Below are 112,841 nucleotides of genomic sequence, written 5' to 3' on the forward strand. Positions count from 1 at the left end.
GGCGCTACCGGTTGCGGAACGCTGGCTGAAACAGGCACAGCTGACGCCAGGCGCAAACGCGGCCTGCGCCCAGCCGCTGTTGATTCCGGTGCGGCTCAAAATTTCCGCGGACGAAAGCATAGTATTAACGCGCGTTGAGTCCCTGTTGGCGGAAATGGGCATACAATTTGTGTTAGAGGCCCATCATGTGACGATTCGCGCGGTGCCTTTACCCTTACGCCAACAAAATTTACAAAACTTGATTCCTGAACTGATAGGCTACCTGGCGCAGCAAACGACCGTTGATGCCACCAATACCGCCCAGTGGATTGCCCGCCATTTAGCGAGCGACCACCATCCGTGGAGTATGGCGCAAGCCATTACCGTATTGGCAGAAGTTGAACGTCTTTGCCCTCATTTGGTCAAAGCACCGCCGGGTGGTTTATTACAACGTGTTGATTTAGATTCGGCGATGAATGCCCTGAAAAATGAGTGATGTGAGTAAGGCAAGCCTGCCAAAGGCGATATTTTTAATGGGCCCAACGGCCTCGGGCAAAACCGCGTTAGCCATTGAGCTACGTAAAGTTTTGCCAGTAGAGTTGATTAGCGTCGATTCCGCCCTTATTTATCAAGGGATGGATATCGGCACGGCAAAGCCAGACGCAGACGAACTGCGCGCGGCACCGCACCGACTGCTGGACATTCTCGACCCGGCGCAGGCTTACTCCGCAGCGGATTTTCGCCGCGATGCGCTGGCGCAAATGGCCGAGATTACCGCAGCGGGCCGGATTCCGCTGTTAGTCGGCGGAACCATGCTCTATTTCAAGGCGCTGCTGGAGGGGTTATCACCCTTGCCATCCGCGAACCCTGAAGTGAGAGCCAGAATTGAGCAGCAGGCGGCAGAGCAGGGATGGGGCGCGTTGCACAAACAACTGGAAGAGGTTGATCCGGTTGCCGCAGCACGGATTCATCCAAATGATCCGCAAAGGCTTTCCCGGGCACTGGAAGTTTTTTTCATTTCGGGTAAAACTTTAACGGAACTGACGCAAACGTCAGGAGAAGCTCTGCCGTATCAGGTGCATCAGTTCGCCATCGCCCCGGCGAGCCGTGAACTGCTCCATCAGCGAATTGAGCAGCGTTTTCATCAGATGTTAGCTTCAGGTTTTGAAGCAGAAGTGCGGGCGCTTTTTGCTCGCGGAGATTTGCATACGGACATGCCTTCCATTCGTTGTGTCGGATACCGCCAGATGTGGTCTTACATTGAAGGCGAGATTTCATACGATGAAATGGTTTATCGAGGTGTTTGCGCCACCAGACAGTTAGCGAAACGCCAGATAACCTGGTTGCGCGGTTGGGACGGAATCCACTGGTTAGACAGTGAGAAGCCAGACCAGGCGTACAACGAAGTTTTACAGGTTGTGGGTGCTATCGCAGACTGAATGTGTACAATTAACTCGTATCGTGCGCAATTTTTCAGAATCGCAAGGTTCTAAGTACATAACAAGCATATAAGGAAAAGATAGAATGGCTAAGGGGCAATCTTTACAAGATCCGTTTCTGAACGCATTGCGTCGTGAACGTGTTCCAGTTTCTATTTATTTGGTGAATGGTATTAAGCTGCAAGGTCAGATTGAATCTTTCGATCAGTTCGTGATCCTGTTGAAAAACACGGTCAGCCAGATGGTTTATAAGCACGCTATCTCTACTGTTGTTCCGTCCCGTCCAGTATCTCATCACAGCAACAACGCTGGCGGCGGCACCGGTAGTAACTACCATCACGGCAGCAACGCACAGGGTTCTTCTGCACCTGCGCAGGACAGCGAAGAAACCGAATAAGGTAACGGGCTGTTTTTCCACACGGGGAGCCAGGTTTCTGCGTTCCCCGCTGATTTATTTTGAGGATAATACGCTTGTTTGACCGTTATGATGCCGGTGAGCATGCGGTACTGGTACACATCTATTTTACGCAAGACAAAGATATGGAAGACCTCCAGGAGTTTGAAGCTCTGGTCTCTTCCGCCGGTGTCGAAGCATTACAGGTGATTACCGGTAGCCGTAAAGCGCCGCACCCAAAGTTTTTTGTTGGTGAAGGTAAAGCAGTCGAAATTGCGGAAGCCGTAAAAGCAACCGGCGCGTCCGTCGTGCTGTTTGACCATGCGCTATCTCCGGCTCAAGAGCGTAACCTGGAAGCCCTGTGCGAATGTCGCGTTATCGACCGTACGGGACTGATTTTAGATATTTTTGCTCAGCGTGCACGTACCCACGAGGGGAAACTGCAGGTTGAGCTGGCGCAATTGCGCCATCTGGCCACGCGTCTTGTGCGCGGCTGGACCCACCTTGAAAGGCAAAAAGGCGGGATTGGTTTGCGCGGTCCGGGTGAAACCCAGCTCGAAACCGACCGTCGACTGCTGCGTGGTCGTATTACCCAGATCCTCTCACGTCTGGCGCGAGTCGAAAAACAGCGTGAGCAAGGACGTCGTTCGCGAACCAAAGCTGACATCCCGACGGTGTCGCTGGTGGGGTATACCAACGCCGGTAAATCCACCCTGTTTAACCAGATAACCGAGGCCAAGGTGTATGCCGCAGACCAGCTGTTTGCGACCCTTGACCCGACGCTGCGTCGCATCGACGTGGCGGATGTGGGTGAAACGGTGCTGGCGGATACCGTAGGGTTTATTCGCCATTTGCCGCACGATCTGGTGGCCGCGTTTAAAGCCACCTTGCAGGAGACGCGTCAGGCGACGCTGCTGCTGCATATCATCGACGCTGCGGATGTTCGCGTGCAGGAAAACATCGACGCGGTGAATACCGTGCTCGAAGAGATCGACGCGCACGAGATCCCGACGCTGCTGGTGATGAATAAAATCGATATGCTGGACGACTTCGAGCCACGTATCGACCGAGATGAAGAGAACAAACCGATTCGGGTCTGGCTTTCTGCCCAGACCGGTGTCGGTGTGCCACTACTTTTCCAGGCTTTGACAGAACGTCTTTCTGGTGAGGTGGCTCAGCACACGCTGCGTCTGCCGCCACAGGAAGGCAGGCTGCGCAGCCGGTTTTATCAGCTTCAGGCGATAGAAAAAGAGTGGATGGAGGATGACGGCAGCGTGGGGATGCAGGTGCGTATGCCGATCGTTGACTGGCGTCGCCTCTGTAAACAAGAACCTACGCTGGTGGACTACGTCGTCTGACCAGATAAAGGTGCACGAGCCTGAAAATTCGCCCTTGCATAACAAATATGGAGCATATACATGGCGTGGAATCAGCCCGGTAATAACGGACAAGACCGCGACCCGTGGGGAAGCAGCAATAATCAAGGCGGCAACTCTGGGGGAAATGGCAACAAAGGTGGTCGCGAGCAGGGGCCTCCTGATCTGGACGATATCTTTCGCAAGCTGAGCAAAAAGCTTGGTGGTTTCGGTACAGGTAAAGGCTCTGGCTCGGGTGGAAGTTCCACTCAGGGTCCGCGCCCGCACATGGGTGGCCGCGTAGTGAGCATCGTTGCTGCTGCCGTGGTCATCATTTGGGCTGCCAGCGGGTTCTACACCATTAAAGAAGCTGAACGCGGTGTGGTCACTCGTTTCGGTAAATTCAGCCATCTGGTTGAGCCGGGTCTGAACTGGAAGCCAACCTTCGTTGATAACGTGACCGCGGTAAACGTGGAATCGGTACGCGAACTGGCGGCGTCCGGCGTGATGCTGACCTCTGACGAGAACGTGGTGCGCGTTGAGATGAACGTGCAGTACCGCGTGACCGATCCGCAGCACTATCTGTTCAGCGTCACCAGCGCCGATGACAGTCTGCGTCAGGCCACCGACAGCGCCCTGCGTGGCGTGATCGGTAAATACACCATGGACCGTATTCTGACCGAAGGTCGTACCGTTATTCGTAGCGATACCCAGCGCGAGCTGGAAGAGACCATCCGTCCGTACAACATGGGTATCACCCTTCTGGACGTCAACTTCCAGGCTGCTCGTCCGCCGGAAGAGGTGAAAGCTGCCTTTGATGATGCGATTGCCGCGCGTGAAAACGAACAGCAATACATCCGTGAAGCGGAAGCCTACACCAACGAAGTGCAGCCGCGTGCGAACGGTCAGGCGCAGCGTATCCTCGAAGAGGCGCGTGCGTATAAGACTCAGACCATCCTGGAAGCCCAGGGTGAAGTGGCTCGCTTTGCGAAGCTCCTGCCAGAATATAAAGCTGCCCCGGAAATTACCCGTGAGCGTCTGTATATCGAGACCATGGAGAAAGTGCTGAGCCACACCCGTAAAGTGCTGGTGAATGACAGCAAAGGCGGCAATCTGATGGTGCTGCCACTGGACCAGATGCTGAAAGGCGGTAGTGCGCCTGCGGCAAAACAGGATACCAGCGGAGCCAATAACCTGTTGCGTCTGCCTCCGGCAGCCAGCAGCAATTCCAGCGCCAATACCACGTCTTCTTCAAGCGATGGTGACATCATGGACCAACGCCGTGCCAACGCACAGCGTAACGACAGCCAGCGTCAGGGGGAATAACGATGCGTAAGTCAGTTATTGCGATTATCATCATTGCGCTGGTCGTACTTTATACCTCCATCTTTGTGGTGAAAGAGGGCGAGCGCGGGATCACCATGCGCTTCGGTAAAGTTCTGCGTGACGATGAAAACAAACCGCTGGTCTTCGAGCCGGGTCTGCACTTTAAGCTCCCGATGATTGAATCAGTGAAAATGCTCGACGCCCGTATCCAGACCATGGATAACCAGGCCGACCGCTTCGTCACCAAAGAGAAAAAAGACCTGATCGTCGATTCTTACATCAAATGGCGTATCAGCGATTTCAGCCGTTACTACCTGGCAACGGGCGGCGGTGACGTCTCTCAGGCCGAAGTGCTGCTGAAACGTAAGTTCTCTGACCGTCTGCGTTCTGAAATTGGTCGTCTGGATGTGAAAGACATCGTGACCGATTCCCGTGGTCGTCTGACTCTGGAAGTCCGTGACGCGCTGAACTCCGGTACCGCGGGTACCGAAGACGAAGTGGCGACACCGGCGGCCGACGACGCGATTGCCAAAGCGGCTGAGCGCGTTCAGGCTGAAACCAACGGCAAAGTGGCGGTGATGAACCCGAACAGTATGGCGGCGTTAGGTATCGAAGTGGTCGATGTGCGTATCAAGCAGATCAACCTGCCTACCGAAGTGTCTGAAGCGATCTATAGCCGTATGCGCGCTGAGCGTGAAGCGGTTGCCCGTCGCCACCGTTCACAGGGTCAGGAAGAGGCTGAAAAGCTGCGCGCAACAGCGGATTACGAAGTGACGAAAACGCTGGCAGAATCCGAACGTCAGGGCCGCATTATGCGCGGTGAAGGCGATGCGGAAGCCGCGAAACTGTTTGCTGACGCGTTCAGCCAGGATCCGGATTTCTATGCCTTTATCCGTAGCCTGCGTGCGTACGAAAACAGCTTCCAGAGCAATCAGGATGTGATGGTGCTCAGCCCTGACAGCGATTTCTTCCGTTATATGAAGACGCCAGGCAACGCCACGCGATAAACTCATTCTCGTTTGAGTTATCAAACCACCGCTCTCAACGGAGCGGTGGTTTTCTTTTATAGGGAGCTAAAATGAATTCCACTATCTTGCTGGCGCTTGCTCTGGTTTTGGTCCTCGAAGGGCTGGGCCCGATGCTTTATCCGCGTGCCTGGCGTCGAATGATCGCCACCATGACACAATTGCCGGATAATATTTTACGTCGTTTTGGCGGGGGTCTTGTGGTTGCAGGAGTGGTGATCTACTACATGTTGAGGAAAACGATTGGCTGATCAAAAAGTGGTCGGATTTGCCTTATATTGAGGGCAAAAAGTGCTGTAACTCTGAAAAAGCGGTGGTAGAATCCATTTTTAAGCAATCGGTGATTTTGAAAAATGGGTAACAACGTTGTCGTACTGGGCACCCAATGGGGTGACGAAGGTAAAGGGAAGATTGTCGATCTTCTGACTGAACGTGCTAAATATGTTGTACGCTATCAGGGTGGTCACAACGCAGGCCATACTCTCGTAATCAACGGTGAAAAAACCGTCCTCCATCTTATTCCATCAGGCATTCTTCGTGAAAATGTGACCAGCATCATCGGTAACGGTGTTGTGCTGTCTCCTGCTGCGCTGATGAAAGAGATGAAAGGCCTGGAAGACCGTGGTATCCCGGTTCGTGAGCGTCTGCTGCTCTCCGAAGCCTGCCCGCTGATCCTCGACTATCACGTCGCACTGGATGTGGCGCGCGAAAAAGCACGTGGCGCGAAAGCTATCGGCACCACCGGCCGTGGTATCGGCCCTGCTTACGAAGATAAAGTTGCCCGTCGCGGTCTGCGCGTTGGCGACCTGTTCGACAAAGCCACCTTCGCTGAAAAACTGAAAGAAGTGATGGAATATCACAACTTCCAGTTGGTGAACTTCTACAAAGCTGACGCCGTTGACTACCAGAAAGTGCTGGATGATGTCATGGCGGTGGCTGACATCCTGACCGGTATGGTTGTGGATGTGTCCGATCTGCTGGACCAGGCGCGCAAGCGTGGCGATTTCGTCATGTTCGAAGGCGCGCAGGGTACGCTGCTGGATATCGACCACGGTACCTATCCGTACGTGACCTCCTCTAACACCACCGCCGGTGGCGTGGCGACGGGCTCTGGCCTGGGTCCGCGTTATGTGGATTACGTTCTGGGTATCATCAAAGCTTACTCCACTCGCGTGGGTGCAGGTCCATTCCCGACTGAGCTGTTTGATGACATCGGCGAGTTCCTGTGCAAGCAAGGTAACGAGTTTGGCGCGACCACCGGTCGTCGTCGTCGTACCGGCTGGCTGGATGCAGTTGCCGTGCGTCGCGCAGTGCAGATCAACTCCCTGTCTGGCTTCTGCCTGACCAAGCTGGACGTGCTGGACGGCCTGAAAGAAGTGAAAATCTGCGTCGGCTACCGTATGCCAGATGGCCGCGAAGTGACCACCACCCCGCTGGCGGCTGACGACTGGGAAGGTATCGAGCCGATCTACGAAACCATGCCAGGCTGGTCCGAAACCACCTTTGGTGTGAAAGAGCGTAGCGGTCTGCCGAAAGCGGCGCTGGATTACATCAAGCGTATCGAAGAACTGACCGAAGTGCCGATCGACATTATCTCTACCGGCCCTGACCGTACTGAAACCATGATTCTGCGCGACCCGTTCGACGCATAATCTGAGTGGTTAACGGCCTGCGGGAAGCCCCGCAGGCCGGATAAACGAAGTGCTATTTGGCAATCGCCTCCTGTTCCTCGCTTTTTCCCCCTTTCAGTCAAATAAATTAGCCGCTAAGTATCTGGCTGGTTTATCATCAATAGTGAATATCTCTGCGGTCTGACCGCGTTTTTCCCTTTTCCTGAGGTTGATGTGCAGTTAACGAGTTTCACCGATTACGGCTTACGTGCGCTGATTTACATGGCGTCGTTGCCACAAGGACAGATGACCAGTATCTCTGAGGTGACAGAGGTCTACGGCGTGTCCCGTAATCATATGGTCAAAATAATCAATCAACTTAGCCGTGCGGGATACGTAACTGCCGTCCGCGGGAAAAACGGGGGGATTCGTCTCGGTAAACCCGCACAGAGTATTCGTGTTGGGGATGTGGTACGTGAACTGGAGCCGCTGACTCTGGTGAATTGCAGCAGCGAGTTCTGCCACATCACTCCCGCTTGCCGCCTGAAAAAGGCGCTTTCTAAGGCTGTGCAAAGTTTTCTCAAGGAACTGGATAACTACACGCTGGCCGATTTGGTTGAAGAGAATCAACCGCTTTATAAATTATTGCTGGTGGAATGAAGAAAATTTCCACCGGAGCTGACAACGGAGGAACCGACATGTCACATGATCCTTTCCAGGAACGCGAAGCCGAAAAGTACGCGAATCCTATCCCAAGCCGCGAGTTCATCATCGAACACTTAACAAAACGCGAAAAACCCGCTAACCGTGAAGAACTTGCCGTTGAATTAAACATTGAAGGCGAAGAGCAAATTGAAGCCCTTCGTCGCCGCCTGCGCGCCATGGAGCGCGACGGCCAGTTGGTCTTTACCCGCCGTCAGTGCTATGCCCTGCCGGAACGTCTCGACCTGCTGAAAGGCATCGTCATCGGCCATCGCGATGGCTTTGGCTTCCTGCGCGTTGAAGGCCGCAAGGACGACCTGTACCTCTCATCTGAACAGATGAAGATGTGCATCCACGGCGATCAGATCCTGGCGCAGCCGCTAGGCGCTGACCGCAAGGGCCGCCGTGAGGCACGCGTGGTGCGTGTCCTGGTGCCTAAAACCAGCCAGATCGTCGGGCGTTACTTCACCGACGCTGGCGTGGGTTTTGTGGTGCCGGACGACAGCCGTCTGAGCTTCGACATCCTGATCCCGCCGGAAGAGGTGATGGGCGCGCGCATGGGCTTCGTGGTGGTGGTTGAACTCACCCAGCGTCCAACACGCCGTACCAAAGCGATCGGTAAGATCGTGGAAGTGCTGGGCGATAACATGGGCACCAGCATGGCCGTGGATATGGCGCTGCGTACTCATGAGATCCCTTACGTCTGGCCTGATGCCGTTGAAAACCAGGTCAAAGATCTGAAAGAACAGGTGCCGGAAGAGGCCAAAATCGGCCGCGTGGATCTGCGCGATCTGCCGCTGGTGACCATTGATGGCGAAGACGCACGCGACTTTGATGACGCCGTCTTCTGCGAGAAAAAACGCGGCGGCGGCTGGCGCCTGTGGGTGGCGATTGCCGACGTGAGCTATTACGTGCGCCCTAACACCCCGCTGGACAATGAAGCGCGCAGCCGTGGCACGTCCGTCTACTTCCCGTCGCAGGTGGTCCCAATGCTGCCGGAAGTGCTCTCCAACGGTTTGTGCTCCCTGAACCCGCAGGTTGATCGTCTGTGCATGGTCTGCGAAATGACCATCTCCACCAAAGGGCGTTTAACCGGCTACAAATTCTATGAAGCGGTGATGAGCTCGCACGCGCGCCTGACCTACACCAAAGTCTGGCACATGCTGCAGGGCGACCAGGAGCTGCGCGAGCAATACGCGCCGCTGGTCAAACATATCGAAGAGCTGCACAACCTCTACAAAGTGCTGGATCAGGCGCGCGAAGAGCGCGGCGGGATCTCCTTTGAGAGCGAAGAGGCGAAGTTCATCTTCAACGCCGAACGTCGCATCGAGCGTATCGAGCAGACGCAGCGTAACGATGCCCACAAGCTGATCGAAGAGTGCATGATTCTGGCGAACATCTCGGCGGCGCGTTTCGTTGAGAAAGCTAAAGAGCCTGCGCTGTTCCGTATTCACGATAAACCGACCACCGAAGCGATCACCGCGTTCCGTTCGGTGCTGGCGGAGCTGGGTCTGGAACTGCCGGGCGGCAGCAAACCAGAGCCGCGCGACTACGCCGAGCTGCTGGAGTCCATCGGCGATCGTCCTGACGCAGAGATGCTGCAAACCATGCTGCTGCGTTCGATGAAACAGGCGATTTACGATCCGGAAAACCGCGGTCACTTCGGCCTGGCGCTGCAGTCTTACGCGCACTTTACCTCGCCGATTCGTCGTTACCCGGATCTGTCGTTGCACCGCGCCATTAAGTATCTGCTGGCGCAGGAGCAGGGGCACAAAGGCAACACCACCGAAACCGGCGGCTACCACTACTCCATGGAAGAGATGCTCCAGCTGGGTCAGCACTGTTCGATGGCGGAACGCCGCGCCGACGAAGCGACGCGCGATGTGGCGGACTGGCTGAAGTGTGACTTCATGCTGGATCAGGTAGGCAACGTCTTTAGAGGCGTCATCGCCAGCGTCACCGGCTTTGGCTTCTTCGTGCGTCTCGACGAGCTGTTCATCGACGGTCTGGTCCACGTCTCCTCTCTGGACAACGACTACTATCGCTACGATCAGGTCGGTCAGCGTCTGACCGGTGAATCCGGCGGCCAGACTTACCGTCTGGGCGATCGCGTGGAAGTTAAAGTTGAAGCCGTGAACATGGACGAGCGTAAGATTGATTTCAGCCTGATCTCCAGCGAACGTGCGCCGCGTAACGTTGGGAAAACCGAGCGTGAGAAGGCCAGAAAAGGGCCGAACGGCAAAACCAGCGGTAAGCGCCGTCAGACCGGTAAAAAGGTGAACTTCGAGCCGGATGCCGCTTTCCGTGGTGATAAAGCCAAAGCTGCGCCGAAACCGCCGAAAGCGAAGAAAGAGAAAGGCGCGAAAAAGCCGTCGGCCAAGACTCAGAAAATAGCAGCCGCGACCAAAGCGAAGCGTGCGGCGAAGAAAAAAGTGGCGGAGTGATTTCCCCCTCACCCTGACCCTCTCCCCATAGGGGAGAGGGAAAAAGCAATTAACGAGAACCATCAATGAGTGAAATGATTTACGGCATCCATGCGGTGCAGGCCCTGCTGGAGCGCGCCCCGGAGCGTTTTCAGGAAGTTTATATTCTGAAAGGGCGTGAGGATAAACGTCTGCTGCCGCTGATCCATGCTCTGGAAGCCCAGGGCGTGGTGATTCAGCTGGCGAGCCGCCAGTTCCTCGATGAGAAAAGCGAGGGAGCCGTTCACCAGGGCATTATCGCCCGTGCGAAACCGGGTCGTCAGTACCAGGAAAACGATCTGCCGGATCTGATTGCCCAGCTGGATAACCCGTTCTTCCTGATCCTCGACGGCGTGACCGATCCGCACAACCTCGGCGCATGCCTGCGTAGCGCTGATGCGGCGGGCGTCCATGCGGTGATTGTGCCGCGCGATCGTTCTGCACAGCTGAACGCCACGGCCAAGAAAGTGGCCTGCGGCGCGGCGGAAAACGTACCGCTGATCCGCGTGACCAACCTGGCGCGCACCATGCGTCAGCTGCAGGAAGAGAACATCTGGATCGTTGGCACCGCTGGCGAAGCCGACCATACCCTGTATCAGAGCAAAATGACTGGCCGTATGGCGCTGGTGATGGGGGCTGAAGGGGAAGGGATGCGCCGTCTGACGCGCGAGCATTGCGACGAGCTGATCAGCATTCCGATGGCGGGCAGCGTTTCGTCTCTGAACGTGTCTGTGGCAACAGGTATTTGCCTGTTCGAAGCGGTGCGTCAGCGCGGGTGATGGTGTTTTTGCCGGGTGGCGGCTGCGCCTTACCCGGCCTACAAAAGCGCGACCATGCCGTATGTTGCCGGGTGACGGCTTCGCCTTACCCGGCCTACAAATGCACGATCCTGTAGGCCCGGTAAGCGTAGCGCCACCGGGCGCAAAGGCTACTCCTCCAGCGACCGAAGATGGTCGTCTTTCTTGAGCGTCATCAGCGCGACAATACTCACCACCGCCGTCGCCATCACGTAATACGCCGGAATATCCAGATTCCCCGTCTGCTTAATCAATCCGGTAATAATCAAACCCGCACAGCCCGAGAAGATCGCGTTCGACAGCGAATAGGCCAGCCCCAGCCCGGTATAACGCACGCGCGTCGGGAACATCTCCGACAGCATCGCCGGACCCGGCCCCGCCAGCATTCCGACCAGACCGCCCGCAATCAGCACCACCATCGCTTTCACCGCCAGCGTGCTGGACTCCAGCTGCAAAATCTTCAGCAGCGGCAGGGCGAGGATCAGCAGCAGCGCAGTGGCAATCACCATCACCGTGCGTCGCCCGATGCGGTCGCTCAGTATCCCCGACGGAATAATCGTCAGCGCAAACCCGATATTCGAAATCACCGCAATTAGCAGCGCCTGGTTAAAGCCCGTGTGCAGCGCGGATTGCAGGTAAGTCGGCATAATCACCAGATAGGTATACCCGGCGGCAGACCATACCATCACGCGGCCAATTCCCATCACGATCGCTTTCAGCGTTGCGGCAGTCTGCGCCCGGGCGACGACCGGTTTCTCTTTCTGCTGCACAAAACTCGGTGTCTCTTCCATGCTGACGCGCAGCCACAGGGCAACCACGCCCATCGGCAGGGCGAGGAAGAACGGAATGCGCCATCCCCAGTCATGCAGCGCTTCTGGCGTCATCACCGCCGAGAGCAGGGCGACGATACCTGCGCCTGCCAGCAGACCGAGCGCCACGGTAAAGGATTGCCATGCGCCGTACAGCCCGCGTTTGCCGCGCGGCGCAAACTCGGTCATCAGCGACACCGCTCCGCCATATTCACCACCGGCAAACAGCCCTTGCAGGATGCGCAGTCCGGTGATGATCAGCGGCGCGGCAATGCCGATGCTGGCGTATACCGGCACCATGCCGATAGCGGCAGTGGCAAGTGTCATCAGCACCAGGACGATAATCAGCGTCGGCTTACGGCCGATGCGGTCGCCAATACGACCGAACACCACCGCGCCGAGCGGGCGGAAGAAGAAGGCGATTGCGAACGAGGCGTAGGTGAGGATCAGGCTGGTCATCCCCGCTTCGCCTTCAAGCTGGAAGAAGTTCTTCGCAATGACGGTGGCCATAAAGCCATACACCGCGAATTCATACCATTCGATGAAGTTGCCAATCGAGCCTGCAATTAAAGCGCGCTTGTGCGCATCCGGCGCACGTTGGGAAGAGTGCATAATGATTCTCTCTCGGAAGATGAGAATAAATTATTCAACAGATTGGTCCGCGTGAAATAGTTTATTCTTATGTTGTGTGACCTGATTCACGAATGATTTCAGGTAGATCGCCACCCTGTGACCCGACTCCCATGCAGCCGCCCCGTGCTCTGTCCATACTTACCTTCATTGCCATTGAAGGAGGGACACATATGCACTGGCAGACACACACGGTTTTTAACCAGCCTGTACCGCTGTCGAACAGCAATCTGTTTCTGTCCGATTGCGCCCTGCACGACGCAGTGGCGCGGGAAGGCGCTGAGTGGGACAGCGAATTTCTCGCCAGCATCGGCCAGCAGTTAGGCACGGCGGAATCGCTCGAACTGGGCCGCCTCGCCAACGCTAATCCGCCGGAGCTATTGCGTTACGATCCGCGCGGGGAGCGGCTGGACGATGTGCGCTTTCACCCGGCGTGGCACCTGCTGATGCAGGGGCTGTGCGCCAATCGGGTCCACAATCTGGCCTGGGAAGACGAAGCCCGCAAAGGGTCGTTTGTCGCCCGTGCCGCGCGGTTTGTGCTTCACGCGCAGGTCGAGGCCGGAACGCTTTGCCCGATTACCATGACCTTTGCCGCCACGCCGCTTCTCCAGCAGTCGCTGCCCAAACCTTTCCACGACTGGCTCTCGCCGCTGATGAGTGACCGTTACGATCCCCATCTTGCCTCCGGCGCGCAGAAACGCGGGCTGTTGATCGGCATGGGCATGACCGAAAAACAGGGCGGCTCGGATGTGTTGAGCAACACCACGCGGGCAGAAAAGTGCAGCGACGGCAGCTATCGGCTGATAGGGCATAAGTGGTTTTTCTCTGTGCCGCAAAGCGATGCCCATCTGGTGCTGGCCCAGGCGCACGGCGGGTTATCGTGCTTTTTCGTGCCGCGCATTCTGCCCGACGGACAGCGCAATGAAGTCCGGCTGGAGCGTCTGAAAGACAAGCTCGGCAATCGCTCGAACGCCAGCAGTGAAGTCGAGTTGATGAACGCCTCGGGCTGGCTGCTGGGCGAAGAGGGTGAGGGCGTGCGCCAGATCCTGAAGATGGGTGGGCTGACGCGCTTTGACTGTGCGCTGGGCAGCCACGGGCTGATGCGCCGCGCGCTGTCGGTCGCCCTGTATCACGCCCATCAGCGGCAGACGTTTGGCAAAAATCTTGTCGATCAGCCCCTGATGCGCGACGTCCTGAGCCGGATGGCGCTCCAGCTCGAAGGGCAAACTGCGCTGCTGTTCCGCCTGGCGCGCGCCTGGGATCGTCGGGAAGATTCGCAAGAATCCGCATGGGCGCGGCTCTTCACGCCCGCGGCAAAATACAGCGTCTGCAAAGGGGGCATCCCGTTTGTCGCCGAGGCGATGGAAGTGCTGGGCGGCGTCGGGTATTGCGAAGAGAGCGAGCTGCCGCGCATTTACCGGGAAATGCCGGTGAACAGCATCTGGGAAGGCTCGGGCAATATCATGTGTCTGGATGTACTGCGGGTGCTGGCGAAACAGTCGGGGATTCAGGATGTACTGCACGATGACTTCGCGCAGGTAAAAGGCCAGGATCGCCATTTCGATCGCGGCTGGCGACAGTTGCAGCAAAAATTGCGGAAACCGCAGGAGGCGCAGGGCCGGGAGATCACGCAGCAACTCTATCTACTGGGAGCCGGAGCGCAAATGCTGCGACACGCCTCTCCGCCTGTGGCACAAGCCTGGTGTCGCATGATGCTGGATCCTCGCGGAAGTACGCTCCTGAGCGAGCAGGTGCAAAATGACCTGCTGCTCCGCGCCACGGGGAGAGTGGGTTAAGGCATCAGACGGACGGGTTTATCGGCGCGGTCAGGCGTAAAGAATCGCCTGCACCCGCCACTGATCGACCTGTCTGTCTTCCTGCATCTGGATAATGCGATACCAGGACGCGCCCTGCTCATCCGCTTTAAAGGCAATCACACGTTCAACGTCCTGCGGGCTCCCTGAAATGTTATTCACGGAGATCAGGCCAATTTCATTTAAGCCTGTGACGCAATCAGCACTGGCAAACTCTGCCGACTGCGCGGTGGTGCTCATCAGCCCAGCTGAGAGCAGCAGTGAGGTCAAAGCAAGAGATCGTTTCATTGTCAGCTCCATTTCACATGTCTCCGGTATCCGCCGGGCAATCCTTCGCAAATAAACTCACTTCCATTGTCACAGGCATGGAGTTTATTGTGGACAGGAAAACGTCTATGGACGCAAAGCAGTGTAAATGTCGTTTAAATGCTGACAGTTAGTTATTTGCGATACAGAATGGCTTGCGAGTACCACTGTCCGGTAATGATGGTTTCATCCACCATAATGATGACGTAGTAATCTGCTTTTGCGGCGACAGCTTTCGCTCTGATGTCATCCTCGGCATCCGCCGGTGAGCCACGAACTAACGTGCTGACCGTACCCATTCGCTGTAATCCTTCGGTCTGATTACGACGAATTTCCTGAGGATGGCTGGTGGCCGGCGGAGCGGGCTGAGGTGTTCCTTCCAGCACGCTACAGCCTGTGACCAGCAGCACCAGCAATAAAGCAGCGAACCTGCGCATAACCATATCTCGTTTCCTGATAGCCATAGTGTAGATGTCTGCGAATTTCCTTTTGGGGGAATGTTCCCAAACTGTTATCTGTGACGTCATTTTCGAATGAAAATAGCGTGAAAGCGTAATCCAGTTCTCAACATTATGAATCACCCATTAGAAAGAGGATCGACCATGATTGAACTTAAAACGCAGCGGCTTGGTGACCACGAGATTTTACACGCATTCCCGGCCGGAATGCGTGAGCAACCGTTGCCTGTTGTTATTTTTTATCATGGGTTTACCTCATCAAAACTGGTTTACAGCTACTTTGCCGTCGCGCTGGCACAGGCGGGATTTCGCGTGGTGATGCCCGATGCACCCGATCACGGCTCGCGCTTTTCGGGTGACGAGCAGGCGCGGTTGGGCCAGTTCTGGCAAATCTTACAGGGCAGCCTGGGTGAGTTTTCCGGGCTATGCGATGCGCTCTATCAGGCGGGGCTGGTGGACGATGAACGTCTTGCCGTCGCCGGAGCGTCGATGGGTGGCATGACCGCGCTGGGAATTATGGCACGCCACCCGGAAGTGAAGTGCGTGGCAAGCTTAATGGGCTCGGGCTATTTTTCGACGCTTTCCCAAACGCTGTTTCCGCCGCAGGCGCAGGATATCGACGCCGTCCAGGCTTCGCTCGCTGGTTGGGACGTGACTCACGCGCTGCCGCATCTGGCGGACCGCCCGCTGCTGCTCTGGCACGGCGAGGCCGATGATATCGTGCCTGCCGCTGAGACGTTCCGTTTACAGCAGGCGCTGGTGCGTGAGGGGTTAGATAGCCATCTCACCTGCCTGTGGGAGGCGGGCGTGCGGCACCGCATCACGCCCACGGCGCTGGATGCCACCACTGCGTTTTTCCGCCAGCACCTCTAAACGCGCAGGATTTTGACGCCCAGATCCTCAAGTTTTTGCAGGATCTGCGGATTGGCACTTTTACCGGTGATCACCATGTCGATCTGTTCGGCGCGGCTGAACAGCATTCCGGCGCGCTCGCCCACTTTGCTGCTGTCGACCAGCACCACCAGTTTCCCGACGACGTTGAGCATATTCTGCTCCGCCATCGCCGTGAGCATATCGGTTTTGTACAGCCCGTCCGCAGTGAGCCCTTTGCCGCTGGTGAACATCCAGTGCCCGGCGTACAGGCTGTTTTCGCTGTCCTGTGGGCTGAGGGTGATGGACTGGCTCTTGTTGTACTGGCCGCCCATGATCACCACGCTTTCGTGCTCCTGGTCGATCAGATAGTTCGCCAGCGGCAGATAGTTAGTGATGATTTGCACCGGCTTCCCGCACATCTCACGTCCCAGTAGAAAGGCCGTCGAGCCGCAGTTAATCACCACGCTTTCACCGGGATTCACCAGCTGCGACGCAGCGCGGGCAATACGCACTTTCTCATCGTGATTCTGCGCCTGATGAATATTCATTGGCGTCCAGCGCGGGCGCTGCTGGCTGATGGCCTCTGCGCCATTGCGCACTTTCTTGAGCTTACCGCTCTCATCGAGCTTATTGATATCGCGACGCGCCGTAGCGGGGGATATTTCAAGACGATCAATCACTTGTTCGACGGTGACAAAACCTTTTTGTGCCAGGAGTTCCAGTAAGATTTGATGCCGTTGCGCTTCCGTCATGAGCTATTCCGAAAAAAATTGATTTTAAAAGATGATATTTGAAATAGCCTGAAAATACTAAGCAAAAAGAGAATCGCCAGGCGCACTGGCCTGGCGATCGCCGCTCCGTGATTACAGGAACGATTTAAATGGCAGATCCGGTTCAATGGTGAAGCAATCATCGAAGCCGCGCGGGTAGTGATATTCGAAATTATCTTTATCCAGCGGCCAGGTAAATTTGCCGCCCACCTGCCAGATAAACGGCTTGAAGCCATATTTCAGGCGGTCTTTTTTCATCTCCCACAGAACGCGGATCTCCTGCGGATCGGCCTGGAAGTTTGACCAGATATCGTGGTGGAACGGGATCACCACTTTGGTGTTGAGCGCTTCCGCCATGCGCAGCATATCGGCGCTGGTCATTTTGTCGGTGATTCCGCGCGGGTTTTCGCCATAGGAGCCCAGCGCCACATCGATCTGATGCTCGTTCCCGTGTTTCGCATAGTAGTTGGAGTAGTGAGAATCGCCGCTGTGATACAGCGAACCGCCCGGCGTTTTGAACAGATAGTTTACCGCGCGCTGGTCCATACCATCCGGCAGAACGCCCGCCGCCTTCTGGTCGGCAGGGAGGGTGATCAACGCGGTGCGGTCAAACGCATCAAGAGCATGGATCTCCACGTCTTTGATTTTCACCACGTCGCCCGGCTTCATCACAATGCAGCGCTCTTTCGGCACGCCCCAGCCAATCCACAGATCCACACAGGTTTGCGGCCCGATGAACGGCACATCGTCGGCGCAGTTTTGCATGACGGCGGCGGCCACGTTGACGTCGATATGATCGTTATGATCGTGAGTCGAGAGCACCGCATCGATCTGACGAATGGCGAACGGATCCAGCACAAACGGCGTGGTACGCAGGTTCGGCTGGAGTTTTTTGACGCCTGCCATGCGCTGCATCTGGTGGCCGTCTTTCATCAGCGGATTGCCGTGGCTCTGTTTGCCGGTACCGCACCAGAAATCGACGCAGATGTTGGCGCTGCCTTCTGATTTCAGCCAAATCCCGGTGCAGCCCAGCCACCACATCGCAAAAGTACCCGGTGCGACCTGCTCTTGCTCGATCTCTTCATTCAGCCAGCTGCCCCATTCCGGGAAGGTGCTCAGGATCCATGATTCACGGGTGATGGATTTCACTTTACTCATCGTTTGACTCCCTCATTAATCATAATTAATCACAAAATGACTCGTTGTGATTTATGTTGTCACCATTAAATCAGCATTGCAACGACGATTTTGCAAATTAAGAGATGTAACAAGTCGTACTAACAGACGGGTGGGAATCCATTTTTTCGTTTGAAATCATTGTTAATTACTTAAATTAAAAGAATAAATTAAGGCTGGTAAGTGTGAAATGAAAATCATTATGAAGCACAGGGAAATAATTTGCGTGGCGCGTCACAAATAATCAAATGCAATCTTGTGGTGATTATTTGTGATTACTAGAGTGAGGGCACTTCTCTTACGCAGTTTGTCCTTCGTACCCTCACTTTCTGGAGTGTGTTATGGAAATCCTCTACAGCGTCTTTACCGTCTTCTTCAATCAGGTAATGACCAATGCGCCGCTGTTGCTGGGTATTGTGACGTGTCTCGGCTATATCCTGTTACGCAAAAGCGCGAGCGTGATTGTTAAGGGCACCATCAAAACCATTATCGGTTTTATGCTGCTGCAGGCAGGTTCCGGTATTTTAACCAGCACGTTTAAGCCTGTTGTCGCCAAAATGTCGGAAGTTTACGGCATTAACGGCGCTATCTCCGACACCTACGCCTCCATGATGGCGACCATTGATCGCATGGGTGAAGCCTATAGCTGGGTGGGATACGCGGTCCTGCTGGCGCTGGCCCTTAACATTACCTACGTTCTGCTGCGTCGCATTACCGGTATTCGCACTATCATGCTGACCGGGCACATCATGTTCCAGCAGGCGGGGCTGATCGCGGTCTTCTTCTTTATCTTCGGCTACCCGATGTGGACCACCATCATCTGCACGGCGGTGCTGGTGTCGCTCTACTGGGGCATCACCTCCAACATGATGTACAAGCCGACGCAGGAAGTGACCGACGGCTGCGGTTTTTCCATTGGTCACCAGCAGCAGTTCGCCTCCTGGATTGCCTATAAAGTCGCGCCTTTCCTTGGCAAAAAAGAGGAGAGCGTGGAAGACCTCAAGCTCCCCGGCTGGCTGAACATTTTCCACGACAATATCGTCTCCACGGCGATTGTGATGACCATTTTCTTCGGCGCGATTCTGCTCTCCTTCGGCATTGACGTGGTGCAGGCGATGGCCGGGAAAACTCACTGGACGATCTACATTCTGCAGACCGGCTTCCAGTTCGCGGTGGCGATTTTCATCATCACCCAGGGCGTGCGTATGTTTGTGGCTGAGCTTTCCGAGGCCTTCAACGGCATCTCTCAGCGACTGATTCCTGGCGCCGTTCTGGCGATTGACTGTGCGGCTATTTATAGCTTTGCGCCGAACGCCGTGGTGTGGGGCTTTATGTGGGGCACCATCGGCCAGCTGATTGCGGTTGGCATTCTGGTCGGCTGTGGCTCCTCCATTCTGATCATTCCAGGCTTTATTCCGATGTTCTTCTCCAACGCCACTATCGGCGTGTTCGCTAACCACTTCGGTGGCTGGCGCGCGGCGCTCAAGATTTGCCTGGTGATGGGGATGATCGAAATCTTTGGCTGCGTGTGGGCGGTCAAGCTGACCGGCATGAGCGCCTGGATGGGCATGGCGGACTGGTCGATTCTGGCACCGCCGATGATGCAGGGCTTCGCCTCTGTCGGCATCGTCTTTATGGCCGTCATTATCCTGATTGCACTGGTTTATATGGTCTTCGCGGGGCGCACATTACGCGCTGAAGAAGACGCTGAGAAACAGCTGGCAGAGCACTCTGCCTAACAAGGAGTTTTGATTATGACCGTACGTATTCTGGCAGTGTGTGGTAACGGGCAGGGCAGCTCCATGATCATGAAAATGAAAGTGGACCAGTTTCTCACCGGGCAGGGCGTTGATCATTCGGTGAATAGCTGCGCCGTGGGTGAGTACAAGAGCGAGCTGAGCGGGGCGGATATCATCATTGCCTCCACGCATATCGCCGGCGAAATCACCGTGACGGGCAATAAGTACGTGGTGGGCGTGCGCAATATGCTCTCCGCCGCGGATTTCGGTCCGAAGCTGATGGACGTCATCAAAGAGCACTTCCCCGGTGATATCAAATAAGGACGGGAGATGAAATTACGTGATTCGCTGGCGGAGAACCGTTCCATCCAGCTCCAGGCCGAGGCCAGCACCTGGCAGGAGGCCGTCAAACTGGGCGTCGATTTACTGGTTAAGGCAGATGTGGTTGAGCCGCGCTATTACCAGGCCATTCTCGACGGCGTGGCGCAGCACGGCCCGTACTTCGTCATTGCCCCAGGTCTTGCGATGCCGCACGGCCGCCCGGAAGAGGGCGTCAAAAAAACCGGCTTCGCGCTGGTCACGCTGAAAACACCGCTGGTGTTTAACCATGAAGACAACGACCCGGTCGATATCCTGATCACTATGGCGGCGGTCGATGCCACCACCCATCAGGAAGTGGGCATCATGCAGATCGTGAATCTGTTTGATGATGAAGCCAATTTCGACCGTTTACGCGCCTGCCGTACCGAGCAGGACGTGCTGGATTTAATCGATCACGCCAATGCGGCGGCAGTTTAAGAGGGAATTGAATATGTCATTACCGATGTTGCAGGTCGCGCTGGATAACCAAACGATGGCCCATGCGTATGAAACCACGCGCCTGATTGCGGAAGAAGTGGACATCATCGAAGTCGGTACCATTCTTTGCGTCGGAGAAGGCGTTCGCGCCGTGCGCGATCTGAAAGCCCTTTACCCGCACAAAATCGTGCTGGCAGACGCCAAAATCGCCGATGCCGGAAAAATCCTTTCGCGGATGTGCTTTGAAGCTAACGCCGACTGGGTGACGGTGATCTGCTGTGCGGATATCAACACCACCAAAGGCGCGCTGGAAGTGGCGAAACAGTTCAACGGCGATGTGCAGATTGAACTCACCGGATACTGGACCTGGGAACAGGCGCAGGAGTGGCATGACGCGGGCATTCAGCAGGTGGTTTATCACCGCAGCCGCGACGCACAGGCGGCGGGTGTGGCCTGGGGTGATGCCGATATCAGCGCGATTAAACGTCTTTCGGATATGGGCTTTAAAGTCACCGTGACGGGCGGCCTGGCGCTGGAAGATTTACCGCTGTTTAAAGGCATCCCGATTCACGTCTTCATCGCCGGGCGCAGTATTCGTGATGCCGCTTCTCCGGTCGAAGCGGCGCGTCAGTTCAAACGTTCCATCGCCCAGCTGTGGGGCTAAGGAGCGGGTATGTTATCGAAACAGGTCCCGCTGGGTATCTATGAAAAGGCGCTCCCTGCGGGGGAGTGCTGGCTTGAGCGCCTGCTGCTGGCGCAAAAGCAGGGATTCGATTTTGTTGAAATGTCCGTGGACGAGACGGATTTACGCCTTTCTCGTCTCGACTGGAGCCGTGAACAACGTTTGGCGTTGGTCAATGCGGTAGCGGAAACCGGCGTGCGCGTGCCGTCGATGTGCCTGAGTGCACATCGCCGTTTTCCGCTCGGCAGCGAGGACGACGGGGTTCGCAACCAGGGCCTGGAGATCATGCGCAAAGCCATCACCTTCGCGCAGGATGTCGGTATTCGCGTGATCCAACTGGCAGGCTATGACGTTTACTATCAGGAAGCCAACGACGAAACGCGCCGTCGTTTTCGTGAGGGGCTGAAGGAGAGCGTCGAGATGGCCAGCCGTGCGCAGGTGACGCTGGCAATGGAGATCATGGATTATCCGCTGATGAACTCCATCAGCAAGGCGCTGGGCTACGCGCATTATCTCAATAATCCGTGGTTCCAGATCTACCCTGACATCGGCAATCTTTCGGCATGGGACAACGACGTGCAGATGGAACTGCAGGCCGGGCGCGGACATATCGTGGCGGTTCACGTCAAAGACACGCGTCCAGGCGTTTTCAAAAATGTACCCTTCGGCACCGGAGTGGTGGATTTCGAACAGTGCTTCCGGACGCTCAAACAGAGCGGTTACTGCGGACCGTATCTGATTGAGATGTGGAGTGAAACGTCAGACGACCCGATTGCCGAAGTGGCGAAAGCCCGCGACTGGGTTCGCGAGCGGATGGAACAGGCGGGACTGCTGGAGGCTTCTCATGCAGCAGCTTAAACAGCAGGTGTTTGACGCCAATATGGATCTGCCGCGCTACGGCCTGGTGACCTTTACCTGGGGCAACGTGAGCGCGATCGATCGTGAACGCGGGATGGTGGCAATCAAACCCAGCGGCGTGGCGTATGACGTCATGCGGCCAGAGGATATGGTGGTGGTGGATCTCGACGGCAACGTCATCGAGGGGAAATGGAATCCCTCTTCGGATACCGCTACCCATCTGGCGCTCTATCGCCGCTATCCATCCCTCGGCGGCGTGGTGCATACCCACTCCACCCATGCGACGGCCTGGGCGCAGGCCGGGCTGGCGATTCCGGCGCTGGGCACCACGCACGCGGACTATTTCTTTGGTGATATCCCCTGTACCCGGGCGTTAACCGAAGAGGAAGTGCAGGGCGAGTATGAGCTCAACACCGGGAAAGTGATTATCGAGACGATCGGTGAGCGTGAACCGCTGCATACGCCGGGGATTGTTGTCTGGCAGCATGGTCCGTTCGCGTGGGGCAAAAGTGCGCACGATGCGGTGCACAATGCGGTGGTGATGGAAGAGGTGGCGAAAATGGCGTGGATTGCGCGCGGGATCAACCCGCAGCTTCAGCCCATCGACAGCTATCTGATGAACAAACATTACCAGCGTAAACACGGTCCGAACGCCTACTACGGGCAGAAATAAAAAAAGCCCCCGGGCAGGGGGCAAGTCAAACTATGGCTATATTCTCGTTGTTGGCTTTCCTGGTGCTAACGTCAAAGTCTTATCGATAGATATCTGCGCTGGCATGCATGTTGCCGTTGCTACCGGGCTCGCGGGTCAGTATTACGTGGTAATACTGTGCGCCCTGTGCATCGGTCTCTTCATTCAGCGCCTGATCTGCTTCACTTTCGGTGGCGAAATTATGGTTTATGTAAATGACACCTAAGCTCTGCACATCATCCATATTTCTGGCCTGTCGACCGTCGATCTTGATGGCTGCCATCGCGTTTGCACTGAGCAAAAGCGCAGCCAGAATGGCTATTACGATTTTTTTCATGATATGCGCTCCACGACTGCGTGCTGTGTGACGGTTTTTCCTCTCCTTTTCACCGGGGATAGGGTCTGATTAAAGTGTAATCGCTAATAGTGTGGCGAATGGCGACCATTTCTGATGCTGTTGTTCAAAAAAGTCGCGCTTTTCGATGTGTCTAATTTTAAATCATCTACTTAGACCCGCTTCACGGTTTGTGCGAATTATTTGTGCAATCAGCTTGAGTTTTTGGGGGTTCGCAATTAGAATGACGCGTCAATTTTTCGGCCGCCCTTTAACACGTTCCTTGCCTCCATGGGCCGCGGCTGACCCAGACAGGAGGCTGAATAATCCGTAAGGAGCAATTCGATGCGTCATTACGAAATCGTTTTTATGGTCCATCCTGACCAGAGCGAACAGGTTCCGGGTATGATCGAACGTTACACTGGTGCAATCACTGCAGCAGAAGGTACGATCCACCGTCTGGAAGACTGGGGCCGCCGTCAGCTGGCTTACCCGATCAACAAACTGCACAAAGCTCACTACGTTCTGCTGAACGTTGAAGCTCCGCAGGAAGCGATCGATGAGCTGGAAACTAACTTCCGCTTCAACGACGCCGTTATCCGCAGCATGGTAATGCGTACTAAGAACGCAGTTACCGAAGCATCTCCGATGGTTAAAGCGAAAGACGAGCGCCGTGAGCGTCGCGATGATTTCGCAAACGAAACCGCAGATGATTCTGATGCTGGGGATTCTGAAGAGTAATTTCTGATGACCAACCGCCTGGTGTTGTCCGGTACCGTGTGCAGGACCCCCCTTCGTAAGGTCAGCCCATCAGGAATTCCTCATTGCCAGTTCGTGCTTGAGCATCGTTCTGTGCAGGAGGAAGCCGGGTTTCACCGGCAGGCGTGGTGCCAAATGCCCGTTATTATTAGCGGACACGAAAACCAGGCCATTACTCACAGTATAACGGTCGGCTGTGCAGTCACCGTTCAGGGGTTCATCTCTTGCCACAAGGCAAAGAACGGCCTGAGCAAAATGGTTCTGCATGCCGAGCAGATTGATTTGATAGATTCTGGAGACTAGCCATATGGCACGTTATTTCCGTCGTCGCAAGTTCTGCCGTTTCACCGCGGAAGGCGTTCAAGAGATCGACTATAAAGATATCGCAACGCTGAAAAACTACATCACCGAAAGCGGTAAGATTGTCCCAAGCCGTATCACCGGTACTCGTGCAAAATATCAGCGTCAGCTGGCTCGCGCTATCAAACGCGCTCGCTACCTGTCCCTGCTGCCGTACACTGATCGTCATCAGTAATCGGGCACGGTCCATTAATACGACTTTAAGAGGATAAGGTAATGCAAGTTATTCTGCTTGATAAAGTAGCAAACCTGGGCAGCCTGGGTGATCAGGTTAACGTTAAAGCGGGTTACGCACGTAACTTCCTGGTTCCACAGGGTAAAGCTGTTCCAGCTACTAAGAAAAACGTAGAGTTTTTCGAAGCACGTCGTGCTGAACTGGAAGCCAAACTGGCTGACGTTCTGGCGGCTGCTAATGCTCGTGCTGAAGCAATCAATGCACTGGGCACCGTTACCATCGCGTCTAAATCTGGCGACGAAGGTAAACTGTTCGGTTCTATCGGTACTCGCGACATCGCTGACGCTGTAACTGCAGCTGGCGTTGAAGTGGCTAAGAGCGAAGTTCGCATGCCGAACGGCGTTCTGCGTACCACTGGTGAGCACGAAGTGGACTTCCAGGTTCACAGCGAAGTGTTCGCTAAACTGGTTGTTAACGTTGTAGCTGAGTAATTTTTTACTCTGTTAGCGTTTGAAGCGCCGGCCTTGTGCCGGCGTTTTGTTTTTTAAGCCCCGCCAAAATCACACCCTGCATCTTGTATGGTAGCTATTCCCGTCGCATTCCCTGATAATAAATGAAACGCCATTTTATCTCTGAGATTTGCTATGGACGCCCCTCAACCCGTATCCCTGTTTGCCCGTAAGAAAATCGCCTACGCCAGCGCCACGCTCTGCTGCCTGTTGTGGGGAAGCTCTTATCCGGCGATCAAAAGCGGCTACGAACTTTTCCAGATTGCCACCGACGATATTCCGTCGAAAGTGGTCTTCGCTGGTTACCGTTTTCTCTTCGCCGGTCTGATATTGCTGATGTTTGCCCTCGCCCAGCGCAAGCCCATTGCCCGGCTCACGCCACGGCAGTTTGGACAGCTGACGCTGCTGGGCCTGACCCAAACGTCAATCCAGTACGTTTTCTTCTATGTGGGCCTCGCGTACACCACAGGCGTAAAAGGCTCGATCATGAACGCGACCGGGACCTTCTTCAGCGTGCTGCTGGCGCACTTTATCTATCAAAACGACAAGCTCAGCTATAACAAAACCATCGGCTGTATTCTCGGCTTTGCGGGCGTGATGCTGGTGAACTTCAACAGCGGATTGATGGATTTCCACTTTGTCTGGAAGGGCGACGGTTTTGTGGTGCTGGCGGCGTTTATTCTCTCTGCCGCCACGCTGTACGGAAAACGGATTTCGCAAACCGTCGACCCGACGGTGATGACCGGCTGGCAACTTGCTATTGGCGGGCTGGCGCTGGTGGTGGGGGGCTACTTGACGGGCGGAACGCTGGAAGTGCACAGCACGGCGGCGGTGGCGGTGCTCGGCTACCTGACGCTGCTGTCGTCCGTGGCCTTTGCCCTCTGGAGTATGCTGCTCAAAGTGAACCGCGTCAGCATGATCGCGCCGTTCAACTTTGTTATTCCCGTTGCCGGTACCGTGCTGTCGGCCATTTTCCTTGGGGAAAACATTCTGGACATCAAATACGCTATCGCGCTGGTGCTGGTCTGCTCGGGGATCTGGTGGGTGAATAAGGCGAAAAAAACCGTCTGATGCGAACGCCCGGTCAGCGCGACCGGGCACCTCGATTATTTCACGCGCATAAAGTTGCCGTTTTGCTCACGCATAAACAGCACCTGCTGCCCGTTTCCGGTATCAATCGTCAGGCCCGTCACGACGCCGCTGGCGTTCTGGCGAATCTGCACCATCTGGCCATTCTGCAAGTTACTGAGGGGTTTTCCTTCGCCTTCTACCTGCGCCATCGCATAGACATCGGTCGGCGGCAGATTATGGTCGCGGAACAGCTGCGCCATGGTTTTACCCGGCTCGACGCGGTAGGCGCGCCACTGCTGATCAATCCCTGGCGGCTGTTGCGCCTGGGACCGAACGGGCGCGGCGGCTTGTTCCTGCGGCTGCTCTTCCTGAACCGGTTCCGGGGAGACCGGCGCGACTTGATCCGGATCGTTGGACGGCGTGACCAGCTGCGTCTGCATCGGCTGTTGATCGGGCTGCGGCCGGGACTGCGACTGAATGTCCAGCTGCGCGTTGCGGCTCACGGGCTGCGCATCGCTGCTGTCATCGCCAGAAGGAAGCAGGAACCCGATCACCACCACCAGCGCGGCAATAATAATGCCTCGGCGGTGCAGCGGCGGCAGCGGATCCATGATGCGAAAATTGTCCGGCGCATGCCAGATTTTCTCCAGGGTAGGTTTCAGTTCAAATCGCCCGGGCATGGCTCTCCTCCTGCTCCGCATCATTATAATCCTGTCCTGAGAAGTATAGTCTGCTAACTGCCTGAATGGCGTAGTAAACCCGACTCGTGTGACTCATGTTTAGGAAAACACCTGGTCGCCCCTATTGTTTCTGTTTCGCCGCAGTTTGTCATCTTAACTTAAGACAAAGTTTTACCCATAAGGGCGTGGCTGATATGCTGCCCGCTACTTTAAATGTGATGGAAGGAAAACCCATGACCACCCCGACTTTTGACACTATCGAAGCGCAGGCAAGCTACGGTATCGGTTTGCAGGTAGGACAGCAGCTGAGCGAATCCGGCCTGGAAGGACTGTTACCTGAAGCACTGGTGGCGGGTATCGCTGACGCGCTGGAAGGCAAACACCCGGCTGTACCGGTAGACGTTGTGCACCGCGCACTGCGTGAAGTTCACGAGCGTGCAGATGCCGTTCGTCGCGAGCGTTTCGAAGAAATGGCCGCTGAAGGCGTGAAATACCTGGAAGAAAACCGTGAGAAAGAGGGCGTGAACAGCACCGAATCCGGCCTGCAGTTCCGCGTGATCACTCAGGGCGAAGGCGCAATCCCGGCTCGCACTAACCACGTGCGCGTGCACTACACCGGCAAACTGATCGACGGCACCGTGTTCGACAGCTCCGTGGCGCGCGGCGAACCGGCTGAATTCCCGGTCAACGGCGTGATCCCAGGCTGGATCGAAGCGCTGACCCTGATGCCGGTCGGTTCCAAATGGGAACTGACTATCCCGCAGAACCTGGCTTACGGCGAGCGTGGCGCTGGCGCGTCCATCCCGCCATTCAGCACCCTGGTGTTTGAAGTCGAGCTGCTGGAAATCCTGTAATCGGCATACGCATTTCCTCTCCCGTTGCGGGAGAGGAAATAGTGAGAAAACCTATAGTTACGCCGATATCAACATTTAATCTTGCAAACAGCTGAGTTGTGTGTATTTTTGTGAGCTGTTTCGCGTTGTATGAGTGATATGACACTCACTTTAAACATTTTATTAACATAATATCTATTTCATAGTATTCATCCCGCCGATTCTTACCTACTATCGATGAGTCCTTTTACGGGGACCGTCATGTATTGACGTATTTAAAGGCCAGAAGAGCCTTAACAACACAGACAGGCACAAACAGGAAAAAATCACATGGTAGATCAGGTAAAAGTCGTTGCCGACGAAGAGGCATCGTCTGAACAGTCGCTACGGCGCAATCTCACAAACCGTCATATTCAGCTTATCGCCATCGGCGGTGCCATCGGCACGGGGCTGTTCATGGGGTCGGGCAAAACCATCAGCCTTGCCGGGCCGTCGATCATCTTCGTCTATATGATCATCGGTTTTATGCTGTTCTTCGTGATGCGGGCAATGGGTGAATTGCTGCTCTCGAATCTCGAATACAAATCCTTCAGCGACTTCGCCTCCGACCTGCTCGGCCCGTGGGCGGGATACTTTACCGGCTGGACCTACTGGTTCTGCTGGGTCGTCACCGGTATGGCTGACGTCGTCGCCATCACCGCTTACGCGCAGTTCTGGTTCCCCGGCCTTTCCGACTGGGTGGCGTCCCTTGCGGTGATTGTCCTGCTGCTGAGCCTCAACCTCGCCACCGTGAAAATGTTCGGTGAGATGGAGTTCTGGTTCGCGATGATCAAAATCGTCGCTATCGTCGGGCTGATTGTCGTGGGCCTGGTGATGGTGCTGACGCACTTCCAGTCACCGACCGGCGTGCAGGCTTCCTTTACGCACCTGTGGAATGACGGCGGCTGGTTCCCGAAAGGGCTGAGCGGCTTCTTCGCTGGCTTCCAGATTGCGGTCTTCGCCTTCGTGGGCATCGAGCTGGTGGGCACCACCGCGGCGGAAACCAAAGATCCGGAGAAATCCCTGCCGCGCGCGATTAACTCGATTCCGATTCGTATCATCATGTTCTACGTTTTCGCGCTGATCGTGATTATGTCCGTGACGCCGTGGAGCTCGGTTGTCCCAACCAAGAGCCCGTTCGTCGAACTGTTCGTGCTGGTGGGTCTGCCAGCGGCAGCAAGCCTGATTAACTTCGTGGTGCTGACCTCTGCGGCCTCGTCTGCCAACAGCGGCGTGTTCTCGACCAGCCGTATGTTGTTCGGTCTGGCGCAGGAAGGCGTGGCGCCGAGCGCATTCGCGAAGCTCTCCAAACGCGCCGTACCGGCAAAAGGGCTGACTTTCTCCTGCATCTGCCTGCTGGGCGGTGTGGTGATGCTGTACGTCAACCCGAGCGTGATTGGCGCGTTCACCATGATCACCACGGTTTCCGCGATCCTGTTCATGTTTGTCTGGACGATTATCCTTTGCTCGTACCTGGTGTACCGCAAACAGCGTCCACAGCTGCATGAAAAATCGATCTACAAAATGCCGCTCGGTAAGCTGATGTGCTGGGTTTGCATGGCGTTCTTCGTGTTCGTGCTGGTTCTGCTGACGCTGGAAGATGACACCCGTCAGGCGCTGATTGTGACGCCGCTGTGGTTCATCGCGCTGGGGTTAGGCTGGCTGTTTATCGGTAAGAAACGTATGGCAGGCGTGCGTTAAGTCTGTTGCCGGATGGCGCTGCGCTTATCCGGCCTACGAAGGCGACAAATGCACGAAATTCTGATGCCGGATGGCGCTTCGCTTATCCGGCCTACGAAGACAAAAAATGCACGAAATGTAGGCCCGGTAAGGCGAAGCCGCCACCGGGCTTTTTTTTATTCCCCGGCTAATGCGCGCGGGAACAGGACGTTATTTTCCAGACTGATGTGTTCCATCAGATCGTCAATCAATACGTTGATGCCGTTGTACATCGCTTTCCATGTCGTGCAGGCATCCGCCGGTGGCGTCACGTTATTGGTGGTGTGCTTGATCACTTCCAGCAGTTCACCCGCGTCGTCATGCTCACTCTCCATCACGCTGATCGGCCCCATCGCCTGACTGCCCATGCCCTGTTTGATCATCGGGAACAGGATCTGCTCCTCTTTCATCATATGGCTGGAGAGCTCTTCATGCAGCATGGTCAGGTATTTCGCCAGCCCGCGCGGGACGGAGGCTTTATCGGCATGCACGCGCTCAACTTTGGTCGCCTGCAAAATCAATTCCGGCAGCTGTTCGCGGTGGCGGTCGTGGTAACGCACGATAATGTGGTCAATGATCTCCGCCAGCGCCGCGCTGCGCCAGTCTTTCTCGATGGGCTGCTCAGCGAGTCGCGCCAGCTCGGCTTCAATTACGTCAATATCCAGCTCTTTGCGCAGAGCCGCACGCGCCAGCGTTTGTTTACCGCCGCAGCAGTAATCCATATCGTATTGGCGAAACAGCGCAGATGCGCGGGGAATGGAGAGCGCCAGCTCGCCTAAAGGTTGGTCGCGAAAGGCCATAGCAGTTACCTCATCATCAAGAATATAAGATGCATACTAAATGCATCTTTAAGTCGGGGCTATAACTCTTTGGTGGCAGCGGCAATAATGAGATGTGCGTCACAATTATTTTGAAGTATTAACTTGCTGAATGGATTTAAAAAATTCCGCGATCGGGCTTCTCGCGCCCGACATCACGTTAAACAACCCCGCGCCCCTGCCGATAGATACAGGTCAGACAAAATCCTGCATATAACTAAAGGCATCGCATGTTTAAACGTATAAAAGTCATCACCCTCTTGATCTCGGTGTTGCTCGGGCTGGGCGCCGTCCAGCTGATCTCCGCCGGGGTATTCATCAATGCCCTGAATAACGACAAAGACAATTTCACCGTTTCTCAGCTCTCCAGCCAGAACGTGGCGGAATTTACCGACGCCTGGATCAGCCTCAACCAGGCGCGAGTGACCCTCAACCGCGGGATGCTCCGCTTACAGAGCAGCGTCGCCAGCCAGATCAACGGCGGACAGCTGAACGAGCTGGTCGGCACGGCGAAAAACCTGCTGGCCGACGCGCAGAGCCATTACGACAAATACTACGCTCTGCCGGAAACGCCGGGGATGGACGAAAAGCTCTCCAGCCAGCTGGAAGAGCAATATCGCCTCTACTCCGCGACCCTGACGCAAATGAACACCTTGCTGGCGCAGGGCAATCTGGAAGATATGTTCAAGCAAAACGCTGAACAGAAGCAGACCTCGATGCAAAAAGTGTATCGCGAGTGGCGCGAAGCGCAGGCGAAACTGACCAGCAAAGGCATTCAGGACAACGAAAGCGACTACACCCGCATCCTGTGGATCCTCTCCGCCATTATGCTGGTGGTCGTGGCGGTGATTGTCACCAGCTGGATTGCGATGCGCCGCGTGCTGTTGCTTCCGCTGCATGACGTCATCAGCCATATCCGCGCGATTGCGGCGGGCGATCTGACGCAGCCGATCGACGCCCACGGCAAAAATGAAATGGCGGTACTGGCGCGTAACGTGCAGGAGATGCAAACCGCGCTGGCGAACACCGTTGGCGTGGTGCGAGAAGGGGCTGACACCATCTACACCGGCGCGGGCGAAATTTCTGCCGGCAGCAACGATCTCTCCTCCCGTACCGAGCAGCAGGCCGCATCGCTGGAAGAGACCGCCGCGAGCATGGAACAGCTGACCGCCACCGTGAAGCAAAACGCCGACAACGCCCGTCAGGCGTCCCGTCTGGCGCTGGACGCTTCGACCACCGCCAAAAAAGGCGGCAGCGTGGTGGAAGGCGTGGTGCGCACGATGGATGAGATCGCCACCAGCTCCAGCAAAATTGCCCAGATCACCAACGTCATCGACGGCATTGCCTTCCAGACCAACATTCTGGCGCTGAATGCGGCGGTAGAAGCCGCGCGCGCAGGCGAGCAGGGCCGTGGTTTTGCGGTGGTGGCAGGTGAAGTTCGTACCCTGGCGCAGCGCAGCGCTCAGGCGGCGAAAGAGATCAAAGGGCTGATTGATGATTCGGGCGATCGCGTCAACGCCGGTTCGGCGCTGGTGAATCAGGCCGGGGAGACCATGGCGGAGATCGTGAATGCCGTAACCCGCGTGACCGACATCATGGGCGAAATCGCCTCGGCGTCCGATGAGCAGAGCCGCGGTATTGACCAGGTGGGTCAGGCGGTGGCGGAGATGGATCGCGTGACCCAGCAGAACGCCTCGCTGGTGGAAGAATCAGCAGCCGCAGCGGCAGCGCTGGAAGATCAGGCCGCGCGTCTGAACGAAGCGGTGGCGGTGTTTAAAATCACCCGCGGTCAGGCGGTGAAAGCGGCACCGGTGAAAACCCATTCGCCGAAAGCCAGGCCTGTGGCGACGGTGAACGAAGCTCACTGGGAAACCTTCTGACAGATGCCGGATGGCGCTTGCGCTTATCCGGCCTACCAAAACAAATCCAACTCGTTGGCCCGGTGGCGCTTGCGCTTATCCGGCCCACCAACACCAAATCCAACTCGTAGGCCCGGTAAGCGCAGCGCCACCGGGCTTTTTTTTACATTTCGGCCACCGGAACCACCGTCGGTTTTTCCGGTTTCGCTCTGACCGCGATCTCCACCCCCACCACCAGCAGCGCAATCCCGCACCCCGTTAACAGCGGCGGCACGCTCTGGCGCATCAGGAAGGTATAAAGCAGCCCGGCCAGAGTTTCGAAGACAATCAACGGCCCGAGGATCACCGTCGGCAGTTTCTGGCTGGCGATATTCCAGCAAAGCGCTCCGACCCACGAGCACAGCACCGCAATCGCCACCATCAGGCCGACAAACAGCCACGGACGCGGGCCAAACGGCAGCGCAAATTCCGGCTGTTGCACTCCCAGCCACCAGCAAGACGCCGCATAGCCCAGCAGCGAAACCGGCAGCGTCACCAGCGCCTGGGCGGTTGCCCACATCATCGGATGCTTATCCGGATTCTCCCGTAGCCAGCGGGCATTGCGCAGGGCATACCACGCCCAGCAGACCACCGACACCGACGCCAGCAAAATCCCGGAACCGTAACGCCAGCCGTCAAACTCGCCCACATTCGCGTGGCGCAGCTCGGCGATATTCACCAGCGTCAGCCCGATGGCGATACAGACCAGCGCAGGTACCATTTTTGCCCACGCCAGTTTGCCGTCGCGCTGGCTGTACAGCAGATTGGCGAACACCGGGATCACCACCGGCAGCGTGCCGATAATCATGGTCGAGACCGGCGCGCCGGTGCGCTGAATGGCGCTCGCCAGGCAGACGTAATAGATAATATTGCCCATCATGGTCAGGCCCAGCGCGATGCCCCAGTCGCGGCGAGTCAGCTGGCGCAGACGCGCCCGGCCCAGCCACGCCAGCGGCAGGGCGATCAGCCCCAGCGCCAGATAGCGCCCCATCGACTGCAGCACCGCCGGGTATTCCGGGACAATCAACGGCCCGACAAAAATCAGCCCCCACATCAAACCCGCCAGCAGGGCATACAACACGCCGCTAATCATTTTGCCATCCACGTCAGAGAAACCTGCGTGCAGTGTAGGAAGACGCACGTCGGGAATATTGTATGAGATTGCGCATTAGCGCCGGACGACCTCCTTCTGATTGCGAACCGGCGTGATGCCGTAGCGATGGGTAAAGGCGCGGGTGAGATGCGACTGGTCGGTGAGACCTGTGGCGGCAGCCACTTCGGCGGCTGGCATGCCGAGGGTAAGAAAAGCTTTGGCGCGCCACAGGCGGATCGCCATCAGCATCTGGTGCGGCGTGACGTGAAAGTGGGCTTTAAACTGGCGCTGGAAATGGTACGGGCTGAGGGAGACCACGCGGGCCAGCTCGTCCAGCGTGACCGGATGCATATAGTTATCGTGCAGATACTCGCGCGCCCGCTCAAAGCGATGCCCCCCTTCCTGAATCACCGGCGCATGGCGCGCCAGCGGCTGGAAGGTATCGATCAGATCCAGCAGCAAACCCTTCTGCGCCAACGGATCGTCCGTGTGCCAGAGTCCATAAATCAGCTGACAGATCTGCTGCGAGCGCAGCGGGTCGTGGCGCGTGACGTCGCTAAACCACCAGTGGCGGATACCGGTCACTTCTTCGAGCAGATCGGGGTCGAGATAGACCATCCGGTAGCGCCAGCCGTCGTCGGTCGCCGCTTCGCCGGTGTGCAGCTCGTCAGGATTCATGGTGACAACGGAATGGACGGGAGCGACGTATTGCGTGCCGCGATAGCGAAAGCGCTCGGCACCGGCTTCAATCGCGCCGATCCCGAAGGCTTCGTGGGTGTGAGGCTCAAAGGCGTAGCGTGAGATATGCGCGTGATACAGTTCGACGCCCGGCACCTGCGCCAGATGGCGAAAGCGCGCGCTGTCTCTCTCATCGATGAACTGTTCGGGTACGCCTTGCACGGTGAGCCTCCGGGTGGGTCATCTTTTCATTATCAGAGATGACCCACGGGGACGCCACAAAAATTAACCAATGTTTAACGCTTACAGAATGCCTTTGACGCTCTCTGCCAGCGTCGTGGTCGGGCGACCGATGAGCTTGCTAAGGGTATGGCTGTCGTCGAACAGACCGCCCTTAGAGGCGCCCGTATCGGAGTCTGCCAGCATATCCGCCAGCCCGGCCGGTAAGCCAACGCCTTTCAGCGCGGCGGCGAAATCGGCTTCGCTCAGGTTCTGATAGGTCACCGGTTTGCCGCTCTGTTTACTCAGTTCGGCGGCGAGGTCGCTCAGCGTCCAGGCATTGTCACCTGCCAGTTCGTACACTTTGCCCGCGTGGCCTTCTCCAGCGACAACGACAGCCGCTGCCGCCGCGTAATCTTCGCGCGTGGCCGAGGCGATTTTGCCGTCACCCGCCGCGCCGATAAACACGCCGTGCTCCAGAGCGGGTGGCGCGCTGGCGAGATAGTTCTCCGTATACCAGCCGTTACGCAGCAGAGCGTAAGGAATGCCGGACTCGGCCAGCGCTTTTTCAGTCTGAACGTGTTCAACGTGCAGGCCGAGCGGGGATTGATCCGCATGCAGCAGGCTGGTGTAGGCGATGAATTTCACGCCCGCCGCTTTGGCGGCATTGATGACGTTCTGATGCTGAGTCGCGCGCTGGCCAACTTCGCTGGAGGAGATCAGCAGCAGTTTCTCCACGCCGCTCAGGGCTGCAGTGAACGCCGCCTGATCCGTGTAATCCGCCTGACGCACAACGATACCTTGTTGGCTCAGGGCCTCGGCTTTCGCCGGGTTACGCACAATCGCCACGATCTGGCTGGCAGGTACGGTTTTCAGCAGGTTGTCGATAACCTGTTGGCCAAGCTGGCCGGTAGCGCCGGTAATTGCGATCATCGGGTATGTCCTCGGTGTTTGTCTGGTGTGGAGGAACATTATCACCACCACTAACTTTTAGTAAGTACGTACAAAAAGGTAAGTGTCAAATGCGTCATGAAGACGTTTCTTTACAGCACCGCGCCTTTTTTGCCGCTAAGATAAGCGCCTGAATTTGATTGAGGCGTCTATGATCCCGCGTCAGCGTAAAGCTTTTCTTCTTGTTGCTCTGGCATGTCTGGTGGTGCTTGTCTGCACAACCCAGCGCATGGCGGGGCTGCACGCGCTGGTGATGAACGCCTCTCCTGTGGCTCAGCAAAGTGTCGACGGCGATGCCCCGGTCACCCCCTGCGAGCTGAGCGCCAAATCCCTGCTGGCAACGCCGCCGATCATGTTTGAGGGCGCGCTGTTTGCCATTACCCTGGTGCTGGCGGTAATGGCTGCCGTACCGCATCGCCCGGTGCGCCGCTGGCCGCCTCGCGTTATCTCTCCGCCCCGATTGCGGGTGCATCTGCGACTCTGCGTCTTCCGTGAATGATTGATTGCCTGCGAATTCAGGTTAATCAATTATTTATGGAGAAAATAAATGCACGCATATTTAAGGCAGCTTCTGATCTGCCTGCTTTGGCTATGGCTGCCCGTCAGTCAGGCCGCCGACAGCGGCTGGCTGCGCGCCGCGGATAACGATCACGCCAGCGTTCGCCTGCGGGCCGACGCTCAGCAAAAGGGCGACACGCGCCTGCTGCTGGACGTCAGCCTGGAGAAAGGCTGGAAAACCTACTGGCGATCGCCGGGAGAAGGCGGCATTGCGCCCGCCATCAAATGGCAAACCCCGCTGGAGATGGACTGGCGCTGGCCGGTGCCGCAGCGTTTCGAGGTGGCAGGGATTTCGACTCAGGGTTATGACGGCAAGGTCTCTTTCCCCATCACTCTGCGCGGCGCAATGCCCGAGAAACTGGCGGGCGTGCTGACGCTCTCCACCTGCAGCAACGTCTGCATCCTGACGGACTACCCCTTCGTGCTGGATCTCACTGTGCCCGCCGACCCGCAGTTCAGCTACGACTTCAGCCGCGCGCTGGGCACGCTGCCGCTCAAGGAAGGGCTGACTTCGCAACTGAGCGCCGGTTTCGGTGGCGAAAAGCTGACTGTCACCGCCACCCGCGAGGCGGGCTGGCAAAACCCCGAGCTGTTTATCGACACCCTCGCGGACACGGATTTTGGCAAACCGGTTTACCGGGTTGACGGCCAGACTCTGACCGCAACGCTGCCCGTCAGCGACGGCTGGGGCGATGCCGCACCGGATCTCAGAGGCAAAACCCTGTCGCTGGTGTTAGCCGACAGCGGCCAGGCGCAGGAGAGCCGGGTGACGGTGGGGGAGACTCAATCCAGCGCCGCCCCGTTATCCCTTGGCTGGATCCTGCTGATGGCGCTGGCCGGAGGGCTGATCCTCAACGTCATGCCGTGCGTACTCCCGGTGCTGGCGATGAAGTTGGGCAGCATCGTGCAGGCCTCAACGACCCATCGCCGCGTCGTGCGTCAGCAGTTTATGGCCTCGGCCGCCGGGATTGTGACCTCGTTCCTTGCCCTCGCGCTGATGATGACCGCCCTGCGCCTCAGCAATCAGGCGCTGGGCTGGGGCATCCAGTTCCAGAACCCGTGGTTTATCGCGGCAATGGTGCTGGTGATGGTGGGCTTCAGCGCCAGCCTGCTGGGACTATTTGAAATCCGCCTCTCCTCCGGTTTTTCAACGTTTCTCGCCACGCGTGGCGGGAATGGTCTAGTGGGCCATTTCTGTCAGGGGGCTTTTGCGACGTTGCTGGCGACACCCTGTACCGCGCCGTTCCTCGGCACGGCGGTGTCGGTGGCGCTGGTCGCTCCGTTGTCGCTGCTGTGGGGGATCTTCCTGGTGATGGGGATCGGCATGAGCCTGCCGTGGCTGCTGATCGCCGCCTGGCCGGGGCTGGCGCTGCGCCTGCCGCGTCCGGGGCGCTGGATGAACGTCGTGCGGATAATCCTTGGGCTGATGATGCTCGTGTCAGGCCTGTGGCTTGCCAGCCTGCTCGCTGTCCACATCGGGCCACTGCCGACGCAGGCGTTTAGCGCGCTCCTCGTCATCGCGCTGCTGCTCGCCACGCTGTGGCGCTGGGGTTGGCGGGTGGCCTTGTGGAGTACGTTGGTCGCGATCGTGGCGCTCGCCATGACTCTTGTGCTACTGCGCACCGGCCACACGGGGCTTACGAAAGATCGCATTGCCTGGCAGCCGCTCAGCGAAAAAGCCATCACCGCTGCGCTGGCGGACAACAAAAGGGTGTTTGTGGATGTCACCGCCGACTGGTGCGTGACCTGTAAAGCCAACAAATACAACGTCCTGCTGCGCGACGAGGTGCAAGACGCCCTCAGCGCGCAGGACGTGGTAGCCCTGCGCGGTGACTGGAGCCGTCCGTCAGAGACCATCGGCCAGTTCCTCCGCGCGCGCCAAAGCGCCGCCGTCCCCTTTAACCAAATTTATGGCCCCGGACTCGAGCAAGGCCGCGTCTTGCCGCCGCTGCTGGACCGCGATGATGTGCTCCAGACCCTGACCGATGCCAAAGGAAAATAATGATGCGTATTTTAGCCACACTTCTGCTGTTCTGTTTTTCGACTCTGAGTTTTGCCGCCGAACCCGATCTGGAGAATTTGCTCTGGAACGACCCTGATACCCCCGCGATGGGGGCGGAAAAACCACGCCTGACGCTGGTCTCCTTTACCGATTACAACTGCCCGTACTGCAAGCAGTTTGACCCGGAGCTGGAGAAAATCGTGCAGAAATTTCCGGACGTCAAACTGGTGGTGAAACTCCTGCCGTTTCGCAGCGAAAGCTCTGCCAACTCCGCGCGCATCGCCCTGACCGCGTGGCGACAGCAGCCGCAGCAGTACTGGGATCTGCACCACCGGTTGATGTCGAAGAAGGGCTATCACGATGACGCCTCTATCCTGGCCGCGCAGCGGAAGACGGGGACTGCGGCCATCAAAGCGGATGAGAAGAGCGGTGAAACCCTACAGATGAATTTGATTCTTGCTCAGGTGCTGGGCGTGCAGGGCACGCCGGCGACTCTCGTCGGCAAAACCATGGTGCCGGGCGCAATTCCTTACCACGACCTGGAGGCGCTGGTGAAAGAAGAGCTGGCGAAACAAGATGCGCAGTAGACTCGCGCGCTGGCTGCGCGAAGGCATCGTCTGGCTGCTGATTGCGACAGCCGCAGTTGTGATTGTGGATCAGTTCCGCAAGCCTGAGCTCCCCGCAACATTCATCAGCACGCCGCTGCAGACGCTGGACGGCGAATCGGTGGATCTGACGAAGCTGAGCCAGGATCGACCGTTGCTGGTGTACGTCTGGGCGACCTGGTGCGGCGTGTGCCGCTACACCACGCCGTCGGTGGCGAACATGGCGGAGGAGGGCGGAAACGTCCTCACCGTCGCGCTGCGCTCCGGTGAGGATGCGGCGCTGAGCCAGTGGCTGGCGAAAAAGCGATACGCGATGCCGACGGTTAACGATCTAAAGGGTGAGCTTGCGAAAAGCTGGCAGGTGCAGGTCACGCCGACGGTGCTGATTATCTCGCATGGGGAGGTGAAATCTGTGACTACCGGTTACACCAGCGGCTGGGGCATGAAGCTGCGGCTCTGGTGGGCGGGGTTATGATATGGCACACTATCGCCACTTATCGCTAACTTTTAGTAAGTACCCTCAGAAAGGTGAGTATAAAAACGTCAATCCCGACTCTCAGCGAGCAAATGCGCGACGGCAATCTGTTTGCCGAACAGTGTCCGTCCAGGGATGTGCTCAAGCACGTCACCAGCCGTTGGGGCGTGCTGATCCTGGTGGCGCTGCGCCAGGGGACGCATCGTTTTAGCGACCTGCGCCGCAAAATGGGTGGCGTCAGCGAGAAGATGCTGGCCCAGTCGCTGCAGGCGCTGGAGCAGGACGGATTTGTCGATCGCGTGTCGTATCCGGTGGTGCCCCCGCACGTGGAGTACAGCCTGACGCCGCTGGGCGTTGAGGTGAGCGAGAAGGTTGCCGATCTGGCGGACTGGATCGAGGTGAATACGCCGCAGGTGTTGGCCCATCGGGACGACCGTGCGGCGTGATGGATTGCCGGGTGGCGGCTTCGCCTTACCCGGCCTACGGGTTCGGCATGATTTGTGGGTTTTGAACCACGGATTCGGTGCGATTTGCGGGTTTTGAACCACGGGCTCGGGGCGTCATGGGTTTTGTAGGCCGGGTAAGGCGTAGCCGCCACCCGGCACAACCACGCTACTTACTCAAATCCACCTGATAAATCGCAAACCCAATATCGTCGTTACCGACGTTCTTCATCGGATACTGTGCCTTATCTTTGATAAACGCCGCGGCTTTGGCGGACGGTGACGTCTCAAAGCGGATATCCAGTTTGGTATCGCTCTGAATCGGGGCCAGACGCCAGTTATTGTCGGCCGCCGGATGGATCGCGCCATCTTTCTTCGACTGCTCGCCAATCCACGCCGCCAGCACCGAGCGGTTCTCGTCCGGCGACGCAAAGGCGATATGGCTATCGCCGGTTCCGGCGAATTTCCCGCCGTAGGCGCGATAGTTATTAGTCGCCACCAGGAACACCGCGTTCGGATCGATCGGTTTGCCGTTGAAGGTCAGATTCTTAATGCGTTCCGCCTGCGGGTTCACCGTCTGGCACTCGCCGTCATATTTCGCGGGCTGCGAAACATCAATCTGATAATCCACGCCATCGATCACGTCAAAGTTATAGGTGCGGAAACCGTCCCAGTTGATCAGCGACTGCGGCTTGCTGCTGTGAACGTCGATCTGGTTAAACTGCCCGGCGGAGCACTCCAGCCACTCCTTCACCTCTTTGCCCGTCGCTTTCACCACCACCAGGGTGTTCGGATACAAATAGAGATCCGCCGCGTTGCGGAAGGTCAGCTGGCCTTTTTCCACTTCCACGTAGCTGGCCGGGTCGTTCTTGCGTCCGCCGACTTTGAACGGCGCTGCAGCCGACAGCACCGGCAGTTTTGCGAGGTCCGGATCGCCCTGAATAAAGCGCTCAACGTAGGCTTTCTGCGCCATATTCACGACCTGAACAGTTGGATCGTCCTGTACCAGCGCCAGATAGCTGTACATATTGTCGGAGGATTTGCCGACCGGTTTGCTGACGAATTCGCGGGTGGCGTCGTGATCGTGTTTCAGCACGTTCAGAATGTTTTTATCTTCCGCCGCCAGCGATTTTTTGGCCGCCGCGTCGTAAATCGGGCGCGCTTCGGCTTTCGACTGCGTCACCTGCCATTTCCCGCCGTCGTTGTTCAGCACCAAATCCACCACGCCCAAATGATCGCCCCACATGCCCGGCATCACCGACGGCACGCCGTTCAGCGTCCCTTTCTCGATATCCGCGCCCTTAATGCTGGCGAAATCTTTGCCCGGGAAGACCGCGTGCGCATGACCAAACAGGATGGCGTCAACGCCCGGCACTTCGCTGAGGTAATAGACGGAGTTCTCGGCCATCGCCTGATACGGATCGGCAGAAAGACCCGAGTGCGCCACGACCACGACCAGATCGGCCCCTTTCTCACGCATCTCCGGCACATATTTGCGCGCGGTTTCGGTGATGTCGTTGACGGTCACTTTGCCCGAGAGATTGGCTTTATCCCAGGTCATGATCTGCGGCGGGACAAACCCGATATAGCCGATTTTTAGCGTCTGTTTTTTACCGTCCTGATCGACGACCTCGGTCTCTTTGATCAGATACGGCGTAAACAGCGGCTTATTGGTCTTAACGTCGATGATATTGGCGTTAACGTACGGGAATTTCGCGCCAGAGAGCGCCATATGGAGATAATCCAGACCGTAGTTAAACTCGTGGTTACCGAGGTTGCCGACGGCGTAATCCAGGGTATTCAACGCTTTATAGACTGGGTGAGTATCACCTTTTTTCAACCCCTTCGCGGCCATGTAGTCCCCGAGCGGACTACCCTGAATTAAGTCGCCGTTATCGACCAGCACGCTGTTTTTCACTTCGCCGCGCGCGGCGTTGATCAAACTTGCGGTGCGTACCAGTCCGAATTTTTCTGTCGGGGTATCTTTGTAGTAATCGAAGTCCATCATGTTGCTGTGCAGGTCGGTGGTTTCCAGAATGCGGAGATCAACCGTCGCTGCCTGCACGCTTGCGGCAATCAGCGTCGCCAGAAGCGTTGCGCTAAACTTAATCATCAGAGGAGTCCTTTTTTCGATCCAAGCCACAAAAGAGTATGTATGTACATTTTGTTGCTTACAGAAGTGTGAATCCTGCCAGAAAAAAGCGCCGTGAAACCAGAATTGCTTCACAGATAGCGGAATTGTTTACAATACGATATAACTAAAACAAAGAGTTATGACCACTGCGATAACAAAGAGGTGGAGAATGTTAGAGAAAATTTGTCAGCTCGCACGGGATGCGGGTGAGGCCATTATGCAGGTCTACGATGGCGCGAAGCCGATGGATGTCGTCAGCAAGGCCGACGACTCCCCGGTGACGGCGGCGGATCTCGCGGCCCACGCTGTGATCCTGAAGGGGCTACAGGCCCTGACGCCGGATATCCCCGTGCTGTCGGAAGAAGATCCTCAGAGCTGGGATGTGCGCCAGCACTGGCAGCGCTACTGGCTGGTGGATCCGCTGGATGGCACGAAAGAGTTCATCAAGCGCAACGGCGAGTTTACCGTCAATATCGCGTTGATTGAAAAAGGCAAAGCGGTGTTGGGCGTGGTCTACGCCCCGGTGCTGAAGGTGATGTACAGCGCCGCAGAAGGTAAGGCGTGGAAAGAGGAGTGCGGGACGCGCAAGCAGATCCAGGTGCGTGACGCGCGACCTCCTCTGGTGGTGATTAGCCGCTCCCACAGCGACGGCGAAATGCAGGAGTACCTGCACCAAATCGGCGAGCACCAGACCACGTCGATAGGATCATCGTTGAAATTCTGCCTGGTAGCGGAAGGGCACGCTCAGCTCTATCCGCGCTTTGGGCCTACCAACGTCTGGGATACGGCGGCAGGCCACGCGGTGGCATCCGCCGCGGGCGCACACGTTCACGACTGGCAGGGTAAGCCGCTGGACTATACCCCGCGCGAGTCGTTCTTAAATCCCGGCTTTCGGGTCTCGATTTACTGACCGAGCAATTTATGCAGCAGGGCGACAACCTGCTGCACCTCTTCCTGCGTCAGCGCGCCGTCTTTCGCCCACTCAACGCGGCCCGCTTTGTCCAGCACGATAATCGCTGAACTCTCCTCTTCCAGCCCCCATGCTTTGCGCGTCACGCCGTTGCTGTCGACAATAAACTGCGACCACGGATAGAGCTTTTTATTGCTCTCCAGGCTGCTGCGCACAAACATGCCCGAGCCTGGGATGGCATCATCGGTGTTCACAATGGTGGTGGTCTGATAGCGGTCATGGGGGAATTTTGCGGACTTGATCGCTTCAACCAGAGTGGCATTTTTCTCTTTTGCCGAGGTGCGACCGGCAATATGTTGCACCACTCGCACTTTCCCCGCGAGCTGCGCGCTATTCCAGGGTTTATAGCTAAACTTATCATTGTCGAGAATCAATTCTCCCCGATCGGCGATACCGATCGGTGGCACACGCTGTCCATTTTCAATGTTATGCGCGAAGGCCATCATCGGCAGTAACAGGCAGGCTGCGGCCAGGATGTTACGAAGGGTCATGGTGTTTCCTTATAGTTGCAGGTGATCCGACCACTTGGTCTTACGGTTTAATCATAAGTGCGATCAATCGGCTTTTCCCGCAATCCGAATGCCAGTTTGCGGGTGAACGCACATAACCGTAAAAAAACGAAGGCTTATACTGTTTTGTGAAACGCTATGCAAAGAATGTTCTGAATAATTGTAATCAAACGGTAAATAAACTTATGCATACTGGGTATCAACGTTTTTCTGGTCTATAGTCATTGAGCAATAAATTTGCGCTCAGGACAGTCGGCCCGATTGTGGCGCCGCAAGAGCGTATGATTCGCAGGAGATACAAGAATGAAAATTTTCCAACGCTACAACCCGCTTCAGGTGGCGAAGTACGTGAAGATCCTGTTCCGAGGACGGTTGTACATCAAGGATGTTGGCGCTTTCGAATTTGATAAGGGCAAAATTCTTATCCCGAAAGTAAAGGACAAACAGCACTATTCTGTGATGTCCGAAGTCAACCGACAGGTTATGCGTCTGCAAACTGAGATGGCTTAACCGCGTGCTATGCAGTAGTTAAAGCAGTATAAAAAAAACGGCTCCCGAGGGAGCCGTTGATATTTGTGAGGCGCTTACGCCGACACTTTCTCTTCCGCGTCCGGCAGCTTCGGCACCAGCACCGTCGGTTTGTTATCAATGCGCGTCACCAGCAACTGGTCAATGCGGTAGTTGTCGATATCCACCACCTCGAATTTGTAGCCGGAGAACTTCACCGAGTCGGTACGTTTCGGGATTTTACGCAGCATAAACATCATGAAGCCGCCAATGGTCTCGTAGTTGCCTGACTGCGGGAATTCGTCGATATCCAGCACGCGCATCACGTCTTCAATCGGCGTGCCGCCGTCCACCAGCCATGAGTTCTCATCGCGCGCCACGATCTGCTCTTCCAGACCCTGGCCGACCAGGTCGCCCATCAGCGTGGTCATCACGTCGTTCAAGGTAATGATCCCCACCACCAGCGCGTATTCGTTCATGATCACCGCGAAGTCTTCCCCGGCGGTTTTGAAACTTTCCAGCGCTTCGGAGAGCGTCAGGGTGTCCGGCACAATCAGGGTATTGCGGATTTGCACGCCGCTGTTCAGCGCCAGGCTTTGGTTCGCCAACACGCGGTTGAGCAGGTCTTTCGAGTCGACGTATCCGATGATGTGGTCGATATCTTCGTTACACACCAGGAACTTAGAGTGCGGATGCTCGGCCACTTTGTTTTTCAGGCTCTGCTCGTCTTCGTGCAGATCAAACCAAATCACGTTTTCACGCCCGGTCATGGAGGACGGTACGGTACGGGATTCCAGTTCAAACACGTTCTCGATCAGCTCATGTTCCTGCTTACGCAGCACACCGGCCAGCGCACCGGCTTCAAACACCGCGTAGATATCATCGGAAGTGATGTCATCTTTACGCACCATCGGCAGCTTAAACAGACGGAAAATGGTATTCGCCAGGCCGTTGAAGAACCAGACCAGCGGACGGAACACGTACAGGCAGAAGCGCATCGGGTTGATGATGCGCAAAGCCACAACTTCTGGCGCAATCATACCGATGCGTTTCGGGGTTAAATCCGCGAACAGGATGAACAGGCCAGTCACCAGCGAGAAGGAGAGAATAAAGCTCAGCTGCTCGGAGAGTTCAGGCGCGAAGTACTTAGAAAACAGGCTGTAAAAAGCCGGAGAAAAGGCCGCATCGCCCACGATACCGCCGAGAATGGCGACCGCGTTCAGACCGATTTGCACCACGGTAAAGAACATACCGGGATTTTCCTGCATTTTCAGGACGCGTTGTGCATTGAGATTGCCATCGTCGGCAAGCAGTTTAAGTTTGATCTTGCGGGAGGCGGCCAGCGAAATCTCAGATATCGAGAAAAATGCACTGACGGCAATAAGACAAAGTATTACTAAAATACTGTTTAACATAGTTTATCCGGCTTCTCGCCAGATCCTCGGAAGGGAAGTTGATTTCATTCGTGTGAAGACACATTGAACATCGGCTCGTAGCGTTGAGCCGATTATTTCAGCGGGTAGTATAGCGTAAACGAGTGTAAATCCGCCAGAGGTCACATTTTGACTAAAAAAAGGCCGGGCAGACCGCGCCGCCCGGCCCTGGGGGTCAGGAGAGACTGACGTTATCCACCGGTCGCCGTGCGGCGTTGCCGCCCCAGACTTCGTCATATTCATAGCCGGTGAGCTGCTTGATGATCACGCGGGTGCGGTCGTCGCAGTCGCGATAATCGCCGCCCAGTTTGCGACGGGCGATCTCTTTGAGCAGCAGCTTGTGGGTCTCGCGCGTCAGCTTGAACTTGTAGGTGGTGATAAAACTCACCGCCAGCAGCGCGGAGGTGGCGAATAGCATCAGACCGATGATGGCGTACAGCGCCGATTCAGGCTGCGCGCCGCTGCCTTTCACGAATCCGGACTCCTGCAACACCACGCCGATCAGCATGATCGCCAGCGCCACGGTACTTTTGCGCGTCAGGACCATGACGCCGGCAAAAATCCCCTCCCGACGCTGCTGGGTGACCATCTCGTCAATATCAGGAATGAAGCTGTAGATATTCCACGGGATGTAATACAGCCCGGAACGCGCCGCGCCCAGCAGAATAAAGACCGCCGAAAACAGCAGGGCAGGAACCTGAGTGTCGGTGTAATAGACGGCGAACAAGAATGCCAGCACGAAGAAGATACAGCCGTATGAGATGCGCAGTGCCGCCGACGGGGAAATATTCAGCCGGTTTAACAGCAGCATAAATCCGTAGGTGCCGGGCACCGAGGCAAACGCCGCAATGCTTAGCCAGCCGGATACCGCCGCTGCGTCCTGGCTCAGGCAATAGACCACGTAATAAGTAAAAACTGAACCGAACACATCCATCGCGGTAAAAGAGAAAATATAGATGATGATGTGTAAGCGGAAGGCGCGAATATGGAACGCGGAGAAGAGATCCAGCACCAGATATTTCAGGTGATTGAGTAAACCGCTACTGCGGTGGGTCTCTATTTTAAAATCGGACTCCTGATGGACATCTTTTGCCTCCCACGTCGTGCGCCAGGTAATAAAGACCGCGAGACAGAAGACGCAGGAGAAAATGAATCCGGTAAGAGTGTAGGTGAAAGGATTATCTTTTCCGGTGAAGTGCATAATCACGCCCGGCACCGATACCGCGAGAAAACCGCCGAGCTGGGAGCAGATCATGCGCACCCCGGACAAGCGGCTGCGCTCTTCGTACCGGTTGGTCATCTCTGCGGCCAGGGTCTCCCAGGGCACCAGCACCATCGCCGACAATAATTCAATCGACAGATAAGTCCCGAGATAATACCAGTAGCCCATGTCCGTTACCCACAGCAGGGCGTATAAGAACATCAGCGGGGAACTGAGTAATAAAAAGAAGCGACGCCGACCGAATTTCCGCCCAAGCCAGGTATCGCCAAAATTGTCGGTGATATAGCCCATGATCGGGCTTAATACGGCATCAATGACGCGAGCAATGGCAAAGATAGAACCGGCTTCGAGGACGCTCAGTCCGCAATAGGTGGTATAAAAAAATAACAGCCAGGTGCCAATAATGGCGAAAGCGCCTCCGCCAAACAGATCGGTTATGCCGTAGCCAAGGGCCACACCATAACCAACCCTGCGTTCAGTTGGTTTGACCATAATATTGATACTCAGAGTAGGGTTATTATGAACCAGATTATTTCTGGCCGTTTTTTATTCACTGCTGATTTATCTCAATCCATTGCCGCATCTGGGATGATCGATATATTGCCTCCACGAGGGTGAGTGATTTCCCGGCTTCGCGAATATCGGTGTAATCCGCTTTATCAGGATCTGTGAGTGCGGCGTAAAAATCACCGATGGCGTGCTGATGGCCGAGCCCCCAGTAGCTTTTTGCCGCTCCATTGGGTGAGGCGTCGCTGACCAGTTTGATCCGCTCGCCGTTTTTGATTCGCCACAGGGCGTTATCAACCAGCTGCAGCGTGGCGTTTTCGCAGTGGATTTCAAGCCACAGCGGTGAATCGGTGGTGTGGCAGTTGCTGGCGTAAAACAGCCCGCGCGCACCGTTGGTGAAGTGCAGCGTCGCCATCGCGCTGTCTTCGGCTTGCGTCACGTCCGCCAGCTCGCCGCTGTCGACGACCCCTTTCAGGCGCGTCACGCCGCCCGCAAACCACTGCATCAAATCGAGCGTGTGAATTGCCTGATTGATCAGCAAACTCCCGCCCTCGGTGGCAAAGCGCCCGCGCCACGGGCTTTGGGTGTAATAGGCCCCCGAGCGCGACCAGGTGAGCACGGCTTTAATACTCAGCATCCTGCCGTGGTCTCCCTCCGCCAGCTCGCGGCGAATGCGCTGGCTGGTGGGGTTGAGCCGGTTCTGATAGCACACGCCAAGCAAGCCCGGCGCGTTTTGCGCGGCCATTGCGATCTCGGCGATTTCGCCTCCGTTCATCCCCACCGGTTTTTCGCAGAACACCTGTTTGCCCGCCGCGAGGGCTGCCAGAATCATGCGTTTATGCTCGAAATGCGGCGTGCAGATGTGCACTACGTCGATCTCACCGTCGAGCAGCATTTCGCGATAGTCCTGATAAAAGCGGCACTGGTACGCCATCGCCAGCTTCAGACCTCGTTCACTGTCGATATCGACCAGCGCGCGCAGGGTTACGCCGGGCATCTGGCGCAGGGCGTTGACGTGGCAGGTGTGGATCGCGCCGCCGCCGATAATCGCCGCATTGAGCATTTTCATCGCGCCTCCCGTTAATCCGCCGCGTTCGCCAGCATCTGCGCTTTCACGCACAGCTCGGCCGCCTTGAACGCGTGCGCCTGAGTCATCGCGTTTTCGCTGCGATTCAGGCAGTCCTGGATCAGCTCGCCAAAGAACGGGAAGCCGACCTGGCCCGCCACCGGATAGCGGAACTCACCCTCTTTGTTGACCAGATAGACCACGTCCTGCTCGCCGCGGGTGAGATCGACGTATTTGCGGATCTCGATATAGCCTTCGGTGCCGAGCAGCGTCAGACGCCCGTCGCCCCAGGTGGAAAGCCCGTCGGGCGTGAACCAGTCGCAGCGGAAGTAGCCGCTGGCGCCGTTTTCGCCTTTCAGCATCGCATCGCCGAAATCTTCAAAATTTGGATACTGCGGATGGTTAAAATTCTGCGCCTGGGCGGCCACCACCGTGGCCTCGCGGTTCCCGGTGTAAAACAGGAACTGCTCAATCTGATGGCTGCCGATATCACACAGGATGCCGCCGAAATAGCGCCGCTCGTAGAACCAGTCCGGGCGGCCTTGCCCTTCGCGATGGGGTCCGGTGCCAAGGGTCTGTACCACGCGGCCAATCGCCCCCTGTTGCACCAGTTGTCCGGCAAAGACCGCGCTCTCGACGTGGAGGCGCTCGCTGTAATAGACCGCGTATTTGCGCCCGGTTTTCGCCACCATCGCTTTGGCATCATTCAGCTGATCCAGCGTGGTGAGCGGCGCTTTGTCGGTGAAATAGTCTTTGCCCGCCGCCATTGATTTCAGCCCCAATGCACAGCGTTCGGACGGCACTGCCGCTCCGGCGACCAGCTGCACCTCGCGGTCGGCAAGAATCTCTTCCAGCGAGTTGGCGACCTTCACCTGCGGATACTGCTGCAAAAATTTGTCCACTTTCGCCGGGTCGGGATCGTAGACCCATTTCAGCGTCGCCCCGGCCTCGATCAGCCCGTTGCACATCCCGTAGATATGGCCGTGATCGAGGGCCGCCGCCGCGAAGACAAATTCGCCGGGCTGAACCACCGGCTGCGGTTTGCCGACGGGCGCGTAATTCATACCGTCATTTTTGTTCATGGTCAGATCCCCTGGTCCAGATTTTTGCCTAATGGAATGGCACCGACTTCGCTGAAGTTCGCGACGCTGGCGGATTTTTGGTAGAAGCGCGGGGCGAGCACGTTGGTGCCGCCGGTGCGATAGAACGGGTCGTCGCGTGAGATGGGCAGACGCACCACGCTGCCGGTGATGGACGATTTATAGATGGCGGTGATGAGTTCCAGCGAGCGTTTGCCCTGCACACCGTCCACCAGCGGGGCGGTTTGGCGCTCGACGGCGCACAGCATGTCGTTGATCTGCCCGGTGTGCAGCGTCCACTCCAGTTTGGGCGTCTCCTGAAACACGGCGTTCAGCTGCGCTTCGCGCGCGGTATCGTGGGTGGCCTGCGGGAAACCGTTGTCGGCGCTGACGCTGGCGAACACCTCCCACGGGGCGGAGATCCGCGCTTTCTCGCCCTGAATCACGATCTTCTGATCTTCCCCGTGATGCACCACCGAGGCGGTGAGCTGCGTCAGTGCGCCGCTCGGATATTTGAAAATGGCGGCGCTCAGATCCTCGACTTCGGCGTTGTCATGGGCAACGTTGGTCATCATCGCCACCACTTCCGACGGAAAGCCGAGCATCCACTGGATGGCGTCGATGTGATGCACGGCATGATTGAGGGTGCAGCCGCCGCCCTCTTTTTCCCAGGTGCCGCGCCACCAGAGATCGTAATAGCAGTGGCCGCGCCACCAGAACGAGTCCACCTGCGCGTGGCAGATTTTCCCCGCCAGTTCAGAATCCAGCGCCGCCTTCAAGCGCCAGAAGGCGTCGGTAAAGCGGTTCTGGGCGATGATCGACAGGGTTTTCCCGCTGGCCTGCTGCGCGGCAATCATCGCGTCGCACTCCTCCAGCGACGCGGCCATCGGTTTTTCACACAGGACGTGGCACCCGGCGTTCAGGGCGTCGATGCTGATGTCCGCATGGACGTAGGGCGGCGTGCAGACGTCGACGATATCCATTTCCGCTTCGGCGGCCAGCATTTGCTGGTGGCTTTCGTAAACGCGGGCGTGCTCCAGACCGTAGCGCGCCTTTTTCTCCTGCGCTTTTTCCGGGTAGATATCCACCAGCGCCACGATGCGGCAGCGCTGCCCGAATTCCAGATAGCTCTGAATATGGTTATGCGAGATGTTCCCTGTTCCCACGATGGCGATTTTTAACATCGTTATTTCTCCGGTTTTACCAGGTGCCAGAGGCATCCAGAGTGCGGCTGGTGGCCTCTTTTTCCACAGAGGTGGTGATGCGCTGCTGGAGCAGGCGCAGATACTGTTTTTCATTCAGCGGGAGCGTCACCCAGTCGTCCGTCCAGGTCGAGAGGTGCATGGCGTTGGAGAGCGTCAGGCCGTTGATCCCCTCAAGCCCCGGGGCGATCAGCGGCTCGCCGCGCAGCACGGCGGCGCAGAAGTTGGCGGTAATGACGTGATGGTCGCTGCACTCGGGGGCGACGGGGATCGACACTTCCCAGCACTCCGGCTCGCCAAAGCCGTTCTGCCAGCGGGCGTTGAACTCGGTTTCAGATTCCCGCAGCCGCCAGTAGCGCAGCTTGCCCTCTTCGACGACGACTTTGCCGCGATCGCCCGCGATCTCCAGCCGGTTGGTCCCCGGCGTTTCGGCGACGGTGGTGATAAACACCCCGCTCGCGCCGTTGGCGTATTCGGCGTAGGCGGTGACGTCGTCTTCCACTTCAATCTGGCGATGTTTGCCGAACTGGCAGAAGGCGCGCAGGCGCACGGGCATCCCGACCAGCCACTGCCAGAGATCGAGCTGATGCGGGTCCTGATTGAGCAGCACGCCGCCGCCTTCACCCTTCCAGGTGGCGCGCCAGCCGCCGGAGTTGTAGTAGCTTTGCGAGCGATACCAGTTGGTGATAATCCAGTTGGAACGGCGAATTTCGCCCAGCTCGCCGCTCTCAATCAAATCTTTCACTTTCTGATACAGCGGGTTAGGGCGCTGGTTGTACATGATGCCGAACACCAGGTCACACTCGCGCGCGCAGGCGTTCATCTCCTGCACCTGGGCGGTGTAGACGCCCGCCGGTTTCTCGCACAGGGTATGAATGCCGTGGCGCATCGCCATGATGGAAAGCCGGGGATGATCGTAGTGGGGCGTGGCGACAATCACCGCGTCGATCAGCCCGCTGGTGAGCATCTCTTCGGCATCGCTAAACAGCGCCACCGGTTCGCCGACGAGTGCCCGGATGGCCCGATGCTTTGCCGGATCGTTATCGCAGACCGCCGTCAGGCAGGCCTCTTTCACCACGCCCGTCAGCAAATAGCGCGTATGGACCGTGCCAATATTGCCGATGCCAATAATGCCAAACCGTACCTTTTCCATGTCACACCTTAATTGGGTTAAAAAGAGTGATGAGGGGAAAATAGGAAAGGCCAACCGCAGCGACAATGTGTTTTTGTGAGAATACTCGCAAGGTGCATAAGTAAAAACCTACGCTCTGAAAATTTGGTTTTAAAATCAACAGGCTGTTTCTGCAAATATTTGCAAAAACTGAATGCGAGCGAGGTCACACTATGCCGGGCAAGCTAAAAATGGACGAAATCGCGGCGCTGACGGGCTATTCCGTCAGTACCGTCTCCAGGGTGTTAAGCGGCAAATCCTATACCAGCGACAAGGCCCGCGAGGCCATCGTGCGCTCTGCGCGGGAACTCGGCGTGCTGGCGTCCATGGCGAGCGGGCGGCTGTTGATTAACGGCATTGCGGTGTTTGCGCCCGAAAGAACCTTTCAGGGGCGGGGCGATATTTTTTATCTTGAGGTGACAAAAGGCATCGCCGAGGCCAGCGCCCCGCATGATGTCTGGATCAGTTATTGCGGATTAGAAGAGCAGCGCGCGGACGTAAAATTATTTCTCGAAAAAGCCGGGCATAAAAATATTAACGCGATCATTATTATTGGCACCGACGATTCCACCATATTTAAACTCGCCACCACCCTGAATAAACCCTGCGTGTTAATTAATTCTATCGATCGGGAAAATACCCTCGATTCTGTTTCGCCCGACCATCGGGCCATTGGATTTACCGCCATGCGCCATCTGTTTGAGCAGGGGCATCGCCGGATTCTGACCATGACCTGCCTGCGCCGGGAGACGCTCTACGCCCGACTCGACGGCATCAAAGAAGCCTATCGCCATTTTCACGTTCCTTTTGATCCGCAGAACGATCTGCTGGTGACCGAATGGTTTACGGCGGAGGAGGCCGAGCGAGCCCTCGACGGCTGGCTTGCCGCGCACGACAAATCCCAATGGCCGCAGGTGATTTTCCCCAACAGCACCAGCATGACCGAAGGCGTGCTCAGGGCGCTGGAGCGTCGCGGTCTGCGCGTTCCGGAAGATATTTCGATTATCACCACGGATTTTACCTGGAATCTGCAAAACCGTCTGGACGCGCCGGTGACCGGTGTGACGGTACCGTGCCGCGAGCTGGGCATTGAGGCGGTTCACCTGCTGCAAACGCGGCTGAACCGGCCGCAGGCGTCGGTGTTTAACCTGCTGCTGCAGGGCAAAGTGATGGATTTTGGATCGGTGAGCAATGCGACGCGCCACGCGGCTCGCGTGGCGCTGGATCAGTAATCAGGCCAGCTGTGGCGGCAGGCAAACGCCAATCCCGCCGATGCCGCAGTAGCCGTACGGATTTTTGTGCAGATACTGCTGGTGGTCGTCTTCCGCGTAATAGAACGGCGTGGCATTGGCGATTTCGGTGGTGACCTGGCGGTTATCGCCCGCTGTAACCATCGCCTGCTGGAAACGAGCCAGACTGGCGCGCGCGGCGGCGTCCTGCTCCGGCGTCAGCGGGTAAATGGCGGAACGGTATTGCGTACCGTGATCGTTACCCTGCTGCATGCCCTGGGCCGGGTCGTGGTTTTCCCAGAAAACCTGCAATAATTGTTCGTAGCTGATGACCGCCGGATCGTAGACGACGCGCACGGCTTCCGCATGACCGGTCTCACCCGAGCACACTTCGCGATAGGTTGGGTTAGGCGTGTAACCGCCGGTATAACCCGCCGCCGTGCTGTAGACGCCCGGCAACTGCCAGAAGAGGCGCTCGACGCCCCAGAAGCAGCCCATCGCGAACAGCGCGATCTCCATCCCGTCCGGGACGTTGGTCATCGAATGATCGTTTACGGCGTGTAAAGTGGCGACCGGCATTGGCGTATTACGTCCCGGCAGTGCATCTGCTTGAGAAACAAGATGCTTTTTGTCGAATAAACTCACGGTTGGGCCTCCGGGGCAGCGATGTTTCAGTTAAGGTTGTCATGGAGCGTTTAATTGAACACAATAAATACGCTGAATGAGTCTAGATTTAAACATAAGAAATATTAGGCCTGTCGGCCATTTTTCAACCCACAGATTGGGTTTTGGGCTTTTATGCCGTGAAACGCCGCGGAGCGGCACTTCAATTGCTTCCAGGGGTGGAAACAAGGATATTCAGGAGAGAACGTGCCAAAGATCCGCCAGTTATGTTTGGTCAGTTTATTGCTGACAAGCGGAGTCGCCAGCGCGGCGAATGTCCGTTTGCAGGTTGAGGGGTTATCCGGGACGCTGGAAAAAAACGTGCGTGCACAGCTTTCAACCATTGAGAGTGACGAAGTCACGCCGGACCGGCGCTTTCGCGCACGCGTGGATGATGCCATCCGCGAAGGGCTAAAAGCGCTGGGCTACTACGAACCCACCATTGATTTCGATTTACGTCCGCCACCGGCCAAGGGCCGTCAGGTGTTGATTGCCCGCGTCTCCAAGGGCGAACCGGTGCTGATCGGCGGCACCAACGTGGTGCTGCGCGGCGGCGCGCGTACTGACCGGGATTATCTGGATCTGCTGGGCACGCGCCCGAAGGTCGGCACCGTGCTGAATCACGGCGACTACGACCACTTCAAAAAAGAGCTCACCAGCGTCGCGCTGCGTAAGGGCTACTTCGACAGCCAGTTCAACAAAAGCCAGCTCGGGATTGCTCTCGACCGCCGCCAGGCGTTCTGGGATATCGACTACGACAGCGGCGAGCGCTACCGCTTTGGGGCTGTCACCTTCGAAGGTTCGCAGATTCGTGAAGAGTACCTGCAAAACCTGATCCCCTTCAAAGAGGGGGATTACTACCAGTCGCGAGATCTGGCCGAGCTGAACCGCCGTCTGTCGGCGACCGGCTGGTTTAACTCCGTCGTCGTGGCGCCAGAATTCGAAAAGTCGCGTAAAACGAAAGTCTTACCGCTGCATGGCGTGGTTTCCCCGCGCACCGAGAACACCATCGAAACCGGTGTGGGTTACTCAACGGACGTCGGCCCGCGCGTGAAAGCGACGTGGAAAAAGCCGTGGATGAACTCCTACGGCCACAGCCTGACCACCAGCGCCAGCATCTCCGCGCCGGAACAGCAGCTCGATTTCAGCTACAAAATGCCGCTGCTGAAGAACCCGCTGGAGCAGTATTACCTGGTGCAGGGCGGCTTTAAGCGCACCGATTTGAACGATACGGAATCGGACTCCACTACGCTTGCGTTGTCGCGCTTCTGGGACCTCTCCAGCGGCTGGCAGCGGGCGATTAACCTGCGCTGGAGCCTCGACCACTTTACCCAGGCTAACGTCACCAATACCACCATGCTGCTCTATCCGGGCGTGATGATCAGCCGCACCCGTTCGCGCGGCGGCCTGATGCCAACCTGGGGCGACTCCCAGCGCTATTCCATCGATTACTCCAACACCGCCTGGGGCTCGGACGTCGATTTCTCGGTCGTTCAGGCGCAAAACGTCTGGATCCGTACCCTTTACGACAAACACCGCTTTGTGACGCGCGGCAACCTCGGCTGGATTGAAACCGGCGATTTCGAACGCGTGCCGCCGGACCTGCGTTTCTTCGCGGGCGGCGACCGCAGTATTCGCGGCTACAAATACAAATCGATCTCGCCGAAAAATGACAAAGGCCAGCTGATGGGGGCCTCGAAACTGGCAACCGGCTCGCTGGAGTACCAGTACAACGTCAGCGGGAAATGGTGGGGCGCGGTGTTCGTCGACGGCGGCGAAGCGGTGAGTGATATCCGCAAAAGTGATTTCAAAACCGGCGCGGGCGTAGGTGTGCGCTGGCAGTCACCGGTCGGGCCAATCAAGCTCGATTTCGCCGTTCCTGTCGGCGACAAAGACGAACACGGTTTACAGTTTTACATCGGTCTGGGGCCTGAATTATGAGTTTATGGAAGAAGATAAGCCTCGGTGTGCTGATTTTTATCGTGCTGTTGCTCGGCACGGTGGCGTTCCTGGTGGGCACCACCACCGGTCTGCATCTGCTGTTTAACGCGGCGAACCGCTGGGTGCCTGGGCTTGAGATCGGCCAGGTGACGGGCGGCTGGCGCGATCTGCGCCTCAAGAATATCCGCTACCAGCAGCCGGGCGTGGCGGTGAACGCGGGCGAGTTTCATCTGGCGGTGAAGCTCGGCTGTCTGCGTGACAGCAGCCTGTGCGTCAACGATCTGTCGCTAACCGACGTGAACGTGGCGATTGATTCAAAGAAAATGCCAAAATCTGCGCCGGTGGAGGAAGAGGAGAGCGGTCCGCTGAACCTCTCGACGCCATACCCGATCGCGCTGTACCGCGTGGCGCTCAACAACGTCAACATCAAGATCGACGACACCACCGTCTCGGTGATGGATTTCACCTCCGGCCTGCGCTGGCAGGAGAAAAACCTGACCCTGACGCCAACCTCCCTGCAGGGGCTGCTGATTGCCCTGCCGAAAGTGGCGAAAGTGGCACAGGAAGAGATCGTCGAACCGAAAATTCAGAACCCGCAGCCGGAAGAAAAACCGCTCGGCGAAACCCTGAAAGATCTCTTCTCGAAGCCGGTTCTGCCGGAGATGACCGACGTTCATCTGCCGCTTAACCTCAACATCGAAGAGTTCAAAGGCGAACAGCTGCGCCTGACGGGTGACACGGATTTGACCGTGTTCAACATGCTGCTGAAAGTGAGCAGCATCGACGGCACCATGAAGCTCGACGCGCTGGATATCGATACCAACCAGGGGAGCGTTAACGCGACCGGACAGGCGCTGCTGCGCGACAACTGGCCGGTGGATATCACCCTCAACAGCGCCCTGAATATCGACCCGCTGAAAGGCGAGAAGGTGAAGCTGAAAGTGGGCGGCGCGCTGCGCGAGCAGCTGGAGTTTGGCGTCAATCTCTCCGGCCCGGTGGATATGGTGCTGCGCGGGCAGACAAAGTTAGCGGAGGCCGGTTTACCGCTGAATCTGGAGCTGGTGAGCGAACAGCTCTACTGGCCGTTTACCGGCGAAAAACAGTTCCAGGCCGATAAGCTCAAGCTCAAGCTGAGCGGCAAAATGACCGATTACACCCTGTCGTTCCGCACCTCGGTGAAGGGTGAAGGGTTGCCGCCTGCGGACATCACTCTGGATGCGAAGGGCAACGAGCAGCAGATTAACCTCGATAAACTCACCGTGGCGGCGCTGGAAGGCAAAACCGAACTGACCGCGCTGCTCGACTGGCAGAAAGCGATCAGCTGGCGCGGCGAGCTGAACCTGAAAGGCATCAACACGGCGAAAGAGGTACCTGACTGGCCGTCGAAGCTCGACGGAACCATCAAAACGCGCGGCAGTCTGTACGGCGAAAGCTGGCAGATGGAGGTGCCGGAGATCAAACTCACCGGCAACGTTAAGCAGAATAAAGTGAACGTCGAAGGCGCCCTGCGCGGGAACAGCTATCTGCAGTGGATCATCCCGCATCTGCACGTCGCTCTGGGCCGCAACACTGCTGATATCAAAGGCGAGCTGGGCGTGAAGGATCTCAATCTGGATGCCACCATCGACGCGCCGAATCTCGACAACGCCCTGCCGGGCCTCGGCGGCACCGCGAAAGGCCTGGTGAAAGTGCGCGGGACCGTTGACGCACCGCAGCTGCTGGCGGATATCACCGCCAACAATCTGCGCTGGCAGGAGCTGTCCGTTGCGCGCGTGCTGGTGAAAGGCGACGTCAAATCTACCGACCAGATCGCGGGCAACCTGAATCTGCGCGTCGAGCGTATTTCCCAGCCGGACGTGAATATCAGTCTGGTGACGCTGGATGCCAAAGGCAGCGAGAAGCAGCACGATCTCCAGCTGCGCGTGCAGGGCGAGCCGGTCTCCGGTCAGCTGCATCTGACGGGCAGTTTCGATCGCAAAGAGGAGCGCTGGAAAGGGGTTCTGGATAACACCCGCTTCACTACGCCGGTGGGGCCGCTGACGCTCTCCCGCTCCATCGCGCTGGATTACCGCAACGCCGAACAGAAAATCAGTATCGGGCCACACTGCTGGACCAACCCGAACGCCGAGCTGTGCGTGCCGCAGACCATTGATGCGGGCGCGGAAGGGCGTGCGGTGGTGAATCTCAATCGCTTCGATCTGGCGATGCTCAAGCCGTTTATGCCGGAGACCACCGAGGCCAGCGGCGTTTTCAGCGGTAAAGCCGATGTCTCCTGGGACACCACCAAAGAGGGCCTGCCGCAGGGCAACGTGACCCTCTCCGGGCGTAACGTGAAAGTGACCCAGACGGTGAACGACGCGCCGCTGCCGGTGGCCTTCGAGACCCTGAACCTGACGGCGGATCTGCATAACAACCGGGCAGAACTGGGGTGGTTGATTCGCCTGACAAACAACGGTCAGTTCGACGGCCAGGTGCAGATCACCGATCCGCAGGGGCGACGCAATCTGGGCGGCAACGTCAATATCCGCAATATGAACCTGGCGATGGTCAACCCGATCTTCTCCCGCGGCGAAAAGGCGGCGGGGATGCTCAGCGCCAATCTGCGTCTGGGCGGCAATGCCCAAAGCCCGCAGCTGTTTGGTCAGATGCAGCTCAACGGCGTGGATATCGACGGCAACTTTATGCCGTTTGATATGCAGCCGAGCCAGATTTCGATGAACTTCAACGGCATGAGCTCGACGCTGGCGGGCGTGGTGCGCACCCAGCAGGGGCAGATCAACCTCAGCGGTGACGCGGACTGGAGCCAGATCGACAACTGGCGCGCGCGCGTGGCAGCGAAAGGCAGCCGGGTGCGTATCACCGTGCCGCCGATGGTGCGCCTCGACGTCTCGCCGGATGTGGTGTTCGAAGCCACGCCGAGCCTGTTTACCCTTGATGGTCGCGTGGATGTGCCGTGGGCGCGCATCGTGGTTCACGACGTGCCGGAAAGCGCCGTCGGGGTCTCCAGCGATGAGGTGATGCTTAATAATGATCTGAAGCCAGTTGAGACCAAAAGTGCTGGCATTCCGATTAACAGTAATCTGATAATTCACGTCGGCAACAACGTGCGTCTCGATGCGTTTGGCCTGAAAGCGCGCCTGACGGGCGACCTGAAAGTGGCGCAGGACCAGCAGGGGCTAGGCCTGAACGGGCAGATCAATATTCCGGAAGGGCGCTTCCACGCTTACGGTCAGGATCTGATTGTGCGTAAAGGCGAACTGCTGTTCTCCGGACCGCCGGACCAGCCGCTCCTCAACATCGAAGCGATTCGTAACCCTGAATCGACCGAAAACGACGTGATCGCCGGGGTGCGCGTCACCGGGTCTGCCGACGAGCCGCGGGCGGAAATCTTCTCCGATCCGGCGATGTCGCAGCAGGAAGCGCTCTCTTATCTGCTGCGCGGACAGGGTCTGGACAGCCAGCAGAGCGATAGTGCGGCGATGACCTCAATGTTAATCGGCCTGGGGGTTGCACAAAGTGGGCAGGTTGTGGGTAAAATCGGCGAGACGTTTGGCGTAAGCAATCTGGCGCTGGACACCCAGGGAGTCGGTGACTCTTCGCAGGTGGTGGTCAGCGGCTATGTACTGCCGGGTCTACAGGTGAAATATGGCGTGGGGATCTTTGACTCACTGGCAACACTCACGCTACGCTATCGGCTGATGCCTAAGCTATATCTGGAAGCGGTGTCTGGCGTAGACCAGGCGCTCGATTTGCTCTATCAGTTTGAGTTTTAGCAATGCGAATATTTGTATACGGCAGTTTACGAACCAGGCAAGGCAACAGTCACTGGATGACGAACGCCCAGTTGCTGGGAAATTACAATATCGAGAACTACCAGTTGTACAGTCTGGGCCACTATCCAGGCGCGGTTCCGGGGAACGGAACGGTACAGGGTGAAGTTTATCGTATTGATAACGCTACACTTGCCGAACTTGATGCCTTGCGCACCAGGGGCGGTGAATATGCACGCCAGTTGATCCAGACTCCGTATGGCAGTGCATGGATGTACGTGTACCAGCGTCCGGTCGATGGATTGAAACTGATTGAAAGCGGTAACTGGTTAGACAGAGACCAGTACTGAGATAAACAACGCCACCTTCGGGTGGCGTTGTTTTTTGCGAGATGCTTCGCGTTCTGTTCTGCAATTTCCCCGCACTCCACTTTTTTCTCCGATGCGTTTTCCGAAACACCGAATTGCTGCACTTTTTTGCTGGCACTCACAAAAGCGTGGGCGTAAAACGGTTCTCGCACTTTCATAAGTTATACTTTGTATAACTATGGAGGTAGTCATGCGTATAACCATCAAAAAATGGGGAAACAGTGCAGGTATGGTCATTCCAGGCACAGTGATGAAAGAACTCGGTTTACAACCGGGTCAGAGTATGGAGGCTCAGGTAATGAATAATCAGTTAGTGCTCACTCCGGTGGCAAAGCGTTACACACTTCAGGAACTGCTGGCGCAGTGCGATACGACAGCACCAGAGATCAGCGAACAGGACATCTGGGGATCATCCGGCCCCGTGGGTGATGAAGTATGGTAACGCGCCCGATCTTTGAGCGTGGAGATATTGTGCTCGTCGGGCTTGATCCCGTAAGAGGCCATGAGCAACAAGGGGAGAGTCGGCCGGCGCTTGTTCTGTCAGTCGGTGATTTTAATCAGTTAGGCATGACGTTAATTGCCCCTGTCACTCAGGGGGGCAACTTCGCTCGTTATGCGGGTTTCAGCGTGCCGCTGAGCTGTGAAGAGGGGGACATTCAGGGCGTGGTTCTGGTTAACCAGATCAGGATGCTGGATCTCAATGCCCGACAGGCTAAACGGCTGGGTGTGGCCGCAGATGAAGTGGTTGAAGATGTGCTGTTGCGTTTGCAAACGCTTATCGACTGAGGCTGACTCTGCCGGGTGGCGCTTGCGCTTACCCGGCCTACAAAAGCTGCGATACCGTCATGTAGGCCGGGTAAGCGCAAGCGCCACCCGGCAATAAACGGCGCAGGATTAAAACTCAATCCTCGCCCCAAGATTATACCGACGCCCTTCGAGTTGCCCGTAATCGCCCCACGAGGTAGTGCGTTTCGGGTCCGCATCGAACAGGTTATAGATCCCCGCCAGCAGCTGCGTATTCTTGTTCAGCTTATAGCGCGCGCCGATATCGACCAGCGTGTAAGCCTCATATTTCGTGCCGCTGTTGCTGTCCCGGTTGCTGCTGCGGTAGTTCGCGTTGCTCCACAGATCCAGAGACTGCGTCGCCGCCCAGTTCAGTGACACATTCGCCATGTGACGCGGGTAGTCGTTCAGCGCGTAGCCCTTATCCACACCGGATTTCTGCTCGCTGTGGTTGTACGTGTAGTTCGCGTTGGCTTTCAGATCCTGGGTGACCTGCCAGTCGCCATTCAGCTCGATACCGTAAACGTCGGCTTTGCTGACGTTAAAGTATTTATCGACGGAATCCGCTTTGTAGCCGTTCACTTCGCACTGGTTGGTGGCGGTGGTTTCGCAGATCGTCTGCTCAGAGATTTTGTCCTTGAACTGGGTGTAGAAGACGGTGCCATCCAGCGACACAGATTCGCCGGTCCAGTAGAGTCCCGTTTCTGCGTTGACGCTTTTCTCTGGTTTCAGATCGTCGTTACCCACGGTCAGGAACGGATACGGCGGCGTCGACCCGTGCGGGGTGACGAATTGATCCGAGGTGGCGCGCAGCTCCGGTTTTTTATAGCCCGCGGAGATCCCGCCCTTCAGCGCCCAGGCATCGGTAATCGCCCAGTTGCCGTACAGTTTTGGCGTCATGTGTGCGCCGAAATAGCTGTCGTAATCGCCGCGTGCGGAGCTGGTCAGGGTAAAATCGTTGATCGTCCAGGCGTCTTCTGCAAACACTGCCCAGCCGTTGCGCGTCACTTTGGTGACGGGCTCGACGCCCGGCAGCGTTTTGCCTGACTCATAGAAATTGTCGTTCAGCTCTTCGCGCGTGAAGTTCGCCCCGACGGTGAGCTTGTGGTTATCCAGAGTGAAGGTGGTTTGCGAGTTGGCCACGTAGTTTTCAGTCTGCACGTACTCAGGCGAGGTGTTGTCCAGCAGATACTTCGAACGCCCTTTCTCGTAGTTGATGTAGTTGGTTGTCGCAATGGTGTCCTCCGCGTACCAGCCCGTATGGGTGAGGGTCACGGCGTCGCGATCGAACTTCCACATCCACGGCGTACCGCGTTTTTTGGTGCGGTTTTTTTCCTGCTCGCCCACAACCACGTTCAGGTCGAAGAGGTTATTGTCGCTGGCTTTCAGGCCCAGCGTAGCATCGACGGATTTGCGGTTGTGCTTGCCGAAGTAGTTCTGGCGCTCGTCATCGCGACGATCCAGCCCGTCAGCGGCAATGCTCAGGCCCAGCTTGTCCTGAATCAGCGGCCCCATCGCGAACAGGTTCAGCTGACTGGTGTTGCCCAGATCTTTATGCTCCTGCAGCCAGGTGTTGGCGGCGATAGCGCCCGTCCAGTCGGCCACGCCGTAAGGTTTTTTGGTGATCACGTTGACCACGCCGCCGAGGGCGTCAGAGCCGTACAGGGAAGACATCGGGCCGCGAATCACTTCGATGCGCTCGATGGCTTCCATCGGCGGTAAAAAGCCCGCTTCGGCGCCGATATCCTGGCCGTACGGGCGCGATTCGCTGGTGTTTTGCTTCACGCTGTTGACCATAAACGCCGTGTAGCTCGAGTCCATCCCGCGCATCATGATGCTGCCGTTGGCCATATCGCTGCCGCCGTTAGAGACGGAGACGCCGGGGATATTTTTAATCGCATCGCCGATGGTCTGGTCGGGCTGAATATCCAACGTTTTGCGATCGACCGTGGAAATCGTGGCGGGCGCTTCTTTTTTCTGTTGTGAAAAGCCGGTGGCGGTGACCACCATCTCATCGTCTGCCTGTGCGGGCAAAACCAGCGTGCCGGTTAACGCCACCATGCCTGTGAACATCATTAATTGACGCGTTTTCATAGCCATAAACCCAAAAAGGAAAAATAAAAAACACCCGCGGTCTTACGCCGCAGGGTGTGGTTGGTGAGGGAATCAGAGCTTATCGAGGGCGATTCTGATGACGTAATCCGGTTTCTCTTTCGCCACTTTCTCGTCCTGTTTGACGCTGGCATAGAGCACGTTCCCGTCGGTGGAGAGGGCGAGACTGTTCGGCATCGCGGTGGTGGCAATGCTGTTTTTCACCTTGTACGTCTGGCTGTCGATAATGCTGATGAGTTTGCCGTTGCGGTGCGTGACGTAAATCTCGTTACGCTTTTCGTTGTAAAGCACCGCCAGCGAGTTGGTGACGTCGATGTGATGGAGCACTTTGCCGGTGCGGATATCCACCACCAGAACCTTCGGGAGATCCGGGTCAGTCAGGAAGGCGCGATTGTTTTTGCTGTCCAGCGCGATATTCAGGAAGAAGTGTTTTTTCTCTGGTTCGACGTTGAAACGGCTGAGGATCTTGTCGCTCTGGGTATCGACGACGATCAGCCCGTTTTTACCGTTGACCACGTACAGACGATTTTTCTCCGCGTCCACCGCCAGCCCGGTTGGGTATTCGCCCATATCGGTCAGGGTGTTAACCAGCTGGCGCTTTTCGGTGTCGATCACCCAGACGATACCTTTTTCCACCACGGCGGTGACGTACAGGCGGTGATGCTGTTTATCGAGCACCATTTCGCGGGTATGGGCGATATCTTTCGGATTGCTGGTATCGGCGAGCTGGATAACCGCCAGCTCTTTGCCGGTCCGGGTGTCGATCACGGTGACGGATCCTTCCAGCGTGTTGCCCACGTAGAGAAGATGATTATCTTCGTCAAGCGCGGTGGCAAAGGCCCGGCGCGTGGTTTCAATCACGCCCGTTCCCGTCAGATCTTCCAGGTTCAGCTTGTAGATTTTGCCTTTGGTTTGGTCTTTATCAAACGAGGGGGCGCTGGCGGCAAACAGCACTTTTGCCTGTCCGTCGTAGGCCAGCTCGTAAACACCGTGGCCCACGGGCTGGGTGACAAAGTCTTTCTCTGGCAATGCAGCCGAGAAGCCAGACACGCTGGTCAGCATGAGTGCCGCTGCCATTGCCGCGCGAATCGAGGTGCTGAGGGTCTTCACATTGTGTAGGGTCATTGACGTTTATTCACATTTATTTACGAACCGCAAATGATAATGATATCTACTCTCATTATCAAATGACGAATGTGAACAGCGACTACCTTTTCTGGTGGGGCAATAACCGGTCAGATATTAAGGGGATACGAAATGGCGGGCACAAAAAAGCCCCGACGTGCGGGGCTTAAAGCATAGGGGGAAGAATTACTTCTTCGCAGCGCGCTCGAAGGAGGCAACGATTTCAGCTTTCGCTGCTTCTGCGTTGTCCCAGCCGTCAACTTTAACCCATTTGCCTTTCTCGAGATCTTTGTAGTGCTCGAAGAAGTGAGTGATCTGCGCTTTCAGCAGTTCTGGCAGGTCGTTCACATCTTTGATGTGATCGTACTCTTTGCTCAGTTTGGTGTGCGGAACCGCAACCAGTTTCGCATCTTCACCGGCTTCGTCGGTCATTTTCAGCACGCCAACTGGACGGCAGCGAACCACAGAACCTGGGGCCAGTGGGTACGGAGTCGGGACCAGAACGTCTACCGGGTCACCGTCCAGAGACAAGGTGTGGTTGATGTAACCGTAGTTGCACGGATAGAACATCGCGGTGGACATGAAACGGTCAACGAACAGCGCACCGGTGTCTTTGTCGATTTCGTATTTGATAGGATCTGCGTTGGCCGGGATTTCGATAACAACGTAGATGTCTTCCGGCAGTTCTTTACCCGCAGGGACGTTGAGTAAGCTCATGTGAGTGTCCTATGTGTATGCTAAACAAGTGGCGAGTATTATAGCCAACTCACGCCGAAAGTCTCCGCCTGTTTTCATTCTCATCCGCATCCCCGCGCCATTTTCAGAACCTTTCCATGACAGGAAAATCCATAAACTCAGCCGCATATTTCATGAGCGAATGAAAGCGATTACAAACTTGTGATTAACGTTTTATTCACTTTTCCGAAGTGTGATGTAACGCAATCCGTTACATATTCCATTGGCTATAGTTTTTTCGCAGAACATCTTTTGACCAACAATAACCTGGGCTACGAGGACATCATTATGTGGAAGCGCTTACTTCTTGTCACAGCAGTTTCGGCAGCCATGTCGTCTATGGCGATGGCCGCCCCTTTAACCGTCGGTTTTTCGCAGGTCGGATCAGAATCCGGCTGGCGCGCGGCTGAAACCAACGTCGCGAAAAGCGAGGCCCAAAAGCGCGGTATCACGCTGAAAATCGCCGATGGTCAGCAAAAACAGGAAAACCAGATCAAAGCGGTGCGTTCGTTTATCGCCCAGGGCGTTGACGCCATTTTCATCGCGCCGGTGGTGGCGACAGGCTGGGAACCGGTGCTGAAAGAAGCGAAAGACGCTGAAATTCCGGTGTTCCTGCTCGACCGTTCCATTGATGTGAAAGACAAATCTCTCTATATGACCACCGTCACCGCCAACAACGTGCTCGAAGGGCAGCTGATCGGTGACTGGCTGATTAAACAGGTGGATGGCAAGCCGTGTAACGTCGTGGAGCTGCAGGGCACCGTTGGCGCGAGCGTGGCAATCGACCGTAAGAAAGGCTTTGCGGAAGCCATCGCCAAAGCGCCAAACATCAAAATTATCCGCTCTCAGTCCGGCGACTTTACCCGCAGCAAAGGTAAAGAGGTGATGGAGAGCTTCATCAAAGCGGAAAACAACGGCAAGAACATCTGCATGGTTTACGCCCATAACGACGACATGGTGATCGGCGCGATTCAGGCGATCAAAGAAGCGGGCCTGAAACCGGGCAAAGATATCCTGACCGGCTCCATCGACGGCGTGCCGGATATCTATAAAGCGATGATTGACGGCGAAGCGAACGCCAGCGTCGAGCTGACACCAAACATGGCCGGCCCGGCGTTTGATGCCCTTGAGAAATTCAAGAAAGACGGCACCAAACCTGAGCAGCTGACCATCACCAAATCTACCCTCTACCTGCCAGACACGGCGAAAGAAGAGTTAGAGAAGAAGAAAAACATGGGCTACTAAGGCCGCTCAGTCAGGAAAAATGCCGGGTGGCGCTGCGCTTACCCGGCCTACAGGAAGCGCATTTGTAGGCCGGATAAGCGTAGCGCCATCCGGCGTGATGCAGGGGGAACCATGACTCAAGAACAACACCAGGAAATCCTCCGAACCGAAGGATTAAGCAAATTCTTCCCCGGCGTGAAAGCGCTGGATAACGTCGATTTCAGCCTGCGTCGCGGTGAAATCATGGCGCTGCTCGGGGAAAACGGCGCCGGGAAATCGACGCTGATCAAAGCCTTGACCGGGGTGTACCACGCCGATCGCGGCACCATTTTTCTGGAAGGCAACGCCATCTCCCCGAAAAATACCGCCCACGCCCAGCAGCTGGGTATCGGGACGGTCTACCAGGAAGTGAACCTGCTGCCGAACATGTCGGTGGCGGATAATCTGTTTATTGGCCGTGAGCCGCGCCGCTTCGGCCTGCTGCGCCGAAAAGAGATGGAAGCGCGCGCCACCAGGCTGATGGAATCCTACGGTTTCTCCCTTGATGTGCGCGAGCCGCTGAACCGCTTTTCGGTGGCGATGCAGCAGATTGTCGCCATTTGCCGGGCGATCGATCTCTCCGCCAAAGTGCTGATCCTCGACGAACCCACCGCCAGCCTCGATACCCAGGAAGTGGAAATGCTGTTTACCCTGATGCGCCAGCTGCGCGATCAGGGCGTGAGTCTGATCTTCGTCACCCACTTCCTCGATCAGGTTTATCAGGTCAGCGATCGCATTACCGTCCTGCGCAACGGCAGTTTTGTTGGCTGCCGCGAAACCCGCGAGCTGCCGCAGATCGAGCTGGTCAAAATGATGCTGGGCCGTGAGCTGGACACCCATGCGCTGCAGCGCGCAGGCCGCACGCTTCTGAGCGATAAACCCGTCGCCGCGTTCAAAGATTTTGGTAAAAAAGGCACCATCACGCCGTTTAACCTGGAAGTGCGCCCCGGCGAAATCGTCGGTCTGGCGGGCTTATTAGGGTCAGGGCGCACCGAAACCGCCGAGGTGATCTTTGGCATTAAGCCTGCCGACAGCGGCAGCGCGATGATCAAAGGCAAACCGCAAACCCTGCGATCGCCGCACCAGGCCTCCTGCCTGGGGATCGGTTTTTGTCCGGAAGACCGGAAAACCGACGGGATCATTGCCGCCGCCTCGGTGCGCGAAAACATCGTTCTGGCGCTTCAGGCGCAGCGCGGCTGGCTGCGGCCGATTCCAAAGCGCGAGCAGATCGCCATTGCCGAACGCTTTATTCGCCAGCTCGGCATTCGCACCCCCAGCACCGAGCAGCCGATCGAGTTTCTCTCCGGCGGCAACCAGCAAAAAGTGTTGCTCTCCCGCTGGCTGCTGACTAAACCGCAGTTCCTGATCCTCGACGAGCCAACGCGCGGCATCGACGTCGGCGCGCACGCGGAAATTATTCGCCTGATCGAAACGCTCTGCGCCGACGGTCTGGCGCTGCTGGTCATCTCCTCCGAACTTGAAGAGCTGGTGGGGTACGCCGATCGCGTGATCATCATGCGCGATGGCAAGCAGGTGGCAGAGATCCCGCTGGATGAACTCTCGGTTCCGGCGATCATGAATGCCATCGCGGCATAAGGAGTACATCGTGATGCCCCGTTCTCTCCCGAAGCAAGGCGAATCCAGGCGACGCTTCAGCTGGCCCACCGGCACGCCGCAAATCGTGGCGCTGCTGCTGGTGCTGGTGGTCGATAGCCTCGTCGCACCGCACTTTTTCCAGATTATTTTGCAGGATGGCCGCCTGTTCGGTAGCCCCATCGATATCCTGAACCGCGCCGCACCGGTGGCGCTGCTGGCGATCGGCATGACGCTGGTGATTGCTACCGGCGGGATCGACCTCTCCGTCGGCGCAACCATGGCTATCGCGGGGGCGACTGCCGCCTCGATGACGGTCGCCGGGCACAGCCTGCCGGTTGTGATTTTAGCGGCGCTGGGCACCGGCGTGCTGGCGGGGCTGTGGAACGGGATCCTGGTCTCGCTTCTGAAAATCCAGCCGTTCGTCGCCACCTTGATTCTGATGGTGGCCGGGCGCGGGGTGGCACAGCTGATCACCGCCGGGCAGATCGTCACCTTCGACTCCCCGCAGCTGGCGTGGTTCGGCAGCGGCAGGCTGCTGCTGTTCCCGACGCCGGTGATTATCGCCCTGGTGACGCTGATTGTGTTCTGGCTGTTCACCCGTAAAACGGCGCTGGGGATGTTTATCGAAGCGGTGGGGATCAACATTCGCGCCGCGAAAAATGCCGGCGTCAGCACCCGCATGGTGGTGATGCTGACCTACGTGCTGAGCGGTGTCTGCGCGGCCATTGCCGGGATCATCGTTGCCGCCGATATTCGCGGGGCCGATGCCAACAACGCCGGATTATGGCTGGAGCTGGACGCGATTCTGGCGGTGGTGATCGGCGGCGGATCGCTGATGGGCGGGCGCTTTAACCTGCTGCTGTCGGTGATTGGCGCGCTGATTATCCAGGGCATGAACACCGGCATTCTGCTTTCGGGCTTCCAGCCGGAGCTCAATCAGGTGGTCAAAGCGGTGGTTGTGCTCTGCGTACTGATTGTTCAGTCGTCGCGCTTTATTAGCATCATCAAGGGGATACGCGGCCATGATAAAACGTAACTTACCGCTCATGATCACCCTGGGCGTTTTCGTGCTGGGCTATCTCTACTGCCTGACGCAATTCCCCGGTTTCGCCTCGACGCGTGTGATCTGCAACATTCTGACGGATAACGCGTTTCTCGGGATCATCGCCGTCGGCATGACCTTTGTGATCCTCTCCGGCGGGATCGATCTCTCCGTCGGGTCGGTGATCGCTTTCACCGGCGTGTTCCTCGCCAAAGCGATCGGGTTCTGGGGGATCTCGCCGCTGCTGGCCTTCCCGCTGGTACTAGTGATGGGCTGCGCGTTTGGCGCCTTTATGGGGCTGCTGATCGACGCCCTGAAGATCCCGGCGTTTATCATTACCCTCGCCGGGATGTTTTTCCTGCGTGGCGTGAGTTATCTGGTGTCGGAAGAGTCGATTCCGATTAACCATCCGATCTACGACACGCTCTCCAGCCTGGCGTGGAAAATCCCCGGCGGCGGGCGTCTGAGCGTAATGGGCCTGCTGATGCTCGGCGTGGTGGTGATCGGCATGTTCCTCGCGCACCGCACCCGTTTCGGCAACCAGGTCTACGCCATCGGCGGCAGCGCGACCTCGGCGAACCTGATGGGGATCTCCACCCGCAGCACCACCATCCGCATCTACATGCTCTCCACCGGGCTGGCGACGCTGGCGGGGATTGTCTTCTCGATCTACACCCAGGCGGGCTACGCGCTGGCGGGCGTGGGCGTTGAACTGGACGCGATTGCGTCGGTGGTGATTGGCGGCACGCTACTGAGCGGCGGCGTCGGAACGGTGCTCGGCACGCTGTTTGGCGTGGCAATCCAGGGGCTGATCCAGACCTACATCAACTTTGACGGAACGCTGAGTTCGTGGTGGACCAAAATCGCGATTGGGATTCTGCTGTTCATCTTTATCGCCTTGCAGCGTGGCCTGACAGTGCTGTGGGAAAACCGCCTCAGCTCGCCTGTGACGCGCGTTAGCACCACAACGCTCAACAGATAACACCCTGAATTTGCTTAAAGTGTAAACTTTTTCCGGTAGCGGTCGATAACCTTTATTTCTGTCCAGAAATATCTCGCTACCGGAAATAACATCATGCTGAAAACGCTATCGATTCGTACCGGCTTGCTTTCGTTACTGGCCGTTATGACCCTTCTGCTGCTGATTGTCAGCGGCATTGGCATCTATGCCCTCACACAGAGTTCCTCTTCTTTACAGCGCATCAATCACCTGCAGGGTGAACAGATGGTACAGCTCAACGCGGGTTACACGCTGATTTTGCGCGCCCGTAATGAGGCAGGTCAGGCCGTGCGTCTGATGGAGATCGGCATGCTGGATGATGCCGCCAAATCCGTGCAGAACATTAATCGCGAAGTCGCGCAGGCGCAAAAAACGCTGAAAGGCGTAATCGACAGCGGGATTGAGAATCCGCAGGGGCAGCAGCTGCTGGATAAAGTGGCGGCGAGTTTCGCCACCTATAACACCGACGGGATCACCCCGATGGTCGCTGCGCTGAACCAACAGAGCGCCGATGCCTATTACGATCTGCTGGAGAACAAGCTGATCCCGGTCGCACGCCAGTTTGATAATGATATGCAGGCGTTCCAGTCGTGGAGCGAACAGCGCGGGAAATCGGAAGTGAAAGCGGTGCAGTCGAGTAAAAATCGGGTGATGATGCTGATTGTGATCGCCGCGCTGCTCACCGCCGGGATCATCGTGCTGGCCTGGCTGTCCCTGCGCCATATGCTGCTTAAGCCGTTGCTGGCGTCCATCGCCCAGCTTGAGCGCGTGGCAGCAGGGGATCTGACCCACAGCCTGAACGAACCGACCAGCCAGGAGTTTAACCGGCTGAATGCGGCCATCGAAGAGATGCGCCAGTCGCTGATGGGCTCGGTGATGCGCGTGCGCGATGCCAGCTCGCAGATTGACACGGGCAGCCGCGAACTGACGGCGGGCAACATCAATCTTGCCCAGCGTACGGAATCTACGGCCACCTCCCTCGAGCAGACCGCGGCCAGCATGGAACAGATCACCGCCACGGTGAAACAGAACGCCGACAACGCCGAGCAGGCGCACCAGATGGCGAAAAGCGTCTCGGACACGGCGGATCACGGCAGCGAAATGGTGTGCTATGTGATTGAAAAAATGCGCGATATCTCAGGCAGCTCGGCGCGTATCGCCGACATCCTGAGCGTGATTGACGGTATCGCCTTCCAGACCAACATCCTGGCGCTCAACGCCTCGGTAGAAGCCGCGCGTGCGGGCGAGCAGGGGCGTGGTTTTGCGGTGGTCGCCGGCGAAGTTCGCAACCTCGCCAGCCGAAGCGCCGATGCGGCGAAAGAGATCCGCACGCTTATCAGCGATTCACAGACTCACGTCAACGAAGGCAGCGAGCTGGCGCAACAGGCCGGTGAGACGATGGATGAGATCGCCACGGAAGTGCTGCGCATGACCAAACTGATGCGTGAGATCGCCAACGCCTCTCTGGAACAGAGTCGAGGTATTGAGCAGGTGAATATTGCGGTCAATCAGATGGACGAGACCGCGCAGCAAAATGCCGCGCTGGTACAACAGTCTTCCGCAGCAACGCGATCGCTGGAAGAGCAATCACGCGAACTGATTGAAGCGATGTCGTCGTTTAAATTGTCGGCACAAACGGCCTGATAATAATCAACCCTGGCGTGCAATGCGCCGGGGTTTATACTTCCGTAGTATTCACTGCACCAATATTTTGATGAATATCCGCCATTAAATTTTCCAGCGAATTGGTTAACTGTAATGCTTTTGGCGTCGGCTCAAGATATAAGCCTTTACGAATAAATAACGGCTCGTCAAAGAGTTGATTAAAACGTTTTAACGCCAGGCTCACCGCGGGGCGGGACATCTCCAGACGGATGGAGGCTTTCGCCATGCTGCCGCAACGGACGATCTCAATAAAGACAGGGATAAGATTTAAATCAATACCGGTGTTCGCACGAGAAAAATTTTGCATCCTGACAGTCACTCCTCTGAATAATTACGCAACTGTTCAGAATAATGCGCGACAGGGCGGGAAGATTAAAGCGCCATTTTTATATTCATTTATACGGTAAAATATATAAATAAGAACGGGGAGTGGAACTCCCCGTAAGAAAAGCATTATGCGTCAGGGTATTCGCGGATAAGACGCTCGACGTCTTCGACCATATGATCGTTGCCGACGAAGAACGAACGGCGCTGGTGCAGACTCTCCGGGATGATGTCCAGGATGCGATCTTTACCATCGCTCGCCTTGCCGCCGGCCTGTTCGGCCAGGAACGCCATCGGGTTGCATTCGTACAGCAGACGCAGTTTCCCTTCCGGGTGGCTGGCGGTGCTTGGGTAAAGATAAATGCCGCCTTTCAGCAGGTTACGGTGGAAATCCGCCACCAGAGAACCGATGTAGCGCGAGGTATACGGGCGCTGGGTCAACTTATCCTCTTCCTGGCAGAATTTGATGTACTTCTTCACGCCATTCGGGAATTTGATGTAATTGCCTTCGTTAATGGAGTAGGTGCTGCCGCTGGCCGGGTAACGCATACGCTCCTGACACAGGCAGAACACGCCCAGCGACGGGTCGTAGGTAAAGGCGTGCACGCCGCAGCCGGTGGTGTACACCAGCATGGTGGAGGAGCCGTAAACCACATACCCGGCCGCCACCTGCTTGTTGCCCGGCTGGAGGAAATCTTCTTCCGTGACCGGCGTGCCGACAGGCGTGACGCGGCGATAGATAGAGAAAATCGTGCCGACAGAAACGTTAACGTCGATGTTCGATGAGCCGTCCAGCGGATCCATCAGCACAACGTATTTGGCGTGCTCGCAGCCTTCGAAAACCACGATTTCATCTTCTTCTTCGGACGCGATGCCCGCGACGATATCGCGTGCGCGCAGTGCGGCTTTCAGTTTTTCATTGGCGAACAGATCGAGTTTTTGCTGCACCTCGCCCTGCACGTTTTCGGCACCGCTGGCACCCAGGATATCGACCAGACCGGCCTTGTTGATATCGCGGTGGATGATCTTCGCGCCGAGCTTTATTGCCGACAGCAAAGCAGTGAGCTCACCGGTAGCATGAGAGAACTCGTGCTGCTTTTCGACAATAAATTCACCTAACGTTTTCATAACACTTTCCCTGCATCGTATGTGAGTAAAGCGATCGTATGTTGCGTATAAAGCCAGAAGTCCAACAATCTTAACAAACATTCAAATATTAGCGCAGAGGTGAATCGCGCCAGCAAAATACGGATTTACCTGAAATGCGTTTCTCTGGCGCTGACATGTGAGTAAAATGTGCGCCACACAGAAGAGGGATAGTGACGTATGCGCATTCATATATTGGGGATTTGTGGCACTTTCATGGGCGGACTGGCGATGCTGGCGCGCTCTTTAGGCCATGAGGTGACAGGTTCGGACGCCAATGTGTATCCGCCGATGAGCACATTGCTCGAGAAGCAGGGCATCGACCTGATTTCGGGATATGACGCCAGCCAGCTGGACGACGAGCCCGATCTGGTGATTATCGGCAACGCCATGACCCGTGGTAATCCGTGTGTGGAAGCGGTGCTGGAACGCAACATTCCGTTCATGTCCGGCCCGCAGTGGCTGCACGATTTCGTGCTGCGCGATCGCTGGGTGCTGGCCGTTGCCGGTACGCATGGCAAAACCACCACCGCCGGGATGGCAACCTGGATCCTGGAAGCCTGCGGCTACCAGCCGGGCTTTGTGATCGGCGGCGTACCGGGGAATTTTGACGTCTCCGCGCGTCTGGGCGACAGCCCGTTCTTTGTGATTGAAGCGGACGAATACGACTGCGCGTTCTTCGATAAGCGTTCCAAGTTCGTGCATTACTGCCCGCGCACGCTGATCCTCAACAACCTTGAGTTCGATCATGCGGACATCTTTGACGATCTGAAAGCCATTCAGAAACAGTTCCACCACCTGGTGCGCATCGTGCCGGGCCAGGGCCGCATCATCTACCCGGAAAACGACATCAACCTGAAACAGACGATGGCGATGGGCTGCTGGAGTGAGCAGGAGCTGGTGGGCGAGCAGGGCCACTGGCAGGCGAAGAAACTGACCACCGACGCGTCCGAATGGGAAGTGTTGCTGGACGGCGAGAAAGTCGGCGAAGTGAAGTGGGCGCTGGTCGGCGAACACAACATGCATAACGGTCTGATGGCGATTGCCGCCGCGCGTCACGTGGGCGTAGTGCCTGCCGATGCGGCGAATGCGCTGAACTCGTTCATCAACGCCCGTCGTCGCCTTGAACTGCGCGGCGAAGCCAACGGCGTGACCGTGTACGACGATTTCGCCCATCACCCGACGGCGATCCTCGCGACGCTGGCTGCCCTGCGCGGCAAAGTGGGCGGTACGGCGCGGATCCTGGCGGTGCTGGAACCGCGCTCGAACACCATGAAAATGGGGCTCAGCAAGGACGATCTCGCACCGTCGTTAGGCCGCGCGGATGAAGTCTTCCTGTTGCAACCGCAGCATATTCCGTGGCAGGTGGCGGAAGTGGCCGAAGCCTGCGTGCAGCCTGCGCACTGGCATGCGGACGTGGATACGCTGGCGGATATGATCGTGAAAACGGCCCAGCCGGGCGATCACATTCTGGTGATGAGTAACGGTGGTTTTGGTGGGATACATCAGAAACTGCTGGACGGTCTGGCGAAGAAAGCACAAGCGGTAGAGTAGCTGTTGTGCCCGGTGGCGCTTTGCTTACCGGGCCTACGGGATCGTAGGCCGGATAAGCGCAGCGCCATCCGGCAAAACTTAACCTTCGTTCTCAGCCAGCTCGCGCAGATACTGGAAAATCAGGCGCGCAGATTTCGGCGGCTTATTCCCTTCTTTCTCTTTCTTCGCGTTGCGGATAAGCGAACGTAACTGCTGACGGTCGGCGTCCGGCCACAGGTTCAACACTTCTGCGACGGCGTCGTCGCCATTATCCACGAGACGGTTGCGGATCTGCTCCAGCTTATGGAACAGCGCAACCTGCTGGTTGTGGCGGTTCTTCAGCTTGTCCAGCGCCTGGCGAATCGGTTCTACGTCACGCTGGCGCAGCATTTTACCGATCAGCTGCAGCTGACGGCGACGGCCTTCTTTTTTGATACGTTGGGCCAGTTCAATGGCTCCGCGCAGATCCGGGTCGAGCGGGAGTTTATCCAGCGCGTTTTTACCCAGCTCTACCATTTCCGCACCAAGTTGTTTTAACTCTTCGGCGTCGCGTTTAATTTCACTTTTACTGACCCAGATGATTTCATCATCTTCGTCTTCGATGTCATCACCGGGAACGTCGTCGAGCCAGTCTTCGGGCTGCTTAGTCATGTCAGGCTCCTTAAAAAAGAGGCTAATGTTACCAGTTAAGACGCGCACTGAAAAACGGTTCTCTGTTAGACTTCAGATAACTCCCTCTTACAGTATGGCATTTGCGATGAAAGTAACCTCACAAGTTGAAGCGCAGCGTAAGATTCTTGAAGAAGCGGTATCCACAGCACTGATGCTGGCCTCAGGCCAATCCGATGGCGCAGAAGTGGCGGTCAGCAAGACCACGGGCATTAGCGTCAGCACCCGCTTTGGCGAAGTGGAAAACGTTGAATTTAACAGTGACGGCGCGCTGGGGATTACGGTTTATCACCAGAATCGCAAAGGCAGCGCCTCGTCGACGGACCTCAGCCCGGATGCGATTGCGCGCACCGTGCAGGCCGCGCTGGATATCGCGCGCTACACCTCGCCAGACCCGTATGCCGGCGTGGCGGACAAAGAGCTGCTGGCGTTTGATGCGCCGGATCTCGACCTGTTCCACCCGGCGGAAGTGTCTCCGGACGAAGCCATTGAGTACGCGGCTCGCGCAGAGCAAGCCTCTCTGAAAGCGGATAAACGCATCACCAATACCGAAGGCGGCAGCTTCAACAGCCACTACGGGATCAAAGTGTTCGGCAACAGCCACGGCATGCTGCAGGGCTACTGTTCAACGCGTCACTCTCTCTCCAGCTGCGTGATCGCCGAAGAGAACGGTGATATGGAGCGCGATTACGCCTACACCATTGGCCGCGCGATGGGCGATTTGCAGTCCCCGGAGTGGGTCGGTGAAGAGTGTGCGAAACGCACCCTGTCCCGTTTGTCGCCGCGCAAACTCTCTACCATGAAAGCGCCGGTGATCTTCGCCAATGAAGTGGCGACCGGTCTGTTTGGTCACCTGGTGGGCGCGATTGCGGGTGGGGCGGTTTATCGTAAATCTACCTTCCTGCTCGACGCGCTGGGCACACAAATCCTGCCGGAATGGCTGACCATCGAAGAACATCCGCACCTGCTTAAAGGCCTGGCGTCCACGCCGTTCGACAGCGAAGGCGTGCGCACGGAACGTCGTGACATCATCAAAGACGGCGTGCTGACCCAGTGGCTGCTGACCAACTACTCCGCGCGCAAGCTGGGGCTGAAAAGCACCGGTCACGCGGGCGGGATCCACAACTGGCGCATTGAAGGCCAGGGTCTCAGCTTCGAGCAGATGCTCAAACAGATGGGAACCGGCCTGGTGGTCACCGAGCTGATGGGCCAGGGCGTGAGCGGCATCACCGGGGATTACTCGCGCGGTGCGGCGGGCTTCTGGGTCGAAAACGGCGAAATTCAGTACCCGGTGAGCGAAATCACCATCGCCGGTAACTTAAAAGATATGTGGCGCAATATTGTGACCGTCGGTAACGATATTGAAACGCGCAGCAATATACAGTGTGGTTCTGTTTTACTACCCGAAATGAAAATCGCCGGTCGGTAATACCCGTCATACTTCGAGCCGCAGGTGCGTTGGCTGCGTGCGCTCACCCCAGTCACTTACTTTAGTAAGCTCCTGGGGACTCACGCGCTTGCCGCCTTCCTGCAACTCGAATTATTTGGGTATTCTTTTCATAATAAAAAAGGAAGTGAGCAATGTATAAAAGCCTGTTAGCCGTCGTCGTCGCGTCAACCCTGGTCATGAGTTCGGCAGCCTTTTCGGCCGATCTTGAAGACAATATGGACACCCTCAGCACCAATCTGAAAGTGGTGCAAAAAACGGATAATGCGACAGAAATGAAGGACGCATTAACCAAGATGCGCGCCGCCGCCCTCGACGCGCAAAAAGCAACGCCGCCTAAGCTGGAAAACGCCGCACCGGACAGCGCCGAGATGAAAGATTTCCGCCACGGTTTTGACGTGCTGGTCGGCCAGATTGACGGTGCGCTGAAACTCGCGAACGAAGGCAAAGTGAAAGAGGCGCAGGCCGCCGCTGACGGGTTTGTCACCACGCGTAATGAGTACCACAAAAAATACCGTTAATTGGGTGCCTGAGCTGTACGCCCTTTCTCGTGATGCGGAGGCATACTCCCTGCCTCCGCATGTCAGCTCCTTACTTTCCGGAGCGGCAGTCCATCCGCGCAGTTAACTCCAGCGAACCCTGATGAAAACGGATTTCACACAGGGTTTTCCGGTTTACCAGAGATAAGATGATTATTGTCAAAGCAATAATCATCAGGGCCCTAATAATGGGTTTCTGCTGCTTCATGGGTGCCTCCTTGCTTTAAAAGCGGGTAAGGCACTAACTTCACGTGTGAGGACGTGTCGTTTAAGGCCCCGACCCTGGTTTTAAGTCAGTTAGGGGCTTTCCACTTTCCGTCCCATGCATGAGACGGTCAGTCTCAAGCACCCACCCGCACTCTACCGAATCCCGATAAGAAAACCTTATCCACGTCACATTTCTACGAGCCTGCTCGTAAACTTTTTCGCTCTCATCCGTACCCTTTGACCACCGAATCGCGTGACATTCATCACGCAAATCCAGCTGATAATCCATATTCACCGCAATTATGTGGCACAGATCACTGGTGCCGCTCTCCTTTCCACTTCGAAGTGGAAAACAACTCGCTACAAACAATTCACCGCCGGCGTTAGTTTTATCCCAGAGCCATTAACGGGGTAAGACGAGTGATTAACGGAGCGGTAATGAACGACGTTGGGGAACAGGCAGCGCAAACGGCACAGCTCGCCGACACCATGCTGGAGCAGGTTTTCACGCTGCTTCGCCAGCACAACATCATTCCCAATGACGTCCAGGTACAAATGCTGACTTCACACGTTCGCGCGATGGCGCACCGGTCCGTGACCGGCGAACCGCTGCCGGACGTTGAAGCCGACCTGTTTGACGAAATTTCTGCAGATTCAATGCGACTTGCCCGCGAAGTCGTGGCGCAGTTCGGCAATCTTCCTGATGAAGAAGCCTGGCTGCTCTCCGTTCACTTCGAAGTCGCGAAAGACAACCTTTAAGGAGCACTACCATGGAACAAATTACTGTTGTGATTGGCGATCGTCTGGGCAAAGGCCAGAAAGTGGCTATCGGCGTTGAGAAAGCAGGCGGACGTGCGGTTGTGGTTCCGGGCGTGGCGGCGGACATGAAGCTGGGTGACGTGATGAAAGCGGAAAACGCCACCTTCGGCATCTCTTTCTGCGGCAGCGGCGGCGCAGGCGCTATCACCGCTCAGACCAAATACGGCTACAAAGCCAAATACGGCATGCGTTCGGTAGAAGAGGGCGTCACCGCCATCAACGAAGGCTGCAACGTGCTGGGCTTTGGCTTTATGGATAAAGAAGAGCTGGGCGAGCGTCTGGTCCAGGCGTGGCAGAAGAAGCACGGCGCCTGAGTATGAAAGAACAATTCACCACCACGGTGAGAGTGAAAGGCAAAGGCGAGATGAAATCCCGCGCCTTTGCCGACGCGCTAAACCACGTTCAGGCCGCGGTGATGAAAGCATCGCCGCATATCTTACTGCGTATTGAGCCACAGGATGTGCAGGTTGTTCAGGCGCAAGAAGCGGTGCGTAAAGAAGCCTTTCTGTACTTCTTTTTGCGCCGGGAAAGACGCACCTACAGCGTGGAGCTGGATGTGACCGTCAACGTGACCGCCATCAATCTCGACAAGGTGGACTTTGTCACGCAACGCTGATTCTTACTAATAGGGCAGACTAATGTTCCTGATAATTTTAATAAAATCGCTCATCATCGGCGGCCTGGTCGGCGTCGGCGTGGGCGCCGGAGCGGCACGCATGTTTCATGCGCCTACCACACAAGGTATGGGCGCGTTTCGTACGTTGGGGGAACTGAACTCCTGTGAAGGGGACCCGGCGTCTCACTTCTCCTTTGGTCTGGGGTTCTTCTTTAACGCCTGGGCATCGTCAGTGGCTGCGGGGGCATTCACTCAGGACGTTGACCATCGCATCATCCCGAACTGGGGGGCGGCGGCGCTGATGCTGAAAAACCGCAACGTCGGCGAAACGCTGCACGACCCGCGCAAAATGGCGATTGCCTGCGGCATCATCGGCATGTTCGTCGTCACCTTCCTTAACCTCACCGCATCGTCCGTTCCGGCAGCCCTTCAGGTCACCGCCGTGAAGGTTCTGGTCCCGGCAGCGAACCTGCTGGTGAACACCGTGATGCCGGTGATCTTCTGGCTGGCGGCCATTGATGCGGGCAAAAAATCGGGCTTCTGGGCAACCGTGTTTGGCGGCGCAGCGCAGCTGATCATGGGTAACGCCGTACCGGGTCTGGTGCTGGGCATTCTGATCGGTAAAGGCGTCGAAGAGAGCGGCTGGAACCACGTCACCAAAGTGATGATGGTCGCCATCGTTCTGCTGTTCGTCCTGAGCGGCTTCTTCCGCGGCTTCGACATGAAGATGATCGAATCCTTCCATCTGACCGTGCCGAACTGGCTCGAACTGATCCACAGCTCGCTCAGCGGCAAATAACAGGAGCCTCGACATGGAACAGAATAAAGGTTTTTGGTATGCCGACTGGTCGTTCCCGATCTTCGTTGGCCTGCTCTCCTCCGGCGTCTTCGCCGGGACGCACATGTACTACCTGTACGGCATCGGCGCATTTAACGAAGTGGCCTTCGTGGCGATGCTGAAAGCGGGCATCGACACCGGCGTGTACGGCGCGGTGGCGGCGTTCGGCGCGAGCTTCCTGTTCGCCCGTATCATCGAAGGCTCCCTGGTGGGGATCCTGGATATCGGCGGTGCGATTCAGACCGGCGTGGGCCTCGGCGTTCCGGCGCTGCTGCTGGGCGCGGGGATTATGTTCCCGGTGACCAACTTTATCGCCTCGCTGGCGACCGGCCTGGTGATTGGCCTGGCGATTGGGTACGTCATCATTCTGGCGCGTAAATTCACCATCAATCAGAGCAACTCCACCTACGGGGCTGACGTGATGATGGGCGCGGGTAACGCCTCGGGCCGCTTCCTCGGGCCGTTGATTATCCTCAGCGCCATGACCGCCTCCATTCCGATTGGTATCGGCTCCCTGGTCGGCGCGCTGCTGTTCTACCTCTGGCAGAAGCCGATTACCGGCGGCGCGATCCTCGGCGCCATGATTTTAGGCTCGCTGTTCCCGGTAGCCCTTTAACACCCACGGGCGCTCAGGCGCCCGTCCTTTCAGGAGATACGCATGTTTGATTTACTCCTGCGCCGTGCGCGCCTGACCGACGATACCCTGACCGATATCGCCATCCAGGACGGTAAAATCGCAGCGCTGGGCGAGATTTCCACTCCCGCACACAAAACCGTCGAGCTGAACGGCGAAGTCTTCGTCAGCGCCGGCTGGATTGATTCCCACGTTCACTGCTACCCGAACTCCCCGATCTACCACGATGAACCCGACAGCGTCGGCATCGCCACGGGCGTGACTTCGGTGGTGGACGCAGGCAGCACCGGCGCGGATGACGTGGACGACTTCTACGACATCACCCGCAAAGCCTCAACGGACGTTTTTGCCCTGCTGAACATCTCCCGCGTGGGGCTTATCGCCCAGAACGAACTGGCGAACATGGCCAATATCGATGCCGACGCGGTGAAGCAGGCCGTTGCACGCCACCCGGATTTTATCGTTGGCCTGAAAGCGCGCATGAGCAGCAGCGTGGTCGGCGAAAACGGCATCACGCCGCTGGAAAGTGCGAAAACCATTCAGAAAGAGAACGGCGATCTGCCCCTGATGGTGCACATTGGCAACAACCCGCCGAACCTCGATGAGATCGCTGATTTGCTCAGCTCCGGCGACATCATCACTCACTGCTACAACGGCAAACCGAACCGCATTCTGACGCCGGAAGGCGAGCTGCGCGCTTCCGTCACCCGTGCGCTAAAGCGCGGCGTGCGTCTGGACGTCGGCCACGGTACCGCGAGCTTTAGCTTTGAAGTGGCGAAACGCGCCATCGCGATGGGCATTCTGCCGCACACCATCAGCTCGGACATCTACTGCCGCAATCGCATCAACGGTCCGGTGGGCAGTCTGGCCAGCGTGATGTCGAAATTCCTCGCCATTGGCATGTCGCTCCCGCAGGTGATCGAGTGTGTCACCGCCAACGCCGCCGATGGCCTGCGCCTGGCCCATAAAGGCCGCCTTCAGCCGGGTCTGGACGCCGACCTGACGCTGTTCACCGTCAAGCGCCAGCCGACGCTGCTGGTGGATGCGGAAAACGACAGCCTGCAGGCTGAACATATTCTGGTGCCGCTTGCCGCGATCCGCGCGGGCAAGGGCTATATGACCGAACAAGGGAGTACGGAAAATGCCTTCGATTTATGAGAAGTACAATTTAAAACAGGTCATTAACACGTCTGGCCGCATGACCGCGCTCGGCGTATCCACCCCGCGCCCGGAAGTGGTGCAGGCGGCGATGGACGGCATGAACCAGTACTTCGAGATGAAAGATCTGGTCAATAAAACCGGGGAGTACATCGCGAAGCTGCTGGACGTGGAAGGGGCGACGGTGGTCTCCTGCGCGTCGGCGGGGATTGCCCAGTCCGTTGCGGCGGTGCTGGTGAAAGACAGCGACTGGCTGCTGGAAAACCTGCACGTCACCCCGATCGAGAACAACGAAATCGTTCTGCCGAAAGGCCATAACGTTAACTTCGGCGCGCCGGTCGGCACCATGGTGGCGCTCGGCGGCGGCAAACTGGTGGAAGCCGGGTATGCCAACGAATGCTCCGCCGATCAGCTGGCGGCAGCGATCACCCCGCGCACGGCGGCGATCCTCTACATCAAATCGCACCACTGCGTGCAGAAAAGCATGCTCAGCGTTGAGCAGGCGGCGGTGGTGGCGCGTAAACACGATCTTCCGCTGATCGTCGATGCGGCGGCGGAAGAAGATCTTCACACCTACTATCGCTCCGGCGCGGATCTGGTGATTTACAGTGGCGCGAAGGCGATCGAAGGGCCAACCAGCGGGCTGGTGATCGGCAAAACGCAGTACGTCGAGTGGGTAAAACGCCAGACGGCGGGCATTGGCCGGGCGATGAAAGTGGGCAAAGAGGGGATTCTCGGCCTGACCTGCGCCATCGAACACTATCTGACGGCGACCAAAGAGAGCGGGGCAGAGATGGTGGCGAAGATGACGCCATTTATCGATTCCCTGAATACCCTCAACGGCGTCACGGCCCGCGTGGTCTGGGACAGCGCCGGTCGCGATATCGCGCGCACCGAAATTAAATTCGACGAAGCCACCACCGGCGTCGGCACCGGCGAGCTGGTCAGCCAGCTCAAGCAGGGTGAATACGCGATCTATTTCCGTGGCTACAAGGCCAACGAAGGGATTATCGAAGCGGACGTACGCAGCGTCAGCGCCGATCAGCTGAACATTGTTTATCGCCGCATCCGCGAAGTCTTAAGCCAGGAGAAATCAGCATGAAACTGACCCCCAATTTTTATCGTGACCGCGTGTGCCTGAACGTGCTGGCCGGTTCCAAAGCCAACGCCAGTGCGATCTATGAAGCCGCAGAAGGTCATGTCCTGGTGGGCGTGCTCTCCAAAAACTATCCTGATGTGGCCAGCGCTGTCGCCGATATGCGTGAGTACGCCGCGCTTATCGACAACGCGCTCTCCGTTGGGCTGGGCGCGGGCGATCCGAACCAGTCGGCGATGGTGAGCGAGATTTCTCGCCAGGTGCAGCCCCAGCACGTTAACCAGGTGTTCACTGGCGTCGCGACCAGCCGCGCGCTGCTCGGGCAGAACGCGTCCGTGGTCAACGGTCTGGTCTCGCCAACGGGCACCGTCGGGATGGTCAAAATCTCCACCGGCCCGCTGAGCAGCAAAGCGCCGGACGGCATTGTTCCGGTGGAAACGGCGATTGCCCTGCTGAAAGATTTCGGCGGCAGCTCAATCAAATACTTCCCGATGGGCGGCCTTGAGTGTCGTGAGGAATACAAAGCCGTCGCCGAAGCCTGCGCCCGCCACGATTTCTGGCTGGAGCCGACCGGTGGTATCGATCTGGAGAACTTCGAGGAGATCCTGCAGATCGCCCTGGATGCGGGCGTGAGCAAAATCATTCCGCATATTTATAGCTCGATTATCGACAAAGCCAGCGGCGATACCCGTCCTGAGGACGTGCGTAAGTTGCTGGAGATGACGAAGAAGTTGGTTAAGTAGTTTTTCCCCTCACCCTAACCCTCTCCCACAGGGAGAGGGGACTAAAACCGCCCTCACCCTGTGAGAGTGGGGACTCTTATCTCCCTCTCCCTGTGGGAGAGGGGCGGGGTGAGGGCATCAAACCGCACCATAGCCAAAGCCAGGAGCCACCATGCACCCCCATCACCTGCTCGTCGCTTCACTCTCCCTGCTCGCAACCGCCGCCGTTGCTCAGCCTCAGTACGCCTGGGTCGGCACCTACAACCCGAACGGCGAAGGGCTGTACCGTTTTACGGTCGATCCGCAAACCGGCGCGCTCGGTGACAAAAAGCTCGTCAGCCCACTGCCCAACGCCGCGCAGCTCACCGTCTCACACGACGGCAAAACCCTGTATCTGGCAAGCGAAGCCGAGAAAGGCGCAATCCAGGCGCTGCGCATCGGTGCTGACGGTGAGCTGACCGAGCTGAATCAGGTAGCGTCCGGCGGAGCGGGGCCGGTGTATGTGTCCCTCACGCCAGAGGGGCGTCATCTGCTGGTGGCGAACTACGTCAGCGGCTCGATTGCGGTACTGCCAGTGAAGGCGGACGGCAGCCTGGGCGAGGCGAGGGATACCCATCAGGATCAGGGCGAGCCCGGCGCAGCGAAACCGGAAGCAGCAGTGGAGGGGAGTTTCGCTGCGAGCGATCACAACGGCCCGCACGCCCATATGATCGCCGCCGATCCGAGCGGGAAATTCGTCTTCTCGACGGATCTCGGCCTGGATCGCATCTACCAGTATCGCTTTGACGGTCAAAGGGGAAAACTCACGCCAAACGATCCGCCGTTTATCAGCGCCTCGTCGAAAGGCGCGGGGCCGCGGCATTTCGTGTTTACGCCGAAAGGTGACGGCCTGTGGCTGATCAACGAAGAGTCCTCGACCCTGACCTGGTATGCGCTGGATAAAGCCTCCGGCACCCTGAAAGCGGGCAAAACAATCTCGTCGCTGCCGAAGGAGTACAAAGGCACCAGTTTTGCCGCCGGGCTGGCGTTGAGCGCCGATGGTCAGCAGCTATACGTCGCGAACCGTTTGCATAACAGCATCGCGCACTTTAGGGTAACGGCGGACGGCACGCTGGTGCATCAGGACGATGTCTGGACGCGCGGGGATTACCCGCGCTCCCTGACCCTGGATCAGCAGGGCCGCTGGCTGTACGTTATGAATCAGCGCAGCGATAACATCACCCGTTTTCGCGTTGCGCCCGATGGCACACTAAGCTTTGAACCGGACTACACGCCGGTCGGCAGTCCATCACAGATGGTCATTTCAACCGGGCCATGAGCCGTAAGAGGACAAAGACGTGCGATTTCCGAACCAACGTTTAGCGCAACTGTTTGATCTGTTGCAAAACGAGACGCTGCCGCAGGATGAACTGGCGCAGCGGTTATCGGTATCCACGCGTACCGTACGGGCGGATATTACTGCCCTGAACGCGCTGCTGGCAGGCCACGGCGCGCAGTTTATTCTCAGCCGCGGCAACGGCTATCAGCTGAAGATTGACGATGCCGCGCGCTATCAGTCGCTGCAGGACTCCCGTCCGCGCGCGCTGCGTATTCCGCGCACCGGGCAGGAGCGCGTCCATTATCTGGTGGTGCGCTTTCTCACCTCTGCCTTTTCCCTGAAGCTGGAAGATTTGGCTGATGAATGGTTCGTCAGCCGTGCGACCCTGCAAAACGATATGGTGGAAGTGCGGGAGTGGTTCCAGCGCTACAGCCTGACGCTGGAAACCCGTCCGCGCCACGGCATGAAACTGTTCGGCAGCGAGATGTCGATTCGCGCCTGCCTGACCGATTTGCTGTGGGAGCTGGCGCAGCAGGACAGCCTCAATCCGCTGGTGACGGAGGTCGCCCTGAATGCGGGCGTACCGGAGCAACTGGTGGGGATACTGCACGACACGCTGACGCGCCATCACATTCGTCTCACGGATGAGGGCGAGCTGTTTGTGCGGCTCTACTCCGCGGTCTCCGTGAGGCGCATCAGCGAAGGCTATCCGCTGCCGGAATTTAACGCCGAAGACGTGGAAGAGAACGTGCGCGATGCCGCGCGGGATATCGCCGCCGCCATCGCCCGGCTGGCGGACAAAGTGCTTTCGCCGTCGGAGGAGAACTGGCTTTGCGTCCACATCGCCGCGCGCCAGATTCAGGAGATCGCCCCGAGCGCGATTAATGCCGACGACGACGAAGCGCTGGTAAACTACATCCTGCGCTACATCAACACCCACTATAACTACAACCTGCTGAACGACGCCCAGCTGCACGCGGATTTGCTGACGCATATAAAAACCATGATCACTCGCGTGCGTTACCAAATCATGATCCCCAACCCGCTGCTGGATAACATCAAACAGCACTATCCGATGGCGTGGGACATGACCCTGGCGGCGGTCTCCGGCTGGGGGAAATACACTCCTTACGTCATCAGCGAAAACGAGATTGGTTTTCTGGTGCTGCATATCGGCGTCGGGCTGGAGCGGCACTATAACGTGGGCTATCAGCGCCAGCCGCGCGTGCTGCTGGTGTGCGATGCCGGGAACGCGATGGCGCGCATGATTGAAGCGGTTCTAGCGCGTAAATACCCGCAGGTGGAAGTGACGCGCACCGTCACGTTGCGTGAGTACGAACTGGCGGAAAGTATTAGCGAGGATTTTGTCATTTCCACCGCGCGCATCAGCGAAAAAGCCAAACCGGTGGTGCAGATCGCCCCGTTCCCGACCGACTATCAGCTGGAGCAGATCGGCAAGCTGGTGCTGGTGGATCGCACCCGTCCGTGGATGCTGGAAAAGTACTTCGACGCCGACCATTTCCGCGTGATCGATTCAGGCATGGATCAGCAAACCCTGTTCCAGGAACTGTGCGGACAGCTGCGTCAGGAAGGGTTTGTCGACGCGGAGTTTCTTGATTCGGTGGTGGAACGTGAAGCCATCGTCAGCACCATGCTCGGCGACGGCATCGCGCTGCCGCACTCCCTTGGTCTGCTGGCGCAAAAAACCGTGGTCTACACCGTGCTGGCACCCCAGGGCATCAAGTGGGGCGACGAAACGGCGCACGTCATTTTCCTGCTGGCGATCAGTAAAAGCGAGTACGAAGAGGCGATGGCGATCTACGATATTTTCGTCACCTTCCTGCGCGAACGGGCCATGACGCGGCTGTGCAACTGCCGCGATTTTACGGAATTCAAAGCGGTGGCGATGGAGAGTTTGAGCCGGTTTTAACGCAAATGATGCACAACCTGGTTGCTGCTGCCCCGCCAGATCAGAGCCGGGTCTTTCAAATCCTGCACAAATTTGCCGTCGACCAGGACATTAATCAGGTCGACGATTTCTCTCTGCGCATCGTTCAGTTCATCCAGCTTGTAGCCGGTCCATACCCAGATATCTTTCCCCGCGCACTCTTTGTGAATGCGCTTCACCAGCCTGAGAATATGCGGCACGTTCTGCGGATGCAGCGGGTCGCCGCCGGAGAGGGAGATCCCCTGGCGCGGGATACGCGTATCGTTCAGATCGCGGATGATCCGGTTTTCCATTTCGTCGTCAAACGGCAGGCCCGAGTTCAGCCGCCAGGTGCTTTTGTTGTAGCAGCCAGGGCATTCGTGAACGCAGCCTGAAACGAACAGGGTGCAGCGGGTGCCTGGGCCATTGACGATGTCGACGGGGTAATACTGGTGGTATCTCATTTCTGTTTCCCAATGAGCACGCTGATGCCCTCACCCCGGCCCTCTCCCACAGGGAGAGGGAGTTCAAGTCCCCTCTCCCTTGAGGGAGAGGGTTAGGGTGAGGGGGAAAATCCCGCAGAAGATTACCCGATCTGCCCATTCCCCAGATGCTTCACGCGACGCTTCACTTCTTCCTGCTTACCGGCGTTAAACGGACGGGCGTCCGGGCTGCCAAGATATCCGCACACGCGGCGAGTCACGGAGACGCGGGCCGCATCGTGGTTACCGCATTTCGGGCAGGTAAAGCCTTTGCTGGTGCACTCAAACTCACCGGTAAAGCCGCACTCGTAGCACTCGTCGATCGGCGTGTTGGTCCCGTAATACGGCACGTGCTGATAGCTGTAATCCCACACGTCTTCCAGCGCTTTCAGGTTGTGCTGAATGTTCGGGTACTCGCCGTAACAGATGAAGCCACCGTTAGCGACCGGCGGATAGGCCGCTTCAAAGTCAATCTTGTCGTACGGGTTTACCTTTTTCTCCACGTCGAGGTGGAAGCTGTTGGTGTAGTAGCCTTTGTCGGTCACGCCGTTCACCACGCCAAACTCGGCGGTATCGAGACGGCAGAAGCGGTCGCAGAGGTTTTCACTCGGCGTGCTGTAGAGGCTAAAGCCATAGCCGGTTTCGTCTTTCCACAGATCCACCGCATCGCGCAGACGCTGAACGATAGCGATACCCTTCTCGCGCAGGGCTTCACTGTCATACATATGCTGATTGCCAAACAGGGCGTTGATGGTTTCGTGGATGCCGATATACCCCAGGGAGATCGATGCGCGGCCGTTCTTGAAGATTTCAGACACGTCGTCGTCCGCTTTCAGGCGCACGCCGCAGGCTCCTTCCATATACAGAATCGGTGCCACGCGGGCTTTGACTCCTTCCAGACGGGCGATACGGGTCATGAGTGCTTTACGCGCCAGCTGCAGACGTTCGTCGAGCAGCGTCCAGAATGCCGCTTCGTCACCCTTCGCTTCCAGCGCGATGCGCGGCAGGTTAAGGCTGATCACGCCGATGTTGTTGCGGCCTTCATGGATCTGCTCACCGTGTTCATTTTCATACACGCCGAGGAAGCTGCGGCAGCCCATTGGGGTCTTGAACGAACCGGTGACTTTCACCACCTGGTCGTAGTTCAGGATGTCCGGATACATGCGCTTGCTCGCGCATTCCAGCGCCAGCTGTTTGATGTCGTAGTTCGCATCGCCAAACTTGTGGTTCAGGCCATCGCGAATGGCGAAGACCAGTTTCGGGAACACCGCGGTTTTACGGTTTTTGCCGAGGCCCGAAATGCGGTTGCGCAGAATCGACTGCTGAATTAGACGCGATTCCCAGCTGGTCCCCAGACCAAAACCGAAGGTGACAAACGGCGTCTGGCCGTTGGCGGTGTGCAGGGTGTTCACTTCGTATTCGAGGGACTGGAACGCATCGTAGCACTCTTTCTCGGTGCGGGAGTGCGCGTAACCGTCGGCATCAGGAATGTTCCACTCCTGCGCCACTTTACGATGCTTGTTGAAGCTCTCGGTGACGAACGGGGCCAGCACTTCGTCGATACGGTTGATGGTGGTCCCGCCGTAAATATGGCTGGCGACCTGGGCGATAATCTGCGCCGTTACCGCCGTGGCGGTGGAGATAGATTTTGGCGGCTCAATCTCGGCGTTACCCATTTTAAAGCCGTGGGTCAGCATGCCTTTCAGGTCGATCAGCATACAGTTGAACATCGGGAAGAACGGCGAGTAGTCGAGATCGTGGTAGTGGATCTCACCGCGTTCGTGCGCCTGCACCACGTCGCGCGGCAGCAGGTGCTGACGGGCATAGTGCTTGGCGACGATACCGGCCAGCAGGTCGCGCTGGGTCGGGATCACTTTGCTGTCTTTGTTGGCGTTTTCATTGAGCAGCGCCGAGTTGGTCTGCTCGACCAGGCCGCGAATCTCCTGATTCAGGCGACCGCGTTTTTCACGCTGGATGTCACGGTCGTGACGGTACTCAATGTAGGCGCGCGCCAGCTGCTTGTACGGACCGGACATCAGCTGGTTTTCCACCGCAGTCTGGATCTCGTTGATATCCACCTGGCTGCGTTCATTCATCTGGCTACAGACAATTTCTGCGACGGTGGCGCAGTAATCTGCGTCATCGACTCCCGCTGCTTTAGCTGCACGCAGAATGGCTTCTTTGATGCGCTCTGACTTAAACGGCACTTTACAGCCATCTCGTTTCATCACATGCGGTGTCATGATCACTCCATTAAAAACAGGTTATCCACAGAGGTGGGGAAGACGGCACAGGACGCAAGTCCCGATGTCTCAGTCACTTCCCTCGTTCCCGACGCTTGTTATCCACAATTCCGGAAGGCTGAGTCGCCGTTGTCTTGTTGGAATAGTAGACGATAAATACAATATGTTGGGTCGGCGTGCATTTTAAGTTCTATATGTAGTGATTTGCATCAAACATGTTTGCGATTTTTTTGATTCAGAACAAAGTAAAAAGACGAGAGTACAAACGGCGGGCACTACAGCGATTGTAAATAAGGGAAGGAAAAATCTGATTAATTATTCAACAAAAACAGTAAGGTATTGTCGGGAAAACGTAGCGCAGCCAGACACCTTTGCCCGGCGGCACTTCGTTTGCGCGGGCCTACAACACCATAAATATTGTGGGTTTGTAGGCCGGGTAAGCGAAGCGCCACCCGGCAGGAAGCATTACTCCTGTACCCACCACACCGCCTCAAACGGCCGCAGCGTCATCGCGGTCGGTTTCGCGGCCACTTCGGCGTAGTTACTGATGGCCACGCGCCAGTCTCCGCTCACGGCATCCGGCCGCCATTCCTGGCATTCGCGACTCAGGTTAGCCACCACCATCAACGTCTGCCCTTGCCACTGGCGGCGGTAGCACCACAGGGAAGGGTGCATCGGGAGCAGATCCTGATAGTCGCCCCAGGTCAGTAGCGGGAGTGATTTACGCAGGGCGATCAGCGACTGATAGGTATAAAACACCGAATCGGGATCGTTGAGCGCCGCGTCCACGTTGATGGTTTCGACGTTATCGCACAGATCGATCCACGGCTCACCGGTGGTAAATCCGCCGTTCGGCGTGGCATCCCACTGCATCGGCGTGCGGCCGTTGTCGCGGGATTTACTCGCCAGAATCGCCAGAAGTTCGTCCGCATCGCGGCCTGTTGCCCGCAGTTCGGCGAACATGTTATGGCTTTCCACATCGCGATAATCGGTGATGCGCGCGAAGTGCGGGTTAGTCATGCCGATCTCTTCGCCCTGATAAATGTACGGCGTGCCCTGCATGCCGTGCAGCACCATCGCCAGCATTTTGGCGGATGCGCTTCGATACTCGCCCTCGTCGCCAAAGCGCGAAACGATGCGCGGCTGATCGTGGTTACACCAGAACAGAGCGTTCCAGGCAACGCCATGCATTCCCTGCTGCCAGTGGCTGAACAGCGTTTTCAGCGCCACGTAATCGGGTTTTGCCAGCGTCCACTTTTCGCCGTTCGGATAATCGACTTTCAGATGATGGAAGTTAAAGGTCATCGACAGCTCGCGCCCGTCGAGGGCGGCGTACTGCTGGCAATTTTCCAGCGACGTGGAGGACATCTCGCCCACGGTCATCAGGTTGCGCGGGGTGAAGACGTCCCGGCTCATCTCCTGAAGATATTCATGGGCGCGCGGGCCGTCGGTGTAGAAACGGCGGCCATCGCCCAGCGCATCGTTCGGGAAATCCTGGTCCTTGGAGATCAGGTTAATCACGTCGAGACGCAGGCCGTCCACGCCGCGGTCGGCCCAGAATTCGCACACTTTTTTCAGCTCGCTGCGCACCTCCGGGTTTTCCCAGTTCAGATCCGCCTGCTCCGGGGCGAAGAGGTGCAGATAATACTGCTCGCTCTCGGCGTGCCAGCGCCACGCGTTGCCGCCAAACTTGGAGCGCCAGTTGTTCGGAAGCTGGTCCGGCGTGCCGTCGCGCCAGATGTAGAACTCACGGTACGGGCTTTCTTTATTCAGGGACTCGCGGAACCACGCGTGCTGCGTGGAGGTGTGGTTGAGCACCATGTCGAGCACCAGACGGATGCCGCGCGCGTGGGCCTGGGCCACCAGCTCGTCAAAATCATCCAGGGTACCGTAGGCCGGATCGATAGCGGTGTAGTTCGCCACGTCGTAACCATTGTCCACCTGCGGGGAGATATAGAACGGCGTCAGCCAGATGGCGTCCACGCCGAGGGTTTTCAGGTAGTCCAGACGCTGGGTCACACCGCGTAAATCACCGGTGCCACGCCCGGTGGTGTCCTGAAAACTCTTTGGGTAAATCTGATAGATGACGCCGTTTTGCCACCAGTGCGGAAGGGTATTCATAATGCGTTCCTGCAAATGCGAAGGGGCGCAACTGCGCCCCGAAAGAAGAAGTTAAACAATCTGCAGCGTGCCCTGACGGAACTTGCGCTGATAGATAACAGTGGTCAGCGCCATCGGGACGATAATCGCCACCGCCATCGCCAGAGCAAAGACCTGCCAGTAGGTCGGCTGAATGGAGAGGATGCCCGGCAGGCCACCCACGCCGATGCCGTTCGCCATCACGCCGTTGAGCCCACACAGCAGCCCCGCGAGGCCGGAGCCGATCATCGCGCAGAGCATCGGGAAGCGGTACTTCAGGTTGATGCCGTACATCGCCGGTTCGGTCACGCCGAGATAGGCGGAGATGGCGGCCGGAACCGAGATTTCACGCTCGTTGTGTTTGCGGCTGACCAGGATAATGCCGGTGACAGCAGACGCCTGCGCAATGTTCGACAGGGCGATAATCGGCCAGACCGGCGTGCCGCCGAGGCTCTGAATCATCTGCATGTCGATGGCGAGTGTGGTCTGATGCACGCCGGTAATCACCAGCGGCGCATAGAGGAAGCCAAACAGCGCGGCGCCAATCGGGGCGAAGCTGCCGGTCATCAGGTGACGCACCGCGAAGGCCACGCCGTCGCCAATCATGCGGCCAAACGGACCGATAAAGGCGTGGGCGAGGAACACCGCCAGAATCAACGAACAGACCGGAACGACCACCAGATAGAGGTAATCCGGCACGATGCGTTTCAGGCGGGTCTCAATAAAGCCCAGCGCCAGACCGGCCAGCAGAGCGGGGATCACCTGCGCCTGATAACCCACTTTGGCGATGGTAAACAGGCCGAAGTTCCACACTTCCGGTACCTGCTGCCCAAGTAAGTAAGCGTTCATTAACTGCGGAGAGACCAGCGTCACGCCGAGCACGATACCGAGGATCGGCGTCCCGCCCATTTTGCGCACCGCCGACCAGCAAATCCCGACCGGCAGATAGAAGAAGATCGCCTCGCCAATCAGCCACAGGAAGTCATAGATGCTTTGCAGCGCGGGATACATCTGCGCCAGGGTTTTGCCGTCGCTCATCGGCACATCGCCGATCACGTTGCGGAAGCCGAGAATCAAGCCTCCGCTGATCAGCGCCGGCAGCAGCGGGAAGAAGATCTCCGCGAAGTGGGAGATCAGCTGCTCGTGCCATTTCATATTCTGGCGCGCCGCTTTCTTGGCCTGCTCTTTATCCGCCGTCGAATGCCCGGTGGTCGCCAGCAGAGCCTGATAGTAATCGCCCACTTCGGTACCAATCACCACCTGGAATTGCCCGGCGTTGGTGAAGCAGCCTTTGACCATCGACAGCTCCTCGATGGCCTTCGGATTGGCTTTGGCCGGATCGTTCAGCACAAAACGCAGACGGGTAATACAGTGGCTGACGGTGGCGATGTTTTCGCGGCCCCCAACCAGCACGATCAGCTGGTCGATATCAGATTGTTTAACTTTGCTCATCATGAAGCCTCATGACAGATGTGGAGGGTAATAACCTGGACGCAAGCCTACTCTTTGAGCGACACGGTGAAAATGGGAACGTTCCCGAAATCAGGCGAGGATCACAATAATCCGTTTTACGAGGGTTAAGAGAGGTGGGCTGGAATGACGATCTGGCGTGGCTCGCTGCGCCCGTTAATTTGCTCGATCAGCTGCATCGCCGCCTGACGGCCCGCTTCGGCGTAGCCCGGATCGACGGTGACAATCTCCGGATGGAGGAACTTCATCAGCGGCGTGCTGCCCACGCTCGCGAGCTGGACGCTGTCGATGCGCTGCTCCTGCAAATACTTGCTGGCTCCCAGCGCGAGGGTATCGGTGGCGCAGATCAGCGCCGTGGTTTGCGGGGTCAACACGCTCGCCACCTGATCGTAGCCCTGTTTCATCGCCAGGCCGGGCAGGGAGGCAACCGCCGGAAGCGCGTGCTGCTTACAAAATGCGAGATAGGCTTCGTGGCGGCGCTTGCCGGTGGTGACGTCGCTGTGCGGCACGCCGAGGAAGCTGATGTGGCGATGGCCCTGCTCGTACAGGCGCTGCATCAGGGTGAGGATCGCCCCTTCGTCGTCGTAACAGACCGAAGCAAATCCGCTGGCGTCGCGGGCCAGCAGCACCAATGAGGACTGCCAGGGTTTCAGCGTTTCGTCTTTAATGCCGGTAAAACCAAACAGCACTACGCCGTCGATATTGCGTCGTTGCAGCATCCCCAGATGCTCTTCCACCAACGATGGCGAGAACTGGCTCTCCATCATGATCGGATCGTAGCCCTGCTCGTAAAACGCGGGGAGCATGGTTTGCACCGCCAGGTTTTCCGACAGGGAATCGAGACGCGAAACAATGATGGCGACTACTTTGTCGCTCTGTCCGCGCATGGCGCGCGCGGAGCGGGAAGGGGAAAAACCGTGCTGATTCATGACCGCCTCGACGCGTTCGCGCGTGCGTTCGCTGACGCCACTCTCGTTGTTCAGTACGCGCGACACGGTGGATTTCCCCACGCCGCTTAAACGGGCGATGTCTTTAATGGTCAGGCGGTTCTGCATCCTTTATTCCCTGTAACGGCGGCAAGTCGTCAATTGAGACTACTGCTTACGATTTAATTCGCAATGAGCAAAGTCTGGTATATGTACGGTTTAAATCTGCGGGCGTATCATACCGCCCGAATCGCTACTAAAGGTATGGTTAAAACACGATACTGCGCCGCGATTAACCCTTTTTTTACTTACCGGAGGCCGTATGGATCCCGATCCCACACCTCTCCAGCAATGGAGTTTAAGTACTTTCCGGTAAGCCAGTCGTCCTCTAACTGTCTCGCCGGTGATGTGAGGCAGTGACATCTCAATGTTCCTGCTATAAAAATTTAAGTGCCATTCAGGTACCGCCTTGCTGCGCCTGAAGGTAACACTGCGTCCGCCTTTGCGGATGCGGGGGACTTTTTATGCTGAAAAATATCACCCAGCAGCTGCTTGCTCAGCTTCACCGCCACCTGCCGCGCCGTCTCGTTCAGCGCGATCCGCTACCTAACGCTAAAAATCTGGCCGGGGCCGCCATTCCGCCCACGCTGACGGAACATTGCCTGAAAGCCGCCGCGATGGACGAAAACGAAGTCTGGCGCGCCTTCGGCGGTCACCCGGAAGGGCTGAATGCGGCGGAAGTGGAAAAAACACGCGCCGAGCACGGCGACAACCAAATCCCGGCGCAAAAACCGGCTCCGTGGTTTGTCCATCTCTGGCTCTGCTATCGTAACCCGTTCAACCTGCTGTTGACCGTGCTGGCGATTATCTCTTACGCCACTGAAGATCTGTTTGCCGCAGGCGTGATTGCCCTGATGGTGGCGATCTCGACGATGCTCAACTTTATTCAGGAAGCGCGCTCCACCCGTGCGGCGGACGCCCTGAAAGCGATGGTCAGCAACACCGCCACCGTCCAGCGCGTCATCAATGAGAAGGGCGAAAGCGCCTGGCTCGAGCTGCCTATCGATCAGCTGGTGGTGGGCGACATTATCAAGCTGGCGGCGGGGGACATGATCCCGGCGGACCTGCGTGTGGTGCAGGCCCGTGACCTGTTCGTTGCCCAGGCGTCCCTGACCGGTGAATCCCTGCCGGTTGAGAAAGTGGCGCGCAGCCGCGACCCACAGCAAACCAACCCGCTTGAAAGCGATACCCTGTGCTTTATGGGCACCACCGTGGTGAGCGGCACCGCGCAGGCGATCGTCATTGCCACGGGCGGCAATACCTGGTTCGGACAGCTTGCCGGACGCGTCAGCGAGCAGGAAAGCGAGCCGAATGCGTTCCAGAAAGGCATCGGTCGCGTCAGCATGCTGCTGATCCGTTTCATGATGGTGATGACGCCTGTCGTGCTGCTCATCAACGGCTACACCAAAGGCGACTGGTGGGAGGCGGCGCTGTTTGCCCTCTCCGTAGCGGTCGGCCTGACGCCGGAAATGCTGCCGATGATTGTCACCTCCACGCTGGCGCGCGGGGCGGTGAAGCTCTCCAAACAGAAAGTGATTGTGAAACACCTCGACGCCATTCAGAACTTTGGCGCGATGGATATTCTCTGCACCGATAAAACCGGCACCCTGACGCAGGATAAAATTGTGCTGGAGAATCATACGGATGTCTCTGGCAAAGTCAGCGAGCGCGTGCTGCAAACCGCGTGGCTGAACAGCCACTACCAGACCGGGCTGAAAAACCTGCTGGACGTCGCAGTGCTGGAAGGGGTGGACGAAGATTCTGCGCGCACGCTCTCAACGCGCTGGCAAAAAGTGGATGAGATCCCGTTCGACTTCGAGCGTCGCCGCATGTCGGTGGTGGTGAGCGAGCAGGCGGATGTGCATCAGCTGATCTGCAAAGGAGCGCTGCAGGAGATCCTCAATGTCTCCACCCAGGTGCGTCATAACGGTGAAATCGTGCCGCTGGACGACACCATGCTGCGCCGCATCAAACGCGTCACCGATAACCTGAACCGTCAGGGGCTGCGCGTGGTGGCGGTCGCCAGCAAATTCCTGCCGGGCCGCGAAGGGGATTATCATCGCGTCGATGAGTCGGATCTGATCCTCGAAGGGTACATCGCCTTCCTCGATCCACCGAAAGAGACCACGGCACCGGCGCTGAAAGCGCTGAAAGCCTCCGGCATCACCGTGAAAATCCTCACCGGCGACAGCGAGCTGGTGGCAGCGAAAGTGTGCCACGAAGTGGGGCTGGATGCGGGTGAGGTGGTGACGGGCAGCGACATCGAAACGCTCTCTGACGACCAACTTGCTGCGCTTGCCAAAACCACCACCCTGTTTGCGCGCCTGACGCCGATGCATAAAGAGCGCATCGTGACCCTGTTGCGCCGCGAAGGGCACGTGGTCGGCTTTATGGGCGACGGCATCAATGATGCCCCGGCGCTGCGCGCGGCGGATATCGGGATTTCCGTTGACGGCGCGGTCGATATTGCCCGTGAAGCGGCCGATATCATCCTGCTGGAAAAGAGCCTGATGGTGCTGGAAGAGGGCGTGATCGAAGGGCGTCGCACTTTCGCCAACATGCTGAAATACATCAAAATGACCGCCAGCTCTAACTTTGGTAACGTCTTCAGCGTGCTGGTGGCAAGCGCCTTCCTGCCGTTCCTGCCGATGCTGCCGCTGCACCTGCTGATTCAGAACCTGATGTATGACGTCTCCCAGGTGGCGATCCCGTTTGATAACGTTGATGACGAACAAATTCAAAAACCGCAGCGCTGGAACCCGTCCGATCTCGGTCGTTTCATGCTGTTCTTTGGCCCAATCAGCTCGATCTTCGACATTCTGACCTTCTGCCTGATGTGGTTTGTGTTCCACGCCAACACGCCGGAAAACCAGACCCTGTTCCAGTCCGGCTGGTTCGTGGTCGGCCTGCTGTCGCAGACGCTGATTGTGCATATGATCCGTACGCGCCGCATTCCGTTCATCCAGAGCCGCGCCGCGTGGCCGCTGATCATCATGACCGGCGTGGTGATGGTGCTGGGTATCGCGCTGCCGTTCTCACCGCTGGCGAGCTACCTCAGCCTGCAGGCGCTGCCGCTGAGCTACTTCCCATGGCTGGTGGCAATTCTGGCGGGCTACATGGTCCTGACCCAGATGGTGAAAGGGTTCTATAGCCGTCGGTACGGTTGGCAGTAAGGTTTTTCCCCTCACCCTAACCCTCTCCCTGTGGGAGAGGGGACTTTGACTCCCTCTCCCCGTGGGAGAGGGCCGGGGTGAGGGCATCAGGCCGCACAACACTGAGCCGCCACCCGGCAAAATAGCCTTCCTCCCAAATTCCCCAACCTGTGATCCCCGTCATGCGCTGTGCTTGACGACAATTTGTACGCATGTTAACAAAATGTTTTGTCTGTTTTTGGCCCGTCAAATTCTGATAAGGAACATTATGTTACGTCTTAGCCTCATCACCGCCGGGCTGTTGCTCGGCACCTCTGCGCTGGCCGCTCCGGCAGGCGATCTGCCGTTAATGCCCTGGCCTGCACACGTTGAACGTCCTGCAAAGCAGGGCGCACTGATCCTCAGCGATAACCTCTCCGTCAGTATCAGCGGGGACGATCTGGGCGATGCCGCGAACCGTCTGCGCCAGCGCATTGCGCTGCAAACCGGCTGGACGCTCCAGCCTCAGGCCGATAAACCCGGAAAGCCCACCATCGCCATCACTATCGCCAAAAAAGTGAAGCCGCAGCCGCTGCCGGACAGCGATGAAAGCTACAAACTCACCGTGGATGCGAACGGCGTGAACCTCACCGCCAATACCCGCTTCGGCGCGCTGCGCGGGATGGAAACTCTGCTCCAGCTGATTCAAAACGGTGCCGAAAACACCTCGATTCCGTGGGTGTCGATTAACGACGCCCCGCGCTTCCCGTGGCGCGGCCTGCTGCTCGATTCGGCGCGCCATTTTGTGCCGCTGGAAGATATCAAACGTCAGATCGACGGCATGGCGGCGGCGAAGCTGAACGTTCTGCACTGGCATCTGACGGACGATCAGGGCTGGCGGTTTACCTCGAAGCGCTACCCTAAACTGACGCAGCTCGCCAGCGACGGGCTGTTCTACACGCCAGAGCAGATGCGCGACGTGGTGCGCTACGCCACCGCGCGTGGTATTCGCGTGGTGCCGGAGATTGACATGCCGGGTCACGCGTCGGCGATTGCCGTGGCCTATCCGGAGCTGATGAGCGCGCCGGGACCCTATGAGATGGAGCGCCACTGGGGCGTGTTAAAACCGGTTCTCGATCCGACCAAAGATGCGACTTACACCTTCGCCGACGCGATGGTCAGCGAACTGGCGGCGATCTTCCCCGATCCGTACCTGCACATCGGCGGCGATGAAGTTGACGATACCCAGTGGAAAAACAACACCGCCATCCAGCAGTTTATGCGCGACAACAAACTCGCCGACAGCCACGCGCTGCAGGCGTATTTCAACCGCAAACTGGAAACCCTTCTTGAGAAACACCACCGGCAGATGGTCGGCTGGGACGAGATCTATCATCCGGACCTGCCGAAAAGCATTCTGATCCAGTCCTGGCAGGGTCAGGATGCCCTCGGCGAGGTGGCGAAACACGGCTATAAAGGCATCCTCTCCACCGGTTTTTACCTCGATCAGCCGCAGTCCACCGCCTATCACTATCGCAATGAGATTGTGCCGCAGGGCTTAAACGGCATGGATATCATCGCCGATTCCGACAGCGCCCAGAGCTGGACTTTCTCCATGCCGCGCCTGAAAGGCAAACCGGTCGAGGGCAGTTTCACCCTGGTGAAAGGCGTTTCCGGCTGGCGCGGATTTATCGATTTCAGCGGCAAATCCCGCCGCGCGGTGGACAACATCGAATGGCGCGACGACAACCAGGTGAGCTTCACCGTCGACACCTGGATGGGCGAAACGCGCCCGGTGGTGAATGTGTCGGACGACAAACTCACCGGCTATTTCCTGTTGGGCAACGCCCGCTACCCGATCTCCGGCGCGCGTCTCAATGAGGTGCCGGAAGGTATCCAGCCGACGGTGCCAGATGCCGATCAGCAGGCCAACCTGCTCGGCGGCGAAGCAGCGCTATGGGCAGAAAACGTGATTTCCCCGGTTCTGGATATCAAACTCTGGCCGCGGGCGTTTGCGGTGGCGGAGCGCCTGTGGTCGGCGCAGGACGTGAAGGATATCGACAACATGTACACCCGTTTGCAGGCGATGGACAGCTGGACGACGGTGTCGGTCGGGCTGCAGCAGCACAGCCAGCAGCAGGCGCAGTTCACCCGTCTGGCGAATAACGCCGACACGGTGCCACTGCAGATCCTTGCTCAGGCCGTGGAGCCCGCGCAGTATTACACCCGCCAGCACCTGAAATTCCAGGCCGGGAATTATCATCAGTTTGAGCCGCTAAACCGCTACGCCGACGCACTGACCGCCGAGAGCGCCACGGTCCGTCAGATGGATAAGTGGGTCGAGCGGTTAGTAAGCGATGCGGAAGATACGGAAAGCGCGGAAGCCCTGCGCCACGTCTTTACCCGCTGGCAGAACAACACCAGCGACGCGCTGGCGCTGAGTGAGAGCAACTATCAGCTGAAAGCCATCAAACCGGTGATTCAGGAGGTGGACAAACTGGCGTCGATTGGCCTGCGTCTGACGGATCTGGTGGCGCGTCAGGGGACGCTGGATGATAAGGAGATCGCCTCGATTCAGAGCGAGCTGGATAATGCGGCGAAGATACAGGATGAGGTGGTGATTGCGGCGGTTTATCCGCTGGAGAAGTTGCTTAGGGCAACGCGGAATCAGTAAGTTGGGTGTGTTATAAAATCAAAAAGGCCTGATTTTCAGGCCTTTTTTGCATAATTCAGTTAGATTTCTCGCCACTCACGCACAAGGTGACCTTCGAGTTTTCTGCGTAATAAAGTGGCAGAAGAGTGCTTTTTGCCCTTCGCCAGATTGGCTTTGAGGTCATGCAGTTGTGCTTCAGGGTTGGCAGAATGCGCGTTCAACTCAGCAGACGCTAAGGCCTGAAATACCGTCTTCCCGCCATTCCTGGAGGCGAGAAGTGCGCAGCGTTCTTGCTTAGTGTAAGACGACATAGTTTGCTCTCCCCTCTGTAACTGTTTTGTATGCCTGTAAATCTTCTGATATCAGTGGTCGCGGAGCTTTCTTAAGTAACCCTGTCTTTTCATTATAACGCGGCTCATTTTTTAACCCAAGCATGTAGTCATAGATCTCTTCAAGAGTGATACGGCGACCCATATCGACCACTCCGCCTGAGGCTGCCTGAAAAACGAAGCCACCGATATGAAATATCTCATTGTGTGCAATCAAAGCCAGTGAGACCGATTGCAACACGACAGCGCTGCCTAAGCCCTCAAATCTGACATGGCGAAAATCGGCCAAATTACCCATACCGTCAAAGACGTCAAAATACACTTCTGCCATGCCGTTAACCGGGAATGGCACGCCTGCTGGCATTTCGTATCCGATCCGACTAAAGGTCATTTCCTCAACCAGACTTCCAATGATGACCGTGTAGGTTTCGTTACCGGCAACAAACACGTAGCTGTGGTGAACCCGACGATCATAGACGAACCTTTTCCTCCTCAGGCCGTAATCTTCAAGAAAAACTTCTTCTTCAATGCGCACTCATTTCCCCCATCTAAAGCATTAGAAAGATTGTGGGTAAACCATACTCTTCGGGATAAAAAACAGGACGTTGGAAATGGGATGAGTTTGGGAAAATGCGTAGCTACTTCAGAGGAAAAGGCTGGCGAATGAAACGTTGCAAGAAAACCGTCAGCCTGGGCCGCAAAACATTATGATGAGGGGGGGATTGCGGCGGTTTATTCGCTGGATAAGTTGCTTAGGGCGGTGCGGAATCAGTAGGTTTTTTCGGGATTCGTTGGGCATGGGAGGTGGTTCCGTTCACCTCATGATCAGCAGAATATAATCACTCTTTTACCTGTGAACGTGACAAGGGGGCTGCGCGGCCCCCTTGTCAATCCCCGCGCCCCGCCATGAAATCGGTGCTTCGCACTGCGCTCACCTCCCGGCCTGCTGCCTGCGGCCGGCTCGACTCGACATCCTGTCTCGTTTCGCCTCTGGTCGCCATCCCTGGCGCCCAGACCTTGTCATCCGGCCTCCGGTTCGCCGATTTCTGCGGGGACCAACACCGGTGCCAAATGTAACGTTTCATTCCGGCTTTAATTATGTCGGAAGCGGCTTCGCAGTTTGTAAATTCAGAGCACTGTTTGTTTATCCAGAAGAGTAGAATTGGGCTTACGCGATGAGGAGTTTAATCAGAGCGGGAAATTAAGAAGCGCGATGCAAAGGTGTCCTACCACCCTTACACCGCTAACCACAAACAACTGACTGAGGAGTTATTTATGGCTGTAAACGAGTTTATTCCAGATCCCACTATTGCCCAAACAGATCCTGAGAGATCAGAGGGTAATGATCATTTCCCCGAGGTGACTCGCAAAAAGGACGCCCGTCGTCTGCACGGCAAGGCCCTGAATGAGGCAACGGCTCATGCGAGAGCCGACACGCCCCAGTCCAGCGCCGCCTGCTGCGAACTTTATTCCCGTATGGGTCATCGCTTCCTCCCGCTTGCCGGAGAGTGGCTGCCAAAAGCCGGTTTTATCGACGGGATGCCGGTAAAAATCCGTGTCATGCCAGACTGCATCATCATCACCCCGCAAAACACCCGCGAGCTGTGGGGCTGCCTGGAAGGGATGAGCGTGGCGGGAATCAATCAACAGCGCGTGGCGGAGTGGTTGAAGACGTTTCCTGGGGCGCTGAATGATACGGGGAATATTCCAGCGACCAGGCGGCAGTCGAAGGATTGGGTTCGTCCCGCTTAATCACCTGACCGTTGCCTAAATTTGGCACCGGTGTGGGTCCCCGCTGAAATCGGCGAACCGGAGGCCGGATGACAAGGGCTGGACGCCAGGGATGGCGGCCAGAGGCGAAACGAGACAGGATGTCGAGTCGAGCCGACCGCGGGCAGCAGGCCGGGAGGTGAGCGCAGTGCGCAGCACCGATTTCTTTGCGGGGCGCGGGGATTGAAAAGGGGGCCGCGCAGCCCCCTTTTCACGTTCACAGGTTATGAAGCAATTATATTCTGCCGAACATAAGGTGAACGGAACAACCTCAGATGCTTAACAGATCGGCACAACTCAGCCCCAATCAGCGACGAACCGCAATCGCCTCAATCTCAATCTTCACATCTTTCGGCAGACGCGCCACTTCCACACAAGAACGCGCCGGGAAGGTCGCCTCGTGCTCGTTGAAGAACGCTTCGTAAGTGGCGTTAACGGTCGCAAAATCATTCAGATCTTTGACGAAAACAGTCGTTTTCACGATATCGCCCACTTTCAGGCCCGCGGACTCAACGATCGCTTTCACGTTTTCCAGCGACTGACGCGCCTGAGCCGCCACATCGTCTGGCACTTCGCCGGTTTTCGGGTTCACCGGGATCTGACCGGAAGTGATAATCATGCTGCCGAGATCTACGCCCTGAACGTAAGGACCGATAGCCGCTGGTGCATTTTCCGTCGCAAGTACTTTGCTCATGTTTTCTCCAGGATAACAGCGTTAAAAAGTTCCCGGCCATTATACACATCATCCTTCACGCCGCCTCTTCGTTGGCTGCGTCCTCATACCCCGGTCACATAGTTTCCTATGCTCCCGGGGATATTCGGACTTGCCGCCTCGATGCGACGCGAATGATTTCGTGTAACCGGAGTCCGGGATCCCATTACCAACCTCAATTAGTTGGCCAGCACCACATAATGAGAAAACTCTTTTTCGCAGTATTTGCATTTGAGTGCGATGTCATTCGCCCGTTTTTTCACTGCAAAACTGGACGAAACCGGCTCAGCATGACTGATGCAGTTGCTGTTCGGGCAGATCAGTACGTGCTCAATACGTTCCGGTAAGTTCGGGCGTGATTTGCCCACCACTTCGTAATCGTCGATGCGATTCACCGTCGCGTCCGGAGCGTACAGGGACAGTTGGTTCACCTGCTCGTCGGTCAGGAAGGTGTTCTCGATTTTGATCAGGTCTTTGCGGCCCATCTCGCCGGACGGCAGGTTCAGGCCGATGGTGATGCGCTGGTCGGTTTCGGTCAGCTTGAACAGCGTCAGCAGCTTAAAGCCCACCATCGCCGGGATATGGTCAATCACGGTGCCACGTTTGATGGCTTCAACCTGGAGTTTATTATCATGTGTCATTGTCATTTCCCCTTACAGAGCGAATTCGCGATTCAGAACCAGTGCCAGTAACGCCTGGCGAGCGAAGATGCCGTTCCCGGCCTGCTGGAAGTACCAGGCGTGCGGCGTCTTGTCCACGTCGGTGGCGATTTCGTCGATGCGCGGCAGCGGGTGCAGCACTTTCATGTTGGTACGCGCGCCTTCAAGGTCACTGGCGCGCAGGATGAACTGGGCTTTGACGTTGGCGTACTCGGACGGGTCCAGACGCTCTTTCTGCACACGGGTCATGTACAGAATATCCACTTCACCCATCACCTCTTCGATGCTCGCGTGCTGGCTCCACTGGATGCCTTTTTCGTCGAGCATGTCGAGAATGTACTGCGGCATCGCCAGCGCGGCCGGGGCGATAAAGTAGAAACGGTTGCCGTTAAATTTCGCCAGCGCCTGGGCCAGTGAGTGGACGGTGCGGCCATATTTCAGGTCCCCGACCATCGCGATGTGCAGGTTTTCCAGACGACCCTGGGTCTCCTGAATGGTGAACAGATCCAGCAGGGTTTGCGTCGGATGCTGGTTCGCGCCGTCCCCGGCGTTCAGCACCGGAATGCCGCCGGAGAACTCGGTCGCCAGACGTGCGGCGCCTTCCTGCGGGTGGCGCATCACAATCGCGTCCACGTAGGTGCTGATGACGGAGATGGTGTCCGCCAGCGTCTCGCCTTTTTTGCCGAGCGACGTATTGCTGCCGTCGGAGAAACCGACCACGCTCGCGCCGAGGCGGTGCATCGAGGTCTCGAACGACAGACGGGTGCGGGTGGAGGCTTCAAAGAAGCAGCTGGCGATCACTTTGTGCTTGAGCAGCTCGGGCTGTGGGTTGGCCTTCAGTTTTGCCGCGGTATCCAGAACCAGTTCCAGCTCTTCGCGGCTGAGGTCATTGATGGAAATGATGTGTTTTTGATAAAGCGGATTCATGTTTATCTCCTGACGCCGGGCAAAAAAAAGCCCCTCAAATGAGGGGCTCTGGGAATAGGGTTATCAACGGGAAGAAAAACGGCAGGCCAGCGTCTGTTTTCAGACGCGGTATGACTGTATGTCGTACACGCTTGACCATGACTTCCTCCCGGCAAATTGTCGGGCATTATACTCAGCTCGATTTTCTGATCAAGCGATTAATGCACACTTTACTCAGTGCAAACGGTTCTATTTGAATATTAATGCGTTCTGAGTAAATAATTAATTTGCTTGTGCACCAGCGCCGTGCGCTTCACCACGCGGGGCGCGACCCAGACAATACTGCTTCCGGCCACTACACCTAAAATTTCCGGTAACTGGTGATAATCCAGAATTCGCGCCACGGCGCGGCCATATCCGGCGACGGTATGGATAAGGATAAACTCGCTGTTGTGCTCTACGCTGACCACCATTTCGGAGATCGAACGGGCCGCGTCCGGGGCGGGGCGTAACTGCGGATTCATCGAATAAATCTTTTGCCCTTTGGCATTTCGAATTTTTATGACACCCAGCAATTTCAGCAGACGGGAGACGCTCGACTGGCTGATGCTGTCAAACCCGCGCTCCTGCAGGTCTCGGCGGATTTCTTCCTGGGAAAGGTAGCTGTTCTCGCTAATCAGGCTCTGGCATACCGCGAGCTGAAGTTGTTCTTTTGGGGAGTATTCTCCATATTCCATCATCTGGTTCCCATCTCTGTTGCCAACAAAAAATGCCCGGTGGCGCTACGCTTACCGGGGCTACAAAAAGATCACCGTAGGCCGGATAAGCGCAGCGCCATCCGGCAAATCAGATAAGCGCACCCAGGCTTAACGTCGCCATAATCAGCACCGTCAAAATCCCCAACAGCGGGGCGACCCACTTGAGATAACGCACGTACGGCACGCGCGCGATCGCCAGTCCACCCATCACCACGGCGGACGTCGGAGTGACCAGATTGACAATCCCGGAAGCTGACTGGTACGCCGTCACGACCAGGTCGCGGTTGACGTTAGCGAAATCGGCGAGCGGTGCCATGATCGGCATCGTCAGAACGGCAAGGCCCGAGGAAGAAGGCACCAGAAACGACAGCACCACTTCCAGCCAGTACATGACGTTAATAAACGCCACCGTTGACAATCCCGTGACCATATCTTCCGCACTGTGCAAAATCGTGTGCGTAATCATGCCCTTATCCATGATGACTACGATACCGCGCGCAATCCCAATAATCAGCGCGACGCCCAGCAAATCCCGCGCCCCGTTGATAAATGTTGAGGTCAGCTCCTCTTCGCTCATGCGGGCAATCAGGCCGACGATGATCGCGCTGGCGAGGAACACCGCAGAAATCTCCGCCATCCACCAGCCGAGCACCGCCACGCCGTAGATCATTACCGCGAAGGCGAGAGCGAAAATCACCAGGATCACTTTGCGCACCGGGGTAAATTCCAGCGACTGCTCGCCTTTATCGCCGAGGAAATGCGCGCGGTTTTCAGCCTCTTTGTCGGCGACGATCGACAGGGTCGGATCCTGGCGCACCTTGCGGGCGTAGCGCATCACCCACCACACGCAGATCACCCAGCCGATCGCCAGCAGCGCCACGCGGAGCATGATTCCGTTGGTGAACGGGATCCCGGCGGCGTTGGCGGCGATCACCGTGGCGAACGGGTTTATGGTGGAGCCGAGCGTGCCGATCCCCGCGCCGAGCAGCACGGTAGACGCCGCGACCACCGGATCAAAACGGGCGGCGAGCATCACCGGGACGAGCAGCGTGTAGAACGGCAGCGACTCCTCCGCCATGCCGTAAATCGTCCCGCCCGCGGCGAACAGCGCCATCAGGATCGGGATCATCCACTCTTCGCGGCCCCGCAGGCGGGTGGTGACGCGCTCGATCCCGGCGTCAATCGCCCCGGTTTTGGTGACGATCCCTAAAAACCCGCCGATGATCAGAATAAACAGCGCGACGTCGATTGCCCCCGCCTGGCCCGATTCAGGATCGTACAGCCCGGCGATCGGCGCCATCAGCACCGAGACGATCCCCTGCGGATGCGCGGCGACGTGCGCGTAAGTTCCGGCAATGGGCACTTCTTTGCCGAGCGTGGCGTTCATCGCCATCTGGTACTGCCCGGCTGGAACAATCCAGCTCAGGGCGGCGACCACGGCGATCAGGAAAAAGAGAATGGTGTAAGCGGAAGGAAATTTGAACTTGCCCATGATGTTCTCCTTGCCCCGGCGCAGCCTGTGGCCGCGCCGGGCGGTGATTAGTCGCCGAGTGTCGCCACCATGACCGCTTTAATGGTGTGCATGCGGTTCTCTGCTTCGTCGAAGACGATAGAGTTCGGGGATTCGAAGACCTCTTCCGTCACTTCCAGCCCTTTCAGGCCGTATGCCATCTCGATTTCGCGGCCCACTTTGGTGTGTTCGTTGTGGAACGCCGGCAGGCAGTGCATGAATTTCACGTTCGGATTGCCGGTGGCTTTCATCACCTGGGCGTTGATCTGGTACGGCGTCATCAGGCTCACGCGCTCTGCCCATGCCTCTTTCGGCTCACCCATCGACACCCAGACGTCGGTGTAGAGGAAATCGGTGCCGTGGACGCCTTCGTTCACGTCGTCAGTGAGGGTGATGCGCGCCCCGGTCTCTTTGGCGATGGCGCGACATTGCTCAACCAGCCCGGCTTCCGGCCAGAAGGATTTTGGGGCGACCAGGCGGATGTCCATCCCCATCTTCGCCGCGCCGACCATCAGGGAGTTGCCCATGTTGTTTCGCGCATCGCCCAGATAGGCGAAGCTCAGCTCCGGCAGGGTTTTGCCCGGCGCGTGCTCGAGCATGGTCATCAGATCGGCGAGGATTTGCGTCGGGTGGAATTCGTTGGTCAGGCCGTTCCACACCGGCACGCCCGCGAACTCGCCGAGCTCTTCGACGATCTCCTGGCCGTAACCGCGATACTCGATGCCGTCATACATGCGGCCCAGCACGCGGGCGGTGTCTTTCATCGACTCTTTATGGCCAATCTGCGATCCGCTTGGGCCGAGGTAGGTGACCTGCGCGCCCTGGTCGAACGCGCCCACTTCAAAGGCGCAGCGCGTGCGGGTGGAGGTTTTTTCGAAGATCAGGGCGATGTTTTTGCCGACTAAGGTCTGTTTTTCACGCCCGGCTTTTTTGGCGGCTTTCAGGTCGATGGCGAGATCGATCAGGTACTGGATTTCTGCCGGGGTGTAGTCCAGCAGTTTGAGGAAGTTGCGGTTTTTCAGGTTGATGGTCATGTGGTGATCCTTTTTAAATTTGAGTTGTCTGGTGCCCTCACCCCGGCCCTCTCCCACAGGGAGAGGGAGTATGAGTTCCCTCTCCCCTTGGGAGAGGGTTAGGGTGAGGGGAAAATACGAATCAATTGCGAATCAACGTCCCCTTATCCCCCGCCAGAATCGCAGCGCCATCGGCCAGCGCGCCGATCCCGGCGATGCCGTTGCACGCCTCGACAAATTCACGACAGGCGCTCACTTTCGGCCCCATCGATCCGGCGTCGAACTGCATGGTTTTGAGCACATCCGGCGAGACCTGCGCCAGCGGGCGTTGGGTCGGCGTGCCCCAGTCGAGGTAGACCGCGTCGGCGTCCGTGAGGATCAGCAGCGCATCGGCTTCTATCTGGCGGGCCAGCAGGGCGGCGGAGAGATCTTTGTCGATCACCGCCTCAATGCCGTGGTAGCCATTGGCGTTTTCCACCACCGGGACACCGCCGCCGCCATTGCAAATCACCAGGTGATCGCGGGCGATAAGGGCGGTGATGGCGTCGCTCTCGACGATGCGTTTCGGCTGCGGGGAGGGCACCACGCGGCGGAAGTAGCTCCCGTCGGCCTTAAACACCCAGCCTTTTTCCGCCTGCAGGGTTTTCGCCTGCTCTTCGCTGTACACCGGGCCGATGTATTTGGTCGGGTTGCGAAACGCCGGGTCGGCGGCGTCGACTTCGACCTGAGTCAGCAGCACGCTCACTTCGCGCTGCGGCAGGTTGTTTTTCAGCGCTTGCTGGAGCATGTAGCCGATCATTCCCTGGCTTTCGGCGCCGAGGATGTCGAGTGGGTAGGGTGTGACCTTGTCGTAGGCGCTGTTCTGCAGCGCCAGTAGCCCGACCTGCGGGCCGTTACCGTGAACCAGCACCACGCGCCACTGAGCGGTGAGTCCGGCGATCGTGCGGGCGGCCAGCTCGATGTTCTGACGCTGAATATCCGCTTCCAGCGGCTCGCCGCGTTTGAGCAGCGCATTGCCGCCCAGTGCCACGACCAGAGTGGGTTTTCTTTCCATGATGGCTCCTTTAAATTCCGTCTCGTTCCAGCGGGCAGCTCATGCAGCGCGCGCCGCCGCGACCGCGTCCGAGTTCATCCCCCGGAATCGGCAGCACGGTGATCCCGGCTTTGTCGTATTTCTCGTTGGTCCAGATGTTGCGCTCGTAGCCGATCACCACGCCGGGGCGAATGGTCAGCACGTTGTTGGCATCGTTCCACTGCTCGCGCTCGGCTTCGAAGGCGTCGCCGCCGGTGGTGATCAGGCGTACCTGGTTAATGCCTAAGGCTTTTTCGATGGCGTGAAGCAGATCCGTTTCCTGAGTGCGCAGCAGGCCGCCGCGTCCGTCCGGGGTGAGCGTCCAGCACTGGGCGTCTTTGCGCACCACTTCCGGGTAGACTGAGAAGGTGTCGACGTCGATGTGGGTCATGACCGTGTCGAGGTGCATGCAGGAGCGGTGTTTCGGCAGCTCGACGGCGATGACCCGTTCGGCCTGGCGATGCTGGAACAGGCTTTGCGCGAGGAATTCCACGCCCTGCGGGGTGGTGCGTTCGGACATGCCAATTAATACTGCGCCGCGACCAATGACTAATACGTCGCCGCCTTCTAAAGTGGCGTGGTCGTAATTAATATTCTCGTCGCCGAAGTATTTAATAAAATCGCCGTCGGCAAAGGCCGGGTGCCAGCGATATATTGCCCGCAGGTTATTGGTTTCACGCTGACGCGCCGGTTTTGCCATCGGGTTAATCGACACTCCGTTATAAATCCAGCATGAAGTATCGCGAGTAAATAAGTGGTTCGGCAGCGGCTTCATAATAAAATCATTTGCCGTATGGGTATCGACCACCATATTTTTAATAAAGGCAGGAATTTCCCCGTAGGTTAAGCCGCCGCTCAGACGGCGCGCCAGTTCGCGATGCGGCATATCCGCCAGCCAGCCGCGGACGTCGTTGGCGAAGGTTGGTCCGAGGCGATAATCGGATATTTGGGTTTCTAATAGCCAGGCTTTAGCCTCAGCAATATCAAGTGTTTGGGTAATCAAATCGGTTAACAGCAGGACTTCCACACCCTGTTCGCGCAGGGTGTTTGCGAAGATGTCATGCTCTTCACCCGCCCGCTCAACCGATAACACGTCATCGAATAACAGCTCCTGGCAGTTAGACGGCGTTAAGCGTTTCAGACTTAAATTCGGGCGATGCAGCATAACGCTACGCAATTGACCAATTTCAGAACCGACGTAATGCTTTTCCATAATTATTCCTTTAACTGTTTTTTCAGAATAAAAAGGGCTGTGCTATGAACAGGTATTAATTCATAGCCCTTTAAGCTCAATTGATTTCACGGCCAATAGTAAGCGCTTAAGAATTGGGTTTTGTGATATTGCTCACGCAGGATCGGATATTAACGAGTTTGTTTTCTATTGCATGACTCGCATCAGATAATGCTTAATTAGCCATTATTCGCGAGTGAATGGCTAAGCATAAATCGCTGGGGTTATTTGAGGTTGTTATTATTATGTAGATAGAAACAATCGGACATAAATAATCAATGCATTGATTTTTATGAATAAATTATTTTGGTCAGCATGAATATGCAATTAAAGGCGTTATCTATTTTTTCCTTAAGCCAAATTAATAAATAACTATCCAGAATAAATGAAATTAACCGAGTGAATAAAGTGTGACCCGGAAGCGTGTTTTTTCCATACATTATTTAAATCAGTGGGTTACTGGTTTACAGAAGATCACCCGGACCGGTGTTATGCATAATCGCTGCATAGTTGCCTGGCTGGCTTTAACAGGCGGATAACACATTTTCCGATAAACATGCGCTGCCGCAAAGATGGTGTAGAAAGGGCTGGTATGGCAGTGGAAATTCTCGTATAAAAGTCGAAATTGAAACATTGTTTTATATTGAGGGTTTAGACATGATCGTTGGCAATATCCATCATCTCCAGTCCTGGCTGCCGGAAGAGCTGCGTCAGGCTATCGAACACGTCAAAGCGCACGTTACTGAAGCGACCTCGCTCGGTAAGCACGACATCGACGGCAACAACCTCTTTTACCTGGTCTCGGAAGACATGACCCAGCCGTTCGCCGAGCGCCGCGCGGAGTACCACGCCCGCTATCTGGATATCCAGATTGTAATGAAAGGCCAGGAAGGGATGACGTTCAGCACTCTGCCGCACGGCACGCCGGACACCGACTGGCTGGCAGACAAAGACATCGCGTTCCTGCCGGAAGGTGAGCAGGAAAAAACGGTGGTGTTGAGTGAAGGGGATTTTGTGGTGTTCTATCCGGGTGAAGTGCATAAGCCGCTGTGCGCGGTGGGCAGCCCGGCGCAGGTGCGGAAGGTGGTGGTGAAGATGTTGGTGGGCTAGTTTACCCCTCACCCTAACCCTCTCCCACAGGGAGAGGGGACTGTTCGGCGCTGCTTTATTCCCTCTCCCGTGGGAGAGGGTCAGGGTGAGGGCACCAGACCGCAGAGGACTACGGCTGCCCAAGCGTCGCTACCATCACCGCCTTAATCGTATGCATCCGGTTTTCCGCCTGGTCAAACACGATGCTCGCCGCCGACTCAAACACCTTATCCGTCACTTCCATCCCGCCGTGCAGATCGAACTCCTTCGCCATCTGCTTGCCGAGCGTGGTTTGATCGTCGTGGAATGCGGGCAGACAGTGCAGGAACTTGACGTTCGGATTGCCCGTCAGGGCCATCATTTCACAGTTCACCTGATAGCCGCGCAGCAGCTCGATCCGCTCTGCCCACTTCTCTTTCGGCTCGCCCATCGATACCCACACGTCCGTATAGATGAAGTCCGCGCCTTTCACGCCAGCGATAATATTTTCCGTCAGGGTGATTTTGCCGCCGTTCTTCAATGCCAGCGCGCTGCACTCCGCGACCAGGCTCTCTTCCGGCCAGCAGGCTTTCGGAGCCACCAGACGCAGATCCAGCCCGACCAGCGCCGCCGCTTCCAGCATCGAGTTGCCCATGTTGTTGCGCGCATCGCCCGCATAGACCAGCGTCATCTGGTTAAAGGCTTTGCCCGGCAGGTGCTCCTGCATGGTCAGCAGATCCGCCAGCAGCTGGGTCGGGTGGAACTCGTTGGTCAGCCCGTTCCACACCGGCACGCCTGCGTATTCCGCCAGGGTTTCGACCACTTCCTGCCCGTGGCCGCGATACTGAATCCCGTCGTACATCCGCCCGAGTACGCGAGCGGTATCCTTAATTGACTCTTTATGCCCAATCTGACTGCCGCTCGGGCCGAGATAAGTGACGCGTGCACCCTGGTCAAATGCGGCAACTTCGAAAGAGCATCGTGTACGGGTTGAGTCTTTTTCGAAGATGAGCGCGATATTTTTGCCAGTAAGCTTCTGTACTTCTTTGTTATTTTTTTTATCGGCTTTCAGCTGAGCGGCAAGCGACAGCAGAGAATGCAGTTGCGCAGGGGTAAAATCGAGCAATTTCAGGAAGTGCTTTTTATACAGTTCAGACATGTTATCCTCACATGGCTAAGGCCACTTATTGAATTAAAATTCACTTTATATGTATGAATATTCATTTGCAACCCTGTTTCACAAATCTTTCTTACATTAGGTGGAGGCAAACACGTCCGTGTGTGAAAATAGAAGTATCTGCCGAACTTAAAGAGGAACGAGCCATGGCAAACCCAGAACTGCTGGAAGAGCAACGCGAAGAGACGCGCCTGATCATTGAAGAGCTGCTGGAAGACGGCAGCGATCCGGACGCGCTTTACACCATCGAGCACCATTTCTCTGCAGATGACTTTGAATCGCTGGAGAAACTGGCGGTAGAAGCGTTCAAAATGGGTTACGAAGTGACCGAGCCGGAAGAGCTGGAAGTGGAAGAGGGCGAAACCGTCATCTGCTGCGATATCCTGAGCGAAGGCGCGCTGAAAGCAGAACTGATCGACGCGCAGGTTGAGCAGCTGATGGATCTGGCCGAGAAGTTTGAAGTGGAATACGACGGCTGGGGAACTTACTACGAAGATCCAAACGGCGAAGACGGCGATGACGAAGACGATGAAGATTTCGTCGACGAAGATGACGACGGCGTGCGCCACTAAGTGTTATCTGCGGCAGCTTCGGCTGCCGCTTTGCAAGGTTTCATAATGGACTATCCGCAGATACTCAGCCCCGTTCTTAACTTCCTCCACTGCCCGACCCCGCAAGCCTGGATTGATAAAGCCCGCGACCCGGCGAACCTGCCGCTGCTGCTCACCGACCATATGGTGTGCGAACTCAAAGCCGCCCAGACCGCGCTGCTGCTAGTGCGTAAATATGTCGCCGACAAAAGCGGGGCCGACGCGCTGCTCGAGTGGCTCAAACCCTACGAAGCCTTCACCTTCCGCGACGGCCCGGAACCAGATTTTATCGCCCTGCATAAGCAGATTGGCAAAAGCGTGATGCCCAAAACCGACGACCCCTGGGGCCAGGCGTTGATCGACAGCATGGTGCTGCTGATTAAAGAGGAGCTGCACCACTTCTGGCAGGTGCGCGAGGCGATGCTGGAGCGCAACATTCCGTACGTCAAAATCACCGCCAGCCGCTACGCCAAAGGGATGCTGAAGGAAGTGCGCACTCACGAACCGCTGACGCTGATCGACAAACTGATCTGCGGGGCGTACATCGAAGCGCGCTCCTGCGAGCGTTTCGCCGCGCTGGCCCCGTTCCTCGACGATGACCTGCAGAAGTTCTATCTCTCGCTGCTGCGCTCGGAAGCGCGCCACTATCAGGACTATCTGACGCTGGCTCAACAGGTCAGCGACAAGGATATCTCTTCACGCGTACAGCAATTTGGCGAAATAGAAGCCACACTTATCTCGACACCGGACAGTGAGTTCCGTTTTCACAGCGGCGTGCCGGTGTAATCCGACAGATCAAAAGGATGCGAGACGATGAAGAGAGCCTGGAAACCGATTGTGATTGTTGCCGTACTGGCCGCCGCCGTGGCGTGCTGGGTCTACTACGATAAGCAACGCCTGCAACACACCCCCGAACAGCAGCTCGACACCACGCTCAACAGCATGCCTGCCTGGCAGGTGCTGAAGGAGCAAGACCCCGCATTCCAGCAACGCATCCGCAGCCAGATCCTCGCGATGCAGAAAGAGGGCGATTCCGAGCAGCAGATTATCGACGTGATTCAACCGCAGATCCTGCACCTGCAAATGTCGCGCCTGCAGACCGCGCCGGACGCGAGCGTGGTGGATTATATGAAGGCCAACATGGAACAGACCGCCGCCATCCAGAAGGTGAGCGACGACGCCTGTTTTCGTTTCCTCTACCCGGACGTGAAGGGCGGCATCAACCCGCTGCGGGTGCTGGATAAACCGATGATGCAGCGCCGCATGCAGGCTGACGCCGACATGATGCGCGCCGCCTACGGCAAAAACCGCCACACGGTGACGGCGCAGGAGCGCGACACCGCCGTCGCCGACGTGCGCCCGATCATGAAGGAGCTGGCCGCGAAGTACGGCGAGGATATCCAGCTGTTGCAGGCTCCGGACAAGGCGGTGGGCAAAGAGAAGCTGTCGTGCGATATGGTGCAGGAGATGTGGGCCAAAGTGCTGCAACTGCCTGAAAGCCATGCTGCCGGTGTGATCCGTCTGGCGGTTTCCGAGCTGGAGTAGGCCTTACGCTGGTTTTTTCAACACTTAGCGCAGGATCCACGCGCTGCCGCTTGCAAGGCAGCGCGTGACAGGTATAATCCACAACGTTTCCGCATACCCCTTCAGTGCCGAAGTGGCGAAATCGGTAGACGCAGTTGATTCAAAATCAACCGTAGAGATACGTGCCGGTTCGAGTCCGGCCTTCGGCACCAAATATGCAAAATTAGACGTCTACTGACGTCTTTTTTTGTCTCTAAAATCCAGCAGTTACGCTGTTTATCCCCTTATCTTTGTCTCCTGACGTCTACTCATATCTATCAACATCTACCCACTATTGATGGTATAACCGTTGGTATTCTCGATTCGATAACATTTGATACCAACAGTTGGGGGTTAGCCAATGGCACTCACTGATATCAAG

General features: G+C 57.1%; 111 protein-coding genes, 1 tRNA gene and 1 pseudogene (2 of these 113 only partly in view). 68 read left to right on the forward strand and 45 right to left on the reverse strand.

Features of this window, described 5'->3' with window-relative positions; all coding sequences use genetic code 11:
* The 11 genes from mutL to rlmB form a co-directional block, all read left to right on the forward strand.
* On the forward strand, window positions 1-475 hold the end of the coding sequence (gene mutL / locus U9O48_RS02440) for a DNA mismatch repair endonuclease MutL (RefSeq protein ID WP_324723445.1). It extends 1,367 nt beyond the left edge of the window; the window shows 475 of its 1,842 coding nt (coding positions 1,368-1,842); its start codon lies off the left edge, out of view; its stop codon occupies window positions 473-475.
* The gene (gene miaA / locus U9O48_RS02445; RefSeq protein ID WP_282493307.1) at window positions 468-1,418 is read left to right on the forward strand and encodes a tRNA (adenosine(37)-N6)-dimethylallyltransferase MiaA; all 951 of its coding nucleotides are present in this window, start codon (window positions 468-470) and stop codon (window positions 1,416-1,418) included. The genes mutL and miaA overlap by 8 nt, the downstream gene beginning before the upstream one ends.
* Before the next feature lie 85 nt (window positions 1,419-1,503).
* A complete protein-coding gene (gene hfq / locus U9O48_RS02450; RefSeq protein WP_006810391.1) occupies window positions 1,504-1,815 on the forward strand; it encodes an RNA chaperone Hfq in 312 nt (103 codons plus the stop codon).
* Window positions 1,816-1,889: 74 nt separating this feature from the next.
* On the forward strand, window positions 1,890-3,170 hold the full coding sequence (gene hflX / locus U9O48_RS02455; RefSeq protein ID WP_100777896.1) for a ribosome rescue GTPase HflX: 1,281 nt from the start codon (window positions 1,890-1,892) through the stop codon (window positions 3,168-3,170).
* A gap of 60 nt (window positions 3,171-3,230) precedes the next feature.
* Entirely contained in the window at window positions 3,231-4,493 is a 1,263-nt protein-coding gene (gene hflK, locus U9O48_RS02460) for an FtsH protease activity modulator HflK (RefSeq protein ID WP_282493308.1), read from the forward strand.
* Window positions 4,494-4,495: 2 nt separating this feature from the next.
* On the forward strand, window positions 4,496-5,500 hold the full coding sequence (hflC, locus tag U9O48_RS02465; RefSeq protein ID WP_282493309.1) for a protease modulator HflC: 1,005 nt from the start codon (window positions 4,496-4,498) through the stop codon (window positions 5,498-5,500).
* Window positions 5,501-5,571: 71 nt separating this feature from the next.
* Window positions 5,572-5,769: a DUF2065 domain-containing protein gene (locus U9O48_RS02470; RefSeq protein WP_095280484.1), complete on the forward strand. Its 198-nt coding sequence runs from the start codon at window positions 5,572-5,574 to the stop codon at window positions 5,767-5,769.
* Between the two features lie 102 nt (window positions 5,770-5,871).
* Entirely contained in the window at window positions 5,872-7,170 is a 1,299-nt protein-coding gene (locus tag U9O48_RS02475) for an adenylosuccinate synthase (protein WP_282493310.1), read from the forward strand.
* A gap of 192 nt (window positions 7,171-7,362) precedes the next feature.
* On the forward strand, window positions 7,363-7,788 hold the full coding sequence (gene nsrR / locus U9O48_RS02480; protein WP_282493311.1) for a nitric oxide-sensing transcriptional repressor NsrR: 426 nt from the start codon (window positions 7,363-7,365) through the stop codon (window positions 7,786-7,788).
* 38 nt (window positions 7,789-7,826) lie between these two features.
* On the forward strand, window positions 7,827-10,274 hold the full coding sequence (gene rnr, locus U9O48_RS02485) for a ribonuclease R (RefSeq protein ID WP_285150334.1): 2,448 nt from the start codon (window positions 7,827-7,829) through the stop codon (window positions 10,272-10,274).
* A gap of 65 nt (window positions 10,275-10,339) precedes the next feature.
* The gene (gene rlmB / locus U9O48_RS02490; RefSeq protein WP_095280487.1) at window positions 10,340-11,071 is read left to right on the forward strand and encodes a 23S rRNA (guanosine(2251)-2'-O)-methyltransferase RlmB; all 732 of its coding nucleotides are present in this window, start codon (window positions 10,340-10,342) and stop codon (window positions 11,069-11,071) included.
* A 149-nt stretch (window positions 11,072-11,220) separates the two neighbouring features.
* On the opposite strand, the gene U9O48_RS02495 is transcribed toward rlmB, so the two are convergent.
* Entirely contained in the window at window positions 11,221-12,510 is a 1,290-nt protein-coding gene (locus U9O48_RS02495) for an MFS transporter (RefSeq protein WP_282493313.1), read from the reverse strand.
* Between the two features lie 191 nt (window positions 12,511-12,701).
* On the opposite strand from U9O48_RS02495, the gene U9O48_RS02500 reads away from it, so the two are divergent.
* A complete protein-coding gene (locus tag U9O48_RS02500) occupies window positions 12,702-14,324 on the forward strand; it encodes an isovaleryl-CoA dehydrogenase (protein WP_285150335.1) in 1,623 nt (540 codons plus the stop codon).
* Window positions 14,325-14,354: 30 nt separating this feature from the next.
* Here the strand turns inward: U9O48_RS02500 and yjfN are convergent, their stop codons facing one another.
* Window positions 14,355-14,630 (reverse strand): DUF1471 family protease activator YjfN, encoded by a 276-nt coding sequence (gene yjfN / locus U9O48_RS02505; protein ID WP_282493315.1) that lies wholly within the window; start codon window positions 14,628-14,630, stop codon window positions 14,355-14,357.
* A 152-nt stretch (window positions 14,631-14,782) separates the two neighbouring features.
* Window positions 14,783-15,112, reverse strand: a complete 330-nt coding sequence (gene bsmA / locus U9O48_RS02510; protein ID WP_285145721.1) for a biofilm peroxide resistance protein BsmA — start codon at window positions 15,110-15,112, stop codon at window positions 14,783-14,785.
* Between the two features lie 138 nt (window positions 15,113-15,250).
* Here bsmA and yjfP point away from each other — a divergent pair, with 138 nt between their 5' ends.
* A complete protein-coding gene (gene yjfP, locus U9O48_RS02515; RefSeq protein ID WP_285150336.1) occupies window positions 15,251-15,979 on the forward strand; it encodes an esterase in 729 nt (242 codons plus the stop codon).
* On the opposite strand, the gene ulaR is transcribed toward yjfP, so the two are convergent.
* Together ulaR and ulaG are read right to left on the reverse strand one after the other, a co-directional pair.
* Window positions 15,976-16,731: an HTH-type transcriptional regulator UlaR gene (ulaR, locus tag U9O48_RS02520; RefSeq protein ID WP_103947877.1), complete on the reverse strand. Its 756-nt coding sequence runs from the start codon at window positions 16,729-16,731 to the stop codon at window positions 15,976-15,978. The two genes, yjfP and ulaR, sit on opposite strands and share 4 nt — an antisense overlap.
* A 111-nt stretch (window positions 16,732-16,842) precedes the next feature.
* Window positions 16,843-17,907 (reverse strand): L-ascorbate 6-phosphate lactonase, encoded by a 1,065-nt coding sequence (gene ulaG / locus U9O48_RS02525; RefSeq protein ID WP_285153581.1) that lies wholly within the window; start codon window positions 17,905-17,907, stop codon window positions 16,843-16,845.
* A 359-nt stretch (window positions 17,908-18,266) separates the two neighbouring features.
* Between ulaG and ulaA the strand changes: the two genes are divergently transcribed.
* Genes ulaA through U9O48_RS02555 form a run of 6 tightly spaced genes read left to right on the forward strand, consistent with a single transcriptional unit; the run spans window position 18,267 to window position 22,675 of the window.
* On the forward strand, window positions 18,267-19,664 hold the full coding sequence (gene ulaA, locus U9O48_RS02530; protein ID WP_282493319.1) for a PTS ascorbate transporter subunit IIC: 1,398 nt from the start codon (window positions 18,267-18,269) through the stop codon (window positions 19,662-19,664).
* 15 nt (window positions 19,665-19,679) lie between these two features.
* Window positions 19,680-19,985 (forward strand): PTS ascorbate transporter subunit IIB, encoded by a 306-nt coding sequence (gene ulaB, locus U9O48_RS02535; protein WP_282493320.1) that lies wholly within the window; start codon window positions 19,680-19,682, stop codon window positions 19,983-19,985.
* 9 nt (window positions 19,986-19,994) lie between these two features.
* Window positions 19,995-20,462: a PTS ascorbate transporter subunit IIA gene (gene ulaC, locus U9O48_RS02540; RefSeq protein ID WP_282493321.1), complete on the forward strand. Its 468-nt coding sequence runs from the start codon at window positions 19,995-19,997 to the stop codon at window positions 20,460-20,462.
* 13 nt (window positions 20,463-20,475) lie between these two features.
* Entirely contained in the window at window positions 20,476-21,126 is a 651-nt protein-coding gene (gene ulaD, locus U9O48_RS02545; protein ID WP_324723448.1) for a 3-keto-L-gulonate-6-phosphate decarboxylase UlaD, read from the forward strand.
* 9 nt (window positions 21,127-21,135) lie between these two features.
* On the forward strand, window positions 21,136-22,002 hold the full coding sequence (locus U9O48_RS02550) for an L-ribulose-5-phosphate 3-epimerase (protein WP_324723449.1): 867 nt from the start codon (window positions 21,136-21,138) through the stop codon (window positions 22,000-22,002).
* Window positions 21,989-22,675, forward strand: coding sequence for an L-ribulose-5-phosphate 4-epimerase (locus tag U9O48_RS02555; protein WP_324723450.1), 687 nt, complete (start codon window positions 21,989-21,991; stop codon window positions 22,673-22,675). Before U9O48_RS02550 ends, U9O48_RS02555 begins: the two co-directional genes overlap by 14 nt.
* A gap of 79 nt (window positions 22,676-22,754) precedes the next feature.
* Here the strand turns inward: U9O48_RS02555 and yjfY are convergent, their stop codons facing one another.
* Complete coding sequence (gene yjfY / locus U9O48_RS02560) at window positions 22,755-23,030, reverse strand: DUF1471 family protein YjfY (protein ID WP_285145727.1); 276 nt, start codon at window positions 23,028-23,030, stop codon at window positions 22,755-22,757.
* 342 nt (window positions 23,031-23,372) lie between these two features.
* Here yjfY and rpsF point away from each other — a divergent pair, with 342 nt between their 5' ends.
* The 5 genes from rpsF to U9O48_RS02585 all read left to right on the forward strand — a co-directional run bounded on the left by rpsF (window position 23,373) and on the right by U9O48_RS02585 (window position 25,901).
* The gene (gene rpsF / locus U9O48_RS02565; RefSeq protein WP_011915632.1) at window positions 23,373-23,768 is read left to right on the forward strand and encodes a 30S ribosomal protein S6; all 396 of its coding nucleotides are present in this window, start codon (window positions 23,373-23,375) and stop codon (window positions 23,766-23,768) included.
* 6 nt (window positions 23,769-23,774) lie between these two features.
* Complete coding sequence (priB, locus tag U9O48_RS02570) at window positions 23,775-24,089, forward strand: primosomal replication protein N (RefSeq protein WP_100777875.1); 315 nt, start codon at window positions 23,775-23,777, stop codon at window positions 24,087-24,089.
* A gap of 4 nt (window positions 24,090-24,093) precedes the next feature.
* Window positions 24,094-24,321 carry a 30S ribosomal protein S18 gene (rpsR, locus tag U9O48_RS02575; protein WP_000135199.1) on the forward strand — a complete coding sequence of 76 codons (228 nt, stop codon included), beginning with the start codon at window positions 24,094-24,096 and terminating at the stop codon, window positions 24,319-24,321.
* A 41-nt stretch (window positions 24,322-24,362) separates the two neighbouring features.
* Window positions 24,363-24,812 (forward strand): 50S ribosomal protein L9, encoded by a 450-nt coding sequence (rplI, locus tag U9O48_RS02580; RefSeq protein WP_059179941.1) that lies wholly within the window; start codon window positions 24,363-24,365, stop codon window positions 24,810-24,812.
* A gap of 153 nt (window positions 24,813-24,965) precedes the next feature.
* Window positions 24,966-25,901 carry a DMT family transporter gene (locus U9O48_RS02585; protein ID WP_324723453.1) on the forward strand — a complete coding sequence of 312 codons (936 nt, stop codon included), beginning with the start codon at window positions 24,966-24,968 and terminating at the stop codon, window positions 25,899-25,901.
* A gap of 35 nt (window positions 25,902-25,936) precedes the next feature.
* Here the strand turns inward: U9O48_RS02585 and U9O48_RS02590 are convergent, their stop codons facing one another.
* On the reverse strand, window positions 25,937-26,581 hold the full coding sequence (locus tag U9O48_RS02590) for an OapA family protein (RefSeq protein ID WP_324723454.1): 645 nt from the start codon (window positions 26,579-26,581) through the stop codon (window positions 25,937-25,939).
* Window positions 26,582-26,814: 233 nt separating this feature from the next.
* On the opposite strand from U9O48_RS02590, the gene fklB reads away from it, so the two are divergent.
* Window positions 26,815-27,435, forward strand: coding sequence for an FKBP-type peptidyl-prolyl cis-trans isomerase (gene fklB, locus U9O48_RS02595; RefSeq protein ID WP_174348693.1), 621 nt, complete (start codon window positions 26,815-26,817; stop codon window positions 27,433-27,435).
* A 309-nt stretch (window positions 27,436-27,744) separates the two neighbouring features.
* Window positions 27,745-29,154, forward strand: coding sequence for a D-serine/D-alanine/glycine transporter (gene cycA, locus U9O48_RS02600; protein ID WP_285145730.1), 1,410 nt, complete (start codon window positions 27,745-27,747; stop codon window positions 29,152-29,154).
* A gap of 155 nt (window positions 29,155-29,309) precedes the next feature.
* On the opposite strand, the gene ytfE is transcribed toward cycA, so the two are convergent.
* Complete coding sequence (ytfE, locus tag U9O48_RS02605) at window positions 29,310-29,972, reverse strand: iron-sulfur cluster repair protein YtfE (protein WP_282493331.1); 663 nt, start codon at window positions 29,970-29,972, stop codon at window positions 29,310-29,312.
* 248 nt (window positions 29,973-30,220) lie between these two features.
* Between ytfE and U9O48_RS02610 the strand changes: the two genes are divergently transcribed.
* Window positions 30,221-31,870: a methyl-accepting chemotaxis protein gene (locus U9O48_RS02610; RefSeq protein ID WP_324723455.1), complete on the forward strand. Its 1,650-nt coding sequence runs from the start codon at window positions 30,221-30,223 to the stop codon at window positions 31,868-31,870.
* 142 nt (window positions 31,871-32,012) lie between these two features.
* Here U9O48_RS02610 and U9O48_RS02615 read toward each other — a convergent pair whose 3' ends face one another.
* The 3 genes from U9O48_RS02615 to U9O48_RS02625 all read right to left on the reverse strand — a co-directional run bounded on the left by U9O48_RS02615 (window position 32,013) and on the right by U9O48_RS02625 (window position 34,811).
* The gene (locus U9O48_RS02615) at window positions 32,013-32,981 is read right to left on the reverse strand and encodes a DMT family transporter (RefSeq protein WP_324724370.1); all 969 of its coding nucleotides are present in this window, start codon (window positions 32,979-32,981) and stop codon (window positions 32,013-32,015) included.
* Between the two features lie 75 nt (window positions 32,982-33,056).
* Window positions 33,057-33,881 (reverse strand): AraC family transcriptional regulator, encoded by an 825-nt coding sequence (locus U9O48_RS02620; protein ID WP_324723456.1) that lies wholly within the window; start codon window positions 33,879-33,881, stop codon window positions 33,057-33,059.
* 81 nt (window positions 33,882-33,962) lie between these two features.
* On the reverse strand, window positions 33,963-34,811 hold the full coding sequence (locus tag U9O48_RS02625) for an SDR family oxidoreductase (RefSeq protein WP_324723457.1): 849 nt from the start codon (window positions 34,809-34,811) through the stop codon (window positions 33,963-33,965).
* Between the two features lie 169 nt (window positions 34,812-34,980).
* Between U9O48_RS02625 and U9O48_RS02630 the strand changes: the two genes are divergently transcribed.
* The 5 genes from U9O48_RS02630 to U9O48_RS02650 are packed head-to-tail and all read left to right on the forward strand — an operon-like array spanning window position 34,981 to window position 38,915.
* Complete coding sequence (locus U9O48_RS02630) at window positions 34,981-35,328, forward strand: copper resistance protein (RefSeq protein ID WP_285150346.1); 348 nt, start codon at window positions 34,981-34,983, stop codon at window positions 35,326-35,328.
* 48 nt (window positions 35,329-35,376) lie between these two features.
* A complete protein-coding gene (locus U9O48_RS02635) occupies window positions 35,377-37,389 on the forward strand; it encodes a protein-disulfide reductase DsbD family protein (RefSeq protein ID WP_324723458.1) in 2,013 nt (670 codons plus the stop codon).
* Between the two features lie 2 nt (window positions 37,390-37,391).
* Window positions 37,392-37,976, forward strand: coding sequence for a DsbA family protein (locus U9O48_RS02640; RefSeq protein WP_324724371.1), 585 nt, complete (start codon window positions 37,392-37,394; stop codon window positions 37,974-37,976).
* Complete coding sequence (locus U9O48_RS02645; RefSeq protein WP_324723459.1) at window positions 37,966-38,469, forward strand: protein disulfide oxidoreductase; 504 nt, start codon at window positions 37,966-37,968, stop codon at window positions 38,467-38,469. Before U9O48_RS02640 ends, U9O48_RS02645 begins: the two co-directional genes overlap by 11 nt.
* Before the next feature lie 59 nt (window positions 38,470-38,528).
* A complete protein-coding gene (locus U9O48_RS02650) occupies window positions 38,529-38,915 on the forward strand; it encodes a winged helix-turn-helix transcriptional regulator (RefSeq protein ID WP_282493338.1) in 387 nt (128 codons plus the stop codon).
* Window positions 38,916-39,081: 166 nt separating this feature from the next.
* Here U9O48_RS02650 and U9O48_RS02655 read toward each other — a convergent pair whose 3' ends face one another.
* Window positions 39,082-41,025 carry a bifunctional 2',3'-cyclic-nucleotide 2'-phosphodiesterase/3'-nucleotidase gene (locus U9O48_RS02655; RefSeq protein WP_324723460.1) on the reverse strand — a complete coding sequence of 648 codons (1,944 nt, stop codon included), beginning with the start codon at window positions 41,023-41,025 and terminating at the stop codon, window positions 39,082-39,084.
* 190 nt (window positions 41,026-41,215) lie between these two features.
* Between U9O48_RS02655 and cysQ the strand changes: the two genes are divergently transcribed.
* Window positions 41,216-41,956 carry a 3'(2'),5'-bisphosphate nucleotidase CysQ gene (gene cysQ, locus U9O48_RS02660; protein ID WP_282493340.1) on the forward strand — a complete coding sequence of 247 codons (741 nt, stop codon included), beginning with the start codon at window positions 41,216-41,218 and terminating at the stop codon, window positions 41,954-41,956.
* Here cysQ and U9O48_RS02665 read toward each other — a convergent pair.
* The gene (locus tag U9O48_RS02665; RefSeq protein ID WP_282493341.1) at window positions 41,950-42,507 is read right to left on the reverse strand and encodes a YtfJ family protein; all 558 of its coding nucleotides are present in this window, start codon (window positions 42,505-42,507) and stop codon (window positions 41,950-41,952) included. The two genes, cysQ and U9O48_RS02665, sit on opposite strands and share 7 nt — an antisense overlap.
* Window positions 42,508-42,828: 321 nt before the next feature.
* On the opposite strand from U9O48_RS02665, the gene U9O48_RS02670 reads away from it, so the two are divergent.
* A complete protein-coding gene (locus U9O48_RS02670) occupies window positions 42,829-43,035 on the forward strand; it encodes a DUF1107 domain-containing protein (protein ID WP_012015808.1) in 207 nt (68 codons plus the stop codon).
* Between the two features lie 74 nt (window positions 43,036-43,109).
* Here the strand turns inward: U9O48_RS02670 and U9O48_RS02675 are convergent, their stop codons facing one another.
* The 6 genes from U9O48_RS02675 to U9O48_RS02700 form a co-directional block, all read right to left on the reverse strand.
* Window positions 43,110-44,447 carry a hemolysin family protein gene (locus tag U9O48_RS02675; protein WP_282493342.1) on the reverse strand — a complete coding sequence of 446 codons (1,338 nt, stop codon included), beginning with the start codon at window positions 44,445-44,447 and terminating at the stop codon, window positions 43,110-43,112.
* A 193-nt stretch (window positions 44,448-44,640) separates the two neighbouring features.
* Window positions 44,641-46,179, reverse strand: a complete 1,539-nt coding sequence (locus tag U9O48_RS02680; RefSeq protein WP_285145739.1) for an MFS transporter — start codon at window positions 46,177-46,179, stop codon at window positions 44,641-44,643.
* 58 nt (window positions 46,180-46,237) lie between these two features.
* Window positions 46,238-47,263: a Gfo/Idh/MocA family oxidoreductase gene (locus U9O48_RS02685; protein WP_324724372.1), complete on the reverse strand. Its 1,026-nt coding sequence runs from the start codon at window positions 47,261-47,263 to the stop codon at window positions 46,238-46,240.
* Window positions 47,264-47,274: 11 nt separating this feature from the next.
* Window positions 47,275-48,342 (reverse strand): Gfo/Idh/MocA family oxidoreductase, encoded by a 1,068-nt coding sequence (locus tag U9O48_RS02690; protein WP_324723462.1) that lies wholly within the window; start codon window positions 48,340-48,342, stop codon window positions 47,275-47,277.
* A 2-nt stretch (window positions 48,343-48,344) separates the two neighbouring features.
* Window positions 48,345-49,523 (reverse strand): Gfo/Idh/MocA family oxidoreductase, encoded by a 1,179-nt coding sequence (locus U9O48_RS02695; protein WP_324723463.1) that lies wholly within the window; start codon window positions 49,521-49,523, stop codon window positions 48,345-48,347.
* A gap of 16 nt (window positions 49,524-49,539) precedes the next feature.
* On the reverse strand, window positions 49,540-50,694 hold the full coding sequence (locus U9O48_RS02700; RefSeq protein WP_324723464.1) for a Gfo/Idh/MocA family oxidoreductase: 1,155 nt from the start codon (window positions 50,692-50,694) through the stop codon (window positions 49,540-49,542).
* A gap of 191 nt (window positions 50,695-50,885) precedes the next feature.
* Here U9O48_RS02700 and U9O48_RS02705 point away from each other — a divergent pair, with 191 nt between their 5' ends.
* Window positions 50,886-51,944 (forward strand): LacI family DNA-binding transcriptional regulator, encoded by a 1,059-nt coding sequence (locus U9O48_RS02705; RefSeq protein ID WP_285150354.1) that lies wholly within the window; start codon window positions 50,886-50,888, stop codon window positions 51,942-51,944.
* On the opposite strand, the gene msrA is transcribed toward U9O48_RS02705, so the two are convergent.
* Window positions 51,945-52,586, reverse strand: a complete 642-nt coding sequence (gene msrA / locus U9O48_RS02710) for a peptide-methionine (S)-S-oxide reductase MsrA (RefSeq protein WP_324723465.1) — start codon at window positions 52,584-52,586, stop codon at window positions 51,945-51,947.
* 225 nt (window positions 52,587-52,811) lie between these two features.
* Between msrA and tamA the strand changes: the two genes are divergently transcribed.
* The 5 genes from tamA (at window position 52,812) to U9O48_RS02735 (ending at window position 59,469) form a co-directional block, all read left to right on the forward strand.
* A complete protein-coding gene (gene tamA / locus U9O48_RS02715; RefSeq protein ID WP_282493350.1) occupies window positions 52,812-54,545 on the forward strand; it encodes an autotransporter assembly complex protein TamA in 1,734 nt (577 codons plus the stop codon).
* Window positions 54,542-58,318, forward strand: a complete 3,777-nt coding sequence (gene tamB / locus U9O48_RS02720) for an autotransporter assembly complex protein TamB (RefSeq protein WP_324723466.1) — start codon at window positions 54,542-54,544, stop codon at window positions 58,316-58,318. The genes tamA and tamB overlap by 4 nt, the downstream gene beginning before the upstream one ends.
* A 2-nt stretch (window positions 58,319-58,320) precedes the next feature.
* Window positions 58,321-58,665: a gamma-glutamylcyclotransferase family protein gene (locus tag U9O48_RS02725; RefSeq protein WP_095280525.1), complete on the forward strand. Its 345-nt coding sequence runs from the start codon at window positions 58,321-58,323 to the stop codon at window positions 58,663-58,665.
* A gap of 208 nt (window positions 58,666-58,873) precedes the next feature.
* Window positions 58,874-59,125 (forward strand): AbrB/MazE/SpoVT family DNA-binding domain-containing protein, encoded by a 252-nt coding sequence (locus U9O48_RS02730; RefSeq protein ID WP_324723467.1) that lies wholly within the window; start codon window positions 58,874-58,876, stop codon window positions 59,123-59,125.
* Entirely contained in the window at window positions 59,119-59,469 is a 351-nt protein-coding gene (locus tag U9O48_RS02735; RefSeq protein ID WP_285145747.1) for a type II toxin-antitoxin system ChpB family toxin, read from the forward strand. Before U9O48_RS02730 ends, U9O48_RS02735 begins: the two co-directional genes overlap by 7 nt.
* 108 nt (window positions 59,470-59,577) lie before the next feature.
* Here U9O48_RS02735 and U9O48_RS02740 read toward each other — a convergent pair whose 3' ends face one another.
* The 3 genes from U9O48_RS02740 to ppa form a co-directional block, all read right to left on the reverse strand.
* Window positions 59,578-61,560 (reverse strand): TonB-dependent receptor domain-containing protein, encoded by a 1,983-nt coding sequence (locus U9O48_RS02740; RefSeq protein ID WP_324723468.1) that lies wholly within the window; start codon window positions 61,558-61,560, stop codon window positions 59,578-59,580.
* Window positions 61,561-61,632: 72 nt separating this feature from the next.
* Window positions 61,633-62,703 carry a YncE family protein gene (locus U9O48_RS02745; protein WP_324723469.1) on the reverse strand — a complete coding sequence of 357 codons (1,071 nt, stop codon included), beginning with the start codon at window positions 62,701-62,703 and terminating at the stop codon, window positions 61,633-61,635.
* 186 nt (window positions 62,704-62,889) lie between these two features.
* A complete protein-coding gene (gene ppa, locus U9O48_RS02750) occupies window positions 62,890-63,420 on the reverse strand; it encodes an inorganic diphosphatase (protein ID WP_064324598.1) in 531 nt (176 codons plus the stop codon).
* A gap of 306 nt (window positions 63,421-63,726) precedes the next feature.
* Between ppa and ytfQ the strand changes: the two genes are divergently transcribed.
* The 5 genes from ytfQ to U9O48_RS02775 all read left to right on the forward strand — a co-directional run bounded on the left by ytfQ (window position 63,727) and on the right by U9O48_RS02775 (window position 69,983).
* The gene (ytfQ, locus tag U9O48_RS02755) at window positions 63,727-64,683 is read left to right on the forward strand and encodes a galactofuranose ABC transporter substrate-binding protein YtfQ (RefSeq protein ID WP_095284160.1); all 957 of its coding nucleotides are present in this window, start codon (window positions 63,727-63,729) and stop codon (window positions 64,681-64,683) included.
* A 111-nt stretch (window positions 64,684-64,794) separates the two neighbouring features.
* Window positions 64,795-66,297, forward strand: a complete 1,503-nt coding sequence (gene ytfR / locus U9O48_RS02760; RefSeq protein ID WP_324723471.1) for a galactofuranose ABC transporter, ATP-binding protein YtfR — start codon at window positions 64,795-64,797, stop codon at window positions 66,295-66,297.
* Between the two features lie 10 nt (window positions 66,298-66,307).
* Window positions 66,308-67,333: a galactofuranose ABC transporter, ATP-binding protein YtfT gene (gene ytfT, locus U9O48_RS02765; protein WP_324723472.1), complete on the forward strand. Its 1,026-nt coding sequence runs from the start codon at window positions 66,308-66,310 to the stop codon at window positions 67,331-67,333.
* Entirely contained in the window at window positions 67,320-68,321 is a 1,002-nt protein-coding gene (gene yjfF, locus U9O48_RS02770; RefSeq protein ID WP_324723473.1) for a galactofuranose ABC transporter, permease protein YjfF, read from the forward strand. The genes ytfT and yjfF overlap by 14 nt, the downstream gene beginning before the upstream one ends.
* Window positions 68,322-68,414: 93 nt before the next feature.
* Window positions 68,415-69,983 (forward strand): methyl-accepting chemotaxis protein, encoded by a 1,569-nt coding sequence (locus tag U9O48_RS02775; RefSeq protein ID WP_324723474.1) that lies wholly within the window; start codon window positions 68,415-68,417, stop codon window positions 69,981-69,983.
* A gap of 34 nt (window positions 69,984-70,017) precedes the next feature.
* On the opposite strand, the gene U9O48_RS02780 is transcribed toward U9O48_RS02775, so the two are convergent.
* Both U9O48_RS02780 and fbp read right to left on the reverse strand, forming a co-directional pair.
* Window positions 70,018-70,311: a helix-turn-helix domain-containing protein gene (locus U9O48_RS02780; RefSeq protein ID WP_282493360.1), complete on the reverse strand. Its 294-nt coding sequence runs from the start codon at window positions 70,309-70,311 to the stop codon at window positions 70,018-70,020.
* 146 nt (window positions 70,312-70,457) lie between these two features.
* A complete protein-coding gene (fbp, locus tag U9O48_RS02785) occupies window positions 70,458-71,456 on the reverse strand; it encodes a class 1 fructose-bisphosphatase (RefSeq protein WP_282493361.1) in 999 nt (332 codons plus the stop codon).
* 198 nt (window positions 71,457-71,654) lie between these two features.
* Between fbp and mpl the strand changes: the two genes are divergently transcribed.
* The gene (mpl, locus tag U9O48_RS02790; protein ID WP_282493362.1) at window positions 71,655-73,028 is read left to right on the forward strand and encodes a UDP-N-acetylmuramate:L-alanyl-gamma-D-glutamyl-meso-diaminopimelate ligase; all 1,374 of its coding nucleotides are present in this window, start codon (window positions 71,655-71,657) and stop codon (window positions 73,026-73,028) included.
* Window positions 73,029-73,106: 78 nt separating this feature from the next.
* Here mpl and yjgA read toward each other — a convergent pair whose 3' ends face one another.
* Complete coding sequence (gene yjgA, locus U9O48_RS02795) at window positions 73,107-73,658, reverse strand: ribosome biogenesis factor YjgA (protein ID WP_324723476.1); 552 nt, start codon at window positions 73,656-73,658, stop codon at window positions 73,107-73,109.
* A gap of 94 nt (window positions 73,659-73,752) precedes the next feature.
* Between yjgA and pmbA the strand changes: the two genes are divergently transcribed.
* Window positions 73,753-75,105 carry a metalloprotease PmbA gene (gene pmbA / locus U9O48_RS02800; protein WP_324723477.1) on the forward strand — a complete coding sequence of 451 codons (1,353 nt, stop codon included), beginning with the start codon at window positions 73,753-73,755 and terminating at the stop codon, window positions 75,103-75,105.
* A gap of 152 nt (window positions 75,106-75,257) precedes the next feature.
* Window positions 75,258-75,644, forward strand: coding sequence for a cytochrome b562 (gene cybC / locus U9O48_RS02805; RefSeq protein ID WP_100777838.1), 387 nt, complete (start codon window positions 75,258-75,260; stop codon window positions 75,642-75,644).
* A 70-nt stretch (window positions 75,645-75,714) separates the two neighbouring features.
* Here the strand turns inward: cybC and U9O48_RS02810 are convergent, their stop codons facing one another.
* Window positions 75,715-75,870 (reverse strand): Hok/Gef family protein, encoded by a 156-nt coding sequence (locus U9O48_RS02810; protein WP_282493365.1) that lies wholly within the window; start codon window positions 75,868-75,870, stop codon window positions 75,715-75,717.
* 419 nt (window positions 75,871-76,289) lie between these two features.
* Between U9O48_RS02810 and U9O48_RS02815 the strand changes: the two genes are divergently transcribed.
* The 10 genes from U9O48_RS02815 to U9O48_RS02860 all read left to right on the forward strand — a co-directional run bounded on the left by U9O48_RS02815 (window position 76,290) and on the right by U9O48_RS02860 (window position 85,000).
* On the forward strand, window positions 76,290-76,628 hold the full coding sequence (locus tag U9O48_RS02815) for a glycine dehydrogenase (RefSeq protein WP_282493366.1): 339 nt from the start codon (window positions 76,290-76,292) through the stop codon (window positions 76,626-76,628).
* Window positions 76,629-76,639: 11 nt separating this feature from the next.
* The gene (locus U9O48_RS02820) at window positions 76,640-77,002 is read left to right on the forward strand and encodes an SFCGS family glycine-rich protein (RefSeq protein ID WP_100777835.1); all 363 of its coding nucleotides are present in this window, start codon (window positions 76,640-76,642) and stop codon (window positions 77,000-77,002) included.
* 2 nt (window positions 77,003-77,004) lie between these two features.
* Entirely contained in the window at window positions 77,005-77,304 is a 300-nt protein-coding gene (locus U9O48_RS02825; protein WP_100777834.1) for a DUF4312 family protein, read from the forward strand.
* Window positions 77,305-77,326: 22 nt separating this feature from the next.
* The gene (locus U9O48_RS02830) at window positions 77,327-78,103 is read left to right on the forward strand and encodes a DUF4311 domain-containing protein (protein ID WP_103947894.1); all 777 of its coding nucleotides are present in this window, start codon (window positions 77,327-77,329) and stop codon (window positions 78,101-78,103) included.
* Between the two features lie 13 nt (window positions 78,104-78,116).
* Window positions 78,117-78,758, forward strand: coding sequence for a DUF4310 family protein (locus tag U9O48_RS02835; protein ID WP_095280544.1), 642 nt, complete (start codon window positions 78,117-78,119; stop codon window positions 78,756-78,758).
* A gap of 42 nt (window positions 78,759-78,800) precedes the next feature.
* Window positions 78,801-79,934 (forward strand): amidohydrolase/deacetylase family metallohydrolase, encoded by a 1,134-nt coding sequence (locus U9O48_RS02840; RefSeq protein WP_324723479.1) that lies wholly within the window; start codon window positions 78,801-78,803, stop codon window positions 79,932-79,934.
* Window positions 79,918-81,036: a DgaE family pyridoxal phosphate-dependent ammonia lyase gene (locus U9O48_RS02845; RefSeq protein ID WP_285145757.1), complete on the forward strand. Its 1,119-nt coding sequence runs from the start codon at window positions 79,918-79,920 to the stop codon at window positions 81,034-81,036. The genes U9O48_RS02840 and U9O48_RS02845 overlap by 17 nt, the downstream gene beginning before the upstream one ends.
* Window positions 81,033-81,773 carry a 2-dehydro-3-deoxy-phosphogluconate aldolase gene (dagF, locus tag U9O48_RS02850; RefSeq protein ID WP_324723480.1) on the forward strand — a complete coding sequence of 247 codons (741 nt, stop codon included), beginning with the start codon at window positions 81,033-81,035 and terminating at the stop codon, window positions 81,771-81,773. Before U9O48_RS02845 ends, dagF begins: the two co-directional genes overlap by 4 nt.
* Before the next feature lie 151 nt (window positions 81,774-81,924).
* A complete protein-coding gene (locus U9O48_RS02855; protein ID WP_324723481.1) occupies window positions 81,925-83,070 on the forward strand; it encodes a lactonase family protein in 1,146 nt (381 codons plus the stop codon).
* Between the two features lie 19 nt (window positions 83,071-83,089).
* The gene (locus U9O48_RS02860; RefSeq protein WP_324723482.1) at window positions 83,090-85,000 is read left to right on the forward strand and encodes a BglG family transcription antiterminator; all 1,911 of its coding nucleotides are present in this window, start codon (window positions 83,090-83,092) and stop codon (window positions 84,998-85,000) included.
* Here U9O48_RS02860 and nrdG read toward each other — a convergent pair.
* The 5 genes from nrdG to treR form a co-directional block, all read right to left on the reverse strand.
* Complete coding sequence (nrdG, locus tag U9O48_RS02865; protein WP_285150368.1) at window positions 84,997-85,461, reverse strand: anaerobic ribonucleoside-triphosphate reductase-activating protein; 465 nt, start codon at window positions 85,459-85,461, stop codon at window positions 84,997-84,999. The genes U9O48_RS02860 and nrdG overlap by 4 nt on opposite strands.
* Window positions 85,462-85,583: 122 nt before the next feature.
* A complete protein-coding gene (gene nrdD, locus U9O48_RS02870) occupies window positions 85,584-87,722 on the reverse strand; it encodes an anaerobic ribonucleoside-triphosphate reductase (protein ID WP_285150369.1) in 2,139 nt (712 codons plus the stop codon).
* A gap of 465 nt (window positions 87,723-88,187) precedes the next feature.
* Window positions 88,188-89,843: an alpha,alpha-phosphotrehalase gene (gene treC / locus U9O48_RS02875; protein ID WP_285150370.1), complete on the reverse strand. Its 1,656-nt coding sequence runs from the start codon at window positions 89,841-89,843 to the stop codon at window positions 88,188-88,190.
* 51 nt (window positions 89,844-89,894) lie between these two features.
* Window positions 89,895-91,313 carry a PTS trehalose transporter subunit IIBC gene (treB, locus tag U9O48_RS02880; RefSeq protein WP_282493479.1) on the reverse strand — a complete coding sequence of 473 codons (1,419 nt, stop codon included), beginning with the start codon at window positions 91,311-91,313 and terminating at the stop codon, window positions 89,895-89,897.
* Window positions 91,314-91,438: 125 nt separating this feature from the next.
* Window positions 91,439-92,386, reverse strand: a complete 948-nt coding sequence (gene treR / locus U9O48_RS02885) for a trehalose operon repressor TreR (RefSeq protein WP_285145764.1) — start codon at window positions 92,384-92,386, stop codon at window positions 91,439-91,441.
* A 193-nt stretch (window positions 92,387-92,579) separates the two neighbouring features.
* Here treR and mgtL point away from each other — a divergent pair, with 193 nt between their 5' ends.
* From mgtL to U9O48_RS02895, 3 genes are all read left to right on the forward strand, one after another.
* The gene (gene mgtL / locus U9O48_RS23315; protein ID WP_350315582.1) at window positions 92,580-92,633 is read left to right on the forward strand and encodes a mgtA regulatory leader peptide MgtL; all 54 of its coding nucleotides are present in this window, start codon (window positions 92,580-92,582) and stop codon (window positions 92,631-92,633) included.
* A gap of 148 nt (window positions 92,634-92,781) precedes the next feature.
* Complete coding sequence (mgtA, locus tag U9O48_RS02890; protein ID WP_285145765.1) at window positions 92,782-95,490, forward strand: magnesium-translocating P-type ATPase; 2,709 nt, start codon at window positions 92,782-92,784, stop codon at window positions 95,488-95,490.
* A gap of 247 nt (window positions 95,491-95,737) precedes the next feature.
* The gene (locus U9O48_RS02895) at window positions 95,738-98,122 is read left to right on the forward strand and encodes a beta-N-acetylhexosaminidase (protein ID WP_324723485.1); all 2,385 of its coding nucleotides are present in this window, start codon (window positions 95,738-95,740) and stop codon (window positions 98,120-98,122) included.
* Between the two features lie 59 nt (window positions 98,123-98,181).
* Here U9O48_RS02895 and U9O48_RS02900 read toward each other — a convergent pair whose 3' ends face one another.
* A complete protein-coding gene (locus tag U9O48_RS02900; protein ID WP_285145767.1) occupies window positions 98,182-98,412 on the reverse strand; it encodes a hypothetical protein in 231 nt (76 codons plus the stop codon).
* The gene (locus tag U9O48_RS02905) at window positions 98,396-98,965 is read right to left on the reverse strand and encodes a hypothetical protein (RefSeq protein ID WP_285145768.1); all 570 of its coding nucleotides are present in this window, start codon (window positions 98,963-98,965) and stop codon (window positions 98,396-98,398) included. The genes U9O48_RS02900 and U9O48_RS02905 overlap by 17 nt, the downstream gene beginning before the upstream one ends.
* 740 nt (window positions 98,966-99,705) lie before the next feature.
* On the opposite strand from U9O48_RS02905, the gene U9O48_RS02910 reads away from it, so the two are divergent.
* Window positions 99,706-100,182: a SymE family type I addiction module toxin gene (locus tag U9O48_RS02910; RefSeq protein WP_285145769.1), complete on the forward strand. Its 477-nt coding sequence runs from the start codon at window positions 99,706-99,708 to the stop codon at window positions 100,180-100,182.
* Window positions 100,183-100,507: 325 nt separating this feature from the next.
* Here U9O48_RS02910 and ridA read toward each other — a convergent pair whose 3' ends face one another.
* The 9 genes from ridA to arcA all read right to left on the reverse strand — a co-directional run bounded on the left by ridA (window position 100,508) and on the right by arcA (window position 108,043).
* Window positions 100,508-100,894 (reverse strand): 2-iminobutanoate/2-iminopropanoate deaminase, encoded by a 387-nt coding sequence (gene ridA, locus U9O48_RS02915; protein WP_202674092.1) that lies wholly within the window; start codon window positions 100,892-100,894, stop codon window positions 100,508-100,510.
* 197 nt (window positions 100,895-101,091) lie between these two features.
* Window positions 101,092-101,553: an aspartate carbamoyltransferase regulatory subunit gene (gene pyrI, locus U9O48_RS02920; protein WP_282493382.1), complete on the reverse strand. Its 462-nt coding sequence runs from the start codon at window positions 101,551-101,553 to the stop codon at window positions 101,092-101,094.
* Window positions 101,554-101,565: 12 nt separating this feature from the next.
* Window positions 101,566-102,498 carry an aspartate carbamoyltransferase gene (gene pyrB, locus U9O48_RS02925; RefSeq protein ID WP_095280561.1) on the reverse strand — a complete coding sequence of 311 codons (933 nt, stop codon included), beginning with the start codon at window positions 102,496-102,498 and terminating at the stop codon, window positions 101,566-101,568.
* Between the two features lie 34 nt (window positions 102,499-102,532).
* Entirely contained in the window at window positions 102,533-102,637 is a 105-nt protein-coding gene (locus U9O48_RS02930) for a pyrBI operon leader peptide (RefSeq protein WP_095280562.1), read from the reverse strand.
* Between the two features lie 100 nt (window positions 102,638-102,737).
* Window positions 102,738-103,217, reverse strand: coding sequence for an arginine repressor (locus U9O48_RS02940; protein WP_095280563.1), 480 nt, complete (start codon window positions 103,215-103,217; stop codon window positions 102,738-102,740).
* Between the two features lie 106 nt (window positions 103,218-103,323).
* The gene (locus tag U9O48_RS02945; protein ID WP_285157666.1) at window positions 103,324-104,727 is read right to left on the reverse strand and encodes a YfcC family protein; all 1,404 of its coding nucleotides are present in this window, start codon (window positions 104,725-104,727) and stop codon (window positions 103,324-103,326) included.
* 47 nt (window positions 104,728-104,774) lie between these two features.
* The gene (gene argF, locus U9O48_RS02950; protein ID WP_285145770.1) at window positions 104,775-105,779 is read right to left on the reverse strand and encodes an ornithine carbamoyltransferase; all 1,005 of its coding nucleotides are present in this window, start codon (window positions 105,777-105,779) and stop codon (window positions 104,775-104,777) included.
* Window positions 105,780-105,900: 121 nt separating this feature from the next.
* Window positions 105,901-106,812: a carbamate kinase gene (arcC, locus tag U9O48_RS02955; protein WP_285150377.1), complete on the reverse strand. Its 912-nt coding sequence runs from the start codon at window positions 106,810-106,812 to the stop codon at window positions 105,901-105,903.
* Between the two features lie 10 nt (window positions 106,813-106,822).
* On the reverse strand, window positions 106,823-108,043 hold the full coding sequence (gene arcA, locus U9O48_RS02960; RefSeq protein ID WP_282493386.1) for an arginine deiminase: 1,221 nt from the start codon (window positions 108,041-108,043) through the stop codon (window positions 106,823-106,825).
* Window positions 108,044-108,718: 675 nt separating this feature from the next.
* Here arcA and U9O48_RS02965 point away from each other — a divergent pair.
* Window positions 108,719-109,171, forward strand: coding sequence for a YhcH/YjgK/YiaL family protein (locus U9O48_RS02965; RefSeq protein WP_324723486.1), 453 nt, complete (start codon window positions 108,719-108,721; stop codon window positions 109,169-109,171).
* A 109-nt stretch (window positions 109,172-109,280) separates the two neighbouring features.
* Here U9O48_RS02965 and argF (U9O48_RS02970) read toward each other — a convergent pair whose 3' ends face one another.
* Together argF (U9O48_RS02970) and argL are read right to left on the reverse strand one after the other, a co-directional pair.
* A complete protein-coding gene (gene argF, locus U9O48_RS02970) occupies window positions 109,281-110,288 on the reverse strand; it encodes an ornithine carbamoyltransferase (RefSeq protein ID WP_282493388.1) in 1,008 nt (335 codons plus the stop codon).
* Window positions 110,258-110,563: a putative translational regulatory protein ArgL gene (gene argL / locus U9O48_RS23320; RefSeq protein ID WP_416382140.1), complete on the reverse strand. Its 306-nt coding sequence runs from the start codon at window positions 110,561-110,563 to the stop codon at window positions 110,258-110,260. The genes argF (U9O48_RS02970) and argL overlap by 31 nt, the downstream gene beginning before the upstream one ends.
* Between argL and rraB the strand changes: the two genes are divergently transcribed.
* The 5 genes and pseudogenes from rraB to U9O48_RS02995 form a co-directional block, all read left to right on the forward strand.
* Window positions 110,453-110,878, forward strand: coding sequence for a ribonuclease E inhibitor RraB (gene rraB / locus U9O48_RS02975; protein ID WP_100777805.1), 426 nt, complete (start codon window positions 110,453-110,455; stop codon window positions 110,876-110,878). The genes argL and rraB overlap by 111 nt on opposite strands.
* A 45-nt stretch (window positions 110,879-110,923) precedes the next feature.
* Window positions 110,924-111,682: a tRNA isopentenyl-2-thiomethyl-A-37 hydroxylase MiaE gene (gene miaE, locus U9O48_RS02980; protein WP_324723487.1), complete on the forward strand. Its 759-nt coding sequence runs from the start codon at window positions 110,924-110,926 to the stop codon at window positions 111,680-111,682.
* Between the two features lie 27 nt (window positions 111,683-111,709).
* Complete coding sequence (locus U9O48_RS02985) at window positions 111,710-112,441, forward strand: topoisomerase II (protein WP_103948342.1); 732 nt, start codon at window positions 111,710-111,712, stop codon at window positions 112,439-112,441.
* Window positions 112,442-112,547: 106 nt separating this feature from the next.
* Window positions 112,548-112,632, forward strand: a tRNA-Leu gene (locus tag U9O48_RS02990).
* A gap of 188 nt (window positions 112,633-112,820) precedes the next feature.
* A pseudogene (locus U9O48_RS02995) lies at window positions 112,821-112,841 on the forward strand (tyrosine-type recombinase/integrase) (it continues 1,217 nt past the right edge of the window).

This window comes from Lelliottia sp. JS-SCA-14 (genome assembly GCF_035593345.1).
In the GTDB taxonomy this organism is placed as follows: Bacteria; Pseudomonadota; Gammaproteobacteria; order Enterobacterales; family Enterobacteriaceae; genus Enterobacter; species Enterobacter wanjuensis.

Excerpts from the sequence above, each read along its gene's own strand:
- miaA (WP_282493307.1), top strand. The coding sequence starts at position 468 with ATGAGTGATGTGAGTAAGGCAAGCCTGCCAAAGGCGATATTTTTAATG.
- hfq (WP_006810391.1), top strand. The coding sequence starts at position 1,504 with ATGGCTAAGGGGCAATCTTTACAAGATCCGTTTCTGAACGCATTGCGT.
- hflK (WP_282493308.1), top strand. The coding sequence starts at position 3,231 with ATGGCGTGGAATCAGCCCGGTAATAACGGACAAGACCGCGACCCGTGG.
- hflC (WP_282493309.1), top strand. The coding sequence starts at position 4,496 with ATGCGTAAGTCAGTTATTGCGATTATCATCATTGCGCTGGTCGTACTT.
- U9O48_RS02470 (WP_095280484.1), top strand. The coding sequence starts at position 5,572 with ATGAATTCCACTATCTTGCTGGCGCTTGCTCTGGTTTTGGTCCTCGAA.
- U9O48_RS02475 (WP_282493310.1), top strand. The coding sequence starts at position 5,872 with ATGGGTAACAACGTTGTCGTACTGGGCACCCAATGGGGTGACGAAGGT.
- rnr (WP_285150334.1), top strand. The coding sequence starts at position 7,827 with ATGTCACATGATCCTTTCCAGGAACGCGAAGCCGAAAAGTACGCGAAT.
- rlmB (WP_095280487.1), top strand. The coding sequence starts at position 10,340 with ATGAGTGAAATGATTTACGGCATCCATGCGGTGCAGGCCCTGCTGGAG.
- U9O48_RS02495 (WP_282493313.1), bottom strand. The coding sequence starts at position 12,510 with ATGCACTCTTCCCAACGTGCGCCGGATGCGCACAAGCGCGCTTTAATT.
- U9O48_RS02500 (WP_285150335.1), top strand. The coding sequence starts at position 12,702 with ATGCACTGGCAGACACACACGGTTTTTAACCAGCCTGTACCGCTGTCG.
- yjfN (WP_282493315.1), bottom strand. The coding sequence starts at position 14,630 with ATGAAACGATCTCTTGCTTTGACCTCACTGCTGCTCTCAGCTGGGCTG.
- bsmA (WP_285145721.1), bottom strand. The coding sequence starts at position 15,112 with ATGGCTATCAGGAAACGAGATATGGTTATGCGCAGGTTCGCTGCTTTA.
- yjfP (WP_285150336.1), top strand. The coding sequence starts at position 15,251 with ATGATTGAACTTAAAACGCAGCGGCTTGGTGACCACGAGATTTTACAC.
- ulaR (WP_103947877.1), bottom strand. The coding sequence starts at position 16,731 with ATGACGGAAGCGCAACGGCATCAAATCTTACTGGAACTCCTGGCACAA.
- ulaG (WP_285153581.1), bottom strand. The coding sequence starts at position 17,907 with ATGAGTAAAGTGAAATCCATCACCCGTGAATCATGGATCCTGAGCACC.
- ulaA (WP_282493319.1), top strand. The coding sequence starts at position 18,267 with ATGGAAATCCTCTACAGCGTCTTTACCGTCTTCTTCAATCAGGTAATG.
- ulaB (WP_282493320.1), top strand. The coding sequence starts at position 19,680 with ATGACCGTACGTATTCTGGCAGTGTGTGGTAACGGGCAGGGCAGCTCC.
- ulaC (WP_282493321.1), top strand. The coding sequence starts at position 19,995 with ATGAAATTACGTGATTCGCTGGCGGAGAACCGTTCCATCCAGCTCCAG.
- ulaD (WP_324723448.1), top strand. The coding sequence starts at position 20,476 with ATGTCATTACCGATGTTGCAGGTCGCGCTGGATAACCAAACGATGGCC.
- U9O48_RS02550 (WP_324723449.1), top strand. The coding sequence starts at position 21,136 with ATGTTATCGAAACAGGTCCCGCTGGGTATCTATGAAAAGGCGCTCCCT.
- U9O48_RS02555 (WP_324723450.1), top strand. The coding sequence starts at position 21,989 with ATGCAGCAGCTTAAACAGCAGGTGTTTGACGCCAATATGGATCTGCCG.
- yjfY (WP_285145727.1), bottom strand. The coding sequence starts at position 23,030 with ATGAAAAAAATCGTAATAGCCATTCTGGCTGCGCTTTTGCTCAGTGCA.
- rpsF (WP_011915632.1), top strand. The coding sequence starts at position 23,373 with ATGCGTCATTACGAAATCGTTTTTATGGTCCATCCTGACCAGAGCGAA.
- priB (WP_100777875.1), top strand. The coding sequence starts at position 23,775 with ATGACCAACCGCCTGGTGTTGTCCGGTACCGTGTGCAGGACCCCCCTT.
- rpsR (WP_000135199.1), top strand. The coding sequence starts at position 24,094 with ATGGCACGTTATTTCCGTCGTCGCAAGTTCTGCCGTTTCACCGCGGAA.
- rplI (WP_059179941.1), top strand. The coding sequence starts at position 24,363 with ATGCAAGTTATTCTGCTTGATAAAGTAGCAAACCTGGGCAGCCTGGGT.
- U9O48_RS02585 (WP_324723453.1), top strand. The coding sequence starts at position 24,966 with ATGGACGCCCCTCAACCCGTATCCCTGTTTGCCCGTAAGAAAATCGCC.
- U9O48_RS02590 (WP_324723454.1), bottom strand. The coding sequence starts at position 26,581 with ATGCCCGGGCGATTTGAACTGAAACCTACCCTGGAGAAAATCTGGCAT.
- fklB (WP_174348693.1), top strand. The coding sequence starts at position 26,815 with ATGACCACCCCGACTTTTGACACTATCGAAGCGCAGGCAAGCTACGGT.
- cycA (WP_285145730.1), top strand. The coding sequence starts at position 27,745 with ATGGTAGATCAGGTAAAAGTCGTTGCCGACGAAGAGGCATCGTCTGAA.
- ytfE (WP_282493331.1), bottom strand. The coding sequence starts at position 29,972 with ATGGCCTTTCGCGACCAACCTTTAGGCGAGCTGGCGCTCTCCATTCCC.
- U9O48_RS02610 (WP_324723455.1), top strand. The coding sequence starts at position 30,221 with ATGTTTAAACGTATAAAAGTCATCACCCTCTTGATCTCGGTGTTGCTC.
- U9O48_RS02615 (WP_324724370.1), bottom strand. The coding sequence starts at position 32,981 with ATGATTAGCGGCGTGTTGTATGCCCTGCTGGCGGGTTTGATGTGGGGG.
- U9O48_RS02625 (WP_324723457.1), bottom strand. The coding sequence starts at position 34,811 with ATGATCGCAATTACCGGCGCTACCGGCCAGCTTGGCCAACAGGTTATC.
- U9O48_RS02630 (WP_285150346.1), top strand. The coding sequence starts at position 34,981 with ATGATCCCGCGTCAGCGTAAAGCTTTTCTTCTTGTTGCTCTGGCATGT.
- U9O48_RS02635 (WP_324723458.1), top strand. The coding sequence starts at position 35,377 with ATGCACGCATATTTAAGGCAGCTTCTGATCTGCCTGCTTTGGCTATGG.
- U9O48_RS02640 (WP_324724371.1), top strand. The coding sequence starts at position 37,392 with ATGCGTATTTTAGCCACACTTCTGCTGTTCTGTTTTTCGACTCTGAGT.
- U9O48_RS02645 (WP_324723459.1), top strand. The coding sequence starts at position 37,966 with ATGCGCAGTAGACTCGCGCGCTGGCTGCGCGAAGGCATCGTCTGGCTG.
- U9O48_RS02655 (WP_324723460.1), bottom strand. The coding sequence starts at position 41,025 with ATGATTAAGTTTAGCGCAACGCTTCTGGCGACGCTGATTGCCGCAAGC.
- cysQ (WP_282493340.1), top strand. The coding sequence starts at position 41,216 with ATGTTAGAGAAAATTTGTCAGCTCGCACGGGATGCGGGTGAGGCCATT.
- U9O48_RS02665 (WP_282493341.1), bottom strand. The coding sequence starts at position 42,507 with ATGACCCTTCGTAACATCCTGGCCGCAGCCTGCCTGTTACTGCCGATG.
- U9O48_RS02670 (WP_012015808.1), top strand. The coding sequence starts at position 42,829 with ATGAAAATTTTCCAACGCTACAACCCGCTTCAGGTGGCGAAGTACGTG.
- U9O48_RS02675 (WP_282493342.1), bottom strand. The coding sequence starts at position 44,447 with ATGTTAAACAGTATTTTAGTAATACTTTGTCTTATTGCCGTCAGTGCA.
- U9O48_RS02680 (WP_285145739.1), bottom strand. The coding sequence starts at position 46,179 with ATGGTCAAACCAACTGAACGCAGGGTTGGTTATGGTGTGGCCCTTGGC.
- U9O48_RS02685 (WP_324724372.1), bottom strand. The coding sequence starts at position 47,263 with ATGAAAATGCTCAATGCGGCGATTATCGGCGGCGGCGCGATCCACACC.
- U9O48_RS02690 (WP_324723462.1), bottom strand. The coding sequence starts at position 48,342 with ATGAACAAAAATGACGGTATGAATTACGCGCCCGTCGGCAAACCGCAG.
- U9O48_RS02695 (WP_324723463.1), bottom strand. The coding sequence starts at position 49,523 with ATGTTAAAAATCGCCATCGTGGGAACAGGGAACATCTCGCATAACCAT.
- U9O48_RS02700 (WP_324723464.1), bottom strand. The coding sequence starts at position 50,694 with ATGGAAAAGGTACGGTTTGGCATTATTGGCATCGGCAATATTGGCACG.
- U9O48_RS02705 (WP_285150354.1), top strand. The coding sequence starts at position 50,886 with ATGCCGGGCAAGCTAAAAATGGACGAAATCGCGGCGCTGACGGGCTAT.
- tamB (WP_324723466.1), top strand. The coding sequence starts at position 54,542 with ATGAGTTTATGGAAGAAGATAAGCCTCGGTGTGCTGATTTTTATCGTG.
- U9O48_RS02725 (WP_095280525.1), top strand. The coding sequence starts at position 58,321 with ATGCGAATATTTGTATACGGCAGTTTACGAACCAGGCAAGGCAACAGT.
- U9O48_RS02730 (WP_324723467.1), top strand. The coding sequence starts at position 58,874 with ATGCGTATAACCATCAAAAAATGGGGAAACAGTGCAGGTATGGTCATT.
- U9O48_RS02735 (WP_285145747.1), top strand. The coding sequence starts at position 59,119 with ATGGTAACGCGCCCGATCTTTGAGCGTGGAGATATTGTGCTCGTCGGG.
- U9O48_RS02740 (WP_324723468.1), bottom strand. The coding sequence starts at position 61,560 with ATGAAAACGCGTCAATTAATGATGTTCACAGGCATGGTGGCGTTAACC.
- U9O48_RS02745 (WP_324723469.1), bottom strand. The coding sequence starts at position 62,703 with ATGACCCTACACAATGTGAAGACCCTCAGCACCTCGATTCGCGCGGCA.
- ppa (WP_064324598.1), bottom strand. The coding sequence starts at position 63,420 with ATGAGCTTACTCAACGTCCCTGCGGGTAAAGAACTGCCGGAAGACATC.
- ytfQ (WP_095284160.1), top strand. The coding sequence starts at position 63,727 with ATGTGGAAGCGCTTACTTCTTGTCACAGCAGTTTCGGCAGCCATGTCG.
- ytfR (WP_324723471.1), top strand. The coding sequence starts at position 64,795 with ATGACTCAAGAACAACACCAGGAAATCCTCCGAACCGAAGGATTAAGC.
- yjfF (WP_324723473.1), top strand. The coding sequence starts at position 67,320 with ATGATAAAACGTAACTTACCGCTCATGATCACCCTGGGCGTTTTCGTG.
- U9O48_RS02775 (WP_324723474.1), top strand. The coding sequence starts at position 68,415 with ATGCTGAAAACGCTATCGATTCGTACCGGCTTGCTTTCGTTACTGGCC.
- U9O48_RS02780 (WP_282493360.1), bottom strand. The coding sequence starts at position 70,311 with ATGCAAAATTTTTCTCGTGCGAACACCGGTATTGATTTAAATCTTATC.
- fbp (WP_282493361.1), bottom strand. The coding sequence starts at position 71,456 with ATGAAAACGTTAGGTGAATTTATTGTCGAAAAGCAGCACGAGTTCTCT.
- mpl (WP_282493362.1), top strand. The coding sequence starts at position 71,655 with ATGCGCATTCATATATTGGGGATTTGTGGCACTTTCATGGGCGGACTG.
- yjgA (WP_324723476.1), bottom strand. The coding sequence starts at position 73,658 with ATGACTAAGCAGCCCGAAGACTGGCTCGACGACGTTCCCGGTGATGAC.
- pmbA (WP_324723477.1), top strand. The coding sequence starts at position 73,753 with ATGGCATTTGCGATGAAAGTAACCTCACAAGTTGAAGCGCAGCGTAAG.
- cybC (WP_100777838.1), top strand. The coding sequence starts at position 75,258 with ATGTATAAAAGCCTGTTAGCCGTCGTCGTCGCGTCAACCCTGGTCATG.
- U9O48_RS02810 (WP_282493365.1), bottom strand. The coding sequence starts at position 75,870 with ATGAAGCAGCAGAAACCCATTATTAGGGCCCTGATGATTATTGCTTTG.
- U9O48_RS02820 (WP_100777835.1), top strand. The coding sequence starts at position 76,640 with ATGGAACAAATTACTGTTGTGATTGGCGATCGTCTGGGCAAAGGCCAG.
- U9O48_RS02825 (WP_100777834.1), top strand. The coding sequence starts at position 77,005 with ATGAAAGAACAATTCACCACCACGGTGAGAGTGAAAGGCAAAGGCGAG.
- U9O48_RS02830 (WP_103947894.1), top strand. The coding sequence starts at position 77,327 with ATGTTCCTGATAATTTTAATAAAATCGCTCATCATCGGCGGCCTGGTC.
- U9O48_RS02835 (WP_095280544.1), top strand. The coding sequence starts at position 78,117 with ATGGAACAGAATAAAGGTTTTTGGTATGCCGACTGGTCGTTCCCGATC.
- U9O48_RS02840 (WP_324723479.1), top strand. The coding sequence starts at position 78,801 with ATGTTTGATTTACTCCTGCGCCGTGCGCGCCTGACCGACGATACCCTG.
- U9O48_RS02845 (WP_285145757.1), top strand. The coding sequence starts at position 79,918 with ATGCCTTCGATTTATGAGAAGTACAATTTAAAACAGGTCATTAACACG.
- dagF (WP_324723480.1), top strand. The coding sequence starts at position 81,033 with ATGAAACTGACCCCCAATTTTTATCGTGACCGCGTGTGCCTGAACGTG.
- U9O48_RS02855 (WP_324723481.1), top strand. The coding sequence starts at position 81,925 with ATGCACCCCCATCACCTGCTCGTCGCTTCACTCTCCCTGCTCGCAACC.
- nrdG (WP_285150368.1), bottom strand. The coding sequence starts at position 85,461 with ATGAGATACCACCAGTATTACCCCGTCGACATCGTCAATGGCCCAGGC.
- nrdD (WP_285150369.1), bottom strand. The coding sequence starts at position 87,722 with ATGACACCGCATGTGATGAAACGAGATGGCTGTAAAGTGCCGTTTAAG.
- treC (WP_285150370.1), bottom strand. The coding sequence starts at position 89,843 with ATGAATACCCTTCCGCACTGGTGGCAAAACGGCGTCATCTATCAGATT.
- treB (WP_282493479.1), bottom strand. The coding sequence starts at position 91,313 with ATGAGCAAAGTTAAACAATCTGATATCGACCAGCTGATCGTGCTGGTT.
- treR (WP_285145764.1), bottom strand. The coding sequence starts at position 92,386 with ATGCAGAACCGCCTGACCATTAAAGACATCGCCCGTTTAAGCGGCGTG.
- mgtA (WP_285145765.1), top strand. The coding sequence starts at position 92,782 with ATGCTGAAAAATATCACCCAGCAGCTGCTTGCTCAGCTTCACCGCCAC.
- U9O48_RS02895 (WP_324723485.1), top strand. The coding sequence starts at position 95,738 with ATGTTACGTCTTAGCCTCATCACCGCCGGGCTGTTGCTCGGCACCTCT.
- U9O48_RS02900 (WP_285145767.1), bottom strand. The coding sequence starts at position 98,412 with ATGTCGTCTTACACTAAGCAAGAACGCTGCGCACTTCTCGCCTCCAGG.
- U9O48_RS02910 (WP_285145769.1), top strand. The coding sequence starts at position 99,706 with ATGGCTGTAAACGAGTTTATTCCAGATCCCACTATTGCCCAAACAGAT.
- ridA (WP_202674092.1), bottom strand. The coding sequence starts at position 100,894 with ATGAGCAAAGTACTTGCGACGGAAAATGCACCAGCGGCTATCGGTCCT.
- pyrI (WP_282493382.1), bottom strand. The coding sequence starts at position 101,553 with ATGACACATGATAATAAACTCCAGGTTGAAGCCATCAAACGTGGCACC.
- pyrB (WP_095280561.1), bottom strand. The coding sequence starts at position 102,498 with ATGAATCCGCTTTATCAAAAACACATCATTTCCATCAATGACCTCAGC.
- U9O48_RS02930 (WP_095280562.1), bottom strand. The coding sequence starts at position 102,637 with ATGGTCAAGCGTGTACGACATACAGTCATACCGCGTCTGAAAACAGAC.
- U9O48_RS02940 (WP_095280563.1), bottom strand. The coding sequence starts at position 103,217 with ATGATGGAATATGGAGAATACTCCCCAAAAGAACAACTTCAGCTCGCG.
- U9O48_RS02945 (WP_285157666.1), bottom strand. The coding sequence starts at position 104,727 with ATGGGCAAGTTCAAATTTCCTTCCGCTTACACCATTCTCTTTTTCCTG.
- argF (WP_285145770.1), bottom strand. The coding sequence starts at position 105,779 with ATGACCATCAACCTGAAAAACCGCAACTTCCTCAAACTGCTGGACTAC.
- arcC (WP_285150377.1), bottom strand. The coding sequence starts at position 106,812 with ATGGAAAGAAAACCCACTCTGGTCGTGGCACTGGGCGGCAATGCGCTG.
- arcA (WP_282493386.1), bottom strand. The coding sequence starts at position 108,043 with ATGGAAAAGCATTACGTCGGTTCTGAAATTGGTCAATTGCGTAGCGTT.
- U9O48_RS02965 (WP_324723486.1), top strand. The coding sequence starts at position 108,719 with ATGATCGTTGGCAATATCCATCATCTCCAGTCCTGGCTGCCGGAAGAG.
- argF (WP_282493388.1), bottom strand. The coding sequence starts at position 110,288 with ATGTCTGAACTGTATAAAAAGCACTTCCTGAAATTGCTCGATTTTACC.
- rraB (WP_100777805.1), top strand. The coding sequence starts at position 110,453 with ATGGCAAACCCAGAACTGCTGGAAGAGCAACGCGAAGAGACGCGCCTG.
- argL (WP_416382140.1), bottom strand. The coding sequence starts at position 110,563 with ATGGTGCTCGATGGTGTAAAGCGCGTCCGGATCGCTGCCGTCTTCCAG.
- miaE (WP_324723487.1), top strand. The coding sequence starts at position 110,924 with ATGGACTATCCGCAGATACTCAGCCCCGTTCTTAACTTCCTCCACTGC.
- U9O48_RS02985 (WP_103948342.1), top strand. The coding sequence starts at position 111,710 with ATGAAGAGAGCCTGGAAACCGATTGTGATTGTTGCCGTACTGGCCGCC.